This is a genomic window from Teichococcus aerophilus, from assembly GCF_014490485.1.
Taxonomy (GTDB): Bacteria; Pseudomonadota; Alphaproteobacteria; order Acetobacterales; family Acetobacteraceae; genus Pseudoroseomonas; species Pseudoroseomonas aerophila.
Map to the genome: position 1 here is coordinate 1 of NZ_JACTVA010000019.1, position 88,343 is coordinate 88,343.

An 88,343-nucleotide genomic window follows, 5' to 3' on the forward strand; every position below is an offset into this window, starting at 1 on the left:
CGGCCGCTGCGGCGGAGGCCGGCGCCTGCCTCTGGCCCACGCCGCCGCCGGCGCTCGACATGGCCACCCTGCGCCCCGGCCAGGCGCGGGACGACGCCCGGCTGCATGCGTGGCTGGCGGCGCCAGGGGCGGCCCTGCCGGCGGGCGCTGCAAGGTGACAGCCCAGAACGCCTCGGCTACACCGCCAGCCTGCGCAACGGCCGATCGGGCCACCTGATCCGGGAGGGAACAGCATGAAGCTGACACGCCGCGTCACGGACATCCTGTCCTGGTATGAGAGCGACAATCCCGGCACCAAGGGCAACCTCGCGCGCATCCTGATGCAGGGCGAGCTGGGCGGCACCGGGCGGCTGGTGATCCTGCCGGTGGACCAGGGCTTCGAGCATGGCCCCGCCCGCAGCTTCGCCCCCAACCCCGCCGCCTACGACCCGCGCTACCATTTCGAACTGGCGATCGAGGCCGGCCTCTCCGCCTACGCCGCGCCGCTGGGCATGATCGAGGCCGGGGCCGCCACCTTCGCCGGCGCCATCCCGACCATCCTGAAGTTGAACAGCAGCAACAGCCTCTCCACCACCAAGGACCAGGCCGTCACCGGCACGGTGGCAGACGCGCTGCGCCTTGGCTGCTCCGCCATCGGCTTCACCATCTATCCCGGCAGCGAATACCAGTTCGAGATGATGGAGGAGCTGCGAGAGTTGGCCGAGGAAGCCAAGGCCGTCGGCCTGGCCGTGGTGGTGTGGAGCTACCCGCGCGGCCCGATGCTGGACAAGGTGGGGGAGACGGCGCTCGACATCTGCGCCTATGCCGCCCACATGGCCGCCCTTCTCGGCGCCCACATCATCAAGGTGAAGCCGCCCACCGAGGCGATCAGCCTGGACGCCGCCAAGAAGACCTATGAGAAGTATCCGGTGGACGCCTCCACCCTGGCCGGCCGCATCAAGCACATCACCGATGCCTGCTTCGGCGGCCGCCGCATCGTCGTCTTCTCCGGCGGCGAGGCCGGCACCAGCGAGTCCATCATCGACATGGCCAAGGGCATCCATGCGGGCGGGGGCAACGGCTCCATCATCGGCCGCAACACCTTCCAGCGCCCGAAAGCGGAAGCGCTGAAGCTGCTGGCCGACATCATCGCCGTCTACAAGACGGCGGCCTGAGCGCCATGGCTGGAAAGCAGGACGAAGGCTGCCGCCTGTACCTGGTGACCCCGCCGGTGCTGGAGCCGCGCGGCTTCGCCGACATCCTGGCCCAGGCGCTGGATGCCGGCGACGTCGCCGCCGTGCAGCTGCGCCTGAAGGACGTGGATGACGACACGCTGAAGCGCGCCATCGACGTATTGCGGCCGGTGGCGCAATCCCGCGACGTCGCCTTCCTGCTGAACGACCGTGCGGACCTGGCGGTGAAGACCGGCTGCGACGGCGCGCATCTGGGCCAGGAGGATGGCGACCACGCCGCCGCCCGCAAGCTGCTGGGGGACAGGATGCTGGGCATCTCCTGCCACGGCAGCCGCCACCTGGCGATGCAGGCGGGCGAGGTCGGCGCCGACTACGTCGCCTTCGGCGCCTTCTTCCCCACCAGCACCAAGGTGACGGAGCACACCGCCGAGCCCGACGTGTTGGAATGGTGGACCGAGATGTTCGAGTTGCCCAGCGTGGCCATCGGCGGCATCACCGCCGCCAATTGTGCGCCACTGGTGCGCGCTGGCGCGGATTTCCTGGCTGTCGTCAGCGCCGTATGGAGCCATCCGCAAGGCCCGGCCGCCGGGGTGCGGGAACTGAACGCGGCCATCGCCGCCGCCTGAGCGCCGCCGGGCCCGGGGGTGCGCCCCCGGCCCCGCCGCCGCGTCAGCCGGCGCCTTCCCGGCGCGGATAGACCTCGCCATTCACCGGGTTGCAGGGCGGGTCCGGCACGCGGGCGATTTCCTCGCGCACCGCCTTCACATCCACCTTGCCGTGGTCGGGGCGCATCTCGTCCGGGCTTTGGCCGGGCGGGTAGGCGCCGACCACCAGCAGGTCCTCGCTCGCATGCAGCCGCTGGTGCGCCACGCCCGCCGGCAGCACCACCGCATCCCCGGCCGAGAGGTGGCGCCGCGCGCCGCCGTCGCCGCCAATCAGCACCGTGACCTCGCCGCGCGCGATCGCCAGCGCCTCATGCGCCTTGGTGTGGAAATGCGGGTACGGATAGATGCCGTTACGCCAAGCGGGCGGCCAGCCGTGCCGGGCGAACATCTGCTCCGCCGCCTCGGGCGAGCCAGCCTCGAACGCATCGGACACCACGATCACAGGAAGCAGGAGATTGTTGGGAACCGGCCCCGCTTCCTCCAACCACAAGACTTCACGTCTCATCGCCACCTCCTGTTGCTCTTGTTGTGATCCTGAAACGGAGATGGCGGCCCCGGGGTTGCCCTGTCCAGCATGAGCTGGGTCTGGGCAATCCCGGGGCCGCCATCACGGGGGCTCGGAAAATTCGTGGCGGGCGCGACCCGCCTTGGGTTCGGCTTAGCGGCGGGTGGTGCCCAGCGCCATGTCACCGACCACTTCGGCCAGGTGCGCGGCGTGCGGGGAAGCCGGCGCCTCGGCCACTTCCTCGAAGCTGCCATCGGCGCGGCTGGCGGTCATGATGCGGCCGGTGTCGGGGCGGTTGTAGATGAAGCCGTAGGTCGGGTAGGTGCGGCCATAGGAGTCGTCGCTGCGGCCGACCTGTACGCGCACCGCGGTCCAGTCATTGCGGTCGGACACGTCGACGACGGAGACGCCGCGCATGATGGTGCCCTTGCGGATGCCCGGGCCTTCCCAGTTGGCGTGGTCCATCAGCACTTCGCGGGCGCTGACGATGCGGGAGACGACGCCCACATGGCCGAGGCGCATGCCGCCCGAGGAGCGGAAGGCGAGGACCGAGCCGCGCTCCGGGCGCTGGCCACGGGCGTAGCTGCCGGCCGCGTTGGCCCACCAGGTGTGGGCATTGCCGCTGATATCCATCCCGGTGACGGAGCGGGCATAGGGAACGCAGGAGATGGAAGCGGGCGTGCTGGCCACCGCGCGGCGGGCCGTGGCGGCGGCGGCAAGCCGGCCTTCCGGCTTGCCGGATTGCGGCTTGCTGCTGCGCACCGCAGCGGTCGGCTGGGCCGCCACGCGCTGGTGCTTGGCGGCCTCGCGGGCGCTCCGGCTCGTGGAAGCGTCTGCCATCGACGGGACGGCACACATCGTGCCGAACATGATAGCCAACGCCAAAGCCGTGCTTGATGCCCGCATGAAACCCCCAAACCCCTGAAAACTCAGTCCCCCACCGAGCCGGTTGCCCGACTGCGATGTGAAGGCGGTACCAAAGGGTTAAGGGGTTGGACAACCGGGTTGCGCGTTACAGCGCGAAATGTGCCGTGATTCGTCAGTTCCGTAGGCACAAAACAGTGATTAATGTGATGTTAATCCTATATCACAGGCTTACAGGATAAAATGCCACAGTGTTGCGACATGTATGCAACACCCTCAGAATCGTATTTGCACAAACAGAAACGGCGTGGCGGGGTTCCCCCCACCACGCCGTTTTGTGAAGACCAGCTAAGCCTTAGCGGCAAGCGGTAATCATGATCTCCACCAGGTGGCGCGGGTCGGCCATGTTGGCTTCGACGCAGGCGCGGACCGGGGCGCCGCCCTCGGGCAGCCACTTGGTCCACACGCCGTTCAGCGCGTCGCGGTCACGGATGTCCTTCAGCCAGACCTGGGCCTGCAGCAGGCGGGTCTTGTCGGTGCCGTGGTTCTCCAGCAGCGCGTCGATCTTGGCCAGGATCTGGTTGGTCTGGCCGACGACGTCCTGGGAGAGGTCCTGGGCGGTCACGCCGGCCAGGTAGACGAAGCCGTGATACTCGACCGCGTTGGACAGGACCGGGTTGGTCTCGTGGCGGGTGATCTTGCTCATCGGTGCTTCGCGCTCCCTGAGAATGGCCCCGGCGACGTTACGCCGCCGGGCTGGAAACCGTGCTTCTAGGCCGCGTGGGGGATAGCCGCAAGCCACCCTGCCCGGCCCTTGGCCCCACCGTGAACACCACCACGCGCGGCCAGGTCCAAGCCTCGGGCAGGCGGGATGCCCCTGCCCCTAGGCCGGCGGCGCCTCCAACGATGCCTCGATGCGCCGCATCCGCGTCAGGCCCCAGGCGAAGACGCACAGCGCCAGCAGCACCGCCACCGCCACCGGCAGGCGCAACCCGAAAGCCTCGCCGGCGGTACCCAGCATCAGCGCGCCCAGCGCCGGGCAGGCGCGGGTGATCAGACCCCACAGCGCCAGCACCCGGCCACGCATGTCCGGCTGCGCCGCCGTCTGCGCCAGGGTCTGCACCGCCGTACCGTGCAGGGAAGCACTGAAGCCGATGCCGGCCGCGCAGAGCAGCCCGAAGGGAAACCACCCGGTAGCGACGAAGCCGCCCACCGCGATGGCCTGCGTCAGGCCGGAGAAGATGGCCACTTTCGTCGCCCCCTCCAGCCGCCCGCGCGCCATCAGCCACATGCCGCCGATCAGCGCGCCGACGCCGAAGCAGGCGGTCAGCATCGCCAGAGAATCCGCGCCACGGCCGAAGATGCGCTCGACGAAGGGGGGCAGCAGTTCCTGCACGCAGCGCAGCAGCACCGCAATCATCGCCGCGTACATCATCAGCGGCCCCAGGCCGGGATGGTTGGCGATGTAGCGGAAGCCGTCCTTCACCTCGCCCAGCAGGCTGCCGGTGGAGGGATGGCCGCGCCGGTGTTCCGGCTCCACCCGCATCAGCACCATGCTGAGCAGGGCGAGGCAGTAGGCCAGCGAATTGCAGGCCACCGCCGGCGCCACGCCGAAGACGGCAATGATCGGCCCCGCCAGCCCGGGGCCGATGAAGCGCGCCAGATTAAAGACGAGGGAATTGCACGCCACAGCCGCCGGCAGCTCGCCCTTCGGCACGATGCCCGGCAGCAGGGTCTGCCGCGCCGGCTGCAGGAAGCTGGCGGCGGTGCCGCTTATCAGCTCCAGCGCGATCAGCAGGCCGATGGTGATCTGCCCCGTCGCCACCAGGGTGGCGACGCTGGCGGCCTCCAGCGCGATGACGGCCTGGGAGATGGTGGTGAGCTTGACCCGGTCCACCCGGTCCGCGACCGCCCCCGCGATCGGGCTGATGAAGGCGGCGGGGGCGAGGTCGCTGAACGCGACCACGCCGACCCAGAAGGCACTTCCGGTCATTTCCCAGGCCAGCCATGTCACCGCGATGCGGTGCATCCACAGGCCGGTCCAGGCCGTCAGGCTACCGCCGAAGAAGATCCTGGCATTCCGCGTCGACAGCGCCCTCTGCAGGCCGCCGAACGCCGCGAATCCCGCCAGGGTCAGGAGCCCCGGCCGGCCCCACCCGCGGCGGCGGGCGGCGCGCCATTGGCGCCGCGCACGCATTCATCGACCAGCCGGTCCTGCTGGAAGCGGGAGGACAGGCGGTCCGGGCTCATCGAGCCGGTGGTGGAGCCGCTGAAGGCGCCGGAGCCGAGGCGCGACTCGGCCTCGTCCTGCCGCATCAACTGGCCTCGGTCGCGGAAGCGCATCACGCGCTCGGCTTCCTGGCGGCAGGCAGCGTTGGTGGCGTCCTGCTCCCGCTGGTCGGCGGAGCGCGGCGCGGGGGCGGCACAGGCGCCCAGGAGCAGCAGCAGGGGAAGAATGGCAGATTTCATGATGCGCTCCGGCAAGGCGTGTCCCGCTGGCCGGACCGACGCCGGACAAGGCGTCGGCGCGAGGCTCTCAGCCCGCTTCGGCTCCCCTGTCCGCCGGCGTGCCGGCGATACGGTGCGACAAAAGTCGCTTCATCCCGGTTTCGTCGAAACGCCCCGCCGCGTCCAGCCCTTCAGTCGCCGCGGCGGTCAGAAGTGCGGGGTGCAATTCGATTCCATCGGCCGAGATAGCGAACATGCCCGTCATCCACCGTGCGCGGGAGAGCAGGTCGACCAACGCCAGCAGCCGCAGGCACAACGAAAGGCCGGCCAGCGTCTCCAGCCCCACCAGCCGGTCCACCGCCTCCGCCCAGCAGGCGGCGTCGGCATCGGCCAGGGCCATCACCGGGCCATCCTGGAACACTAATGTGCGGTGCGGCCCCCAGCGCTCGGCGGCGGCGGCGGCGCGGGCGGCCTCCCAGGCCTGGCTCAGGGCCAGCGGGGGGACGGAGGGCATGCGCTCCGGTGGGCAGGGAATGGCGTAGTGCAACGCGCCGTCAGGGGCGGCGGCCACACGAATGGCGGTCGGCATGCGGCGCAACATGGGCATGAAGAGACGGCGGCGCCAGGGTCCGGCAGGCGGCACCGGCATGCATCCGCCGGTGGCTTGACAGGCCAGCAGGCATCCGCGCCAATCGGCGGCAGGGCGGACCTCACGTGCCGGCCCGCATCCCGCCGCCGAGTCCTGTCGAAGGGCGCCGGGATGATCCGCCCGGCAGGCGGAGAACCGTATCCCGATGACCAGCTTCCTGTGGCTGCCCGCGCTGACCAAGGCAGCCTCGACGGCGTTGATCGTCGTCCTGGCCTCGGCACTGGCGGAGCGGCTGGGGCCGTTCTGGGGCGCCCTGGTCACCAGCCTGCCCATTTCCACTGGCCCCGCCTATGTCTTCCTGGCGCTGGAGCACGACGCCGCCTTCCTGGCCGCCAGCCTGTTGAGCAGCTTCGCCGCGCACGCCGCCACCGCCTTGTTCATGGTGACGTATGGCCTGCTGGCGCGGCGGCACGCGCTCTGGCGCAGCCTGTTGCCGGCGGTGCTGGCCTGGGCGGCGGGCGGCTATGCCATCCTGCAGGTGGAATGGACGCCGCTATCCGCCCTGGTGCTGAACCTCGTGGTCTATGCCGCCTGCCTGGCCCTGCTGCGCCCCCGCCCGCTGGCGCCGGGGGAACTCCGGGCCGCCCCGCGCCGCCGCTGGTACGACCTGCCGGCCCGGGCCGCCGCCGTCGCCGGCTTCGTGCTGCTGGTGGTGGCAGCCAGCAACGTCCTGGGGCCGAAAGCCACCGGGCTGGTGGCGATCTACCCGATCGGCATGACCTGCCTCAGCGTCATCCTGCATCCCCGCATCGGCGGCCCGGCCATGTCGCTGCTGGTGGCAACCTCGCTGCGGGCCATGCTGGGCTTCGGCGCCATGCTGCTGGTGGTGCACCTGCTGGTGCGTCCCTGGGGCGTGCCGGCGGCGATGGCGGCGGGCCTGGCGGTCTCCCTCGCCTGGTCGGTGGTGCTGATGCTGGCCCGCCAGCGGCCGGGCCTGCCGAAGCGGGCCTGACGCTTCAGTCTCAGAGACCCAGGGGGCGTCGATCGCAGCAGTTAAATCGGCCGGAGGCGTGAATCGTGCGGGCAGCCGGGCCGGCTGGCCGGTTGCATCGCCCGCCTGAAACTGCCACCAGAGGCCGATGCTCGACCGTCGCCTCCTCCTCTCCGGCACCGCCGCCTTGTTGGCCGGCTGCTCCTCGGCCGCCGTCCCGGCAGCCTCCCCGTCCCCGGTGGCCGCTCCGGCCCCGGCGGCACCGCCACCGCCCGCGCCGGCCCCCGCCGCCGAGCCCAGCGCGGCGGACCGGGCCAGCTTCGACCGCTTCCTAGCCGGGGTGCGCACCGAGGCCAAACGCTCCGGCGTCTCCGACGCCACGCTGCAGCGTGCTCTCGGCGGCCTGCGCCCCCTGCCCCGCGTGCTGGAGCTGGACCGCAAGCAGCCGGAAGGCGTGCTGAGCTGGGAGCAGTACCGGGACCGCATCGTCTCCTCCACCCGCATCGCCAATGGCCAGCGCGCCTATGCCGAGAACCGCGCGCTGCTACAGGACCTGGAAGCGCGCTACGGCGTCTCCGCCCGCGTCATCGTCGCGATCTGGGGCATGGAGACCAATTACGGCGGCAACACCGGCGGCTTCAATGTCGTCGAGGCGCTGGCGACCCTGGCCTGGGAAGGCCGCCGCGCCGCCTTCTTCCGTGGCGAGCTGATGGCCGCGCTGCGCATCCTGGATGCCGGGCACATCACGCCGGAAGGCATGCGCGGCTCCTGGGCCGGCGCCATGGGCCACCCGCAATTCATGCCCACCAGCTTCGAGCGTCTCGCCGTCGATATCGATGGCGACGGCCACCGCGACATCTGGGGCAGCAAGGCGGATGCGCTGGGCTCCATCGCCAACTACCTGGCCAAGAGCGGCTGGCAGGCCGGCCAGGGCTGGGCGCTGGAAGTGCGCCCGCCCGCCGGCTTCGACATCCAGCGCGTCGACACCGAGACCCGCCGCTCGATGGCCGAGTGGAGCCGACTGGGCTGGCGCCTGGCCGATGGCTCGCCCCTGCCCGCCAACGGGCCGGATGCCAACCTGGCGGTGCCGACCCGCAGCTCCGGCCAGGTCTTCCTCGGCCTGCCGAACCTGCGCGTGATCCGCCGCTACAACTCGCCGATGAACTATGGCCTGGCGGTGGGGCTGCTGGCCGACCGCGTGGCCTGATAAGGGGAGGAAGGCCGGGGGAAGGAATTCCCCCGGTCCCCCATCTTCTTTTTGTCAGTTCTCAGCCGACTTCTATTGATTCGCTGAATTCATATACGCGGACAGATTGTCACTGAGGCACCGCGACCATTGAGCGGCGCCCATCATGCCCATTCGCAGAAAAAAGATGGGGGTTCGAGGGAATTCCGTCCCCCGACCTTGTTTCCCCCGCTCACACCTCCCCCTGCAAGCGCCCCGCATTCTCCAGCACCGCGTCGATCAAGGCCTGCGCAGTCGGGTGGCGCGGCCCGGGGCCGATGACGACGAACTCGATCTGCCCCAGTTCCGGCAGGTGGCGGGAGGGCGGCAGCGCCGCCAGACCCGGCGGCACCAACCGGTTGGAATGCGCCGTCAGCCCCAGCCCCGCCATCGCCGCCGCGCGCAGCCCGCTGAGGCTGCCGCTGGTGCAGGCGACACGCCAGGAACGCCCGGCGCGTTCCAGTGCCTCGATGCACAGCGCCCGGGTGATGCTGGGCGGTGGGAACAACACCAGCGGCAATGGCAGTGCCGGGTCCGGCCGCAAGCCAGGGCGGCCGACCCAGGCCAGTTGTTCCCGCCACACCAGTTCGCCACGAGGGTCACCGGCGCGGCGCTTGGCGAGGATGACGTCCAGCTCCCCGGCATCGAAACGCTCATACAGCACGCCGCTGAGGCCGACGGTCAGTTCCAGGTCCACGCCGCTATGCGCCCGGCCGAAATCCGCCAGCACCTCCGGCAACCGGGAATAGGCGAAATCCTCCGACGCCCCCAACCGGATGCGCCCGCGCAGCGGCGAACCGGCCAGGAAGCGGTCTAGCCGCTCGTTGGCCTCCATCACCCCGCGGGCGAAGCCGGTCAGCGCATCGCCATCCGGCGTCAGCGCCACGGAGTGGGTGTCGCGGGCGAACAGGCTGCGGCCGAGCGCTTCCTCCAGCCGCCGGATATGCTGGCTGACGGTGGATTGCCGCAGGCCCAGCCGGCGCGCGGCCTGGGTAAAGCTGCGGGTCTCGGCGATGGCGAGGAAGGAGCGGAGCAGTTCAGGGTGCACCATGCGGGCATGGTTATCACGGTTCACGCTAACTCTTATCGAAAACATCCGCTTCGTGAATAACCGCGCCGGGGCGTATGGAAGGAGCGACCTCGAACTGCCGGACATCTTCCCATGCAATGGCTCCGCCGCATCCCCATCGACCGCTTCCTGCTGATGCTGATCGGCACCGTGCTGCTGGCAGCGTTGCTGCCGGCGCGTGGCGCGGCGGTGCCGGTGGTGGAGATCGGCGTCTCCGTCGCCGTGGCGCTGCTGTTCTTCCTCTATGGCGCCAAGCTGGCGCCCAAGGCGGTGGTGGAAGGGCTGCTGCACTGGCGGCTACAGGCGCTGGTGATGGCCAGCACCTTCGTGCTGTTCCCGCTGCTGGGCCTGGCCGCCACCTTCCTGTTCGGCCGCTGGCTGGGGCCGGGCCTGTCGCTCGGGCTGCTGTTCCTGTGCGTGCTGCCCTCGACCGTGCAGTCCTCCATCGCCTTCACCTCGGTGGCGCGCGGCAACGTGCCGGCGGCGCTGTGCAGTGCCTCGGTCTCCAACCTCATCGGCATGGTGGCGACCCCGGCGCTGGTGGCCCTGCTACTGACCACCAAGGGCGGCGGCTTCAGCACCCAGGCGCTGGAGGATATCGGCCTGCACCTGCTGCTGCCCTTCCTGCTGGGCCAGCTGGCACGGCCGCTGATCGGCGGCTTCATCGGCCGCCACAAGTTGCTGACCTCCATCGTCGATCGCGGCTCCATCCTGCTGGTGGTCTACGCCGCCTTCAGCGAGGGCATGGTCTCCGGCATCTGGCACCAGGTGGACGCGACCAGCCTGGTGGTGGTGATCCTGGTGGACAGCGTCATCCTGGCCATGGTGCTGGCCATCACCACGCTTTCCGCCCGCTGGCTGGGCTTCAGCAAGGCGGATGAGATCGTCATTGTCTTCTGCGGCTCCAAGAAGAGCCTGGCGAGTGGCATCCCGATGGCGAACATCCTGTTCCCTGGCCAGCCGATGGGCCTGCTGGTGCTGCCGCTGATGCTGTTCCACCAGATCCAGCTCTTCGCCTGCGCCGCCCTGGCCCAACGCTATGCAAGGCGGGACGAACCGGCACTCGCCAACGCGCTGCCTGCCGAATGAGCCTGGACGGGGATGCGGCACTCCCGCAGCCTCCCCGCCCATGACAACGAACCCCGCCGACCTCTCCGCCACCGAGGCCGCCCGGCGCATCGACGCCGGCAGCCTGCGCCCCGAAGCCCTGATGGAAGCCTGCCTGGACCGTATCGCCGCGCGCGAGGACACGGTCCGGGCCTTCGTGCATCTGGACCCCGCCCTCGCCCGCGCGGCGGCGGCCCGGCCGCTCTCCGGCGTACTCGCCGGCCTGCCGGTGGGCGTGAAGGATGTGCTGGATACAGCGGACCAGCCATCGCAATACGGCTCGCCCATCTGGCATGGCTACCAGCCGAAGGCGGATGCCTATGCGGTGGCGGCCACGCGCCGTGCCGGCGGCGTGGTGCTGGGCAAGACGGTGACGACGGAATTCGCCACCCGCCAGCCGGGCCCCACCACCAACCCGCACAATCCGGCGCACACGCCGGGCGGCTCCTCCTCCGGCTCGGCGGCCGGGGTCGCAGCGGGGTTCTTCCCGCTGGCCTTCGGCACCCAGACGGCAGGCTCCATCCTGCGCCCGGCGGCCTATTGCGGCATCACCGGCTTCAAGCCGAGCCACGGGCTGATCCACCGCGCCGGCATGAAGGTGATGAGCGAAAGCCTCGACACCATCGGCGTCTTCGGCCGAGCCGCCGCCGATTGCGCGTTGTTCGCCAGCGCGCTGACCGGGCTGGACCTCGGCGACGTGCCGCAGGCCACCGGCGCCGCGCCCCGCATCGCCCTGTGCCTGGGCGCCGGTGCCGATTCGCTGACCGGCGAGACCAAGGCATTGCTGGACGATGTGGCCGCCGCCTGTTCCAGGGCCGGCGCAAAGGTCACGCGCATTGACCTGCCCGCCGCGCTGCAAGCAGCGCAGGACGCCCACCCGATGATGATGCACGGCGAATCCGCGCAATCCCTGGCCTGGGAACGCGCCAGCCACCGCCAACAGATTTCCGAAGTGCTGAATGAGCGGCTGGACTGGGCCGAGGCACAGCCCGCCACCACCCTGGTGGCCGCGCGCGCGACCATCGCCCAGGCACGCAACGCCTTCCAGGACCTGATGGCCGATTACGACATCCTGCTGACCGCCTCCGCCCCCGGCGAGGCACCGGAAGGCATCGAATGGACGGGCGACCCAATCTGCAATGCGGTGTGGACGGCGCTGCAGGGACCCTGCATCAGTCTGCCCGCCGGCACCGGGCCAGCCGGCTTGCCCCTGGGGGTGCAGCTGGTGGCACCGTTCGGGGCGGACAAGGCGTTGCTGGGCTGGGCCTGGTGGGTGGAAGCGGTTGTGGCCTATGGGGCCTGATCGCGCAGCGGGAATGCCCCAGCCCCGGGCTTGAACCCACGGTTGAGCCCAAGCTAACCTTACGCTCCTGTGACAGCCGTGGATTCACCGATGCCTCCTGCTTGCCGATTGTGGCCGCTGGCCGCCCTCCTGCTCATCGCCGGCTGTGCCGACCGCTGGGAAAAGCCCGGCGCCACGCCTGCGGAGTTCGAGGTCACGCAGTCCCGTTGCGAGGCACGGAGCCAGGCCGAGTTCCCGCCGGTCATGACGCAGGTGATGTCCACCGCCGGCCACACCACCCCGGTGCAGACCAACTGCCAGAACAGCGCCAACAACACCAACTGCCGCACGACCGGCGGCCAGTACGTTCCGCCCACCTACCGGATGGTCGACCAGGCGCGGGAGCCGCGGGACCGCGCGATCGCCGCCTGCCTGGTGGAGCATGGCTGGCGCCGGGCGGAATGAAGCAACGGCCGCCAGGATGACCCTGGCGGCCGTGCAGTCTCCGTGAGGCGTAGGCGCCTCACGAACGGGATGTCAGGCCGAATGCCTCAGCGCGAAGGCGTGGCGCTGACCTTGTCCAGCAGCGCGGACGCCGCGTTCACGCAGGCCTGCATCGGCTCGTTCTCCGCGCAGCGGATGCGGATGCGGGTATCGCCGTGCTGGATGGAGAACGACGCGGCCTTGGAGGGCGGGCCGAAGCGGTGCGGGCCATGCATGCCGGGGCCACGATGCAGGCCACGCTCGCCAGGACCACGCTCACCAGGACCACGGGCCTCGGTGCGCGGCGCCGGGCCTTCCACCTGCGGCGGGCCACCGGCCGGCGGCTGCGGTGCCTGGGCCATCGCGACGCCGGTGGCGCCCAGCATGACCAGACCAGCGCCGAGCATCAGGATCTTCTTCATGGTTTACCCTTTCATTCTTGCGGCAGGCAGTGTGGAAACACCGCCCTGACGACCATTCAATTGCTAGCGGCAAATGAACGCGTCGTCCCGAAAGAAGTTGTGAGCAAATGTTTCGAGATCAGTACTACGTTTGTAACCCCGAAAACCCACGCAGAAAATCGAGTTCTTTTTTCTACGCCAATTCTGCCATGAATTCGCCGCAGCATACATAGGCGCGGCACGGTGGGGCGGAAGACTTGCTTCCGCCCCCTGCCCCGATTACTCGGCGGCAGCGCCGTGGTGAAGTGCGGCCGTCTCGGCGGAAATCAAGCCGTTCTTCAGATCGGACGCCACCTTCGCCGGGTCACGCTCCACCGGCGCACCCAGGCCGCCACCGCCGGGGGTCAGCACCACCAGCCGCTCACCGGCCGGGATGACCTGCAGGCCCTTGCCACGCAGCACCTGGCCGGAGCCGAGCCCGACATAGCCGGCCGCGCCGTCCGCGCCACCATCCCGCCCGCGCGGCGGGTACTGGATGCGGTCGAACGCCGCCAGCAGCTCGAACGGCGCGTCGTCCCGGTTCTCGATCTCCATGATCTGGCCGAGGCCGCCGCGATACCGCCCGGCGCCGCCGGAATCCGGGCGGAACTCCTTGCGCCAGAACATCAGCGGGGACTGGATCTCCGCGATCTCCACCGGCGTCCCATGCACGCCGGAGGGATAGGCGGCCGCCGAGAGCCCATCCTGCGCCGGGCGGCCGCCGGTACCGCCATTGGTGGTGATGGCCAGCGCATAGCCATGGTTCGGCCCGTAGCCGGCCGGACGCGTGCCACGCACGGCGATGTTCCAGAGGCAGGAGGTGCCCTCCGCCGGCACCCGGTCCGGGATCGCCTGCCGCAGGCAGCCGAACACCATGTCCGGCAACATCTGCCCGATGATGTGACGGGACGAGACCGGCGCCGGCTTCTCCGCATTCAGGATGGCGCCCGCGGGGGCCGAGACGGTCAAGGGTGCCAGCGAACCTGCGTTGTTCGGGATCTGCGCCGCAACGACGCAGCCCAGCCCGAACACCGTATAGGCGGTGGTGTAGGCGATCGGCACGTTGATGCCGCGCCGCGCCGCGTCCGAGGTGCCGGTGTAGTCGACGTGGATGCTGTCCTCGCCGATGGTCAGCTTCGCCTTCAGCTCCAGCGGGTGGTCGTAGCCATCCACCATCATGCTGTAGGACCAAGTGCCCTTCGGCAGTTTCGCGATCTCCGCCAGCACCGCCTCGCGCGAGCGGGCGATGATGTGCTCGGCCAGCGGGTCCAGCGTATCGATGCCGAACTCCTCCATCATGGCGGAGAGCGCGCGGGCACCGACGTCGTTGCAGGCGGCCAGGGAATAGGTGTCGCCCTCAGTATCCACCGGCAGGCGGGTATTGGCGCGGATCATCGCCATCAGCGTCTCATTGACCTGACCCTGGTCGATGAGCTTCAGCATCGGGATGTAAAGGCCTTCCATGAAGACATCGCTGGCTTCAGGCCCGTTGCCGAGGCCGCCAATGTCCATCAGGTGGCTGGTGCAGGAGAACAGGCCGACCAGTTTGCCGCGATGGAAGGCGGGCGTGGTGATGACGAAGTCGTTCAGGTGCCCCGTGCCCATCCACGGGTCGTTGGTGATGTAGGCGTCGCCTTCCTTCATCGTCTCGACCGGGAAGTGACGGATGAAATGCTTCACCGCCTCGGCCATCGAGTTGATGTGGCCGGGCGTGCCCGTCACCGCCTGCGCCAGCATCCGCCCCTTCAGGTCGAACACGCCGGCGGAGATGTCCTCGCATTCCCGCACGATCGGGCTGAAGGCGGTGCGGATCAGCACCTGCGCCTGCTCGCCGACGACGGCGATCAGGCGGTTCCACATGATCTGCAGGTCGATCAAGCCGGGCTGGGCGCTCATGCCGCCTTCCTTTCCATCACGATGCAGCCGGCGCCATCGATATGCGCGTCGAAGCTGGCGGATACGTAGGTCGTCGTCTCATCCTCGGCGATCACCACCGGTCCAGGCACCACGGCCCCCGGCGGCATGGCGTTGCGCTGGTACACCGGCACCTCGACGCGCTTCTCGCTGCGGCCATCGAAGATCCAGCGGACGCCGGTGGGCGCCGGCGCCTCGGCCACGCCGACTGCCGGCATCACCTCCGGCTTCTTCGCCTCGGTGGAGACCAGCACGGACCAGTTCAGCACCTCGATCGCCGCCTTCGGGATGATGCGTGCGAACTGGGAGGCGTACTCGGCCTCGAAGATCCGGCGCAGCTCCGGCACGTCGTCCACCGTCAGCTCCCGGTTCGGCAGCAGGACGGTGATTTCGTGGCCCTGGCCGACATAGCGCATGAAGGCCATGCGGCGTTCGAACAACGGCGCGCCCTGGGCGCCCGGCTCCACCAGCGCGCGCGCGGCCGCCGTCATTTCCGTGAAGAGTGACGAAACCGAACCACTATCAAAGCTTTCATCCACCCGCGCATGGCGGGAGCGGACGATCTCATAGGCCACCGGCGCCGCCAGGAATCCCACGGCCGAGCCGACGCCCGCATTGGGCGGCACCAGCACACGGCTGACGCCCACCTTCTCCGCCACCCGGGCCGCGTGCAGCGGCGCGGCGCCACCAAAGGCGATCATGGTATGCTGGCCGATCACCGCGCCACGCTCCGCCGCATGGACGCGGGCGGCGCTGGCCATGTTCTCGCACACCATCTCATACACGGCGTAGGCGGACATCTCGGCGGAAAGGCCCAGCTTGTCACCGATATGCGCCTTCAGGGCGCCGAGCGAGAGGTCGTCCCGCAGCGTCATGGTGCCGCCCGCGAAGCCCTTGGGCTCGATCAGCCCCATCGCCACGTCGGCATCCGTCACCGCCGGCCGCGTGCCGCCCTGCCCGTAGCAGGCCGGGCCGGGAACGGAGGAGGCGCTCTCCGGCCCCACCGCCACGCGCTGCATCGCATCCACCTGCGCGATGGAGCCACCGCCGGCACCGATCTCGACCATCTCGATCACAGGGATGCGCAGCGGCAGGCCGGAGCCCTTCAGGAAGCGCGCCGTCCGGTCCACCTCGAAGAAGCGGGACGTCGCCGGCTCGCCCTTCTCGATCAGGCAAACCTTGGCGGTGGTGCCGCCCATGTCGAAGGACAGCACGCGCTGCTCATTCGCCCGCAGCGCCACCTGCGCGGCGAAGATGGCACCGCCGGCCGGGCCGGATTCCACCAGCCGCACCGGGAATTTCTGCGCCGTCTCCAGCGCCGTCAGCCCACCACCCGAGGTGACGAGGTAGGTGGCACCGCGATACTGCCGCGCCTGCAACGCCGCCGCCATGCGGCCGAGATAGCCTTCCATCAGCGGCTGCACATAGGCGTTGGCAACAGCGGTGGAAGTCCGCTCGTACTCGCGCACCTCCGGGCAGACCTCGTGCGCCATGGTGATGGCCAGGCCCGGCAGCAGCGCCTTCAGCACCGCCGCCGCCTGCTGCTCATGCGCCGGGTTGGCGTAGGCATGCAGGAAGGCGAAAGCGACGCTCTGCACGCCCGCCTTCTCCAGTTCCGGTGCCAGCGCGGCGACTGCCGCCTCATCCAAAGGCAGGCGGACGATGCCCTCGGCATCCACCCGCTCCGGCACCGTGAAGCGCAGCGCGCGCGGCACCAGCGGGCGCGGCTTCTCCAGCGTCAGGTCATACTGGTCGTACCGGCTCTCGGTGCCGATCTCCAGCACGTCGCGGAAGCCCTCGGTGGCGACCAGCGCCGTCTTCGCCCCGCGCCGCTCGATGATGGCGTTGGTGGCCAGGGTGGTGCCATGCACGAACACATCTATGTCGGAGAAATGCAGCCCCGCATCCTCCAGCACCAGCCCGATGCCTTGCAGCACCCCTTCCTCCGGCGCCGCGGGCGTGGTCAGGACCTTGCGGGTACGCCGCGTGCCGCCTGCATCCAGGACGACATCAGTAAAGGTTCCGCCAATATCAGCGGCCAACCGGACGGGTGGCGAGGTCTGCAACACGGCAACTCCCAGGATATCGTCGCTGGAGCGTGGCGGCCTGCGGCGGGATCGCCAACCGGCCGGAACCACGCAGTCAAACAGAAGCCCAGAACGTGGCATGGTGAATCCGCCACGGACCAGGAGCTTACCGTTTAGCAATCGATATGCCAGAGGCTCCCTCGCAGATACCGCAAGCCCAGCGCCACGGTTCCGTCCGTGTAGCCGGCGCCCAGCGCCTGCGCCGTAGGCGTTTCCGCGTGCGATGCCAGCCAGGCGGTCAGCACCATGCGCCGCAGCATGACGAAAGCGGGCAGCATCCGCACATCCGCCGCCGACAGCGGCGCCACCTGCCGGTAGCCGCCGACCCAGGCGCGCAGCAGCGCCGGCACCACGGGCTCATGCTCCATGAAGCTGACGGCGGCGGCGAAGTCGTAGAGGTACCAGCAGAAGCCGCAATCATCGAAGTCGATGACGCCGAGCCGCTCACCCTCCACCAGCAGATTGGTCAGGCGCAGGTCGGCATGCACCAGGCCGAACCGCTCCGGCCCGTCACCATATTCCAGCAGGTCTGCCCGCAACTGTTCCGCCACCCCGGCCAGCACGGCAGCCCCACCCGCATCCAGCCCGATGGCGGCCCGCCAGGGGCCCCAATGTGGCGCATCGCCCAGCATGGTGCTGAAATCCCACCGCTTGCGGTTGAAGCCGGGTGGGCGCCGCCAGCCCCTGCCCTGCGCATGCAGCCGCGCCGTGAGGCCGCCCAGCCGCGCGAACCACGGCCCCAGCGCGCCATTCTCCTGCGGCTCCACGCCCGGCATGTACGCGAAGGCCACTGCGTGGCGCAGCACCGCGCCATCCGGCAACACCTGCAACAGGCGCCCATCCCGCCCTGGCAGCGGCGCCGGCGTCTCTACTACCGCCTCGGCGCGCAGGGCGCTGATCCAGGCCAGTTCCGATTCCATCTCCGCCCGTTGGTGGTAGCCCTGGCGGTACACCCGCAGCACAACCCGCCGCCCGTCCGCCTCGGCCAGGAAGGTCGCGTTCTCGGAGACGTTGAGCAAGGACAGCGCCGCCGTGGCCGGCAGGTTCCAGCGTGGCAGCGCCACCCGCACCAGGGCCCGTAGATGCTCCAGGAAGGGCGGATCGTACATCAGGCGGCGGATAGCGGATCGGCCACCCGGCGCGAAGAGGCTAAGAAAGCCGGCTACCTGCCCTCAGGCCTGGCCGGCGGCGCCGAAGCGGGTGATGCGGAACGGCTCCAGCGGAATATCCGTCCGCCCATCCAGCACCAGCTCGCTCATGATGGCGCCGATGGCAGGGCCCAGCTGGAAGCCGTGGCCGGAAAAGCCGAAGGCGTGGAACAGGCCCGGCGTGGTGCTGCTGGGGCCGATCACCGGAATCCGGTCCGGCATCTGCCCGTCGATGCCGGACCAGGAGCGGATGACCTGCACCCCTTCCAGCGCAGGCACCAGGGCGATGGCCAGCGCCGCCGCCTCCATCGTCACTTCCGGGATGGGGCGGGACCACGGCGTCTGGCCGGGCTGGCCCGGATCGCTCTCCCCATGCCCGCCGCCGATGATGACGTTGCCGCGCGGGATCTGCCGCAGATACACGTTGCCGCCGACCACGCCGAGATTGGGCTCGATGAAATAGCCCATCGGCTCCGTCACCAGCATGTTGGGGCTGAGCGGCACGATCGGCACCGCCTCCCCGAACGCTTCCGCCACCCGGCCGCCCCAGAAGCCGGCCAGGTTGAGCAGGACCGGCGCGACGAACACGTCCCCGGCGGCGGTGCGCAGGCGGAAATCGGCACCGTCATGCGCGTAGTCCATCACCTCCGTCCGCTCATGCAGCGTGGCGCCGGCATCGCGGGCGGCGCGGGCCAGGGCCGGCGTCATCAGCCGCGGATTGGCGGAGCCATCCTCCGGCGCGAAGGACCCCGCCAGCACCTTCGGCCCCAGCCACGGGTACTCGCCATGCAGGGCATTACGGCCGATCATCCGCAGCGGCAGCCCGTGCTGCTTCGCCACGTCCAGGTAGGCGATGAGGTTGGCTTCCTCCGCGTCGTCGCGCGCCAGCTTCAGGTGGCCGGTGACGGTGAATTCCGCCTCCGTCCCCGCCAGCTGCTTCATCCGCCCCCAGATCTCGCGCGACTTGCGCGCGATGGGCAGTTCCGCCGGGTTGCGCCCCTGCTGCCGCACCCCGCCGTAATTGACGCCGGAAGCCTGGCCACCGACCAGCCCGCGTTCCAGCAGCACCACCCGGCTGCCACGCAGCGCCAGGTGCAGCGCGGCGGAACACCCCGCACCCCCACCACCGACGATCAGTACATCGCAACGCGTCTCGGTCATGGCGTGGCCGTCAGGGGTATGGGCTTCACCGGGGCCTGGCCGCGCAGGCGGCCGACCTCGGCCACGCTGCAGCCCAGTTGCGCCGCCAGGATCTCGGCCGCCGCGGCGCCGCAGACGCGGCCCTGGCAGCGGCCCATGCCGGCGCGGCTGATCGCCTTGGCGCGGTTCAGCTCCGGTGCCGGGATCGCCGGGCCGGTGGTGGTGGCGCGCAACTCGCCCACCGTCAGCCCCTCGCACCGGCAGAACAGCGCGTCGTCCGGCAGGCCGGCGGCGAGGTGCGAGGGAAACGGAAAGGCCTTCTCCAGCGCCACGCGGAAGCGGCCGAGGCTGGCCAGTTTGCGGTCCAGCGCCGCTGTTTCCACCCTGCGTCCCGCATCCTGTAGCAGCGCCAGCGCGGCGCGCGCACCGGCCACTTCCGCCACCTCGGCACCGCCGATGCCGCTGCCGTCGCCCGCCAGGTAGATGCCTGTCACCGGCGTGCGCCCGGCGGCATCGCGGCGCGGCACCCAATTGTGCTGCGCCGCATCAAACACAAAGGGAATACCGGCCAGGTCGGCCAACTGCGCCTCCGGCTTCAGCCCCCAGCCGAGCCCGACCGCATCGCATTCCACCCGGTGCACGCCGCCCTTGGCGTCGCGCCAGGAGAGACCGGACACCGAGCCAGCGCCCTCGATCGCCAGCGGCGTCACGCCCTCCGCGATGCGGATGCCGTGCGCGCGCAGCCAGCCGATATAGTACAGGCCCTTGGCGAAGGTGGCCGGCCCGCGCAGCATCCCTGGCGCCGCCGCCAGCTTGGTGGCGAAGCGCGTGGTATCCAGCACCGCCACGACCTCCGCTCCCGCCTTGGCGTACTGGTAGGCCACCAGCCACAGCAACGGCCCGCTGCCCAGGAAAGCCACGCGCTGCCCGATGCCGCAGCCCTGGGATTTCAGCGCGATCTGCGCGCCGCCCATGGTGGTCACGCCCGGCAGCGTCCAGCCCTTCACCGGCACCACGCGGTCCATCGCGCCGGTGCAGAGAATGGCAGCGTCGTATTCCACCACGCCCTGCCGCCCGGCGCTCAAGGTGCTGAGCTGCCTCTGGCCGGGGCGGATGTTCCAGACCAGCGTCTCCGGCCGCCAGTCGGCGCGGGGCTTGGCGGCATCCAGCGCGGCGTGCAGCGCGGTGGCCCGCGGTGCCTCGAACCCATATAGCGTCTTCGCATCCCGCCGCAGGCCGGCGGGCGGGCGCTGGTAGATTCGCCCGCCGCCATCCATCGCCTCGTCGATCCACACGGGGCGGATATCGTGCGCCAGCAGCGCCTCCACCGCACGCACGCCGGCCGGCCCGGCCCCCACCACCGCGACCTTCATCCGCGCCGCACCTTCATCCCGTCCTTCGCCAGCGTGGCACAGGCGCGCACCCGGCCAAGGCCTTCCACCACCACCCAGCAATCCTGGCAGGCGCCCATCAGGCAGAAGCCGGCGCGGTGGCCATCGCCGAACTCGCTGTCCCGCAAATGCCCGGCGCCGCCGGCCAGCAACGCGGTCAACACCGTATCGCCTTCCAGCGCGGCGAGGCCGCTGCCCTCCAGCGTCAGGTGCAGCGTCGCACGGTCGGTATCGCGCAGGCGAACCAGCTTCAAAGCGTATCCTCATGCCGGCAGTTCACCAGCAGTTCCGCGACCGATGCGGTGTTGGAAAGCTGCAACAGCGTCTCCACCAGCAGCGCCAGGTCCTCGGGGCGGGACATCTGGTCGCGCGGCCACTTGGTCACCTGCGCCGTCATGTCGGTATCGACGAAGCCGGGGCACAGCGCCGTGGCGCGGATGCCGTGTTCCCAGCCCAGCCGCCGCACTTCCTGCGTCAGTGCCATGACGGCGAACTTGCTCATGGCGTAGCCAAGATTGTCGTTCCGCACCCGCTTGCCGGAGAGCGAGGCGATGTTGACCACCCGACCCTCCCCCGCCGCCACCAGATGCGGCCATGCCGCGCGGATCACCTGCACCGGCGCCATGGCGTTGACCGAGAACATCTCCTGGAAGGCATCGTCCGGCCCTTCCAGCAGCGAGGCACGCGGGTTGATGCCGGCGGCGTTGATCAGCGCATCGACCCGGCCGAAGCGCTCCACCGTGCCCTGCACCCAGGACGCCGCGCTACCCTGCCGCGTCGCGTCGTAGGCGAAGCCGGTGCTGCCGGCGGGCGCGCGGGCGATATCCCGCACCCCCGCGCTGATCTGGCAGCCCGCCGCCAGCAGCCGTTCCGCCACCGCGCGCCCGATGCCGCGCGCGGCACCGGAGACCATCACCACCTTGCCGGCAATCTCCCGCATCTCAGCCGACCGTCGCCGTCTCGAAAGTCAGGCCGGAATAGAAGGTCAGCGCTCCGGGCAGGTTCTTGAAGCCGGTGACGTCCTTCTTCATCGCGTAGCCCTGGCTGCGCCAGGTCAGCCCGGCGATGGGCGCCTGCTCGATCGCCACCTTCTCCATCTCCCGGTAGATCGCCCGGCGCTTCTCCGCATCGAACTCGGCCCGGCCTGCCGCCAGCAGCTCGGTGATCTTGTCGATCTTCAGCCCGAAGCTGCGGACATAGGAGGGCGAGAGCGATCCATCGATGAAGTTGGTGATGCCGTCTGGGTCGTTGCTATCCGCCGCCGTGCCCATCACCGCCATGTCGTACTGGCCACGGTTGCCGATGGCGACGCGGGTGGACCAGTCCGGCAGGTTCAGCTCCGCCTTGATGCCGACGGCGGCCAGGTGGTTCTGCACCACCTCCGCCGTATCCTTGTGCATGCCATACTGCGCGGTGGAGAGCAGGCCGCAGGAGAGGCCGTTGGGGAAACCGGCCTCGGCCAACAGGCGCTTCGACAACTCGGGGTCGTAGCGCCAGCCATCCTTGAACTCGGCGTTGTAGTAGGCGGAGGATTCGGCGATCGGCAATTGCTCCAGCGCCGAACCGCGGCCGAAGAATGCCGCCTTCACCAGCTCGTCCCGCCGCACCGCATGCGCCACGGCCTTGCGCACCCGCGCATCGTTGAAGGGCGGTTTGCTGCCGTTGAACACCAGGAACATGAAGGCGCCGTCCACCGCATCCAGCGACAGGGCGGGGTTGGCGGTGATGGCATCCATCGCCTGCCACGGCACGTATTCGATCAGGTCCAGGTCGCCCGATTGCAGGGCGGAGACGCGCAGATTCTCGTCCGAATAGGCGATGACGCGCAGGCCCTTCAGCTTCGGCAGGCCCGGCTTGTAGAAATTCGGGTTGGCCTCGAAATCCAGCGACGTCCCGCGCTCCTGCGCCTTCAGCACGAAGGGCCCGGCGCCGGAGGGGCTGGCGCGGTCGGAATTGCGGGAAATGATGGGCAGGTGGTAGCTGGCCAGCATCACCGGCAGCGTCACCACCGGCGTCTTGGTCACGATGCGCACGGTGCGGTCGTCAGGCGTCTCGACGCGCTCGACATTCTGCATCTCGGTGCGGAAGAAGGCGGTGGAGCGCTCGCCCGCCACCTGCTCGATCGTCCATTTGACGTCGGCGGAGGTCACCTTCTCGCCGTTCTGGAACTTGGCGTCGCGCAGCTTGAACACCCAGGCATGGGTACCGTCCTGCGCCCAGGACTCCGCCAGCTCCCCGCGCAACGTACCGTCATCGGCATAGGAGGTCAGGCCGCGATACATCAGCAGCTTCATCGTCGCCGCCGCCGTGCCGCTATTGGCCCAAGGCTGGATGGTGGGCGGGAAGCTGGAAAGGCCGAAGGTCAGCACGCCCGGCGTACGGGCGCGGGCACCCGGCACGCGCAGGAAGGGCAGTACGGCGGCGCCGGCCATGATGGCACGGCGGGAGAGAGTCGGAGGCATCGGTGCAGTCTCCTGGCTACTCGGGTTCAGCATGAACCGGGCCTCGCCCGGCACTCTCTCTCCCCGGGCGGCGCGGCCTGCTTGCAGGCTGCGCCGCGCGGTTCTCAGGCGTAGGCCTGCTTCGCGCGCGTGGCGCTGATCACGCCCTCGGCCACGTCTCGCGCCACGGCATCCTCCGGGCGGGCGGCGGGCGGGCCGTAGCCGCCGGCGCCGGGGCTGACGACGGCGAACCACTGCCCCGCCTTCAGCGCCGCCGCTTCCTTCCTGAACTCGACGCCCGGGCCGCATTCCACCGCGCCGCGCGCACCTTCCCCGCCGCCCAGCAGCCCCCAGCTCTGGGACCGCAGGCGGGAGACGTCGACGCGCACCAGGCAGTCCCGGTCGGCGCGATACACCCGCCGCAGGCCCATGCCGCCACGATGCGTGCCGACGCCGCCGGAATCCTGCACCAGCTCGTAGCGCATCAGCGTCAGCGGGTACTCGATCTCCAGCGCCTCGACCGGCAGGTTGGAGGTGTTGGTGGCATGCACGTGGATGCCGTCCAGCCCATCCTTCGTCGCCCGCGCGCCACCGCCGCCGCCCATCGTCTCCAGATACACCCAGGTGCTGCCATCCGCCTTCTGGCCAATGAAGGTGGCGACCGTGCAGGCGGAGTTGGAACACGCCGTCACCCGCTCCGGCACCGCCTGCGCCAGCGCGCCGAGGATGAGGTCGGACACGCGCTGGCAGGTCTGCACCCGCCCGTTCACCGCCGCCGGATGCACGCAGTTCAGCACGCTGCCTTCCCGCGCCGTGATACTCAGTGGCCGCGCCAGCCCGGCATTGGGCAGGATCGTCGGGTCCACGACCGACTTCACCACGTAGTAGGCGGTGGCCAGCAGCGCCGTGTAGGTCATGTTCAACCCGGCGCGCAGCTGGTCCGGCGCATCGAAATCCAGCGTCATGCTGTCGCCGGCGATGGTGGCCGTCACGCGCAGCGGCAGGTTGTAGTCGATCTCGGGGTTGTCGAAGACATCCTCGAAATGCCAGGTACCGTCGGGCATGGCGGCGATGCCGGCGCGCATCTTGCGCTCGGCATAATCCAGCAGTGCGTCGGCTGCGGCCAGCACGACATCTGCGCCATACTTGGCGCACAGGCCCTGGAAGCGCTGCACGCCCACCCGGTTGGCCGCCATCTGCGCCCGCAGGTCGGACAGGCGCTCATGCGGTACCTGGCAGTTCAGCAGGATGAGGTTCTGGATATCCTCCTGCAGCACGCCCTGGCGATACAGCCGCACCGGCGGAATCCGCAGGCCTTCCTGATAGATATGCGCGTGCCCGCGATCGGCGAAATCCGAGTGATGCGCCAGGTTGACCGTCCAGGCGACGATCTTGCCATCGACGAAGATCGGCTCCGCCAGCACGATGTCCGGCAGGTGGGTGCCGCCGCCTTCATAGGCGTCGTTGCCGACGAACACGTCGCCCGGCCGCATGTCCTCGACGCGGTGCTTCCGCATGATGTGCGGGATGATGCCGATGAAGCTGCCCAGGTGGATGGGGATGTGCTCCGCCTGGCACAGCGTCTCCCCCGCCGCGTTGAACAGGGCGGTGGAGCAGTCCCGCCGCTCCTTGATGTTCGTGGAGTAGGAGGCGCGGATCAGCGCCTCGCCCGTCTCCTCGACAATCGAGGACAGCGCGGCGCCGATGACCTCGACGGTGATCGGGTCCAGCACGGGCGCGGTGGCCTGGGACACAGCCTGGCTCATGCCACGACCTCCAGGATGAGGTTGAGGTAAGGGTCGACGCGCGCGGACATGCCCGGCGGTACCACTGTCGTCGTATCCATCTGCTCGACGATGGCGGGGCCGGCGAAGCGGTGGCCCGGCTTCAGCTCGTCACGGCTATAGATCGGCGTCGGCACGAAATCCTGCGCTTCCGGGAACCAGACCGGGCGCTGGCCGGTGATGGCGCCGGAAGCATCAGGCCCCGCATCCGGGTAGCGCAACAGCTCGGCCTTCTTCACCAGCCCCGTGGCTTCCAGCCGCAGGGTGACGACCTGCACGGCCTCCCCCTCGGCGATGAAGCCGTAGCGCTGGCGGTGCAGTTCCTCGAACCCGGCGGCCAGCGCGTCCAGCGTCGCGGCCGTTACCGGCCCTTCCGGCAGCGGCACGGCCAGCTCGTAGTTCTGTCCAGCGTAGCGCATATCGGCGGTGCGGGTCAGCTGGCGGTTGGCGGGGGCGATGTCCTCATGCTCGAACCACTCCTCCGCCCGCGCCGTCAGTGTCGCGAAGCCATCGGCCACCTCGCCGATCGAGCCCGGCGCCAGCGGCAGCAGCTTCGTCGCGGCGAAATCGGCGCGCAGATCGGTCAGCAGCAGGCCCATGGCGCAGAGGATGCCGGGATTGCGCGGCACCAGCACGCGCTTCATGTCCAGCTCCTTCGCCAGCCGCGCCGCGTAGAGCGGGCCGCCGCCGCCGAAGGCCATCAGCGTGAAGTCGCGCGGGTCATGCCCACGCTGCACCGAGATCACCCGGATCGCCCGCGCCATGTTGGCGGTGACGACGGAGAGAATGCCCTGCGCCGTCTCCATCAGCCCCAGGCCGAGCTGATCCGCCAGACGCTGGATGGACGCCTTGGCCAGGTCCTGCCGGATCGGCATGCGCCCACCCAGCAGATGCGTCGGGTTCAGCGTCTGCAACACCACGTTGGCATCGGTGGTCGCCGGCTCGGTGCTGCCCTTGTCGTAGCAGACCGGGCCCGGGAAGGCGCCGCAGGAACGCGGCCCGACCTTCAGCAGGCCGCCGGCATCGACATGCGCGATGGAGCCGCCGCCGGCACCCACCGTGTGGATGTCCAGCATCGGGGCCTTGATCGGGTAGCCATGCACCACCGCTTCGCTGGTCAGCCGGCACTGGCCGCCCTGCAACAGCGCCACGTCGGTGGAGGTACCGCCCATGTCGAAGGTGATCAGGTCCTCGAACCCGGCCAGCTCGCCGATCACCTGCGCGCCCACCACACCCGTGGAAGGGCCGGACAGCACCGTCCGCACCGGCAGGCCGGCGGCGGCCGAGAAGCTGATGACACCGCCATTGGACTGCGTCAGATGCGGCGTCGCTGTCATCCCTAGCCCTTCCAGGCGCGGCGTCAGCTTCTCGATATAGGACCGCATCACCGGCCCCAGATACGCATTCAACACCACGGTGGAGAGCCGCTCATACTCGCGGAATTCGGGCGCGATCTCATGCCCCGCGCTGATGAAGGCGTCCGGCATCTCCTCGCGCAGGATCTGCACCGCCCGCGCCTCATGCTCCGGCCGGATGAAGCCGTAGAGGAAGGAGACGGCGACCGCCTTCACCCCAGCCTCGCGCAGCGCCACGGCGGCCTGGCGCATCTTCGCCTCGTCCAGCGCGGTATCGATGCTGCCATCGTGGCGCACACGCTCGGGCACTTCCTGGCGCAGGTCGCGCGGCACCAGCACCGGCGGCTTGTCCGCCTGCATGTCGTACAGGTCCGGGCGCTTCTGGCGGCCGATCTCCAGCAGATCGCGGAAGCCGTCGGTGGTGACCAGGCCGGTCTTCACGCCACGATGCTGGATCAGCGCATTGGTTGCCACCGTGGTGCCATGGCCGAAATAGGTAACGGCTGCGGCAGGCTGGTCGCCCGCTTCCGGCACCACGCGGCGCATGCCTTCCTCGACGCCCTGGGCAATGCCGCGGGATGGGTCGTCGGGCGTGGAGGAGACCTTCCACACCTCGACGCGGCCATCATCCTCGTCGAACAGGCAGACATCCGTGAAGGTGCCGCCGGAATCCACCCCGACCCGCCAACGCGCCATTCTTCAGCCTCCTCGCGGCATCTCCCGCATGCGGGGGCCACGTCCCGGCCAAACTCTTCGCCTTGATTTGGCTGGCGTCCAGTATAAATTTCATCCACTGACAGTCGGGACGTCATAATTTCAACATACGGAATTATGCCGTTTCACAGGACGAGAGTTGCGCCCCGAGGAGTGGCCATGGACACCACCGGCAGCCTGCCGCGCGGCCTGCAGATCCTGCGCCTTCTCGGCGACGGCGGCCCCGACGGCCAACGTCTCAGCGACATCGCCGAGGCCGCCGGACTGCCACGCCCCACCGCGCACCGCCTGCTGCGGATGCTGGTGGCGGAGGGGTTCGTGGAGCACGACGCCGCCGCCCGCCGCTACCGCCTCAGCCTGGAGTTGTTCCTGCTGGCCGCCCGCGCCGGTAACCCCACCGGGTTGCGGGACCTCTGCCGCCCCGCCCTGCTGCGGCTGACCGCATCCCTGGGCGAGACGGTCTTCCTGCTGGTCCATAATGGCTACGACGCCATCTGCATCGACCGCAGCGCCGGGCCGCTGCCCATCCGCTCCTTCACCGGCGATATCGGCGGGCGGGTCCCGCTCGGCCTCGGCCAGGGCTCCACCGCTATCCTGGCCTGCCTGCCGGAGGAGGAGCGCGAAGACATCATCCGCCACAACCTGCCGATCATCCGCAATCTCGGCGGCTCGGACGAACCGGTGCTGCGGGCCGAGATCACCCGCGTAAGGCGGGAAGGCTACTCCATCATGCCTGGCGTACTGCCCGGCATGGCCGGCCTCGGCGTGCCGCTGCTGGACCGCGATGGCCGCGCCGTCGCCGCCCTCAGCATCGGCACCACCACGGATCGCCTGGGCACCGACCGCCGGGACCTGGTGGCCAACCTGCTGCGCGCCGAAGCCAACGCCATCGCCCCGCGCCTCAACCCGTTCGACCCCGCCCTGCGGCGGGCCGGCGCGGCGATGGAGGCGAGCGTAGCGCGGTGAGGTAGAGACGAAGGCTGGGGAAGGAATTCCCCCAGGCCCCCATCTTTTTTCTGCGAGTCAAGCGCACCTTAGAACTGGAGAGGTGGCGCCTCAGACGATTTTAAAACATCACGCGGGCTCAGCTGTCCGCCGCGGGATATTTTGGACCTCCGCCCCGGTTTCCACATAACGCAACCTCCGCCGCGGCAGTGCCCACCAAACTCGAAGACATAAAGAAGGGATCCGGGGAATCCCTTCCCTGGCCTTCTCCACCCCCACCGCGTGCCACGCCGACTTCAGGCGCGTCGCCACATAAAGGCGGCTCAACAGCCCGCCCATGAAAAAGGCCGGGGAATCGCTTCCCCGGCCTTCCTTCGATCAAAGCGTCGGCTCACTCCGCAGCGGCGGGGGCCGTGCTGGCCGGCAGCGGCAGGGCGTCGCCGGTCATGGCGGCGTCCAGGCGGTCCTTGTCCAGCTCGCCCTCCCAGCGCGCCACCACGATCGTCGCGACGGCGTTGCCGACCAGGTTGGTCAGCGCCCGGCACTCGGACATGAAGCGGTCGATGCCCAGGATCAGCGCCATGCCGGCCACGGGGACCGAGGGCACGACGGAGAGCGTCGCCGCCAGGGTGATGAAGCCCGCGCCGGTAATGCCGGCCGCGCCCTTGGAGGACAGCATGGCCACCAGCAGCAGCAGGATCTGGTCACCCCAGCTCAGCGGAATGTCGGTGGCCTGCGCGATGAACAGCGCCGCCAGCGTCATGTAGATGTTGGTGCCATCCAGGTTGAAGCTGTACCCGGTGGGGATGACGAGGCCGACGACGGACTTCTTGCAGCCCGCGCGCTCCATCTTCTGCATCAGCGTCGGCAGCGCGGCTTCCGAGGAAGACGTGCCGAGCACCAGCAGCAGCTCCTCCTTGATGTACTTGATCAGCTTGATGATCGAGAAGCCGTTGTAGCGCGCCACCGCACCCAGCACGACCAGTACGAAGATCAGCGAGGTCAGGTAGAAGGTCCCGACCAGGAAGGCCAGGTTGATGACGGAGGAGATGCCGTAGCGGCCAATGGTGAAGGCCATGGCGCCGAAGGCACCGATTGGCGCGGCCTTCATCAGGATGCCGACCAGCGTGAAGATCGGCGCCGTCAGCGCGTGCAGGAAGTTCAGCACCGGCGTGGCGCGCTCCCCCACCATCGCCAGGGAGATGCCGAACAGCACGGCGAAGAACAGCACCTGCAGGATATCGCCCGAGGCGAAGGCACCGACGATGGTCGTCGGGATGATGTTCATCAGGAAGCCGGTGATGGTCTGCTCATGCGCCTGGGCGGCGTAGCCCTGCACGGCCTTGGCATCCAGCGTCGCCGGGTTGATGTGCAGCCCGTAGCCCGGCTGCACGATGTTGCCGACAATCAGGCCGACGATCAGCGCCAGGGTGGAGAAGCAGAGGAAGTAGAGCATCGCCTTGCCGGCGACGCGCCCGACCTTCGTCAGGTCGCTCATGCCGGCGATGCCGGTGGCCACGGTCAGGAAGATCACCGGGGCGATGATCATCTTCACCAGCTTGATGAAGGCGTCGCCCAACGGCTTCATCGCCGTGCCCTCCTCCGGCCAGAAATGGCCGAGGGCGATGCCGAGGGCGATGGCCACCAGCACCTGGAAATACAGGTGCTGGTAGAGGCGCTTCGGGGGCTGGTGCCTGGTCTCCGCCGGGGCGGTGAAAGTCGCCATGTCGTTTCCTCGTGGGACGGCCCCGCCACGCCCTTGCCGGCGCCCAGAGCCCCAGTCCTTGAAATGGTTGGGCTGTGATGGTCGGCGGTCGTGCGGCCGCCTCGGCTGCTGCTTTCGCAAGCGGCGTGCCAACGGTGCAGGCAGCGGAAAACATGGAAAAGACATATGATTCATGTTTCCGGCGGCGGCTCCTTGTGCGGAAATCCGCTCGTGGCCCCACCTTCGAGTGTGGTAAACCGCACAGATATGCCCGCTTCGAACCCCCGAACCCTCCTGCGCCGCCGGCGTGCGGATCAGCGCGCCGCCGGCCGGCTGGGGCTGTTGCTGCTGGCCGGCGCCGCATCCCTGGTGCTGGCGTGGTTCAGCGGCCAGGCCGCCCGGCGCCAGGCGGGGGAGGAACTGACCGGCCAGGCCGCCACCACCGCCACGCTGAACGCCGCGGTGCTGCGCAGTGAGCTGGAGAAGCAGCGCTCCCTGCCGTTCGTCCTGGCCCAGGACCCGGATCTGCTGGCCGCGCTGGCCCAGCCGGACGGGGCGACCTTCGCCACGCTGAACCGGAAGCTGGAAACGCTGAGCCAGGGCACCGGCGCCAACGTCATCTACCTGATCGACGCCACCGGCCTCGCCGTCGCCGCCAGCAACTGGCAGGAGCCCACCAGCTTCGTCGGCAACGACTACCGTTTCCGCGAGTACTTCCAGCGCGGCATGCAGGCCGGCGCGGCGGAGCATTTCGCCCTTGGTACCGTCAGCCGCCAGCCTGGCCTCTATATCTCCCGCCGCCTCGGCCCCGCCGCCGCGCCGCTCGGCGTCGTCGTGGTCAAGGTGGAGTTCGATGCGGTGGAGGAGACCTGGCGGGTGTCGGACCGTGCCCCGGGCGGGGAAGCCGCACGCCCCGTCTATGTGACGGACGAGCAGGGCATCGTGCTGCTGACCAGCCGCCCCGCCTGGCGTTTCCGCACCGACCGCCCCTTGCCCGTCAGTGCCCTGGCCGATATCCGCGAGAGCCTGCAATTCGGCGACGCGCCGCTGACCGAGCTGCCCCTGCGCCCCAACCCGGCGGCGCCGGATACCGGCGCCGTGCTGCTGGACGATGCGGATGGCCGCGCCACCCCGCTGCTGCGCGTCAGCCAGGCGGTGCCGACCGCGCCCTGGCGGCTCACCCTGCTGGTGCCAGCCGAGGCGACGCTGATGGCGGCCGAGCGGCAACGCCGCTGGGCGGTGCTGCTGGGCTGCCTGCTGGCCATCGGCCTCGGCGCCGTGCTGCTGCAGCGGCGGGACCGCGCCCTGCGCCGCGCCGCCAGCCAGGAAGCCGCGCGGCAGGAGCTGGAAGAGCGCGTCGCCGCCCGCACCGCCCAGCTGCGCGGCGAGATCGCGGAACGGGAGCGGATGGAGACCCGGCTGGAGGATGCGCGGGAGACCCTGCGCCAGGCCAACCGCCTCGCCACCCTCGGCCAGGTGGTGGCCGGCGTGGCGCATGAGATCAACCAGCCCGTTGCCGCCATCCGCAGCTATGCCGGCAACACGGCCACCTTCCTGGACCGTGGTGAACTCGCCCCCGCCCGCCGCAACCTGGAGACGATCACCAAGCTGACCGAGCGGATCGGCGGCATCACCGATGAACTCCGCACCTTCTCCCGCAAGGGCGTTGGCCCCGTGCGCCCGGTGCGGGTGGCGGAGGCGGTAGACGGCGCCGTCATGCTGCTACGCTCCCGCCTGGACCACCAGGGCGTGCCGCTGTTCCGCCCGCCGATGCCGGGGGACCCACGCGTGCTGGGCCGCCAGGTGCGGCTGGAGCAGGTGCTGGTCAACCTGATCCAGAACGCGCTGGAGGCCCTGGAAGGCCGCCCGGACCCCGAGATCCACCTGGAAGCCACCATCCAGGAAGGCGAGGTTCGCATCGTGCTGCGCGACAACGGCCCCGGCATCCCGCCCGAGATCCAGAAGGCGCTGTTCATGCCGTTCTCCACCAGCAAGGCGCAAGGGCTGGGGCTCGGCCTCGTGCTCTGCAACGACATCGTCACCGAGGCCGGCGGGCGCATCGAAGTGGCGAGCACGCCGGAACGCGGCACCGCCTTCACCATCATCCTGCCCGAGTATCGCGGAGAGCCCGCATGAGCATCACCCGCGTCGCCTTCGTCGACGACGACGCCGACCTGCGTGCCGCCAATGCCCAGACGCTGGAGCTGGCGGGCCTCACCCCCCTGCCCCTGGCCTCGGCCGCCGAGGCGCTGGAGCATATCGACGCCAGCTTCGCCGGCGTGGTGGTCAGCGACATCCGCATGGCGAAGATGGACGGCATGCAGTTGTTCCGTCGCCTGAAGGCGGTGGACCCGGATTTGCCCGTCATCCTCATCACCGGCCATGGCGACATCGCCATGGCGGTGGAGGCCATCCGCGAAGGCGCCTACGACTTCATCCCCAAGCCCTTCGCACCGGAGACGCTGCTGGCCAGCCTGCACCGCGCGCTGGAAAAGCGCCGTCTGGTGCTGGAAAACCGCCGCCTGCGCGAAGCCGCCGCCGAGACCAGCGCCGAGGATGCGGTGATGCTGGGCGAGACCCCTGCCATGCAGCGCCTGCGCCGCACCCTGCACCAGGTGGCCGATGCCGATATCGACGTGCTGGTGGTGGGCGAGACCGGCGCCGGTAAGGAAGTGGTGGCCAGCCTGCTGCACCGCTGGGGCCGCCGCGCCCCCCGCCCCTTCGTCGCCCTGAATTGCGGCGCGCTGCCGGAGACGGTGATCGAGAGCGAGTTGTTCGGCCATGAGGCCGGTGCCTTCACCGGCGCGCAGAAGCGCCGCGTTGGCCGCATCGAGCATTCCAGCGGCGGCACCCTGTTCCTGGACGAGATCGAGAGCATGCCGCTCTCCCTTCAGGTCAAGCTGCTACGGGTGCTGGAGACACGCAAGGTCACCCCGCTCGGCACCAACGAGGTGCGCGCGCTGGATCTGCGCGTCGTCGCCGCCAGCAAGGTGGATCTGGGCGAGGCCTCCCGTGCCGGTGCTTTCCGCGAGGACCTGTTCTACCGCCTCAACGTCGTCACCATCCGCATCCCGCCGCTGCGGGAGCGCAAGGACGACATTCCGCTGCTCTTCGCCCATTTCCTCGCCCGCGCCGCCGGCCGCTTCCGCCGCGACGCGCCGGACATGACCGCGGCGATGGAGCGCCACCTGCTGCAACACGACTGGCCCGGCAACGTGCGCGAACTGGCCCACTATGCCGAGCGTGTCGCCCTGGGATTGGAGATGGGCGGCCACGACGCGGCGGAGCACGACACCGCCGCCGCGCCAGACGAAGCACCGGACGGCACGCTGCCGGAGCGGATGGAGCGCTACGAGGCCGGGCTGATCCGCCAGGCGCTGGAAAGCCATGGCGGCGATGTGCGCGCGACGCTCCAGGCCCTCGGCATCCCGCGCAAGACCTTCTATGACAAGCTGACGCGGCATGGCATCGACCGTGCCCGCTATGTGCGGCAGGAGTAACGCCATGGATATCGCTTCCCTCGAGACCCCGGTGCCGGTGGTCGATCTCGGCATCGCCGAAGCCAACATGCGGCGGATGCAGGCCTATGCCGACGCGCACGGGCTGGCGCTGCGGCCGCACATCAAGACCCACAAGCTGCCCGGCCTGGCCCGGCGGCAGGTGGAACTGGGCGCTAAGGGCATCACCTGCCAGAAGCTGGGCGAGGCCGAGGTGATGGCCGATGCCGGCCTGGACGACATTTTTATCAGTTACCCCATCGTGGGTGAAGCGAAGGCGGAACGCCTCGCCGCCCTCGCCGCGCGCGTGAAGATGCGTGTCAACGCCGACAGCAGCGCCGGCATCGCGACCATCGCGCGGGCCGCCCGCCATGGCCACGAGATCGGCGTCGTCATCGAGTTCGACAGCGGCAACAAGCGCAGCGGCGTGATGACGGTGGACGAGGCCGTGGCCCTGGCCAAGGAAGCCGCCGCCACCCCCGGCCTGCGCTTCGACGGGCTGATGACCTACCCGACCAGCGCGGCCTCCGCCGCCTTCCTGGCCGAGGCACTGCCCCGGCTGGAAGCCGAGGGGCTGAACCCGGTGGTGCTCTCCGGCGGCGGCAGCCCCAAGGCGCTGCAGACGCATGAGCTGGCGCCGGTCAACGAGCTGCGCGTCGGCACCTACATCTACAACGACCGCAACATGGTCGGCGCCGGCGCCGCCACCTGGGACGATTGCGCACTGACGGTGCATGTCACCGTCATCAGCCGCCCGGAAGAGGGTCGCGCCATCATCGATGCCGGCAGCAAGACCTTCACCTCCGACCTGACGGCCGAGGGCGCGGCAGGCGGCTACGGCTACATCCTCGAATACCCCGAGGCCCGCATCGATCGCATCAGCGAGGAACACGGCATGGTCGATCTCTCCGCCTGCACCCGGAAGCCGCAGATCGGGGAGCGGCTGCGCGTCATTCCCAACCATGTCTGCCCGGTCAGCAACCTGCATGACCGCATCGCCACCACGCGCGATGGCGAGTTCCTCGGCTTCGTCGACGTCGCCGCCCGGGGGCGCACGCTGTGAGCACCCCGGAAGACCGCATCGCCGCGCTGGGCCACACCCTGCCCGTGCTGGGCGCGCCCCGCTTCGCCTACGTGCCGTTCAAGCGCGTCGGCGATGTCGCCTACATCTCTGGCCAGGTGCCACGCCACCCCGATGGTTCCGTCACCACCGGGAAGGTGGGCGAGGCCCTCACGGTCGAGCAGGCGCAGAAGGCCGCGGAACTGTGCGCGCTGCACATCCTCTCCGTCGCCAAGGCCGCCGCCGGCAGCCTGGAGAAAGTGGAGTTCCTGAAGATCTTCGGCATGGTCTACGCCACGCCGGAATTCGGCCAGCAGCCGCAGGTCATCGATGCCTGCTCCAAGCTGCTGTTCGAGGTGCTGGGCGAGAATGGCCGCCACGCCCGCTCCGCCGTCGGCATGGGCTCGCTGCCCAGCAACGTACCGGTGGAGATCGAGGCGGTGATCCGGATTCTGGATTAATCGCCGCTGACTGACAGGCGAGCCAGCTACGAGGCGCGGTCAGTCAAACCGGCCTCCGGCAGCAGGAAGACGCGGAAGGGCGCGCTGCCCTTCCGCCTTGCCGGATCAGGCCTCGACCGGCAGCTTCACTTCGCTCATCCAGCCATGCTTGTCCTCGGCGCGGCCGTACTGGATGCCGACGATGGCATCGTACAGCTTCTGCGTCAGCGCGCCGGTCTGGCCGTTGCCGATGCTGATGACCTCGCCCTTGTAGCCCAGCTGACCGACCGGGGAGACGACGGCGGCGGTGCCCGTGCCCCACATCTCCTTCAGCGTGCCATCGCGCCCCGCCTGCATCACCTCGTCGATCGAGACGCGGCGCTCGGAGACATTGACGCCCCAGTCGCGCAGCAGCGTCAGGATGGAATTGCGCGTCACGCCATCCAGGATGGTACCGGCCAGCGGCGGTGTGATCACCTCGTCGCCGATCTGCATCATGATGTTCATGGTGCCGACCTCGTCGATCCACTTGCGCTCGACGCCATCCAGCCACAGCACCTGGGTGTAGCCCGCGCGCTCCGCCTCCTGCTGCGCGGAGAGGGAGGCGGCGTAGTTGGCCGCCGTCTTCGCCTCGCCCAGCCCGCCCTGCACGGCGCGGACATGGTTGTCCGTCGCCAGGATGCGCACCGGCTTCACGCCTTCCTTGTAGTAGGCGCCGACGGGCGAGCAGATGACGAAGTAGATGTAGCTGTGCGCCGGGTGCACGCCCAGCATCACGTCGGTGGCGATCACGGTGGGGCGGATATACAGCGACGTACCCGGCGCGTGCGGCACCCAGTCGTGGTCGGCGGCCACGATCGCCTCGAAGGACTGGCGCACCAGCTCCGGGTCCAGCTCCGGGATGCACAGCGCGCGGCAGGACTTGTTCAGCCGCTCCGCATGCCGCCGGGCGCGGAACAGGCGGATGGCGCCATCCGCGCCACGATAGGCCTTCAGCCCGTCGAACACCGCCTGGCCGTAGTGCAGGACAGAGGTCGCCGGGTCCATGCTCAGCGGCGCGTAGGGTACCACGCGCGGGTCGTGCCAGCCCTTCCCCTCGGTGTAGTTCATGATGAACATGTGGTCCGTCAGGACCTTGCCGAAGGAGAGCGAGGCATCGGCCGGCTTGACGGCCGGGTTCTGGGTACGGGTCAGGCTGATCTGGGCTGGGGCGGTCATGGGGCCGGTGCTCGCATCTTTGTTGCGTCCTACCCCCATACTATCGCAACACCCGGCACCGAAAGCCCCCTTTGGCTTTACATTCCACCCATGCGCCCTGGTTCTGATAGGTCAGTCCCGCTGTCGCACTGCATCATCGGTCCGGGCGGAAGGCGTAGAGCATCAGCCACTGGTCCAGATGCCGCAGCACCACGGGGGTGATCGCCGCCTCGATGGCCGCCTGGTCCGCCACGGCGTCCCCGGTTAACGGGATGGCCGGCAGGAAATGCGCCCGGTAGCGGGGGCCTGGCTCCCGCGTCATGTAGGCGGGGATCAGCGGCACGCCGGCCCGCCGCGCCAGCCGCGCCGCCATGGCGATGTTGCCGCCCGGCGCCGGCGGCCGCCCGAAAGCGGGCGCGTTCACCCTTCCGGCCTTGAACTCGTCCACGAACAGGCCGATCAGCGTGTCGCCCCGCGCCAGCACCCGCAGCGCCTCCCGCATCGCCATGGCGTTGCCCAGGATCGCGTCGTTCTTGAGTGACCGCCGCACCCGCATGGCGATGGCGGTCTGCACCGCGCTGGCCGGCGGCTGGTAGATGCTGCACACTTTCAGGCCGATCTCCTGGATGGCGACCATCCCGGCTTCCCAGTTGCCCAGGTGCAGCAGCGCCAGCACGGCGTTCGGCGCGGTGATGTTCTCCCGCCCCTCCACCTCGATGCGCCCTTCCCGCCCCAGCCGGTGCAGGCAGGAGAACTCGGCGAAGGAGCGGCCGACATTGCGCAGGTTGGCAACGGCGAAATACCGCCGCTCGGCCTCCGTCATCTCCGGGCATAGATGCGCCAGCGCGCGCATCGCCCGCTCCACCTTGCTCTTCAGCCGAAATTTCGAGCCGAGCAGCGCGATACCGGAACCCAGGGCGGAGACCGCCGGGGTCGGCAGCAGCCGCATGCCTTCATGCAAGGCGATGTCCTTGCCGGCATCCACCCAGCGCAGAGCCCGCCGGGCCGCGCTGTCTTCAGCCATGCCGCCGGTCCAGATGCATCGGCAATGTCTCCCCAGGCCGCAAGGTCAGCCGGCAGACCGGGTGCACCACCGCCCCCGCCGCCAGCCGTGGCGCGAAACTGGCCGAGAGCGTGGCCAGGCACAACACCGCTTCGGTCAACCCGAAGGCGGCCCCGGTGCAGACGCGCGGGCCGATGGCGAACGGAATCCAGGTATAGCGCGGCTTGCTGGCGGCCTCGCCCCCCGGCAGGAAGCGCTCCGGGATAAAGGCATCCGGCTGCCGCCACAGCTTGCGGTGCCGGTGCAGCAGCCAGGGCACCGCGATCACCAGGGAGCCCTTGCGGACCTTCCTGCCGCCCAGCTCGCCATCCCGCGCCGCTTCCCGCGCCAGCAGCGGCACGGGCGGGTAGAGCCGCAGAGTCTCCTCCACCACCGCGCGGGCATAGGCCAGGCGCGGCAGGTCGGCGAAGGTGGCGGGGGCGCCGAGGGCATCGGCCTCCGCTTGCACGCGGGCGGCGGCGTGGGGGGATTGGCTCAGCAGGAACCAGACCCAGGCCAGGGTGTTCGCCGTCGTCTCATGCCCGGCCATGAACAGCACGGCGGCCTCGTTGCGGAAGGCCTCGCGGTCCATCGCCTTGCCGGTGGCCGGGTTCACCCCCTCGGCCATGGCGCGGATCAGGCTGGCCTCGCCCTTCCCCTCCGGCGACAGCACGCGGTCGATCAGCCTGTCCAGCACCGCGGCAATCCGCCGGCTGGCGCGGCGCACGCTGGGCGGCTGCCAGCGCGGCACCCAATCCGGCACCCCCAGGAGCGAGAGCACATCGGTCTGCCCGACCACACGCTGGTACTCGGCGAAGGCCTGCACCACGCTGGCCGCCGCCTCGCCGCCCAGGCGCGGGCCGAAGATGGTGCGGCAGATGATCTCGGCCGTCAGGTGGCCCATCTCCGCCAGCATGTCGATCGGCTGCGCCGGGTCCCGCTGCCGCCACAGCGCCGCGCGCTCAACGGCCGCCTCGGTCATCGGCGGCGTCAGCTCCGCCAGGCGGGAGACGTGGGTGACCGGCGCCACTACCTTGCGCCGTTCCCGCCACAGCGGCCCGTCGCTGATGAACAGCCCGTCGCCCAGCAGCGGCTTCAGCGCGTGGCGCATCTGCGGCGATTTCCGCTCATAGTCGGCGGCATGCTCGACGAAGGCTTCCTGCACCGTCGCCGGGCTGTTGCAGATGATGACGTCGCGCAGCAGCACGCGGGCGCGCAGCATGTCCCGCTCGAACGCCGCCTCGGTCCAGATATCCAGGAAGGAGCGCCGCAGCAGCCGCAACAGTTCCGGCAGGCGCGGCATCCGCGCATGCCGCTTGGGATACGGCGGAACGAAGGGCACGCCGATCTGGGCAAGCTCAGCCGCGGGCAGAGGCAACGCGTGACACTCCGGTCATGGACCGGACACGCAGACGTGAGGATGCCTTCGTTGTCAACCCGTAACCGGCCGGGCGGGCGGACCGGCGGGCATTAAGACCGATGTTCACCCGCCGGAAGCACCAGGGCGGCGAGCCCCGGCGGATTTCCACGCACGATCATCCGCCCGGCCGCGCGGAGCGCGGGCGGACGCCGTGCCGTCAGCCGCGCGCGGCCGGCGACCTCGGCCCGGTCGGCACCTTGGTGTGGGAAAGTGCCGCGCGGATCTGCTGTTCCGCCACCGCCAGCTCCTTCGCCGCGTTCAGCCGCGCCGCCCGCCCCTCGGCGGCAATACGGACAGTGTCCTCCAGCGTCGCCACCAGGGAGGCATTGGCCTGCTTCACCGCTTCCAGGTCGAACACGCCGCGCTCCAGCTCCACCCGCGCCTCGGCATTGCCGGCGCGCAGAGTCTCGGCATTCGCGGTCAGCAGTTGGTTGGTCAGGTCGGTAGCGCTGCGCACTGCGGCGCCGGCTTCGCGCATGCGCTGGATGGCCAGGGCCTGCGCCAACTGGGTGCGCCACAACGGCACGGTGTTGGCCAGCACGGAGTGAATCTTGCTGGCCAGCGCCTTGTCGTTCTCCTGGATCAGCCGCATGCCGGGCAACGACTGCATCGCCACCTGCCGCGTCAGCCGCAAATCGTGCACGCGCCGGTCCAGCTCATCCCTTGCAGCGCGCAGGTCGGCCAGCTTCTGCGCCGCCAGAGTACCAGGGGCCGAGTCCGCTTCCCGCACCGCGACGGGGATGACTTCCTGGTCGGTGCGCGCCAGCACCGTCTCGCCGGCTGCGATGTGCTCGGCGAGGGCATGGAACCAGTCCAGCGTGGCGGCGTACAGGCGGTCCAGCCGCTCCACGTCCTCCAGCAACTTGGTGCGGTGGCCATCCAGCTTGTCGCCGATCGCCTCGATCTGCCCGCGCACCGTCTCGTAGCGGTGCATGATGGCGTTCACCTCGGCCTTGCCGCGCCCCATCAGGCGGTTCAGCAGGCCCGGCTTCTCCGACAGCTTGGTCACGTCGAAGCCACGCAGCGTGTCCAGCAGTCCGGACAGCGCCTCCCCCGCCTCGCCCGTCGCCTGATTGCGCGCGGCGCCGAGCATGGCATCCGCCGCGCTGGTCGCGCGGTTCTGCGCCTCGGACCCGAAGCGCAGGATGCTGCCGGGGTCGGACAGGTCGATGGTCCGGGCCAGTTCCTCCACGCGCGCCGGCGGCAGCGTGGTCTGGGTGGTCAGGTCGTCGCTCATGCAAACCCCTCCTGGCGCAGCCGGTCAGACAACACCTTGATCTGAATATCCAACGCCTCGCTCTCCTGCGCCCGCAGGCGCTCCCGCAAGGACGTACTGCCGCGCGTCATGTCCTCCAGCAGCGTCTCCAACGCCACCGGCGGCTCCGCACCAGCCGAGAGCCGGGTGGAAATTCGCTCCAGCCCCTCGATCTGGATGTTGAGGAAGCGGCGGGCCTCGGGCGTCGGCTCGGGCTGCCGCTCCATCTCAGCCAGCAACTCCTGCAGGGAGAACACGGCGGGGCGCAGCCGCGCCGGCCCGCGTGTCACCAGCGCCGCCAGGCGGGCGCGTGGCGCCGCCAGCGCATCCGGCCGCGCGGGCACCGGCTCTGGTTCCGGCGCCGGGGCGCCTTCATACAACAGGGACATGCCAAACCACGCCATGGCGCCGAACACCACGGCGCCGACCGCGGGCACATGCGCCGCCATCAGCGCCAAAAGGCCGGTGGCCACGCCGACCAGCGCCGCCGCCTGCCGCGATTTGCCACGCCGCAGCGACCGCACCGCAAGCGCCAGCCCGCCCAGGCCCAGCACCATGCCAGTAACGCTGCGCGGCGTGCCGCCAATCAGGTTGAACAGCAGCGCCGGGCCCAGCGGCAACGCCAGCAGCAGTAGCCAGGCGCCGCGCATCTGCACCAGGGCGCGGGAAAGATGTTCGCGCGGCATCAGCGGAACAGGCCGATCACAGCCTGTGCCAGTGCCACCACGGACACCAGCCAGACAGAGCAGCCCAGCAGGGCCAGCCCGGCGAAACGGCGAACGGCCTGCTGCCGGGAGGGCAACAGGCCGGAATCAAGCCCGGTCGGGCGAAGGGGCGCGCGCATGCCCAGAAGATTGCCCCGCGCACCCCCCCGTTCAAGCAGTGGCGGCGGCCAGAGCGTACCAGCCTGCGGCGAACGCCCTGGAAACCCGCCGCCCGCCCATCAGGCGCCGATCTTTCCGCCGCCCTTCTTGACGATGGCGATGACGCTGGGGCGCGGCGGCATGTCCGGCCGGAAATCCGGCCAGCGGGTTGAGGGATTCTCGAACGTGCTGCCGGTATCCTCGCCCGGGTGCTGGATGGCCAGGAAGATGGTCTCGTCATCCGGCGTGAAGCACGGGCCACAGACCTCGGCCCCGGTCGGCGCCTGGTAGAACAGGCGGGTCAGCGCGCGGCCGGCCCCGGTGGTATCGGCCGCATAAAGGCCATCCGCCACGCCGGCCGCGGTCGGCGCGCCATCAGTGGCGATCCAGATGCGGCCCTTGCTGTCGAAGGCGCAGTTATCGGGGCAGGACAGCCAGCCCTGGTCGCTGGTGGCGCGGTGGTAACGCGCACCGGCATCGACGCCAGGCTTGCCGGCCAGCAGGAAGATGTCCCACTTCGCCTCGGTCGCCGCGTGGTCCACCTTGTCGGTGCCGGCGCCGGGCGGAATGATCTCGACGATATGGCCGTGCGCGTTGGCGGCGCGTGGGTTCGGCTTGCTCACCTGCTCCGACCGCCGGTTCGTGTTGTTGGTGAGGATGACATAGACGCGCCCGGTCGCCGGATTGGTCTCCACATCCTCCGGCCGGTCCATCGGCGTCGCCTTCAGCAGGTCGGCGGCGCGCCGCGTCTCCACCAGCACGTCGCCCTGGTTGGCGAAGCCGTTGGCCTCCGTCAGCGGGCCCTGGCCGTGCACCAGCGGCAGCCACAGCACCCGGCCGTCATCGTGCAGCTGCGCCACGTACAGGGTGCCATCGTCCAGCAGGTCCCTGTTGGCGGCGGCATCGTTCGGGTTCCAGGCGCGCGCGGTGACGAACTTGTAGACGTAGTCGAACCGCTCGTCGTCGCCCATGTAGAACACCACCCGGCCATCGGCCGAGACGGCGTGGGTGCAGCCCTCATGCTTCACCCGGCCCAGCGCGGTGCGCTTCACCGGTACGCTGGCGGGGTCGTACGGGTCGTACTCGACGATCCAGCCGAAGCGGTTCGGCTCGTTCGGCTCCTGGTCCAGGTCGAAGCGCGGCTCGTACCGGCCCCAGGCGTAGCTGGCATCCTTGACGATACCATAGCGCTTGTAGGCCGCCGCCTGCGCGCCGCTGGCCGCCGCATCCCCGCCGAAATACTGGTTGAAGTTTTCTTCGCAGGTGATGACGGTGCCCCAGGGCGTGTTGCCGCCGGCGCAGTTGTTCAGCGTGCCCAGCACGCGCGTGCCGGTCGGGTCCGCATTCGTCTGCAGCCGCGCATGGCCGGCGGCCGGGCCACTGACGCGCATCGGCGTCTCGCCGGTGATGCGGCGGTTCATGGCGCTGTCCGCCACATAGGACCATTGGCCGTTCTGCTTGCGGATCTCCACCACCGCCATGCCGTGCGCGGCGATCTCGGCGCGCGCCTGGGCTTCCGTGGTGCGCAGCCGGGCGGCATTGCCGCTACCGATGCCGGGGAACATCAGGTTGGTGTTGGTGTATTCATGGTTCACGGCCAGCAGGCCGTGCTCGCCGCTACGGCTGCCACGCGGCAGCGGAAAGAAATCCAGGTAATCGCTGTTATAGCCGAATTGCTGGCGCTGGCTCTCGGCGGTGACCCGGGCGGGGTCGAAGGCCGGCGCGCCCGGCAGGATCGGGTCGCCCCAACGCAGCAGGGTCTGGATCTCATAGCCCTCGGCCACCGCATCCCGCTGCGCCATCTGGTGCGACAATTCCTTGAAGCCCAGCGAGGACGGCCCGCCGGTCTCCGGCGCCCCACCCTGCACCGTCGCCTGCGCCAGCGCCTGCCCGCCCGAGGCCAGAAGCTGGTCCGCCAGCGTCGCCACGGCCGCGGCCCCGCCTAGCCCACGCAACGCCGCGCGGCGGGACAGGCGGCGCACCACCAGTTCCGAGATGCTGTTCTCGGGCTGGGGGTTGCTACCGATATCCTCCAGTTCCAGCGGCGGCGTCTCGGGCAGGTGCGGATAGGTCATGCGACGGAACTTTCTGCGAACAGGCGGCGCCGGGGAGCACCGCTTCGTGCCGCGCAGAAAGCGCATGGGCGCGACAGGGGGATGACATAAAAATGACGGAGACGTGACATCAGGAGCCCCTGCTCTGCTATCCACCCGCTACCAGCGCAGCCTACAGCAGCGTGGACGTGACGGTTGCGCCCGGTCGCGCGACAGGTTCAAATCAAGGCGAGGCCTCGGCTGTAACAATACTCTCCTAAAACGAAATTTTCTTACATCGTAACGTTATGGCTTCCCACGATACAGGCAGTTGAGCCAAAGGAATGTCTGATAAAAATTCCGTTGCGGGCGTCGCGGCAGAGTCGCCTGCTCTCTAAGTCTTGAAGCACGAGCCATAGTTGAATGATTGTGCAATCACGCTAATGCTGCGGCGCAACACGACGTGCCCTCCGCGGCCCAGGCCGTGGTCGCAAGAGCGACTGCTCCCGCGGTCACACCGATCGGAAAAGGATCCAGCGACAGTGAATTTCTCGGACTTTGGACTTTTCTTCCTGGGTGTGCCGCTGGAGGAGCGGGAGGCCCTCAAGTCTCTCTACTCCGGGACGGCCGCCGCCATCTCCTTCGCGACCATCCACAGGCCGCTGGAGGACTTCCACCACCGCATCCGCAGCTTCCCGAAGCACGCTGTGCTGGTGTGGGAGAATACGCCCGTCAAATATCCCGACATCCAGTACGCGAATGAATCCGAGGTCCCTCTCTTCCGCCTGATGAAGGACGTGGCCGGCCAATACACGGCCCAGCCCGTCGACCTCACCGTCGCGATGCTGACCCACCCGGACGCCCCCCGCCCCGCCGCCCCGCCGGCCGAGGACCCGGACAGCGACCCGGTGAACCACCTGCTGTTCAGCGTGCAGGCGCCCGCCCCCGTGCCCCACCCGCAGATCTGGCGGAAGCCGGACCGCGTGACGCCCGATGACATCACCATGGTCATCTGCATCCGCGCCCATAGCCGCAACCCGTGGGTGATGGACCGCCTGTCCGCCCTGAAGACGATGTATGCGCCGGCACCGCAGATCCAGATCGTCGATTTCGGCTCCTCGGTCGATTTCAGCGAGCAGATCGAGCAGATCTGCGCCCAGTCCGGCTTCGGCTACACCTTCGTGGACGACAAGGGCGTCTTCGCCCTCTCCAAGGCCCGCAATATCGGCTTCGCCGCCAGCACCACCGACCTGGTGTTCTTCACCGATATCGACTTCGCCTTCCCGCATGATTTCTTCGCCGATCTAAGCCGCACCGCCTCCCGCCTCTCCGCGCGCTCCAACATCGATATCCTGCTGATGTGCAGCGCCATCCATGTGTCGGAAGCCGCGACGTCCGAGTATGTTCACCTCGCGACGCAGGAAGAACGTTCAGCCCTGCTGCACCAGATCGGGCATGAGACGGTGTATGGTACCTTCGGCAACGCCATCCAGTTCGCCGCGCCCTATTCGAACATCTTCCTGATCAACCGGCGGCTGTTCTCGCTGGTCGGCGGCTATGACGAATCCTTCCGTGGCCATGGCTCGGAGGACTTCGAGTTCATCGCCCGCGTCAACCAGTACACCTTCCAGTTCCCGGTGCCGCCGGATCTCAGCAAGGATGCGGGCGGACCGTTGAAGAAGGAGTTCTTCAACGTCAAGACCTATGAGGGCTTCCGCGCCCTCAACGCCGCCACCTGCCTCCCCGGCGAATTGCAGGGCCTGAAGGCCTACCACCTGTACCACCCGACGCCGAACGACGATTCCTGGCGCAAGAACAACGACTGGAAGCGCTCCCGCCTGCGGGAAGCCTTCGCGAACTACGAGAATGCGCCCCACAACGTGCTGAAGGTCGATGCCCTGCCGCGCAAGAAGCGCGTGCTGTGCGTCTGCATCCATAAGGACCAGTGGGGCTATTTCGCGCCGCTGCGCCTGGCTGGCTACGAGATCATCCCGCTCTTCGACGGCTCCGTGAAGGAGATCGAGGACGCGACGGCGATGATCACCGACGGGCTGGTGGACGCCTTCGCGGTGTTCAACCCGTATATGCAAAGCCACATGAAGTTCCGCGCCCTGTACTACCTGGCGAAGAAGCATGTGAAGGTCTACGTGATCGAGCGCGGTGCCCTGCCCTCCACCATCTACTACGCCGACGACGTCGGCTACACCTCCGCCGAGTATTCGGACGCCGCCTTCGATGCCTTCCAGCCGACCGCGGAGCAGACGGAAGGCGCCATCGCCTACATGTCCCAGCTGCGCGAAGGCAATTTGATGCTCGAGCGCGGCCACTCCTACGCCTTCACCGCGCGCAAATACGCGGCGCTGACGGCGGCCAAGCGCCCGGTCTGCTTCATCCCGCTGCAGCTGGACGAGGACATGGCCGTCACCATGTTCGTCCGGGATGCGCAGCGCTACCCGGATTTCTACGCCTCAATCAACCAGGTCGCCGCCGACCATCCGGAGCAGATGTTCCTCATCAAGCCCCACCCGCTGTCCAAGGGCAACGATGCGCTGAAGGCGCCGAACATTATCCTGGCGGACCGGGAAGACAACATCCACTGCCTGCTGGATATCGCCACCTACGTCGTCTGCTACAATTCCGGCGTATCCCTGCTCGCCTTCGCGCATGAGAAGACGGTCTACACCATCGGCAACGCCTATTTTAACAAGGGCGGCGCCGGCATCTTCGCGGACAGCCTGCGGGATGCCGTGACGGTGCAGCAGGAAGGCAAGGGCAGCGCCTCGGTCGAGGCCGCGCGGAAGGTCTACGCCTGGCTGCTCTACGCGATGTATTCGAAGTTCACCGCGATCGACAACATCCAGGAATTCGCCACCCGCAAGGCGCACGGCTACAAGGATATCGTGGTCACGCACCTGAACCTGGATGGCCAGACGGTGTCCCTGCAACGCACGCGCGCGAACAGCACGGGTATCTGGAACACCTATGGCTTCGCGCATATGAACCTCGCGCCGCCGCCCGCCCTGAACGCCCCCGCCAAGGCGAAGTGAGGAACAGCCCGTGATCTACCTGATAACCGGCGCCGGCGAGCCCAATTTCGGCGACGAGCTGATCGCCCTGGACTGGATCAAGTACTACCGCGCCCAGGGCTATACCGGGCCGATCTTCGTCGACTGCAAATCCGGCGAAGGCGCCCGCAAGCTGCATGCGGGGATCGAGGGCGTGCAGTTCGGCCGCTTCCTGAAGGCGCTGGCCACCGGCAACGATGGCTCGGTCAGCGACTATATCAGCCGCGGCCGCCACTTCGTCGATGAAGCGCTCGGCAAAGGCAAGGGGGATGCCGCCAGCCCCGCCCTCGTCACCCTCAAGAAGATCGCGGCGGCGGACCGCCCGGCCGATTTCGCCGCCACGCGTTTCGTGCACCTCGTCGGCGGCGGCTACATCAACGGGGACTGGAACAATTCCTTCTCGCTGATCGGCGGCGCCAGCCAACTCGCCAAGCAGCTCGGTTGCTCCGTCGTCGCCACCGGCCTCGGCATCGCGCCGCTGGACAATCTCAGTACGGTGGACCGCATCTCACTCGCCAACGCCATCCGCGATTTCGACCTGTTCGAGGTACGGGACGAAATCTCGATGCAGCTGCTCGGCAAGAACGGGGTGAAGGGCGCCAAGGTCGTCGTGGGGCTGGATGACAGCTTCCTGCAGCCGCCGGAAACCCGCTCCACCTTCGAAGGGCGCAGCCTGCACCTCTCGCTGTTCGGCCGGCACCTGGATGGCGAGGGCGGCGCCAAGCTGATGGACCTCATCAAGACGCTGGCGAAGGACTACGACCGCGTCCTCTGCTGGCAGTGCAACGCGGCGGACGAACCCGCCTGCGCCCGCATCGAGGCGGAGCTCGACAAGGTCAAGCGCCTGTACAATCGCGCGCTGCTCTATAACGGCATGCCGATCCAGGCGCATGACCACATGATCACCAGCCGGTTCCACCCGCATCTGCTGGCCGCGCGCTCCGGCATCTCCGGCCTCTATCTGGTCTATTCCAATTTCTACTCGGCCAAGCACCAGAGCGTCGTGGATCTCGGTTCCCCGTTCAAGCGCTTCGTCCCCGGCGCCGAGACCGATTTCTCCCAGCCCAGCCCCAACCCGATGCTGGAGATGGATGGGGAGCGGGTGCGCCAGAAGCGCCGCGTCGGCAAGAACCTCGCCACGCGCGCCAAGCGTGCGTGCGGCGCCTGAGACGCTCTCGTCCCCGCCCATGGCGGGGATGAGCGCCGGCAAGGCCTGAGGTAACGGGAGAAACCATGCGCGTCTGTGTCATCGGCACCTCAAACGCCATCTACAAGGACGGGTATTGCGGCGCCATCGCGGACGACCCGCGCGTGTCGTACTTCCGCAAGTACTGCATCGGCGCCTCGCCCTCCATCATCATCCCCTACTTCGCCGGCATGATCGACTTCGCGGATTTCGATTTCGTGGTGTTCGACACAGCCATCAACGACAGCAACTACTTCAAGTACGGCTCCATCCGGAAGGACCAGATCCGCCAGTTCGTCGAGTTCGGCGTGAACGAGGCCGCGCGCGCCGGCTGCCGCCCGGCCCTGTTGGTGATGCCGTCGCTGAAGCGCTTCGCCAAGCCCACCATGGCGCGCATCATCTACAGTCGCATCGCCGCCGAGAACGATGCCGTCCTGCTCGACGGCTTCACCTTCGCCGAGGACCGCGCGGCCACCAGCGGCGACGACCTCGGCAGCCTGTTCCTCGACGACTTCCACCTGCGCAAGGACATCGCCCGGGAGGTCGGCACCCTGCTGGTGGACCGCATGGCCGGCAAGCCGCAGGCGAAACTGCCTACCCAGCCAGCCAAGAGCCGCTTCTACAGCATCAGGCTCGCCGACCATTTCCCCTCGGTCGAGCGGTCCACCTCCCTGGCCGCGTCACGGATGGTGCGGCTGGGGCATGCGCCGATGCAGCTCTCCGTGCCGCCAGGGCACGAGGTCGCCGGCATCGTCTACAACGCCGCCAAGACCTCCGGCGCCATCCGCATCGGGCCGCAGGTCGTGAAGTCGCTCTGGACCAAATATGTCGGTACGCCAAAGGACCTGCTGACCATCATGGCGCCCGTCATCGCCAAGAGCCCGGTGGACGCCTCCGGCCGCCTCACCCTCCAGCTCGCGGCGGCCGAGGACCCCATCACCGAAGCCAGCCGCTTCGAACATTTCGCGCCACCACCCACCCTTACCTCGGTGGTGGAGGTCGAGACGCTGATCATGTGGGAACGCCTCTAGCCCCGCCCGGCGAAGAACCCCGCCATGGCGGCAGCGGCGGCGTCGATATGCCGTTCCAGCACCTCCGCCGCCTGCTGCACCTCGCCGGCCCGGGCCGCCGCCAGCATGGCGCGGTGGTCCTGCTGCGCCATCCTCTCCCGCCCCTGCGCGGCCAGGAAGAAGCGCAGGTAGCGGTCGAACACCGCCAGCTCGCGGTCCACCAGCCCCAGCAGGCGCGGCCGGCCGGCGCGGGCGTAGAGCGCCATGTGGAAGCGGCGGTTCAGTTGCCCCAGCTGGCCGGGGTCGGCCTCCTCCTCCATGGCGTCGATCAGCGCCGCCGCGGCCACGCCGTCCTCGGCGGTCAGGTTCGGGATGGAAAGCCGCAGCGCCACCACTTCCAGCCCACGGCGGATGGCGAAGCTGTCCGCCGCGTCGCTGGCGGAAATGTCGGTCACCACCGCGCCCTTATGCGGCACGGAATCCACCAACGCCTGCGCTTCCAGCTGCCGCAGCGCTTCCCGCACCGGCATCCGGCTGACCTGCAGGTCGCGGGCAATGTCGTCCTGCCGCAGCGGCGTGCCCGCGGCCAGGCGCCCCTCCAGGATCGCGGCCTTCAGCGTCGCTTCGACATATTCGGTCGCGGTGCGCCAGCGCGGCGGCGCGTCCAGCAGCCTAGCCATATCCCGTATCCGGCCGTTGATTGGATCCAATCTTACGATATGCTCCGCGCCCCTGCCAAGCGGATGCCGCCGGAATGACCGAAGCCGAACCCTCGCCCAGCCTGTTGCAGCCGATCGTGGCCGGGGTGCTCTCCGCCGTCGTCGGCTTCGCCAGCACCTTCGCCATCGTCCTGCACGGCTACACCGTCGTGGGCGCTACCCCGGCCCAGGCAGCGGGCGGCTTGCTGATGCTGTGCCTGGCCCAGGGGGCACTGGCCATCTGGCTCAGCACGCGCTGGCGCATGCCCATCACCCTGGCCTGGTCCACCCCGGGTTCCGCGCTGCTGGCGGCAACCGGCGCGCTGCAGGGTGGCTTCGCCGCCGCCACCGGCGCCTTCCTCGTGGCCGCCGCGCTGATCGTCGTCGCCGGCCTGTGGCGGCCCTTCGGCCGGGCCGTCGCCGCCATACCCACCGCGCTCGCCAGCGCCATGCTGGCCGGCATCCTGTTCGAGATCTGCCTGGCCCCGGTGCGGGCTTCCGCCGCCATGCCGGGCCTGGCGCTACCGGTCATCCTGGCCTGGGCACTGGCCTGGCGCTTCGCACGGCTCTACGCCGTGCCGGTCGCCGTCCTGGCCGCTGCCATTATGGTACTGGTGGCAACGCCGCTGCCGCCCGGCATGGCACTCAGCATCACCTGGCCGGAATTTATCTGGCCGCAGTTCAGCCTGGGCGCCGCCATCGGGCTTGGCGTGCCGCTGTTCCTGGTCACCATGGCCTCGCAGAACGTGCCGGGGCTGGCGGTCATGCACGCCCATGGCTACCGGCCGGACCCGGGGCCGATCTTCACCCTCACCGGGCTGGCCAGCGCCGCCATCGCCTTCTTCGGCGCCCACGCCGTCAACCTCGCCGCCATCACCGCCGCGCTCTGCGCCGGCAAGGATTCGCACCCGGACCCGGCGAAGCGCTGGGTCGCGTCGGTCGCCGGCGGCGTCGGCTACTGGGTGCTGGGCCTCGGCGCGGGCATCGCCGCCGCCTTCATCGCCGCAGCGCCGCCGTTGGTGATCCAGACGGTCGCCGGGCTGGCGCTGCTGGCCACGCTGGGCGGCGCCCTCACTTCGGCTGCCAGCGAGGAACGCAACCGCCTGCCGGCCATGCTGACCTTCGTCACCACGGCGTCCGGCCTCTCCATCATGGGCATCGGCGCGGCGTTCTGGGGGCTGGTGGCGGGCGGCGCTCTGATGCTGCTGGACCGCGCCCGGGCCTGAACGGTCGGGTCGCTGGCGACCAGCGGCCCACGCAAAGTCCGTCCGGCACGAGGGAGGGCGCATCGGCGGCGCCCCAAACCTGCGGACACGACGAGCCCCTATCCACCACGCCGTTCACAACGGCTATGCCGCCAGATGCGGCGCCCCACCGCAACACGGCTGCGGGATTCCCGCCACCGGGTCGGGAACGCAGGCCAAGCGTTCCAAGCCGACGAACGGGCCGCCTGTCGCGTCAACCGCGCGCAGGATCGCAGCAGCACCTGAAACGTCAAATTTTTGGGGAAGATCAAAGGGCGGATGGGCGACCTACGGGACTCGAACCCGTGACATCCACGACCACAACGTGGCGCTCTACCAACTGAGCTAAGGCCGCCATACGCAAGTCCCACGGGCGTCACCGCCCTTCGGGAGCCCCGTCACCGTCTCCGGTGCCGAGGCCCGCGAAATAGGGCGGTTACGCTTCCGCGTCAACAGGCCTGTTGCAGCCTTACCAGGCGATGGCACCGCCCGCGGTGAAGGCCATGACCAGGAAGATCAGGAACAGGATCAGGAAGATGCCGAACAGCACCTTGGCCAGCGTACCGGCTGCCGAGGACACCCCACGGAAGCCCAGCGCACCGGCGACGATGGAGATAACAAGGCAGATCAGGGCCCATTTCAGCATGGCGTCGCTCCTCTTGCCCGCGACAGCCGCGGTTCTGGCAAGCCAACGCATGGGAAACAGCCAAGGTTACATGCAAGGCGCATGAAGAGCGCGTAATGTCCTGGTGGCCACTGACGCCGCCCCGGCGCTCAAGCCTCCGGTCGGTTCTCCACCATCGCCATCAGCGTCTCCAGCAGGTCAGCCTCCGCCGCCGGCTTGTCCTGCCGTAGCCGGGAAATACGCGGGAAGCGCATGGCGACGCCCGACTTATGCCGGCCGGAGAGCTGCGCGGCATCGAACACCACCTCCAGCACCAGCTCCTTCTCCACTTCCCGCACCGGACCAAAACGGCCGGTGGTGTGGTTGCGGATCCAGCGGTCCAGCCACACCAGCTCCTGGTCCGTGTAGCCGGAATAGGCCTTACCGACCGGTACCAGCTCCCGCCCCCCGTTCTCATCCTGCCGCCACAGGCCGAAGGTGTAGTCGGAATAGGTGCTGCTGCGCTTGCCGTGCCCGCGCTGCGCGTACATCAGCACGGCATCGACGCTCAGCGGCACGCGCTTCCACTTCCACCACAGCCCCTTCGGCCGCCCGGCGACATAGGGGCTATCCCCCCGCTTCAGCATCAGCCCCTCGATACCCGCGGCGCGCGCGCCATCCCGCAACGCCGAGAGCTGGTCCAGCGAGACGAAGGCCACCTGGGGGGAGAGATCCATGGCGCGCGGCTTCACCCGGGCGAACCAGGCCTCCAGCCGCTCCCGGCGCGTATCGAAGGGCAGCGGGCGCAGGTCCTCGGTGCCGTCGAACAGCATGTCGTACAGCCGCAACCCGGCGGGGTATTCCCGCAGCATTTTCGGCCCCACCACCTTGCGGTTCAGCCGCTGCTGCAAATCGGCGAAGGGCGCCACTTCCCCTTCCCGCATCACCAGCAACTCGCCATCCAGCACCGCGTGGAAATCCAGCGAGTCCATGATCTCCGGGAACGCCGCCGAATAATCCTCGCCCGTCCGGGACCACAGCCGCGCGCCACCCGGCCCGGCCGAGACCTGCACGCGCACGCCATCCCACTTCCACTCGGCGCGGTAGGCGGTGTGGTCCAGCGCCGCGATATCCGCCGTCTCCAGCGGCTGCGCCAGCATCGGCGGACGGAACACAGGAACGTCCTTCGGGTCAGGCCGCTCCGCCCTGCCCTCCAGCCAGTCGAACAACGGGCGGTAGGGCACCGGGATGCCGTGCCATACCTCCTCGATCTCCTCGACCGGGGTCTTCGCCCAATCCGCCAGCGCCTGCCGCGCCAGCCGGGCGGAGACGCCCACGCGCAGGCCGCCCGTCACCAGCTTGATCAGCGCCAGCCGCCCGCCCGCGTCCAGCACGTCCAGCCAATCGGCCATGATGCGCGGAATGTCGGCCTTGGCCGCCAGCTCCAGCGTCTCCACCACTTCGGACAGGTCCGGCGGCGGGCGGTTGGGGCGTGGGTCGGCTTCCGGCCAGATTAGCGCCACCGTCTCCGCCAGGTCGCCGACATAGTCGTGGCTCATCGCCAGCAATTCCGGGTCGGTCCGCCCCGCCGCCAGCTCCCGGATGATCGACGGCTTGGCCAGGGTGAAGGACAGTTCGCCCGCGATGGCCGCCAGCCCGATGCCGCGGTCCGGGTCAGGCTGGGTGGCGAACCAGCGGCGCAACAGGGCCAGCTTGGCATTGCGGCCGGGGGTGAAGATCAGCCGTTCCAGCAGGTCGGCGAAGGCGGGCAGGCTCATGCGCCGGCAGCCTCCGCCTGTACCGCCTCGGCCACGTCGGCCTCCACCTCGTCCTCCTCCCGCCCCAGCAGGTGCAGCGCGCGCCCACGCACGCCCCGCTGGGCCAGGGCGTAGATCAGCGCATCCTCCCGCCCATGCGTCACCCAGACTTCCGGCGCACCGACTTCCTCGATCGTGTCCAGCAAGTCGGGCCAGTCGGCATGGTCGCTGACCACCAGCGGCAGTTCGACGCCGCGTGCCTTCGCCCGCTGCCGCACCCGCATCCAGCCGGACGCCACCGCCGTCACCGGGTCGGCCAGCCGGCGGGACCAGGGGTTGGATTCGGCACTGGGCGGCGCCAGCACGATCTCGCCCGCCAGCACCGTCTCGCCCCGCTTGGCTGGGCGCGGCACCGGCAGCAACGCGCCCAGCCCGATCCCGAACCGCTCGTACAACGCGCACATCGAGGCCTGGGCCCCATGCAGGTAGATCGGCCGCTCATACCCCGCCCGGCGCAGTTCCGCGATCAGCCGCTGGCACTTGCCCAACGCGTAGCAGCCCACCAGATGCGCCCGCTCCGGAAACAGCGCCACGCTCTCCAGCAGCCGCTTCATCTCCGCCTGGGCGGGCGGATGCTGGAACACCGGCAGCGCGAAGGTCGCCTCGGTGACGAACACGTCGCACGCCACCGGCTGGAACGGCTCGCAGGTCGGGTCCGGCTGCCGCTTGTAGTCACCGGAGACGACCACGCGGCTGCCCTGCCACTCCAGCACCACCTGCGCCGAGCCCAGCACGTGCCCGGCCGGCACCAGCGTGATGCGCACCCCGTTCTGCTCGATGCTGTGGCCGTAGGTCAGCGGCTGCTGCGTGCGGCCCGCCCTGCCCTCGCCCAGCCGCGCGGTCATGATCGCCAGGGTCTCCGGCGTCCCCAGCACGGCGGCTTGGTCCGGCCGCGCATGGTCCGAATGGCCGTGGCTGACCACGGCGCGATGCACGCCCGCCTGCGGATCGATGTAGAAATCGCCCGGCTCGCAGAACAGCCCCTGCGGCAGGACGCGGAGCCAGGTATCGGGATGCGGGGGCATGGCTCTCCGTCCGGGGCAAGACAGGTATAGAACTGTGGCCCGGCTTTGGTTTCCGCAACCGGGGCCACTGCCTCACCACACTGTCATCATCAGCGGCGGCGATACCCATCATCGCCAGGCACCGGCTTCATCGCCGCGCCCACCAGGCCTACACCTCCGGCATCGGGACCGCCTAGGCGGCCCACATGATCGCAGGAGTATGTTCCATGACCCGCAACGCCCGCACCCTTCTGGCCGCCACCGCCCTGCTGAGCCTGTCCGCCTTCGGCGCCAGCGCGCAGGAGCCGTTCCGGGTGACCGGCCGTGGCGAGAACTTCGCGGTGGAATACGCGCCGGGCTACACCGGCAACATCGTCGGCGGCGGCGCCGCGCCGCATGTCGCCTCGGGTGATACCACCCAGGCGGACTATGCCCACCCGGTCTACGAGCATGCCGCCCCCGGCATCCCCACCTTCCGCGGTGGCCGCGAGGGCGACGTGGTGTACCTGCCCGCCCCCGCCACCTCGCTGCAGGCCAGCATGGACACCCAGGGCTGAGAACGACAGCCCGAGGCTTCGGACGGGGGCACCAGCCCCCGCCCGCCCCGCTCGCTCAGAAGCCGACCTTGTCGCCGCCCTTGAGCGAGAGGATCTCGCGCGCCTCGTCCGGCGTCGCGATCTCCAGCCCAAGACCCTCGATGATCTGGCGGGCGGAGCGCACCTGCTCCGCATTCGTCTCCGCCAGGCGGCCGGGGCCGGCCCACAGGCTGTCCTCCAGCCCCACCCGCACATGCCCGCCCATGGCGGCGGCCATGGCGGCGATGTTCAGCTGGTTGCGCCCGGCGCCCAGCACCGACCACTGGTAGTTATCGCCGAACAGCCGGTCCGCCGTGCGCTTCATGTGCAGCACGTCTTCCGGATGGTTGCCGATGCCACCCTGCAGCCCGAACACCGTCTGGATGAACAGCGGCGCCTGCACCAGTCCCTGGTCGTAGAAATACTTCAGGTTGTACAGGTGCGCGGTGTCGTAGCACTCGAACTCGAAGCGCGTATCGTTGCCGGCGCAGGTCGTCAGGATGTGCTCGATATCGCCGAAGCTGTTGCGGAAGATGATGTTCTTGTCGCCAAGATAATCCTTCTCCCACTGATGCTTCAGGTCCTTGAAGCGGTTCAGCATGCCGAACAGGCCGAAATTCATCGAGCCGAGGTTCAGCGACGCCACTTCCGGCTTGAAGGTCGCCGCCGGGCGCACGCGCTCCTGGATCGTCATGGTCGGCGCACCGCCGGTGGTCAGGTTCACCACCACGTTGGAACGCTGCTTGATCACCGGCAGGAACTTCGCGAAAGCCTCCGGCGACTGGTCCGGCTGCCCCGTTTCCGGGTTGCGCGCATGCAGGTGCACCACGGCCGCGCCGGCTTCCGCCGCGCCCAGCGCCGCTTCCGCGATCTCCTCCGCCGTCACCGGCAGATAGGGGGACATGGAGGGGGTATGGATCGCGCCCGTCACGGCGCAGGTGATGATGACTTTCCGCTTGCTGGCCATAAGCCTCAGCCTTCCTTCTCGGCGGACGCCTTATGCGCCCGCAATGCCGCCAGGCGGCGGTCCCGCCAGCGCATCTTCGCCGGCAGGTCTGGTGCGACGGCCCACTGGGCCATGATGGCGGAGACAGCCTCCGCACTATAAACCTCCGGCGGCGCCGGCTCCGCCGCCAGCCGCTTGTAGAAGCCGGTATAGCGGTCGCAGTAATCCTGGATGCCGCCGGGCGCGTTCATCTCGATCGTGGCGAACGGGCCCAGGAAGCTCCAGCGCAGCCCAAGCCCGTCGGCCACGGTGCGGTCCAGGTCCTGCGGCGTCACGTAGCCCTCGGAGGCCAGCTTGAAGGCTTCCGCCAGCAACGCGCCCTGCAGGCGGTTGAGGATGAAGCCCTCGATCTCCTTCAGCACCGTGATCGGCACCTGGCCGATGGCGTCGTAGATCGCCCGCGCCCGCGCCATCGTCTCCAGCGAGGTCCAGTCCGCGCCGGAAAGCTCCACCAGCGGGATCAGGTGCGGCGGGTTCACCGGGTGGCCGATCAGGCAGCGCGCCCGCCCGGCCAGATCCTCGGTGAACAACGATGCCCGGATGGCGGAGGAGGACGAGGCGATGATCGCCTTCGCCGGTGCCGCGGCGTCCAACCGCGCGAAGAGGTCGCGCTTCACCTCCAGCGTCTCCGGGCCGTTCTCCTGAATGAAATCGGCCTGCGCGGCCGCTTCCTCCAGCGTGGCACAGGCGGCGATGCGGGACGCGGCACCCGCCGGGTCATCGCACAGCCCGTGCGTGGCGAGGTCCTTCAACCCCTCCGCGCACAGCCCCACCGCCTTCGCGGCCACACCCTCACCAGGGTCCCACAACCGCACCTGCCAGCCGGCACGCGCGAAGATCATTCCCCAGGCGCGGCCGATCAGGCCGCTCCCGATGATGGCGACGGTTTCGGTCACAGCCACAGCACCTTCCGGCGAAGTTCCTCATCATCCCGCAACAGGCGCGACTCGCCGCTCCACTGCACCGTGCCGCGCTCCAGCGCCACCGTGCGGTCGGAGATGGCCAGCGCCAGGTCCAGGTGATGATCGACGATGATGATGGAGACCTCCTGCCGCAGCTTGTCGAAGGTCTCGAACAGCTCCTCGGTCACGGCAGGGGAAAGCCCCTCGAACGGCTCGTCCAGCAACAGCAGCCGCGTGTCGCCGGAAAGCGCCCGGGCCACCGCCACCATCTGCTGCTCGCCGCCCGAAAGCCGGTCCGCCGCCACGTTCCACCGCTCCTTCAGGCGCGGGAAATACTGGAGGATACGCTCCTCCTCCCAGTGGATGCCCGCGCCCGTCAGCCGCTTCAGCCGGCCGAGGCCCAGATTCTCGCCCACCGTCATGCCGGCGAACAAGGCGCGCCCCTGCGGCACGAAGCCGACGCCGCGCCGCGCCACCTTGTCCGGCGTCATGCCGGCAATCTGCTCGCCCGCCAGCGTGATGGTGCCGGAGGCCGGGCGCGCGGTGCCGATCAGCGTCTTCAACAGGGTGGACTTGCCCGCGCCGTTGCGCCCCAGCAGCGCGACGACCTCGTTCTGCCGCACCGTCAGCGTCACGTCGTTCAGAATGTGGGACTTGCCGTAGAAGGTGTTCACCTTCTCCAGCGCCAGCAGCGGCGCGTCCTTCACCGCGGACGGCCGCGGCTTCTCCGCCAGGGCGTGGGAGCCGGAGCCGAGATACACCGCCTGCACCCGCGCATCGTCCCGCGCATCGGCCACGCCGCCATCCACCAATACCTCGCCATCCGCCATCACCGTCACCCGGTCCGCCATGCGGAAGACGCGGTCGATGTCGTGCTCGACGAGAAGCACGGGAATGTCGGCGGAGAGCGTCTTGATCAGGTCGCCCACCCGCTCGCGCTCGGCGGCAGCCAGGCCGGCCAGCGGCTCGTCCAGCAACAAGATGCGCGGCTTGGTCGCCAGTGCCAGGCCCATGTCGAGCAAGCGCTGCCCACCATAGGACAGGCTGCCCGCCTCCGCCTGCTCCACGCCGGCCATGCCGGTCCAGCGCAGCAACTCGGCGGTATCGGACTGCAGGTCCTCGATGCCATGGGCATCCCTGAACAGCGAGAACCGCGCCGGGTGCCGTGCCTGCACGGCGAGGCGGATATTCTCCTCCACCGACAGGCCGGGGAACAGGTTGGTGATCTGGAAGGACCGCCCCAGCCCGGCGCGCGTGATGGCGTGCGGCGGCATGCCGTCCACCCGCTGCCCATCCAGCACCACCTTGCCCTCATCGAGCGGAAACATGCCGGAGAGCAGGTTGAACGCCGTGGTCTTGCCGGCGCCGTTCGGCCCGATCAGCGCATGCAGCCGCTTGTCCTCGACAGCGAAGGAAACCCCCTTCACCGCCTTCACGGACCCGAAGGACTTCCGCATGGCATCAGCTGTCAGCACCGGGCCCTGGGTCGCGCCCTCACGGATGAAGCGTGCCGGGATGCGCCCGGAAGCGCCCGCCTTGCGCGCCGCCATGGCGGCGGCATCGGCCGGCGGCTTCGGCCGCACCAGCCCCAGCACGCGCTTGCCGATGCCCACCAGCCCGTCCGGCGAGAACACGATGAAGGAGACGAACAGCAGGCCGAAGAAGAACAGCCAGTTATGCGTGTAGATGGAGAGGAATTCGCGGAACAGGATGAAGAACAGCGCACCCAGCGCCGGCCCCATGAAGCTCCGCATGCCGCCGATCACCACCATCGCCAGCAGCTCGCCAGAGAAGGCGATGTTGATAGGGTCGGCGGAGGCGAAGCGGTGGTTGAACACGCTCAGCACGCCGGCCAGGCCGGTGATGCTGGCGGAGACGGTGAAGGCCAGCAGCTTGTAGCGGTTGCTGTCATAGCCCAGGAAGCCGGTGCGGCCCTCGTTCTCCCGGATCGCCACCAGCACGGTGCCGACGGGCGAGCGGCGCAGCCGCCACAGCCCCCACAGCACCACCACCGCCACCACGGCGACGACCGTGTAGTAGCTGTTCGGGTTACCCAGCGATTCCCAGCGCTGCACGTTGCCCAGCCCGTCCTCGCCGCCCGTCACTTCCGTCCAGCGGAAGGCGATGGAGAACAGCATGGCGGTGAAGGCCAGCGTCAGCAGGGAGAAATACACGCCGCGCCGCCGCAGGATCAGCGCGCCGGCGATGCAGGAAAACACGGCGACGATGACCAGCGCGCCGATCGCCGGCAGCACCATCGCCCCCGGCAGGTAGTGGCGCTGCAGCAGCGCGGCGGCATAGGCGCCGATGCCGAACCAGGCGCCATGGCCGAAGGAGACGAGGCCCGTCCACCCGACCAGGATGTTCAGCCCCATCACCGCGACCGCGAAGACGACGACATCCGTCGCCGTCGTCATGGTCAGGCCCATGGCGTCCATCAGGAAGGGCAGCAGCACCAGGGCCGCCACCGCCACCAGCAGCGGGCGCAGCTCGAGCATCAAGGAATTGCGCGTCATGGCGATGGCGCCCTTATTCGAAGCGCTGGATGCGTTCGCCGAACAGGCCGCGCGGACGCAGCAGCAGGACGAGCACCATCAGCATGTAAACGGCGGCCTCGGTGGCCGGGGGGAAGGCATAGGCGGCAAGCCCGCGCACCACGCCGACGATCATCGCCGCGCAGACCACGCCCCAGAAGGAGCCGAGCCCGCCAATGACGACGACGACGAAGGCAAAGGTCAGGATCTCGGCGCCCATGGTCGGCGTCACGCCCGTCACCGGCGCCATCATCGTGCCCGCCAGCGCGGCGAGGCCGACCGCGATCATCACCACCGCCGTCATGTAGGGGCGGAGCGAGATGCCCAGCGCCGCCACCATGTCCGGGTTCTGCACGCCGGCACGCACCACGCGGCCGAAGGCGGTGCGCTTCAGCAGCAGCCACAGCCCGGCGACGCACAGCACTGCCACCGCGAGGATGATCAGCCGGTACTTGGAATAGATGAACTCGCCCATGAACACCTGGCCACGCAGCCAGAGCGGGATGGAGAACGGCACCGGCGCCGCGCCGAAGATCATGCGCAGGCTCTGCTCGGCCACCATCGCCAGCCCGAAGGTCAGCAGCAGGGAGAGGATCGGGTCACCACGATAGAACCGGCTCAGCAGCAGCCGCTCGATCACCAGCCCCAGGCACGCGACCAGCACGGGGGAGACGATGATCGCCCCCCCGAAGCCGATGGTGGGGGACAGCGCGACGGTCAGGTACGCGCCGATGGCGTAGAAGGCGCCATGCGCCAGGTTGACCACGCCGCCCAGGCTGAAGATCAGCGAGAGGCCAAGCGCGATCAGCAGGTAATTGGCCCCGATGAGCAGGCCGTTCAGCACCTGCTCCAGGATAAAGACGATTTCCAAGGCACATCCCCCGGGGGTTCAAACCCACCCGCCCCCGCCGCGCACGGCGTGGGGCGGGCGTAGTCGCCGCGTCAGCTCGGGAAGTTGCAGACGTTCTCTTCGGGCGTGGAGGCGATGGCTTCCAGGCTCTCGCTCGGGCCCGGAATGGCGGCGGAGGAGCTGAAGATGTCGAACTGGTTCTGCACCTTGTCCGCCGGCAGCGCGGTGATGGCGTACATCTCCATCATCAGCTGGTGGTCGCGGGCGCGGAAATAGCCCTCGCGCGGCTTCAGCACGTCGAACTTCGCGCCCTTCTCCAGGTGCTCCACCACCTTGGTGGCGTCGATCGACTTCAGCTCGTTCATCGACTGCGCGATGACGCGCATGGCGGTGTAGTCGCTCCAGCCCTGGTTCTCCGGCGGCTTGCCGGCCTTGGCGCGGAACGCCGCGGTGAACGCCTTGGCGGAGGGGGTGTCCACCAGGTGGTGCCACACCACCGGCCAAGTGCCGAGGAAGTTGCCCGTGCCCGCGCCCCAGGCCAGCGCCGTATCGAAGCCGAAGCCGGCGATGGGGAAGCGCAGCCCGTACTCGCTGTACTGCTTGAGGAAGTTGGTGATCTGCGCACCCGCGAGGTTGCAGATGACCACGTCCGGCCGCGCCTGGCGCAGCTTCAGCAGGAAGGGCGAGAAGTCGGTCAGCTCGGTCGGCACCAGGTCCTCGCCGGCCACCGTCGCGCCATTCTCGCCCAGGAAGCGCTTGGCGACGCGCAGCAGGTCGTGGCCGAAGGCATAGTCGGCGGTCAGCGCGTAGTACTTCTTCCCGCGCACCAGCCCCTGCTCCAGGATCGCGCGGCCGGCGGTGCGCACCATCATCGAGTTCTGCGACTCGGTGTGGAACATGTAGCGGCGGCAATCGCTGCCGCGCAGCGCATCGGAATTGGCGCCGGTGTTGATGAACAGGATCTTCTCCCGCTGCACCACCTGGCCGATCGCCAGCGCGGAGGCGGAATTGATCTCGCCCACGATGCACGCGACCTTGTCGCGCTGGATGTACCGCTCGGCCTTGGCGGAGGCGGTCTGCGGATTGACGCTGTCCTCGAACAGCATCTCCACCTTGCGGCCGTTGATGCCGCCGGCAGCGTTGATCTGCTCGGCCGCCAGCGTCGCCGCGTTCACCGCGAACTCACCCAGCGGGCCCAGGAAGCCGGTGCGCGGCGTCAGGTGGCCAATCTTCACCACATCGGACTGGCCATAGGAGATGGATGGCATCGCCAGCATGGCGGCACCACCGGCCAGCAGGCCACGACGGGTCGGGCGGAAAAATTCTGTCATCGGACGTTCCTTCTCGGCCCCTGTTGGCGGGGCTCGTTAGTGCGATCTGAGATCACAGATACCATCGCAAAGCCGCGCGACCGTGTCTATAGTCCTCTCAACATGACCTCCGCCGTCACCGATCTCGAGCCGCTGGAACGCCGCACGCTGGGCGAGACCATCTACGGCCAGCTCTCCGAACTGCTGATCTCCGGCCGGCTTGCACCTGGCGAGCGCCTTTCCCTGCGGGACAGCGCCGCCGTGCTCGGCGTCTCCGTCATGCCGGTGCGGGAAGCCGTCAGCCGCCTGGTGGCCGATGGGGCGCTGGAAGTGGCGCCCAACCGCGCCGTGCGCGTGCCGGTCATGACCGCCTCCGGGTTCCGGGAGCTCGCCGACACCCGCATGGCCATCGAGGGCCTGGCCGCCGCCCGCGCCGCCCGCCACCGCACCCCGGCGCATCTCGGCGTGCTGCGCCGTGCCGAGGCCGCCTTCCGCGCCCTGGCGGATGAAGAGGAGTTCGACCCCGCCCTGTCGGTCGAGCTGAACCGGGACCTGCATTTCGCCGTCTACGATGCCTGCGGCCTGCCGACGCTGCGCAGCATCATCGCCGGGCTGTGGCTGAAGGCCGGCCCGGTCATCAACCTGGACCTGCGCGCCAGCCCGCGCCGCATCCAGCTCGGCCACGCCCGCCACCGCCATGCCGAGGCCCTGGCCGCCATCGAGGCCGGCGACGCCGCCGCCGCCGAGGCCGCCATCGCCGGCGATATCGACCAAGCCGCCAGCTTCATCATCGCCCGCGGCGTGCTGCCCATCACCGCCTGACAAAAAACCGAGGAAACGACAGATGGATCTTGGAATCACCGGCCTGCGCGTACTCGTCACCGCCGGCGCCAACGGCATCGGCCGCGGCATCGTCGAGGCATTCCTGGCCGAGGGCGCGAAGGTCTATACCTGTGATGTCGATGCCGCCGGCCTCGCCACCCTGCCCGCCGAGGTCGGCCACCAGGTCACCGACGTCGCCGACCGCGCCCAGGTCGCCACGCTGGTGGAATCCGCCGTCGCGCATCTCGGCGGGCTGGACGTGCTGGTCAACAACGCCGGCATCGCCGGCCCCACCGGCAAGGTGGAGGACATCAACCCGGAGGACTGGGACCGCTGCCTGCAGGTCTGCCTGACCAGCCAGTTCAACCTCGCGCGCCTCGCCGTCCCGCACCTGCGCGCCAGCGGCAACGCCTCCATCGTCAACCTCTCCTCCGCCGCCGGTCATCTCGGCTTCGCGCTGCGCAGCCCCTACGCCGCCGCCAAGTGGGGCGTCATCGGCTTCACCAAGTCGCTGTCCATCGAGCTGGGCGAGGCCGGCATCCGCGTCAACGCCATCCTGCCCGGCCTCGTCGCCGGGGACCGCCAGCGCCGCGTGCTGGAAGCCAAGGCCCAGCAGCGCGGCCTGCCCTTCGCGGAGGTGGAGAAGGCCGCCTTCTCCTACGTCTCCATCAAGGACTACGTCACGCCGCAGCAGCTGGCGGACCAGATCCTGTTTATCTGCAGCCCGCGCGGCCGCACCATCTCCGGCCAGGCCATCGCCGTGGATGGCGATACGCGCATGCTGGCCTGAACCTGCTCAGGCAATCTCCCGCACCAGCTTGGCGCGGATGGCGCGGGCGAAATCCGCCCGCCCCTCCGCCGCCAGCACGAAGGCGCCGGGGCCGCCGATCACCTCGGCAGCGTAGCGCTCCTCCAGCCCCGGCGTGCCGCCCAGGATGGCCAGGGCATTGATGGTAATGCCGGACGCCACCGCGTCGTCCCGCGCCACGCTGGCCGGCCGCAACCCGCGCATGTCCGGCGCATCGCCTGAGATGTCGATCACCTTCTCCGCCCCCCGCCATGGCGCGGCGGCAATCAGCCGCGCCGCATGGTCGATGGCATCGCCGATGGCGTTCCAGCTCTGGCGGGACCGCGGCGCATCGCGGAAGGCTGCCGCCGCGATGGCGGCGCTGGCCGCATCCGCCACCCGGTGCCACTCCACCACCGTCGCCGCGCCACCCGGCGCGCCCCATTCCACCATGGCGATGCCGATGGCCCCCGCCGGCCCGCCGGCAATGGCCGCCAGCACCGAGGGATGGCCCACCGCCTCCGCGCAGCCTTCCCGTTGCAGGTGGAATTCCTCCGGCGTGATGCTGCCCGATGCGTCGATGGCCAGCACCAGCAGCACGTCCACCTCGCCCTCCGCCCGCGCGGGCGTGGCGGTGGCCAGCAACGGCAGGGTCAGCATCTGGCGGCGCAGCATGGGCGGGCTCCGTCGGGGTGCAAACCAGCGTCGGCCAGCGCCGCCACGCCTGTCAACGCTTCCCTCGCGGGCAGGATGATGCCGCCTTGTGCAGAAAACCCGCGCCAAATCGCCGGTTCGGGAGATGAAACGTTGAGAGCGGCTTGCGCGTAACCCCAAAGCCTTGCTCAAGTCGCACGGTACCATTCGCGACGCCGCCTCAGGCGCCATCCAAGAGGAAGACGGAACCAGCCGTGGCAGATCGACCTTCCTCAGCCTTCGACGAAATGCACGCCGAAGGCGCCATCCGCTCCCCCTATGCCGAGATGGCGCGTTTCCTCGACGCCACCGGCCAGGAGGCCCTGGACCAGAAGCGGCGTGAAGCCGAGGTCCTGTTCCGCCGCATCGGCGTCACCTTCGCCGTCTATACGGAAGGCGGGGACCCCGAGCGGCTGATCCCCTTCGACGTCATCCCCCGCATCCTGGCGCGTGACGAATGGGAACGCCTCTCCCAGGGGCTGGAGCAGCGCGTGCGCGCGCTGAACGCCTTCCTCACCGACGTGTATGGCGAACAGGCCATCATCAAGGCCGGCCGCATCCCGCCCGAGCTTGTGCTGCAGAACGAAGGCTACCTGCCGCAGATGAGGGGCTTCGTCCCGCCCGGCGGCGTCTGGACCGTCATCTCCGGCATCGACCTGGTGCGCACGGAAGCCGATCAGTTCTATGTGCTGGAAGACAATTGCCGCACGCCCTCCGGCGTCTCCTACATGCTGGAGAACCGGGAGGCGATGTTCCGCCTCTTCCCCGAGATCTGCGCCCGCCACCGCATCGCCCCGGTCAGCCACTATCCGGAGGAGCTGCTGGAAACGCTGAAGAGCATCGCGCCGGAAAGCTGCAGCGGCACGCCCAACGTCGTGGTGCTGACGCCCGGCCCGTATAACAGCGCCTATTACGAACACTCCTTCCTCGCCGACGAGATGGGCGTGGAACTGGTGGAAGGCGCTGACCTGTTCGTGCGGGACGAGATGGTGTTCATGCGCACCACCGCCGGCCCGAAGCGCGTGGACGTCATCTACCGCCGCATCGACGACGATTTCATCGACCCCGAATGCTTCCGCGCCGACAGCGTCGTGGGCGTCCCCGGGCTGATGGCGGCCTACCGCGCCGGCAACGTCTCCCTCGCCAACGCGCCCGGCACCGGCATCGCCGACGACAAGGCCGTCTACCCCTATGTGCCGGAGATGGTGCGCTTCTACCTGAAGGAAGAGCCCATCCTCTCCAACGTCCCCACCTTCATGTGCGAACGCCCGGCGGACCAGGACTACGTACTGGCGAACCTGGACAAGCTGGTGGTGAAGCTGGCGCGCGGCTCCGGCGGCTACGGCATGCTGGTCGGCCCGCACGCGACGCAGGAACAGCGCGACGACTTCGCTGGCCGCATCAAGGCCCGGCCGGGCGACTACATCGCCCAGCCTACCCTCGCCCTCTCCACCGTGCCCACGCTCGGCGAGGCCGGCATCGGCCCGCGCCATGTGGACCTGCGCCCCTTCGTGCTGTTCGGCAAGGAAGTCCGCATGGTGCCGGGCGGGCTGACGCGCGTGGCGCTGCGCGAAGGTTCCCTGGTGGTCAATTCCAGCCAGGGCGGCGGCACCAAGGATACCTGGGTGCTGATGGAGGACCCGCCGGCCGAGGGGCAGCTCGCCCTGCCCCCGCCGGAGGAGCCAGCCGCCTTGCAATCCCAAGGGCAATCCCAGTCCCAATCTCAGGGTAAGTCCCAGTCTCAGGGCCAGAGCAGCCGCCAGCAGCAAGGGGAAGGCTGAACCAATGCTGTCCCGTACCGCCGATTGCCTGTTCTGGCTCGGCCGCTATTCCGAACGCGCGGGCAACGTCGCCCGCGGCCTCGCCGCCACGCTGCGCATGGCCATGCTCGCCCAGCCCCTCAGCGCCGAGGATGAATGGCGCTCCCTGCTCATCGCCACCGGCAGCGAGCCCGGCTTCCTGGCCAAGCACCCCGCCCCCACCGCCGAGGCGGTGATCCACTGGCTGACTCTGGACCTGGACAATCCCTCCGGCATCGCCGCCTGCGTGGAAGCCGGCCGCCGCAACGCCCGCACCGTCCGCACCGCGCTGACGGTGGATATGTGGGAAGCCATCAACGATACCTGGATCGAGTTCCGCCGCCTCGACCCCTCCGTCACCAAGGGGGACCGGCTGCCGGGCTTCCTGGACTGGGTGAAGTCCCGCACCCTGCTGTTCAACGGCGCGGCGACGGACACGATGTTGCGGGACGACGCCTGGCGCTTCGTCCATCTCGGCACCATGCTGGAACGGGCGGACAACACCGCGCGCCTGCTGGATGTCCGCCACGCGGCGTTCGATGCCAGCGGCGGCGCCGATGCATCCCACTACGCGCAATGGCAGGCCGTGCTGCGCTCCGTCTCCGCCCTGCGCGCCTACCAGCACGTCTTCCACGCCCGCTTGCAGCCGCAACTGGTGGTGGAGCTGCTGCTGCTGCGCAAGGAACTGCCGCGCTCCCTGCTTGCCTGCTACCGCAGCGTGGAATCGGTGCTGGATGCCATCGCGGACAATAATGGCGGCACCCGCGGCGCCTGCCACAGCCTGGCCGCGCAACTGCACGCCAGCATGCGCGACACCGAGACGGCGGACATCCTGGAACAGGGCCTGCACGGCTTCCTGACCGGTACGATCGACCGCAATATCGAGCTCGGCCAGCAGATCGGCCTGCTCTACCTGAACGGACGCCAGCCGTGACCTATTGCGTCGGCCTCTGGCTGGAGCAAGGCTTGGTGATGCTGGCCGATACCCGCACCAATGCGGGCGTCGACAACATCTCCACCTTCTCCAAGGTCTACACGGCAACGGTGCCGGGGGAACGGGTGCTCTGCCTGCTCTCCGCCGGTAACCTCGCCATCACCCAGGCGGTGTGGAACCGCCTGGGCGAAGGGCTGACGCTGGAGGGTGAGCACCATACCCTGCTGACGGTGCCGTCCATGTTCCGCGCCGCGCAGCTGGTCGGCGCCGCCATCCGTCAGGTCTACCAGATCGATGGCCCGACGCTGAAGGACCAGGGCGTCGGCTTCGATGTTTCCATCATGCTGGGCGGGCAGATCGCCGGCGGCCCGGTGCGCCTGTACCTGGTCTACGCCGCCGGCAACTTCATCGAGGCGACGCCCGACACACCCTTCCTGCAGATCGGCGAGCACAAATACGGCAAGCCGATCCTGGACCGCGCGCTGACGCACCAGACCAGCCTGGAAGGCGGCGTGAAGCTGACCCTGGTCAGCATGGACAGCACGCTGCGCTCCAACCTCACCGTCGGCCTGCCGCTGGACCTCGTGGTCTACGACACCGACAGCTTCCAGATTCGCCTGCAACAGCGCATCACGGAAGAGGACCCATATTTCCGCAGCCTGCGGGAAGCCTGGTCCGTCGCCCTGCGCGATGCCTACCGGCAGATGCCGGAACCCGCCTGGCTGCAACCCGCCATACCCCCCGTGCAGGGCACCAGCACCGCCGAGCTCGGCAGCGGCCTGAACCTGGGCCCCATCGACATCCTGCCAGATTGAAGGCGGGTTCAGGAACTTTCCCGCCTCGCCTTCTTCCCCAGGCCATCGCGCACCCGGTCCAGCCGGTCCGGTCAGGCCGTCCATGCCCCCGATCGGCCAGCGCCCAGCCGCGCCATGAGGCCCCCGCAAACTCGCGGAAGACAGAACAGGCCGGAGAATTCCTTCCCCGGCCTGTTCCAACAAACCCCTGTCAGCACATTCAGGGAATCAGCCGCTCCCGCCGCAGCTGCGCGAACAGCTCCAGGAACGCATCCTCGGTCGGCTGATACGAAGTGAAGCCCAGGCGGCGGCTCTTGCTCATATCCGTCACCACCTCGACCGGCCGGCCCAGATCGGCATCGGTGTGCCAGGGCGAGGCCAGGCGCCCCAGATCGGCCTCCACCAACCCTTCGCGCGCGGCGATCTTCCGCCACAAGCCGGCATCATCAGCCATCTGCGCCTCCAACGGCTGCACCGTGCCGTCGAACGGCGCCGGCTCCAGCCCGAACCAGCGGGCGATGCGCTCCCACATCCAGCTCCAGCGGAACACATCGCCATTGACGACGTTGAAGTCCTGGTTGCGCGCCGCCGGCGTGGTCGCGGCCCAGAGCAGGTGCCGCGCCAGCAACCGGGCATCGGTCATGTCGGTCAGGCCGTTCCACTGCATGGCGGAGCCCGGGAAGCGGAAGGGCCGGCCGGTTGCCTTGCACAGCGTGGCGTACACGGCCAGCGTCGTGCCCATGTTCATCGCATTGCCCACGGCCTTGCCGATGATGGTGTGCGGCCGGTGCACGCTCCAGCCGAAGCCGTCCCGCCCGGCGGCGGCGAACACCTCGTCCTCCTGCGCATAGTAGAAATTCTCGATGTCCAGCCGCCCCTGCTCCTCGCGGAACGGCGTCTGCGGCAGCACGCCTTTGCCATAGGCCTCGAACGGGCCAAGGTAATGCTTCAGCCCCGTCACCAGCCCCACATGCCGCACACTGCCGGCCGCCCGCAGCGCATCCAGCAGGTTGCGCACCATGGCGGCGTTGACGCGGATATTCTCCGCCTCGGTGCTCTGGCGAGACCAGGTGGCGATGAACACCGCCTCCGGCCGCACCCCGTCCAGCGCCGCCGCCAGCCCCGCCGCGTCCTGCAAATCCGCCGCGATGGGCAGGACGCCGTCCTGCGGCGCCGGCCGCCGCGCCAGGCCATGCACCGCCCAGCCCTCCGCCACCAGCCGCTCGGCCGTGGCACTGCCGACGATGCCGCTCGTCCCCACCACCAATGCTGTCTTCGCCATGTATCCAACTCCGTCGCATTCGGCGCCGGGGCGCATCCGCCCCGGCACTGTCATCCTCAAGGCGGCCCCGGCGCATGCGCCGCAGGCCATTGGACTCTAGCTAGGAAGAGGGGCGGCCCGCGCTAGAAGGCACCCATCAGGGACATACGCACCAGGAGGTTCCCACCCATGAAACCCGGCAGCCCGGAAGAAGAAGGCCGCGAGGATTGCGCGCCAAGGCGGGCGCTGGACCTGTTCGCCACCAAATGGCTCAGCATGGTCCTGCACACGCTGCACCGGCGGCATGGCGGCCGCGCCCGCACCGGCGTGCTGCTGCGCTCGCTGCCCGGCATCTCCAAAAAGATGCTGACGCAGACGTTGCGGGAGATGGAGGCACGCCGCCTCGTCACCCGCCACGTCCACGGCACCGTCCCGCCCGCCGTCGAGTACGCGCTGACACCGCTCGGCATACGGTTCATCGAGCCGGTGGAACTGCTCTACGACTGGGCCCGCCGCAACCCTGATGCGCTGGATGCCCTGCCCGCCGGCGCGACCTCACGCTGGTAGCGCCGGCGGCGCAGGCCGAGCGGCAGCTCGGCCCGCGCGGCCTACACCAGCTCCGCCCGCAACTGCCGCGCGGCTGCCACCACATGCGCCATGGCGGGACGCACTTCCGCCCAGCCCCGCGTCTTGCAGCCGCAATCCGGGTTCACCCATAGCCGCTCCGCCGGTATCCGCGCGGCGGCGCGCCGCAGCAGCGCGGTCATCTCGGCGGAATCGGGCACGCGCGGGCTATGGATGTCCCACACCCCCGGCCCGATGGCGTTCGGGTAATCGAAGCTCTCGAACGCCTCCAGCAACTCCATCCGGCTGCGTGCCGTCTCGATGCTGATGGCATCGGCGTCCATCGCGGCGATGGCGCCGATGATGTCGTTGAACTCCGCGTAACACATGTGGGTGTGGATCTGCGTGCCATCCGCCACCGCGCTGGCGGAAAGGCGGAAGCACTCCACCGCCCAGCGCAGATAATTCGTCTGCTCCGCCCGCCGCAGCGGTAACCCCTCGCGGAAGGCGGGTTCGTCGATCTGGATGATGGCGCAGCCCGCCGCCTCCAGCTCCGCCACCTCGTCCCGCAGCGCCAGGGCGATCTGCCGGCACACCACATCGCGCGGCAGGTCGTCGCGGACGAAGGACCAGTGCAGCATGGTGACCGGCCCGGTCAGCATCCCCTTCACCGGCCGCGCCGTCAGCGCCTGCGCCCGCTGCCACCATGCCAGCGTCATCGGCGCCGGCCGGGATACGTCGCCCCAGATGATGGGCGGCGCCACGCAACGGCTGCCATAGGACTGCACCCAGCCATGCCGGGTGAAGGCGTAGCCGGCCAGTTGCTCGCCGAAGTACTTCACCATGTCGTTGCGCTCGAACTCGCCATGGACGAGCACATCCACCCCCGCCTCCTCCTGCCAGCGGATGGCGGCCTCCGTCTCCGCCAGCAGGAAGGCGTCGTAGCCGGCATCGTCCAGCGTGCCGCGCCCATGTGCCGCGCGGGCCTGGCGGATTTCCGCGGTCTGCGGCCAACTGCCGATGCTGGTGGTGGGGAAGACCGGTAGGGCCAACCGCGCCGCCTGCGCCGTGGCCCGCCGGGCATAGGGCGCGCCCCGTTGCAGCATCTCCGGCGCCACGGCGGCCAGCCGGGCGGCCACGGCCGGGTCGCTCACCCGGCTGTCTGACTTGCGCGCCGCCCGCGCCGCATCGCTGGCGCCCAGAGCATCGGCGATGGCGCCCTCACCCTGCTCCAGCCCCAGGGTCAGCGCCCGCACCTCGGCCAGCTTCTGCACGGCGAAGGCCAGGCTGCGCTTCAGCGCCGGGTCCAGCCCGTCCTCCTGCCCCACATCCACCGGCACATGCAGCAGGGAGCAGGAGGGCGACACCATCAGCCGGCCCGCCCCACCCCGCGCCTGCGCTACGCTCTCAAGCGTCCGGAAAGCGCCGCGCAGGTCAGTGCGCCAGACATTGCGCCCATCCACCACGCCGCAGGACAGCCAGCGATCGCGCGGAAGCCCCGCCGCCAGCACCGCCGGCAGATCCGCCGCCCCCCGCACCAGGTCCAGGTGCAACCCGGCCGAGGGCAAGGACAGCGCCAGTTCCAGATTGTCGCCCAGCGGGCCGAAATAGCTGGCCAGCAGCAGGTTCAGCCCCGGCGCCGCCCCGGCCATCGACCGCCAGGCCAGACGCAGCGCATCGGCGGCGCCTGGCGGCAGGTCGGTGGCCAGCACCGGCTCATCCACCTGCACCCAGGCGCAGCCCGCCGCCGCCAGCCCGCGCAGGATCTCGGCATAGACGGGCAACAGGCGGGGCAGCAGCGCCAGCGCCTGGCTGCCATCCACAGTCTTGGAGAGCAGCAGGAACGTCACCGGGCCCAGCAGCACCGGGCGGGTGCGGCGGCCATCGGCCAGGGCCTCGGCATACAACGCCAGCGGCCGGTTCTCGGTCAGCACGAAGCGTGTGTCGGCGTCCAGGCGCGGCACCAGGTAGTGATAATTGGTGTCGAACCACTTGGTCATCTCCAGCGCCGGCGCATCGGCGGCGATGCCCCGCGCCCGCTCCGGCTCGCTGCCACGCGCCCCACGGGCCAGGGCGAAACTGGTGGCCAGGCTCACCGGCCCCTCGCCCCGCCAGCCATAGCCGGCCGGGATGGCGCCCAGCATCGTGGCGTGGTCCAGCACATGGTCGTAGAGCGGCGCGTCGTGGGACGGGATATGCCCGATGCCGCAGGCGCCCTGCAGCGCCTGGTGCCCGCCGCGCAGCGCGGCGGCCCTGGCCAGCAGTACCGCCTCGTCCGACTGCCCGGCCCAGAAGGCCTCCAGCGCGGCTTTCAGCTCCCGGCGACGACCGATTCGGGGGAATCCCAGATTGGCGGCGATGCTCATCGCGGCGCCCGCCCAAAGATGAAGCACAGATTCAGCACTGCTCAGTCTCCTGGCACCGGTGCACCCCGCCCGGCCTGACGGTGGCACCCCCCGGCCGCCTGCTGGCGGCTCCGGGTGGGCGGCGATGGCAGGTCTCCTGGCTCACGGTTCGTCACATCCGGCACCGCCTTCCCGGGCCCGGAAGCCCAGTGGCCGGCTCGGCGCGCCACGCGCCGGATGCTCGCCGCCAACAGTTGCGGGGGCAGCCGCCGACTATCCGCAAACGAGCGGAGGCACGGCGTTCCCTCTTAGCCCACTCGCGCGGGACCATCACGATATAACCATATCTTTATATGCGGATGGTTGGCAAGCGCCGTGGCCTCACGGTCTTTTTTCCTTGGCCCCCCTGGCATCGCATGGTAGCGGAACCGTCATGACGCCCGCGAAAAGCCGGTCGATGCCCCCGCATCGACGCAGATCCGCGGCGTTCCCGTGCAAAACCGCACGGAGCGCCTGTTCGCTCCGGCACGCGGGTCAAGCGCATCGTGCGCGGTCGACCCAGCCTTCACGGCTGGCGATCGCGGCTTTGGCAGCGGCCTTTGTGCTCGGCGCGCCCACCCTGATGTCCAGGCCCGCAGAGGCTGCTGGACCCCGCTCTGCCTGCCTGGAAGCCACGAGGGCTGCCGAGGCGGCCTACGATCTTCCCGATGGACTGCTTGTGTCCATCGCCCTGGCTGAATCTGGCCTGCACGCTCACGCGATGAATATCGGTGGCCGCGCCTACTACCCGGAAAGTGCCGGCGAAGCCCGCCGGTTGCTCGCCAATGCCGGGGCTGGACAATCTGTGATGGCTGGCTGCGTGCAGGTGAACGCCCGCGTCCACGCCCGCAACAGCGATTGGCCGCTGGACCCGCAGCGTTCCGCCAACTGGGCGGCTCGCTACCTGCGGATGCATTACGACCGGGTCGGTAACTGGGCCGATGCCATCCGCCGCTGGAACGGCGGGGCACCCGGCACGGCCAACAAGCTGGTCTGCCGCGTCCAGGCCAAGCTGGAAGTGGTCAACCCGGGCAGCAACCTGCTCGGCTCCACCGGCTGTGGCCGTAGCGAGATCGCGCGTGTCCGCCGCAGTGGCGTGACCCTGCTCGAACTGGCCGAGGCACCGGACTGAGATTTCGCCTTCGCGGGCGCATGACACAAGAAAGGCCGGGGAATTCCTTCCCCGGCCTTTCTTGTCTTCACCAAGCCTCAACACGGCTCGTGCATGATGGGCGCGGCTTTCACTGAGGGGCCGCGCCCTTCGTCCTTCAGCTTCCCAGCCAGAACTTGATGACGCACAGCACCGCCAGCAGCCACACCGCGCCATGCACCTGCTTCGCACGGCCGGCGATGATCTTCACCAGGACATAGGTGATGAAGCCAAGCCCGATGCCCGTGGCGATGGAGAAGGTGAAGGGCATCGAGATGGCGGTGACGATGGCCGGCAGGTACTCGGTGGTATCGTCCCATGCCAGGTCCCGCAGGCCCTGCGTCATCAGGCAGGCCACCAGCACCAGGGCCGGCGCCGTGGCGAAGCCGGGAATGCTGGTCGCCAGCGGCGCCAGGAACAGCGTTAGCAGGAACAGCACCGCCACCGTCAGCGCCGTCAGCCCGGTGCGGCCACCCGCCTGCACGCCCGCCGCACTCTCGATGTAACTGACGGTGGTGGAGGTACCGAGCACGGCGCCGATCATCGCGCCGCCTGAATCCGCCATCAGGGCCCGCCCCAACCGCGGCACGGAGCCATCCTTCTTCATCAGCCCCGCCCGGTGCGTGGTGGCGATCAGCGTGCCGGCATTGTCCAGCAGGTCGACGATGAAGAAGGTGAACACGATCCCCACCAGCCCCAGGCTGAGCGCGCCGCGGATATCCATCTGCAGGAAGGTCGGCGCCAGCGAAGGCGGCATCGAGAACACGCCCTGGAACTGCGTCAGCCCCAGCGGCACCCCCAGCAGCGCGGTGATGGCGATGCCGATGACGATACCCCCCGTCACCCGCCGCGCCACCAACCCCGCCATCAACAGGAACCCAAGGCAGGAGAGCAGCGTCTGCACCGAATGCAGCGGCCCCAGCGCCACCAGCGTGGCGGGATTGTCCACCACCAGCCCCATGCCCTTCAGCCCGATCAGCCCCAGGAACAACCCGATCCCGGCGGCGATGCCCAGCTTCAGCGAGAACGGGATCGAGTTGATCAACCATTCCCGGAACCCGGCGAGCGAGACGAGGAAGAAGATGATGCCGGAGAGGAACACGGCCCCCAGCGCCACCTGCCAGGAAATGCCCATCCCGCCCACCACGGCAAAGGCGAAATAGGCGTTCAGCCCCATCCCCGGTGCCAGCGCGATCGGGTAGTTCGCCAGAAATGCCATCAGGGCGGAGCCGATGGCGGCGGCCAGGCAGGTGGCCACGAAGGCTGCCCCGGGGTCGATGCCGGCGGCCACCATCATCCCGGGATTGACCACGACGATGTAGGCCATGGTCAGGAAGGTGGCGAGGCCGGCCATCATCTCGGTACGCGGCGTGGTGCCGCGCTCCGTCAGCTTGAAGAAACTGTCCAAGGCAGGGGTCCCCTACAAAACGCCGTTGTTGCGCTGCACGATAAAAGCGACGGTTACGAGCGGGCAACCTCCGTGGCTTCCTGGCTACCGGTTCGTGACACCTCAGTTTAGAAGTGATGCACGAACGGCACGGGTCCTGCATCGGCGGGGCCGCGTGCCCGGGGTCCAGGCACAGGCAACAGGAGTTTCAGACTATGGTCTCACGCCGTTTGGTTGGCAGTGCCGCCGGGCTCGCCCTGGCAATGGCCGCCACCGCCGCCACGCCCGCATCCGCCCAGGCACAGGCCGCGGAGACGACCTTCGACCGCATCCGCCGCACCAAGAAGCTGCGCGCCAATGCCGTCGCCGGCGCGGCGCCCTACTACCACAAGGACCTCGCCACCGGTCAGTGGCGCGGCTTCTACATCGACCTGCTGAAGATGCTGGCCGAGGAACTGGAGGTCGAGCTGGAACTGGGTGAGACTACCTGGGGCAACGCGGTGCTGGACCTGCAGTCCAACAAGATCGACATCTTCTTCGGCCTGAACCCGACGCCGAAGCGCGCCCTGGTGGTGGATTTCTCCGTCCCCTGCTTCAGCAATGCCTTCAGCTTCATCACCAAGCGCGGCTTCGCGGCAAAGACGTGGGACGAGCTGAACCGCCCCGAGGTGAAGCTGGCCGTCGATCTCGGCTCCTCGCAGGACCAGGTCGTCACCCGCCTCTGCCCCAAGGCGCAGGTCGCCCGCTTCAAGTCGGCCGACGAAGCCACCATCGCGGTGCAGACCGGGCGCGCGGACGCGCAGTGCCTGGTGCTGATCCTCGCCCTCTCCGCCAAGAAGAAGAACCCGGCGCTGGGCGACGTGATCGTCCCCACCCCCGTCTTCGCCACCACCTCCAACGCCGGCTTCCGGCGCGAGGCGGACAAGACGTGGCGCGACTACGTCAACACCTGGATCGAGTTCAACAAGGGCCTCGGCGCCGTCCGCAGCGCCATCGTCACCAACATGGAACTGGTCGGCATCTCCGAATCCGACTTCCCGCCCGGCGTCACTCTCTGATCCCGTGCTGCGGCACCGGCACCGCCGGGCCGTAACCAAACAAGAGGATCAGGCCGCGCTCCACCCACCCCGGGTGGATGAAGCGCGGCCCGGGCGCGGGGCCACCCCCGCGCCCAGCCCCTTCCCTCCGAGACTGGATCAGCCAGCATGTACCAATGGGACTTTTCGTTTATCTGGAGCTACCGCTGGCTCTTCGTGAACGGCACGGTCGTCACCCTGCTCTTCACCTTCGGCATCGTCGTGCTCGGCCTCGCCGTCGGCCTGTTCTCCGGCCTGCTGCGCCTGTCACGCTTCGCGCCGCTCCGCTGGCTGTCCCAGGCCTATGTGGAAGTGTTCCGCTGCACCCCCGTGCTGGTGCAGCTCGTCTGGTTCTACTACGCCCTGCCTATCCTGAGCGGCATCGAGATGTCGGCGACGACGGCCGGCGTCCTCGCCCTCTCCCTGTATGGCGGCGCCTTCTATTCGGAAATCATCCGTGGCGGCATCAACTCCATCGAACCGGGGCAGACCGAAGCCGCCCTGGCGCTGGGCATGACGCCGTCGCAGTCCATGCGCCGCATCGTGCTGCCACAGGCACTGAAGCGCATGGTGCCGCCCCTGATGAACCAGTCCATCATCCAGTTGAAGAACACCTCGCTGGTCTCCGTGCTGGCGGTGCCGGACCTGCTCTACCAGGGCCAGGCCGTGGCGCATGACAGCTACCGGCCGCTGGAGATCTACACCCTCGTGGCCGTCATCTACTTCGTCATCCTCTTCCCCCTCACCCTGCTGGTCGGACGCCTCGAGCGCCGCCTGGCCCGTGCAGACTGAGGCCGCGCGCATGACCGCGAAAATCGAAGTCGCAGCCCTCAGCAAGAGCTTCGGCGACCACCAGGTGCTCCGCAGCGTCAACATGTCAGTGGGCTCGGGGGAGGTCGTGGCCCTGATCGGCCCCTCCGGCTCCGGCAAGTCCACGCTGCTGCGCTGCCTCAACCTGCTCGTCACGCCCGATGGCGGCCGCGTCCGCGTCGGCGGCCAGAGCCTGGATTTCGGCACCAGCAGCAAGCTGCCCGGCACCGCTTCGCTGGCGAAATTCCGCGCCGGCACCGGCATGGTCTTCCAGCAGTTCAACCTGTTCCCGCACAAGACGGTGCTGGGCAACGTGATGGAAGGCCCCCTCACCGTCCGCCGCATGCCGCGCGCGGAGGCCGAGACGTTGGCCCGCGCTCTGCTCGGTAAGGTCGGGCTGGCGGAGAAGGCGGACCAGTACCCGGCTCGCCTCTCCGGCGGCCAGAAGCAGCGCGTCGCCATCGCCCGCGCCCTGGCCATGCAGCCCGAGATCATGCTGTTCGACGAAGCCACCAGCGCCCTCGACCCGGAACTGGTGGGCGAGGTGCTGAACGTCATGCGCGAACTGGCGGCGGAGGGCATGACCATGGTCATCGTCACCCACGAGATCGCCTTTGCACGCGAAGTCGCCGACCGCGTGGTGTTCCTGCGCGACGGCGTCATCGTCGAGGACGGTCCGGCGAAGCAGGTCATCGACGCGCCGCAGCAGGAAGCCACCCAGGCCTTCCTCTCCCACTTCCACCGCCAGCGGGATAACTGACGTGACTCTCGACAACCCCCAGGGCCCGATCCTCGACCGCCTCCGCCTCTTCCTGGTCGAAAGCCCGATCAAGATGGCCCGCGCCCAGGGCGTCGGCAGCGTGAAGGGCAGCGTCAAGCGCGTCCTGATCGAGCTGACCACGCGCTGCGGCATCACCGGCTGGGGCGAGGCCGCGCCGTGGGAGGTCTTCACCAACACCCCCGAAAGCGCCTTCTCGACGCTCGATGTCTATCTCCGCCCGGTCATCCAGGGCCACCCCGCCCGCCGCCTGCGCGAGCTGCTGGCGAAACTGGACCGCACCGTCACCGGCAGCACCGATGCCAAGGCCGGCGTCGAGATGGCGGTGCTGGACATCCTCGGCAAGGCGCAGGGCGTCTCCGTCTCCGACCTGCTCGGCGGCCGGGTGCGGGACAGCATCCCGCTCTCCTTCTCCATCGCCGATCCGGACTTCGCGGCCGACCTCGCCCGCATGCACGCCATGGTCCCCGCCGGCAACCGCCTGTTCAAAGTGAAGACCGGCGTGAAGCCGCACGCCGAGGACATGGCCCACCTGGAAGCCATCCGCGACGCGTTCGGCGACACGGTGGACCTCCGCCTGGACTACAACCAGGCGCTGGAGCCCTTCCGCGCCATGGCCGTGCTGCGCGACGTCGACCGCTTCCGCCCCACCTTCATCGAGCAGCCGGTGCCCCGCCGCCACCTGGATGCCATGGCCGGCTTCGCCCAGGCGCTGGACACGCCCATCCTGGCCGATGAAAGCTGCTTCGACGCCACCGACCTGCTGGAAATCGTCCGCCGCCAGGCCGCCGACGCCATCAGCGTCAAGCTGATGAAGTGCGGCGGCATGCTGGCCGCGCAACGCATGATGGCGATCGCCGATACCGCCGGCCTGCCCGGCTATGGCGGCACGCTGTGGGAAGGCGGCATCGCGCTCGCCGCCGGCACGCAGATGATCGCGGCCACACCCGGCATCTCGCTCGGCTGCGAATTCTACATGCCACACCATGTGCTGACCGAGGACGTGCTGGAAGCCCGCATTCCCAACGAGAACGGCGCGGTGGTGGTCCCCACCGGCCCGGGCCTCGGCATCAACGTGACCGAAGCCTCGCTGCGCCATGGCGCGAAGGTCCTGGCCGAGGCCTGAAGTTTCTCAGCCTGAGGCCTGACTTTTCCCCGATGCGGCGCGTTGCACCTCCAAGGCCGGGCCAATGCGCCCGGCCATTTCTGTGGAGATGCCACCCATGAGCCATGATATCCCGAACAACGCCCTGATCCTGGTCGCCGATGGCGGCAAGGCCATGCTGCTGCGGAACACCGCGCCCAGCGGCGGCGAAGTGTCCCTGACCGAGGAAGGCCGCATCACCCCGGAGAGCGCCGCCCAGGGCCCCTCCGGCTCCCGCCCCGAGGACCAGACCCCTGGCCAGACCAGCGAGGCGACCTTCAGCAAGCAGGTGGCCCAGGCTCTGAACGCCCTGAAGCAGCAGAACGGCTTCGACGCCCTGGTGCTGGTGGCCGACCCGCAATCCCTCGGCCAGATCCGCGAGGCCCTGCACAAGACAGTCGATGCGGCCGTGATCAAGAGCCTGTCCAAGGACCTGACCAACCACAGCCTGGACGACATCGCCAAGGCTTTGGTGAAGTAAGACCTTCCGGCACAAGGCGCCCCGGTGCACATTCCCGGGGCGCCGCCAGGCTGTCGCCGCTTGGCGCTAGCGCCCCAAAATCCATCCTTCCCAGCGCCTGTCCGGCGCTGCCGTCGCTTCAGGCCGGCGTCCGCTGGCGACGTCGATCATCTTCAGCAGGCCCAGGAAGGCGTCGAAACGGTCCTCGCCGTTCCGGTCCTCGCCAAAGCCGCCACGCACTGCCAGTCGGGCGGCTTCGCTCAACGACACGCCATTCCGGCCTGACCAGGCGAGAATAGCTTCCGCCTTCTCCTGCCGGTCGCCGCATCTTCGCTTGCTCTGCCCGGGCCGGAAGGCCGCATCCACCATCCGATAGGCCTCGGCGGGATAAGTCTCCGCAATGACCAGCCCTTTCGGCTCTGACAGTTCCGCCAGCGTCCCGTCGAATGGCCAGAGGGCGGCTCCTCGCAGGATCGCTGGCCTGACGATGTCCTGCCATCCGGACAGCGCGGCTTTGCCGACTTGGTTACCACCAAGGGTCCAGAACAATGCGCACGCCGCATTGCGATACGCCGTCTTACGCTCGCTGATGCGAAACAGATCATCGACGCTCGTAACGCCAATCCCGCCTACAATGTCTTTAGGCGACACGCCTTTCCGCGCCACCCGCGGATAGAATGGCCGCCGCACGGAGATCTCGGCCGGCACTTCCGCGACATTGAAGAAGTGTCCCCAGTCGCCTTCCCCCAAGGATGGCAACGCGTCCCTGAACCCGGCGAAGCCCGTCAGGGCGCCATAGGCCGCAGGCATCCCAATCGGGAAATCGAACCCGAGCAGACAACTCCCCTTCCCGACAGCCGCGAAAGCGTCGTCGAGAAAGGACGCGGTGGAGGCAATCTGGAACGGCGCATCCACCGCCCATTCCGTCCCGTTCCGCCACGCCCGCGCCGCCCAGCGCTTGCGCGGGTCGACGCTCCAATCCGCATGGATCATCAGGTCGAACATGTCGCCTCCCCCAAACGCAGAAACGCCCCGGGGTCTCCCCCGGGGCGCTTCCGTCTTGCCTGAACCTCGCGAACGAGATCAGACGGAGTAGTACATCTCGAACTCAACCGGGTGCGGCGTGTGCTCGAACTTGTACACGTCCTGCCACTTCAGCTCGATGTAGCTCTCGATCTGGTCCTTGCTGAACACGTCGCCGGCCAGCAGGTACTCGTGGTCGGCGGCCAGGGACTCCAGGGCCTCGCGCAGCGAACCGCACACGGTCGGGATGTCCTTCAGCTCTTCCGGCGGCAGGTCGTACAGATCCTTGTCCATGGCATCGCCCGGGTGGATCTTGTTCTTGATGCCGTCCAGGCCTGCCATCAGCATGGCGGCGAAGGCCAGGTAGGGGTTCGCGGTCGGGTCGGGGAAGCGGACCTCGACGCGCTTGGCCTTCGGGTTCGTCGCATACGGAATGCGGCAGGACGCCGAGCGGTTACGCGCGGAATAAGCCAGCAGCACCGGCGCCTCGAAGCCCGGGATCAACCGCTTGTAGGAGTTGGTCGACGGGTTGGTGAAGGCGTTCAGCGACTTGGCGTGCTTGATGATGCCGCCGATGTAGTACAGCGCCTCGTTCGACAGGTCGGCATAGCCGTTGCCCGCGAACAGCGGCTTGCCGTTCTTCCAGATGGACTGGTGGACGTGCATGCCCGAGCCGTTGTCGCCATAGATCGGCTTCGGCATGAAGGTCGCCGTCTTGCCGTAGCTGTGGGCGACATTGTGGATCACATACTTGTAGATCTGCATGTGATCGGCGTGCTGCACCAGCGGGCCGAACTTGGTGCCCAGCTCGTGCTGCGACTGCGCCACCTCATGGTGGTGCTTCTCGCCGGCCACGCCCATCTCGATCATGGTCGAGAGCATCTCGGCGCGCAGGTCGACTTCGCTGTCCACCGGGGCGACGGGGAAGTAGCCGCCCTTGACGCCCGGGCGGTGGCCCATGTTGCCTTCCGGATAATCCTTCAGGCTGGAACCGGGGCCCTCGATGCTGTCGAGCTGGTAGATGCCGTAATTGCCGCCGGTGCCGAACTTCACGTTGTCGAAGATGAAGAACTCAGCTTCGGCGCCGAACAGCGCGGCATCGCCGACGCCGGTGGAAGCCACGTAGGCCTCGGCCTTCTTGGCGGTCGAGCGCGGGTCGCGCGAATAGGCCTGGCCGGTGGACGGCTCGATGATGTCGCAGATCAGGATCAGCTGCGGCTTGGCCGAGAACGGATCCATCGTGGCGGTCGTCGCGTCCGGCATGAGGATCATGTCGGACTCGTTGATCGCCTTCCACCCGCCGATGGAGGAGCCGTCGAACATGATACCGTCCGTGAACATCTCCTCCTCCATGGTGGAGACGTGCTGGGCGGTGTGCTGCCACTTGCCCTTCGGGTCCGTGAACCGGAAGTCCACGTACTCGACGCTGTTCTCCTTGATCATTTCCATGACCTTGGAGACAGCGCTGGGCGCTGCGGCTGCGGGCTTCTTCGCCATCGTGTGTGGTCCTGTTCCCTAACGACACTCAAACTTTGCGCGCGGCGCTGAAAGCATCCCGCAACGCGCCGGCCCACCGCGCCCGAACGGCACAGGCAGGCCCGTCTCCCTCAGCTCCCCGCGCCAGGGCGCGGGCAGTGAAACTCAGACCGCGTCCTCGCCCCGTTCGCCGGTGCGGATGCGGATGACCTCGTGGACGTCCGATACAAAAATCTTGCCATCGCCGATGCGGCCCGTGCGGGCGGCGGCCTGGATGGCCTCGATCGCGCGCTCGGCCAGATCATCGGAGCAGACGACCTCGATCTTCACCTTCGGCAGGAAGTCGACGACATATTCGGCGCCACGGTACAGCTCGGTATGGCCCTTCTGCCGCCCGAAGCCCTTGGCCTCGACCACGGTCAGGCCCTGCAGGCCGATCTCGTGCAGCGCATCCTTCACCTCATCGAGTTTGAAGGGCTTGATGATCGCCTCGATCTTCTTCATCGGCTCCATTCACGGTCCGCCGCCTTGTCCGGCAAGGCTTTGTCCCGTCCTCTCCCCCCAGCTGTACAACCCTCCGCCATCGCCACGTTCAGCCGGCGGACGCCTGGAAGGCTCGACCTGCTGTGTCGCACGAGCAGCAGCGACGGGGCAATGGCGCCCCATCGGGTTTTCCACCGTGAAACTTCGCTGCCAGACAGAGTTGGCCCTTAAAACAGGCACAATGCCTAACAAACCAGCAGCCATGCTGAAGACGATGTTGCATCGGGCGATGCCCGCCCCCATGATCCACCCACACGCCAACCCGCGCGCGATCCCTGCCTGAGGTGCCGATTCTACCATGAAGCCGATGAACAACCTGCTCTCCTCCACGGGGACCACCGTGTTCACCGTCATGTCCGCCCTCGCGGTCCAGCATGGCGCCATCAACCTGGGTCAGGGCTTCCCGGACTACGAGGGCCCGCAGGACGTCATCCGCGCCGCGGCCGACGCGCTGATGGACACGCGCAACCAGTACCCGCCGCTCGCCGGGGTGCCGGAACTGCGCCAGGCCGTGGCCGACGCCAACCGCCGCTTCTACGGGCTGGAGATCGACCCCGCCGCCGAGGTCATCGTCACCTCCGGCGCCACGGAGGCATTGATCGCCAGCCTGATGGCCGTGGTGAACCCCGGCGACGAGGTCGTGGTGTTCGAGCCGTTCTACGACACCTACCTGCCCATGGTGCGCCTGCTCGGCGCCGTGCCGAAGCTGGTGCGCCTGACCCCGCCGAAATGGGAACTGCCGCGCGCCGAGCTGGCCGCCGCCTTCAGCGACCGCACAAAGGCCGTGCTGCTGAACTCGCCCATGAACCCCGCCGGCAAGGTCTTCACCAGCGCCGAGCTGGCCTATATCGCCGAGCTGGTGCAGCGCCACGACGCCTACGCCATCTGCGACGAGGTGTATGAGCACCTGACCTTCGACGGCTGGAAGCACATCCCGCTGATGACGCTGCCCGGCATGCGGGAACGCTGCATGCGCATCGGCTCGGCCGGCAAGACCTTCAGCCTCACCGGCTGGAAGGTCGGCTACATCACCGCCGACCGTTCGCTGACGCCCAACATCGCCAAGGCGCACCAGAACCTCACCTTCACCACCGCGCCCAACCTGCAGCGCGCCGTGGCGCTCGGCCTCGGCAAGGACGACGCCTATTTCGCCGGCCTCTCGGCCGAATTGCAGGCGAAGCGGGACCGGCTGGCCAAGGGCCTGGCCGAGCTCGGCTTCGGCGTGCTGCCCACCCAGGGCAGCTACTTCATCACCACCGACTTCTCGCCCCTGGGCTTCCATGGCGACGACGTCGCCTTCTGCCGCCACCTGACCGAGACGGCGAAGGTCACCGCCATCCCCGTCTCCGCCTTCTACGACGGTACGGACGCGCCGAAGCACTATGCCCGCTTCGCCTTCTGCAAGAACGACGCGGTGCTGGACGAAGCCCTCGCCCGCCTCACCGCCTGGAAGGCCAACCGCGCCCCGGCGGCCCTGGCCGGCTGAACCGGCTTTCCCCGGCGGGCCCAGCCCGCCGGGGGATCGGTCACGCCCCCACCAATCTTCCTGCTGCCGCCGTGCCTGTCGCCGAATATCGGCCCGCTGCCGCCCCCCCCTCGCGCGATTCGCGCCGGCCCGGCCTCCAGCCCAAAATTCCTGATTCCGCCGTGGATTCCCCATTCCGACTGCCGCGCTCTCGCATTTGTTGAGGTGCGATGCGGGGTTTTCACCGCCTTATCGTGCTACACGCTGGAAATCGGCGGTCGGTATTGCTATTGCGGGTGCCACGAGAGATCCGCGCCCTCGCAAAAAGCGCGCCCATCATAACGAAAGTCGCACACATCATGTCGAAAGCCTTCCTCGCCCAGATCATCCAGGACTCCATTGGCTGCACCGGCGTCGCCGCCAACCAGGCCGCGACGGATCTGGTCGCATCCATTGTCAAGGAAATGAAGAAGAGCGGCGGCTTCACCCTGCCGTCCTTCGGCACCTTCACCGTGCGCAAGACGAAGGCCCGCAAGGGCATGAACCCGCGGACGGGTGAGCCGGTGAAGATCAAGGCCGGCAAGACGGTCCGCTTCAAGGCCTCGCCGAACCTGAAGAAGGCGGTCTGATCCACGGATCGGCTGCCCCCGGCCGCGCCCAGAGGGCTTGAGGCGCGAGCCTCAACGCCCGGCGCGCTGCCAGGCAGAGATGCAGGCCTGCTGCGGCGGCGGAATCCGGTGCGGCAGGCGAAAAAAGGGCGGCCCTTCCAGGCCGCCCTTTTTGCTTACTTCTTCTTGCTGGCCTCGTAGCGGGCCTTGTTCTCGGCATTCGGCGGATACAGGCCGGGCAGCGAGGCACCCGCCTCCACTTCGCCCATGATCCAGTTTTCCTGCCGCTCCTGCTCCTCCGCCAGCTCGGCCACCTCGGCCAGCAGCGCCTGCGGGATCAGCACGGCGCCATCCTGGTCCACCACCACGGTGTCACCCGGGAACACCGCGACGCCACCGCAGCCGATCGGCTGGTCCCACGCCACGAAGGTCAGCCCGGCCACGGAGGGCGGCGCGGCGGCGCCGCTGCACCACACCGGCAGCCCGGTGCCCAGCACGCCCGCCAGGTCCCGCACCACGCCGTCGGTCACCAGCGCGGCCACGCCACGCTTGCTCATCCGCGCGCACAGGATGTCGCCGAAGATGCCGGCATCGGTCACGCCCATGGCGTCCACCACGGCAATGCAGCCCTCCGGCATCGCCTCGATCGCCGCGCGGGTGGAAATCGGGTTGGACCAGGATGCCGGCGTGGCCAGATCCTCCCGCGCGGGCACGAAGCGCAGTGTGAACGCCTCGCCCACGATGCGCGGCTGGCCTTCCTTCAACGGACGCGTCCCGCGCATCCACACGTTGCGGAGGCCCTTCTTCAGCAACACCGTGGTCAGCGTGGCGGTGGAAATGCCTTCCAGCGTCGCCTTGATCTTGGGGTCCAGTGCCATCCGTCTTCCTCTCCTAGAGCGTGATGGCCTCCGGTGGAATCACCGGAAAGCCGAATCACGCGACCAAACAAAGATGAAGAGCGTGGTGCGTAAACGAAGGTAAACGCATCAAGCTCAGAGCGCGATCGTTGAAGTTTGCTTCAACACACAACGTGAATCGCGCGATCAAACAGCAGGTTGGAACAGGCCCGCCGCAACTGCCTGCGGCGCACACGCTCCAGGCCAGCCGCATTCAGGCAGCATGTTCCACCACCGCTTCGGCCGGCGCCTCACGCAACCGGCGCAGCAGGGCCTGAATGGGGTGGTCCGTCCGCACCCCATCGAAACGCTTCACCTGGGACCGGCAGGAATAACCGCTGACCACCAGCCGGTCGCCATGCTGCGCCACCGTCTGCCGCCAGCCCAGATCGTAGATTCGCTCGGACATCTCGCGGTGCTCCGCCTCGTGCCCGAAGGTGCCGGCCATGCCGCAGCAGCCGGATGGCAATACCCGCAAGGGCGCACCCAGCCGCGCGAACACCGCCTGCCAGTCCTTCAAACTGGCGGTGGCATTGGTCCGCTCCGTGCAATGCGGCAGCAACAGCAGCGGCTGCCCATCCGGCAGCGGCGGCATCAGCGCCAGCCGCTGCGCCAGCCATTCCTGCGGCAGCAACACCTTCGGCGCATCCGCTCCCAGCGCCCCGGCATACTCACCGCGATACACCAGCGTCATCGATGGATCGAGCCCGACCAGCTCCACCCCCGTCGCCGCTAGCGCGCGCAGCATGTCCGCATTCGCCGCCGCCTGCCGGCCGAAGCGGCCCAGGAAGCCATGCACGTGCAGCGGCTTGCCGTTCGGCCGGAATGGCGCCAGCCACGGCGTGAAGCCCATCGCCTTCAGCGCGTCCAGCAGGTCCAGCACCAGCTGCGTTTCGAAATAGCTGGTGAAGGCATCCTGCACGATCACCACATGCCGGTCCCGCTCCGTGGCCGGCACGGCGCGCAAATCCACCGGCGTTGCGCGGTACACGCCGCGCCGCTCCGCCTCGGCCATCAGGTCGATGCCGCTGAAGGCCGGCGCATCCACCAGCCCCGCCTTCGCGGCCAGCCGCCTGCCAAGGCCGCTGCCCATCACCGCATTGGCCAGGCCGGCGAACCGGGCGCCCAGCGGCAACATCGTCTCCAACTGCCCGACCAGATGGTCCTTCAGCGGCCGGCGGTAGCGCGTGTGGTACAGCTCCAGGAACTTGGCCCGGAAGCTCGGCACATCCACCTTGATCGGGCACTGGCCGGAGCAGGACTTGCAGGCCAGGCAGCCATCCATGGCTTCCTTCACCTCGTGGGAGAAATCCTCCTCCCCGCCACGGCTGTTCACCAGCCGGGTGAAGGCGCCGGACCAGCCGGACGAAGCCCGCGCCCGACGCGCCTCCGCCATTGGGTCCACCCCGGCATCGGAGAGCCGCCGCAGCCATTCCCGGAACAGCGACGCCCGGCCCTTCGGCGAATGCCGCCGGTCCCCCGTCGCCTTGAAGGACGGGCACATGGCGTCATGGGGGTCGTAGTTGAAGCAGGCGCCATTGCCGTTGCAATGCAGCGCCTCGTCATAGGCCGCGCGCGTCACCGCCGGGATGGTCCGGTCCAGCTGCCCGCGCATCGGCACCTTGTCGATCGCCAGCAGCGCCACGCCATCCGGCGCCGCGATCTTGCCCGGGTTCAACTGGTTGCGCGGGTCGAACGCCGCCTTGATCGCCTGCAGCGATTCATACAGCGGCCCGAACACCTCCGGCACGTACTCGGACCGCACGCCCTTGCCATGCTCGCCCCACAGCAAGCCATTATACTTGCGCGTCAGCGCAAACACCTCGTCCGAGATCTCGCGGATGCGCTGCTCCGCGCCCTCCGCCTTCATGTCGATCGCCGGCCGCACATGCAGCACCCCGGCATCGACATGGCCGAACATGCCATAGGCCAGCCCGCGCCGGTCCAGCGCCGCGCGGAACTCGGCGATGTAGTCGGCCAGGTTCTCCGGCGGCACCGCCGTGTCCTCGACGAAGGGAATTGGTCGCGCATCGCCCTTCATGTTGCCTAGCAGCCCCACGGCCTTCTTGCGCATTCCCTGGATGCGCTCGCCCGCCGCATCCCACGCCACCGTATGGCCTCGGCGCCCCACCGTGCGCCCCTCGGCCGCCAGCCGCGCCTCCACCACGTCCAGCTTGGCCTGCACCTCTTCGATGCTGTCGCCAACGAACTCGATCAGGTTGATGCCGGCCGCGACGCCCTCGGCATCGTCGGGGAAGAACTCGCTGACGCCCTCCCAGCTGATATCGCCGCGCGCCAGCCCCAGCACCTTGGAATCCACGGTCTCGACCGAGGCCGCGCCCAGCACCATGATCCGTTGCGCATCGCGCAACGCGGCATCGAAGGTGTCGTAACGCAGGTTGATCAGCGCCGCGTGTTTCGGGATCGGCAGCACCCGCAACCGCACCTCGGCGATCATCGCCAACGTGCCTTCGGACCCGCACAGCAGCGAATTCAGGTTGAACCGCCCCTCCTCGTCCCGGATATGCGCCAGGTCGTACCCGGTCAGGCACCGGTTCAGCGGCGGGAACCGCTCCTCGATCAGCGCCCGGCGCTCGCGGAAGATGCCGTCCGCCACGCGGTGGATGGCGCCCACCATGTCCTGCCGCCGCGCCGCCTCCGCCAGTGCCGCGTCGCCCATCGGTTCGGACCGCCACAGCGTGCCGTCCAGCAGCACCACGTCCAGCCCCAGCACGTGGTCCCGCGTCTTGCCATACAGGCAGGACCCCTGCCCGCACGCATCGGTGGAGACCATGCCGCCCACCGTGGCCCGGTTGCTGGTGGAGCACTCGGGCGCGAAGAACAGCCCATGCGGCTTGATCGCCGCATTCAGCGCATCCTTCACCAGCCCCGGCTGCGCCCGCACCCAGCCCTCGGCGACATTCACCTCCAGCAGCCGGTTCATGTGGCGGGAGACATCGACGACGATGCCATCCGTCAGCGACTGCCCGTTGGTCCCCGTCCCGCCCCCGCGTGGCGCGAACGTCACCCCCGCGAAGCGCGGATCGGCCGAGACGCGGGCGATGCGCTGCAGATCCTCCGCATCGCGCGGGTACACCACCGCCTGCGGCTGCCGCTGGTAAATGGAGTTATCCGTCGCCATCATCAGCCGGCCGGAGAAGCCGGCGTCCATATCGCCGGAGAACCCCCGCAGCCGCAGCTCATCGAGGAAACCATGGGTCAGCGGGGCCGGCGCGGGCAGGTCGCCAAGGCGAGGGATCATGCTGGGCAGTCTTTCTCGGGGGTGGCGGGCGTTACTCGCCCTTCCACTCCGGCTTGCGCTTGTTCAGGAAGGCATCCATGCCCTCGCGGAAATCCTGGCTCATATAGCACATCAGGATCAGGTCCCGGCCTTCCTCGGAGCTGATCTGCGGCCGCAGCCGGGCCACCGCCTCCTTGGTGGCGCGCAGCGTCAGCGGCGCATTGGCCGCCACCGTCCGGGCCAGTTCCAGCGCCCGCTCCGGCAACGCCGCCACATCCTCCACCACCTCGTGCAGCAGCCCGATCCGGTGCGCTTCCTCGGCCTCGATCAGCCGGGCGGTGAAGATCATCTCCTTCACCCGGGACGGCCCGATCAACGCGATGAGGCGGGAAAACGCCCCCATCGACAGGATATTCCCCAACGTCCGCGCGATCGGGAAGCCGAACTTCGCGTTCGAGGCGCCGATCCGCAGGTCGCACGAGGCCGCGATGGCCCCGCCCCCACCCGTGCAGGCCCCCGCGATGGCGGCGATGATCGGCTTCGGGCAGGCCTCCAGCCGCGCCACGATCCGCCCGATCCGCTCCTCGTACTGGATGGCGTCCTCGGGCGTCTTGAAGGCGCGGAACTGATTGATGTCGGTGCCGGAGGCGAAGGCCTTCTCCCCCGTCCCGGTCAGGATCACGGCGCGGACCGACTTGTCCTCCGCCACCTCGTCGCAGAACGCGCCCAGGCGCTCATACATGCTGAAGGTGAAGGCGTTGCGCGCCTGTGGCCGGTTGAAGGTCACCCGGCGGATGCCGCCGTCCAGGGTCTCGAACAGAATGTCGTCCTGGCCGTCCATCGGCATCTCCTCCCCGTTAAATCGGTTGTCCTTTTGCTATAGGATTGCCATCCGCCCATGTAAATCGCCCCCAGCCCACCTGCCGGCGGCGTCACAATCATCGAAACTTCATCAACGACCCCTGCCCTTCGCGCCCCCTGCCCGCTAGTGGAAGCCCGTCAATTCTGACAGGCTGGGAAATCGACCGCATGCGCCGCTCCAGTGTCCTGCTCCTTGGTGTCTCGCTCCTGGCCTCCGCCGCCCTGCCGGCGCTGGCCCAGCCTGCCGCCACGCCCCAGGCCCGTAACCGCGATGCCCCGGCCGCCGCCCAGCCCGTCTCCGGCCCCCTCGTCCTCTACACCAGCCAGCTGGAGCCGGACGCCGCCGCCACCGTGGAGGCCTTCCGCAAGCTGCACCCGGCCGTGACGGTCGAGTGGATTCGCGGCGGCACCAACCAGATCATGCCGCGCCTGCGGGCCGAGATCGCCGCCGGCGCCCCGCGCGCGGACGTGCTGCTGCTGGCCGACAGCCTGACCTTCGAGGGCCTGAAGGCCGAGGGCCTGCTGCGCCCCAGCCCGGACGTCGCCCTCGGCAACACCCCGGCCGAGCGGCATGACCCGGACCGCACCTATTTCGGCACCAAGCTGCTGACCACCGGCATCGTCATGAACACCCGCGCGCCCTTCACCCCGCGCGTCTGGGCCGACCTGCTGCGCCCCGAGGCGCGCAACATGACCGCGATGCCCTCGCCCGCCGTCTCCGGCGCCGCTGCCATCCATGTGCAGACCCTGGCACAGGCCCCCGGCCTGGGCTGGGACTACCTGGGCAAGCTGGGCGAGGCCGGCGTGCAGCCGCGCGGCGGCAACGGCGCCGTCATGCAGAGCGTCGCGGGCGGCGAGCGCGCCTTCGGCATCGTGGTCGACTACATGCCGATCCGGGAGGCCGCCAAGGGCGCACCGGTTCGCTTCATCGTGCCGGAGGACGGCGTCTCCGCCGTGACCGAGCCCGCCGCCATTCTCCGCAGCAGCCGCAACCCGCAGGCAGCCGTGGCCTTTATCTCCTTCCTGCTGTCGAAGGAGGGCCAGCAACTGGCCGCCAGCCAGGGCTTCCTGCCCGCCGACCCCACCATCGCCCCGCCCGCCGGCTTCCCGGACCCGCGCACCATCCGCGTGCTGCCGCTGGATGCCGCCCGCGCGGCGGCCGAGGCCGATGCCTCGCTGCGCCGCTTCAACCAGCTTGTCGGCCAGTAACCTCCAGGAACGGCCCGCGGCGGCGCTGAGGCCGGCGGCCCCGGCCGCGTCCTTCGTCCCGCCCGCCCCCGCCCCGGTGTCACCCGCGCGGCGCCGCGCCCT

General features: G+C 69.0%; 77 protein-coding genes, 1 tRNA gene and 1 riboswitch. Of the genes, 32 read left to right on the forward strand and 46 right to left on the reverse strand.

Annotated features, from left to right (window positions below; translation table 11 throughout):
• Positions 1-233 precede the first annotated feature (233 nt).
• Both IBL26_RS11945 and thiE read left to right on the forward strand, forming a co-directional pair.
• Positions 234-1,154: a class I fructose-bisphosphate aldolase gene (locus IBL26_RS11945; RefSeq protein WP_187784717.1), complete on the forward strand. Its 921-nt coding sequence runs from the start codon at positions 234-236 to the stop codon at positions 1,152-1,154.
• A gap of 5 nt (positions 1,155-1,159) precedes the next feature.
• Positions 1,160-1,798, forward strand: a complete 639-nt coding sequence (thiE, locus tag IBL26_RS11950; RefSeq protein ID WP_187784718.1) for a thiamine phosphate synthase — start codon at positions 1,160-1,162, stop codon at positions 1,796-1,798.
• A 43-nt stretch (positions 1,799-1,841) separates the two neighbouring features.
• Here thiE and IBL26_RS11955 read toward each other — a convergent pair whose 3' ends face one another.
• The 6 genes from IBL26_RS11955 to IBL26_RS11980 form a co-directional block, all read right to left on the reverse strand.
• Complete coding sequence (locus IBL26_RS11955; RefSeq protein ID WP_187784719.1) at positions 1,842-2,342, reverse strand: cupin domain-containing protein; 501 nt, start codon at positions 2,340-2,342, stop codon at positions 1,842-1,844.
• A 153-nt stretch (positions 2,343-2,495) separates the two neighbouring features.
• Positions 2,496-3,182, reverse strand: a complete 687-nt coding sequence (locus IBL26_RS11960; RefSeq protein ID WP_241749295.1) for a CHAP domain-containing protein — start codon at positions 3,180-3,182, stop codon at positions 2,496-2,498.
• Between the two features lie 379 nt (positions 3,183-3,561).
• A complete protein-coding gene (locus tag IBL26_RS11965; protein ID WP_187784721.1) occupies positions 3,562-3,912 on the reverse strand; it encodes a RidA family protein in 351 nt (116 codons plus the stop codon).
• A gap of 177 nt (positions 3,913-4,089) precedes the next feature.
• A complete protein-coding gene (locus IBL26_RS11970) occupies positions 4,090-5,403 on the reverse strand; it encodes an MFS transporter (RefSeq protein WP_187784722.1) in 1,314 nt (437 codons plus the stop codon).
• Entirely contained in the window at positions 5,340-5,675 is a 336-nt protein-coding gene (locus tag IBL26_RS11975) for a hypothetical protein (RefSeq protein WP_187784723.1), read from the reverse strand. The genes IBL26_RS11970 and IBL26_RS11975 overlap by 64 nt, the downstream gene beginning before the upstream one ends.
• Positions 5,676-5,742: 67 nt before the next feature.
• A complete protein-coding gene (locus IBL26_RS11980) occupies positions 5,743-6,243 on the reverse strand; it encodes a hypothetical protein (protein WP_241749296.1) in 501 nt (166 codons plus the stop codon).
• A 205-nt stretch (positions 6,244-6,448) separates the two neighbouring features.
• Between IBL26_RS11980 and IBL26_RS11985 the strand changes: the two genes are divergently transcribed.
• Positions 6,449-7,255, forward strand: coding sequence for a hypothetical protein (locus tag IBL26_RS11985; protein WP_187784724.1), 807 nt, complete (start codon positions 6,449-6,451; stop codon positions 7,253-7,255).
• 127 nt (positions 7,256-7,382) lie between these two features.
• Complete coding sequence (locus IBL26_RS11990) at positions 7,383-8,441, forward strand: lytic murein transglycosylase (RefSeq protein WP_187784725.1); 1,059 nt, start codon at positions 7,383-7,385, stop codon at positions 8,439-8,441.
• Positions 8,442-8,652: 211 nt separating this feature from the next.
• On the opposite strand, the gene IBL26_RS11995 is transcribed toward IBL26_RS11990, so the two are convergent.
• The gene (locus tag IBL26_RS11995) at positions 8,653-9,534 is read right to left on the reverse strand and encodes a LysR family transcriptional regulator (protein WP_367615417.1); all 882 of its coding nucleotides are present in this window, start codon (positions 9,532-9,534) and stop codon (positions 8,653-8,655) included.
• 87 nt (positions 9,535-9,621) lie between these two features.
• On the opposite strand from IBL26_RS11995, the gene IBL26_RS12000 reads away from it, so the two are divergent.
• The 3 genes from IBL26_RS12000 to IBL26_RS12010 all read left to right on the forward strand — a co-directional run bounded on the left by IBL26_RS12000 (position 9,622) and on the right by IBL26_RS12010 (position 12,382).
• The gene (locus IBL26_RS12000) at positions 9,622-10,617 is read left to right on the forward strand and encodes a bile acid:sodium symporter family protein (protein ID WP_187784726.1); all 996 of its coding nucleotides are present in this window, start codon (positions 9,622-9,624) and stop codon (positions 10,615-10,617) included.
• A gap of 40 nt (positions 10,618-10,657) precedes the next feature.
• The gene (locus IBL26_RS12005) at positions 10,658-11,938 is read left to right on the forward strand and encodes an amidase (protein ID WP_187784727.1); all 1,281 of its coding nucleotides are present in this window, start codon (positions 10,658-10,660) and stop codon (positions 11,936-11,938) included.
• 90 nt (positions 11,939-12,028) lie between these two features.
• Positions 12,029-12,382 carry a hypothetical protein gene (locus IBL26_RS12010; protein ID WP_187784728.1) on the forward strand — a complete coding sequence of 118 codons (354 nt, stop codon included), beginning with the start codon at positions 12,029-12,031 and terminating at the stop codon, positions 12,380-12,382.
• A gap of 86 nt (positions 12,383-12,468) precedes the next feature.
• Here the strand turns inward: IBL26_RS12010 and IBL26_RS12015 are convergent, their stop codons facing one another.
• The 11 genes from IBL26_RS12015 to IBL26_RS12065 form a co-directional block, all read right to left on the reverse strand.
• Positions 12,469-12,822: a hypothetical protein gene (locus tag IBL26_RS12015; RefSeq protein ID WP_187784729.1), complete on the reverse strand. Its 354-nt coding sequence runs from the start codon at positions 12,820-12,822 to the stop codon at positions 12,469-12,471.
• A gap of 258 nt (positions 12,823-13,080) precedes the next feature.
• Positions 13,081-14,736 (reverse strand): hydantoinase B/oxoprolinase family protein, encoded by a 1,656-nt coding sequence (locus tag IBL26_RS12020; RefSeq protein ID WP_187784730.1) that lies wholly within the window; start codon positions 14,734-14,736, stop codon positions 13,081-13,083.
• Positions 14,733-16,820, reverse strand: a complete 2,088-nt coding sequence (locus IBL26_RS12025; RefSeq protein WP_187784785.1) for a hydantoinase/oxoprolinase family protein — start codon at positions 16,818-16,820, stop codon at positions 14,733-14,735. Before IBL26_RS12025 ends, IBL26_RS12020 begins: the two co-directional genes overlap by 4 nt.
• A 134-nt stretch (positions 16,821-16,954) precedes the next feature.
• Positions 16,955-17,950, reverse strand: a complete 996-nt coding sequence (locus IBL26_RS12030; RefSeq protein WP_187784731.1) for a phosphotransferase enzyme family protein — start codon at positions 17,948-17,950, stop codon at positions 16,955-16,957.
• Between the two features lie 63 nt (positions 17,951-18,013).
• On the reverse strand, positions 18,014-19,150 hold the full coding sequence (locus IBL26_RS12035) for an NAD(P)/FAD-dependent oxidoreductase (RefSeq protein WP_187784732.1): 1,137 nt from the start codon (positions 19,148-19,150) through the stop codon (positions 18,014-18,016).
• A complete protein-coding gene (locus IBL26_RS12040) occupies positions 19,147-20,502 on the reverse strand; it encodes an FAD-dependent oxidoreductase (RefSeq protein WP_187784733.1) in 1,356 nt (451 codons plus the stop codon). Before IBL26_RS12040 ends, IBL26_RS12035 begins: the two co-directional genes overlap by 4 nt.
• Positions 20,499-20,774 (reverse strand): (2Fe-2S)-binding protein, encoded by a 276-nt coding sequence (locus IBL26_RS12045; protein ID WP_187784734.1) that lies wholly within the window; start codon positions 20,772-20,774, stop codon positions 20,499-20,501. Before IBL26_RS12045 ends, IBL26_RS12040 begins: the two co-directional genes overlap by 4 nt.
• On the reverse strand, positions 20,771-21,460 hold the full coding sequence (locus tag IBL26_RS12050; RefSeq protein WP_187784735.1) for an SDR family NAD(P)-dependent oxidoreductase: 690 nt from the start codon (positions 21,458-21,460) through the stop codon (positions 20,771-20,773). Before IBL26_RS12050 ends, IBL26_RS12045 begins: the two co-directional genes overlap by 4 nt.
• Position 21,461: 1 nt before the next feature.
• Positions 21,462-22,982: an ABC transporter substrate-binding protein gene (locus IBL26_RS12055; protein ID WP_187784736.1), complete on the reverse strand. Its 1,521-nt coding sequence runs from the start codon at positions 22,980-22,982 to the stop codon at positions 21,462-21,464.
• 104 nt (positions 22,983-23,086) lie between these two features.
• On the reverse strand, positions 23,087-24,727 hold the full coding sequence (locus tag IBL26_RS12060) for a hydantoinase B/oxoprolinase family protein (RefSeq protein ID WP_187784737.1): 1,641 nt from the start codon (positions 24,725-24,727) through the stop codon (positions 23,087-23,089).
• Positions 24,724-26,796: a hydantoinase/oxoprolinase family protein gene (locus IBL26_RS12065; RefSeq protein WP_187784738.1), complete on the reverse strand. Its 2,073-nt coding sequence runs from the start codon at positions 26,794-26,796 to the stop codon at positions 24,724-24,726. Before IBL26_RS12065 ends, IBL26_RS12060 begins: the two co-directional genes overlap by 4 nt.
• 177 nt (positions 26,797-26,973) lie before the next feature.
• On the opposite strand from IBL26_RS12065, the gene IBL26_RS12070 reads away from it, so the two are divergent.
• The gene (locus tag IBL26_RS12070) at positions 26,974-27,780 is read left to right on the forward strand and encodes an IclR family transcriptional regulator (protein WP_187784739.1); all 807 of its coding nucleotides are present in this window, start codon (positions 26,974-26,976) and stop codon (positions 27,778-27,780) included.
• A gap of 370 nt (positions 27,781-28,150) precedes the next feature.
• Here the strand turns inward: IBL26_RS12070 and IBL26_RS12075 are convergent, their stop codons facing one another.
• Positions 28,151-29,485 (reverse strand): dicarboxylate/amino acid:cation symporter, encoded by a 1,335-nt coding sequence (locus IBL26_RS12075; RefSeq protein ID WP_187784740.1) that lies wholly within the window; start codon positions 29,483-29,485, stop codon positions 28,151-28,153.
• Positions 29,486-29,731: 246 nt separating this feature from the next.
• On the opposite strand from IBL26_RS12075, the gene IBL26_RS12080 reads away from it, so the two are divergent.
• From IBL26_RS12080 to IBL26_RS12095, 4 genes are read left to right on the forward strand one after another with little or no spacing between them, the layout of a single operon-like run.
• Positions 29,732-31,600, forward strand: coding sequence for a sensor histidine kinase (locus IBL26_RS12080; protein WP_187784741.1), 1,869 nt, complete (start codon positions 29,732-29,734; stop codon positions 31,598-31,600).
• Positions 31,597-32,964 (forward strand): sigma-54-dependent transcriptional regulator, encoded by a 1,368-nt coding sequence (locus IBL26_RS12085; protein ID WP_187784742.1) that lies wholly within the window; start codon positions 31,597-31,599, stop codon positions 32,962-32,964. The genes IBL26_RS12080 and IBL26_RS12085 overlap by 4 nt, the downstream gene beginning before the upstream one ends.
• Positions 32,965-32,968: 4 nt before the next feature.
• The gene (locus IBL26_RS12090; protein WP_187784743.1) at positions 32,969-34,024 is read left to right on the forward strand and encodes an alanine racemase; all 1,056 of its coding nucleotides are present in this window, start codon (positions 32,969-32,971) and stop codon (positions 34,022-34,024) included.
• Positions 34,021-34,482, forward strand: coding sequence for a RidA family protein (locus IBL26_RS12095; protein WP_187784744.1), 462 nt, complete (start codon positions 34,021-34,023; stop codon positions 34,480-34,482). Before IBL26_RS12090 ends, IBL26_RS12095 begins: the two co-directional genes overlap by 4 nt.
• Positions 34,483-34,587: 105 nt before the next feature.
• Here the strand turns inward: IBL26_RS12095 and IBL26_RS12100 are convergent, their stop codons facing one another.
• From IBL26_RS12100 to IBL26_RS12130, 7 genes are all read right to left on the reverse strand, one after another.
• The gene (locus tag IBL26_RS12100; RefSeq protein WP_187784745.1) at positions 34,588-35,679 is read right to left on the reverse strand and encodes a branched-chain amino acid aminotransferase; all 1,092 of its coding nucleotides are present in this window, start codon (positions 35,677-35,679) and stop codon (positions 34,588-34,590) included.
• A 133-nt stretch (positions 35,680-35,812) separates the two neighbouring features.
• A complete protein-coding gene (locus IBL26_RS12105; protein ID WP_187784746.1) occupies positions 35,813-36,682 on the reverse strand; it encodes a lysophospholipid acyltransferase family protein in 870 nt (289 codons plus the stop codon).
• Positions 36,675-38,078 carry a cytochrome P450 gene (locus IBL26_RS12110; protein WP_241749298.1) on the reverse strand — a complete coding sequence of 468 codons (1,404 nt, stop codon included), beginning with the start codon at positions 38,076-38,078 and terminating at the stop codon, positions 36,675-36,677. The genes IBL26_RS12105 and IBL26_RS12110 overlap by 8 nt, the downstream gene beginning before the upstream one ends.
• Before the next feature lie 199 nt (positions 38,079-38,277).
• Entirely contained in the window at positions 38,278-39,357 is a 1,080-nt protein-coding gene (locus tag IBL26_RS12115; RefSeq protein ID WP_187784747.1) for a toxic anion resistance protein, read from the reverse strand.
• The gene (locus IBL26_RS12120) at positions 39,354-40,061 is read right to left on the reverse strand and encodes a hypothetical protein (RefSeq protein WP_187784748.1); all 708 of its coding nucleotides are present in this window, start codon (positions 40,059-40,061) and stop codon (positions 39,354-39,356) included. Before IBL26_RS12120 ends, IBL26_RS12115 begins: the two co-directional genes overlap by 4 nt.
• Positions 40,061-40,219 (reverse strand): hypothetical protein, encoded by a 159-nt coding sequence (locus IBL26_RS12125; RefSeq protein ID WP_187784749.1) that lies wholly within the window; start codon positions 40,217-40,219, stop codon positions 40,061-40,063. The genes IBL26_RS12120 and IBL26_RS12125 overlap by 1 nt, the downstream gene beginning before the upstream one ends.
• Before the next feature lie 99 nt (positions 40,220-40,318).
• Entirely contained in the window at positions 40,319-42,313 is a 1,995-nt protein-coding gene (locus IBL26_RS12130; protein WP_187784750.1) for a PhoX family protein, read from the reverse strand.
• Between the two features lie 500 nt (positions 42,314-42,813).
• Here IBL26_RS12130 and IBL26_RS12135 point away from each other — a divergent pair, with 500 nt between their 5' ends.
• The 3 genes from IBL26_RS12135 (at position 42,814) to IBL26_RS12145 (ending at position 47,553) form a co-directional block, all read left to right on the forward strand.
• Positions 42,814-45,318: a capsular polysaccharide export protein, LipB/KpsS family gene (locus IBL26_RS12135; protein ID WP_187784751.1), complete on the forward strand. Its 2,505-nt coding sequence runs from the start codon at positions 42,814-42,816 to the stop codon at positions 45,316-45,318.
• A gap of 10 nt (positions 45,319-45,328) precedes the next feature.
• Positions 45,329-46,504, forward strand: coding sequence for a polysaccharide pyruvyl transferase family protein (locus IBL26_RS12140; RefSeq protein WP_187784752.1), 1,176 nt, complete (start codon positions 45,329-45,331; stop codon positions 46,502-46,504).
• A gap of 65 nt (positions 46,505-46,569) precedes the next feature.
• The gene (locus tag IBL26_RS12145) at positions 46,570-47,553 is read left to right on the forward strand and encodes a hypothetical protein (protein WP_187784753.1); all 984 of its coding nucleotides are present in this window, start codon (positions 46,570-46,572) and stop codon (positions 47,551-47,553) included.
• Here the strand turns inward: IBL26_RS12145 and IBL26_RS12150 are convergent.
• Entirely contained in the window at positions 47,550-48,212 is a 663-nt protein-coding gene (locus IBL26_RS12150; protein WP_187784754.1) for a GntR family transcriptional regulator, read from the reverse strand. The genes IBL26_RS12145 and IBL26_RS12150 overlap by 4 nt on opposite strands.
• Before the next feature lie 74 nt (positions 48,213-48,286).
• Between IBL26_RS12150 and IBL26_RS12155 the strand changes: the two genes are divergently transcribed.
• Positions 48,287-49,456 carry a benzoate/H(+) symporter BenE family transporter gene (locus tag IBL26_RS12155; protein ID WP_187784755.1) on the forward strand — a complete coding sequence of 390 codons (1,170 nt, stop codon included), beginning with the start codon at positions 48,287-48,289 and terminating at the stop codon, positions 49,454-49,456.
• 300 nt (positions 49,457-49,756) lie between these two features.
• Here IBL26_RS12155 and IBL26_RS12160 read toward each other — a convergent pair.
• The 4 genes from IBL26_RS12160 to IBL26_RS12175 all read right to left on the reverse strand — a co-directional run bounded on the left by IBL26_RS12160 (position 49,757) and on the right by IBL26_RS12175 (position 52,920).
• Positions 49,757-49,829 (reverse strand) — tRNA-His (locus tag IBL26_RS12160).
• Between the two features lie 114 nt (positions 49,830-49,943).
• Positions 49,944-50,120, reverse strand: coding sequence for a DUF1328 domain-containing protein (locus IBL26_RS12165; protein WP_187784756.1), 177 nt, complete (start codon positions 50,118-50,120; stop codon positions 49,944-49,946).
• A gap of 128 nt (positions 50,121-50,248) precedes the next feature.
• On the reverse strand, positions 50,249-51,856 hold the full coding sequence (locus IBL26_RS12170; protein WP_187784757.1) for a cisplatin damage response ATP-dependent DNA ligase: 1,608 nt from the start codon (positions 51,854-51,856) through the stop codon (positions 50,249-50,251).
• On the reverse strand, positions 51,853-52,920 hold the full coding sequence (locus IBL26_RS12175) for a ligase-associated DNA damage response exonuclease (protein WP_187784758.1): 1,068 nt from the start codon (positions 52,918-52,920) through the stop codon (positions 51,853-51,855). Before IBL26_RS12175 ends, IBL26_RS12170 begins: the two co-directional genes overlap by 4 nt.
• Positions 52,921-53,126: 206 nt before the next feature.
• Between IBL26_RS12175 and IBL26_RS12180 the strand changes: the two genes are divergently transcribed.
• On the forward strand, positions 53,127-53,456 hold the full coding sequence (locus IBL26_RS12180) for a hypothetical protein (RefSeq protein WP_187784759.1): 330 nt from the start codon (positions 53,127-53,129) through the stop codon (positions 53,454-53,456).
• Positions 53,457-53,511: 55 nt separating this feature from the next.
• Here the strand turns inward: IBL26_RS12180 and IBL26_RS12185 are convergent, their stop codons facing one another.
• From IBL26_RS12185 to IBL26_RS12205, 5 genes are all read right to left on the reverse strand, one after another.
• Entirely contained in the window at positions 53,512-54,441 is a 930-nt protein-coding gene (locus tag IBL26_RS12185) for a BKACE family enzyme (RefSeq protein ID WP_187784760.1), read from the reverse strand.
• A gap of 5 nt (positions 54,442-54,446) precedes the next feature.
• Positions 54,447-55,382 carry a 3-hydroxyacyl-CoA dehydrogenase gene (locus IBL26_RS12190; RefSeq protein ID WP_367615419.1) on the reverse strand — a complete coding sequence of 312 codons (936 nt, stop codon included), beginning with the start codon at positions 55,380-55,382 and terminating at the stop codon, positions 54,447-54,449.
• Positions 55,373-57,898 (reverse strand): branched-chain amino acid ABC transporter ATP-binding protein/permease, encoded by a 2,526-nt coding sequence (locus tag IBL26_RS12195; RefSeq protein WP_241749300.1) that lies wholly within the window; start codon positions 57,896-57,898, stop codon positions 55,373-55,375. Before IBL26_RS12195 ends, IBL26_RS12190 begins: the two co-directional genes overlap by 10 nt.
• A gap of 13 nt (positions 57,899-57,911) precedes the next feature.
• Complete coding sequence (locus tag IBL26_RS12200; protein WP_187784761.1) at positions 57,912-58,787, reverse strand: branched-chain amino acid ABC transporter permease; 876 nt, start codon at positions 58,785-58,787, stop codon at positions 57,912-57,914.
• Positions 58,788-58,858: 71 nt separating this feature from the next.
• Complete coding sequence (locus IBL26_RS12205; protein WP_187784762.1) at positions 58,859-60,097, reverse strand: ABC transporter substrate-binding protein; 1,239 nt, start codon at positions 60,095-60,097, stop codon at positions 58,859-58,861.
• Between the two features lie 102 nt (positions 60,098-60,199).
• On the opposite strand from IBL26_RS12205, the gene IBL26_RS12210 reads away from it, so the two are divergent.
• Entirely contained in the window at positions 60,200-60,898 is a 699-nt protein-coding gene (locus tag IBL26_RS12210; RefSeq protein ID WP_187784763.1) for a GntR family transcriptional regulator, read from the forward strand.
• A 22-nt stretch (positions 60,899-60,920) separates the two neighbouring features.
• Positions 60,921-61,688 (forward strand): SDR family oxidoreductase, encoded by a 768-nt coding sequence (locus tag IBL26_RS12215; RefSeq protein WP_187784764.1) that lies wholly within the window; start codon positions 60,921-60,923, stop codon positions 61,686-61,688.
• Positions 61,689-61,694: 6 nt separating this feature from the next.
• Here the strand turns inward: IBL26_RS12215 and IBL26_RS12220 are convergent, their stop codons facing one another.
• Positions 61,695-62,360: a DUF1194 domain-containing protein gene (locus IBL26_RS12220; protein WP_187784765.1), complete on the reverse strand. Its 666-nt coding sequence runs from the start codon at positions 62,358-62,360 to the stop codon at positions 61,695-61,697.
• 266 nt (positions 62,361-62,626) lie between these two features.
• On the opposite strand from IBL26_RS12220, the gene IBL26_RS12225 reads away from it, so the two are divergent.
• From IBL26_RS12225 to IBL26_RS12235, 3 genes are read left to right on the forward strand one after another with little or no spacing between them, the layout of a single operon-like run.
• Positions 62,627-64,159 (forward strand): circularly permuted type 2 ATP-grasp protein, encoded by a 1,533-nt coding sequence (locus IBL26_RS12225; protein ID WP_187784789.1) that lies wholly within the window; start codon positions 62,627-62,629, stop codon positions 64,157-64,159.
• 4 nt (positions 64,160-64,163) lie between these two features.
• Positions 64,164-65,111, forward strand: coding sequence for an alpha-E domain-containing protein (locus IBL26_RS12230; protein WP_187784766.1), 948 nt, complete (start codon positions 64,164-64,166; stop codon positions 65,109-65,111).
• Positions 65,108-65,926 carry a peptidase gene (locus IBL26_RS12235; RefSeq protein ID WP_367615420.1) on the forward strand — a complete coding sequence of 273 codons (819 nt, stop codon included), beginning with the start codon at positions 65,108-65,110 and terminating at the stop codon, positions 65,924-65,926. Before IBL26_RS12230 ends, IBL26_RS12235 begins: the two co-directional genes overlap by 4 nt.
• A gap of 199 nt (positions 65,927-66,125) precedes the next feature.
• On the opposite strand, the gene IBL26_RS12240 is transcribed toward IBL26_RS12235, so the two are convergent.
• Positions 66,126-67,187, reverse strand: a complete 1,062-nt coding sequence (locus tag IBL26_RS12240) for an SDR family oxidoreductase (protein WP_187784767.1) — start codon at positions 67,185-67,187, stop codon at positions 66,126-66,128.
• 168 nt (positions 67,188-67,355) lie between these two features.
• Here IBL26_RS12240 and IBL26_RS12245 point away from each other — a divergent pair, with 168 nt between their 5' ends.
• Positions 67,356-67,733 carry a winged helix-turn-helix transcriptional regulator gene (locus IBL26_RS12245; protein WP_187784768.1) on the forward strand — a complete coding sequence of 126 codons (378 nt, stop codon included), beginning with the start codon at positions 67,356-67,358 and terminating at the stop codon, positions 67,731-67,733.
• Between the two features lie 41 nt (positions 67,734-67,774).
• On the opposite strand, the gene metE is transcribed toward IBL26_RS12245, so the two are convergent.
• Positions 67,775-70,096 (reverse strand): 5-methyltetrahydropteroyltriglutamate--homocysteine S-methyltransferase, encoded by a 2,322-nt coding sequence (gene metE, locus IBL26_RS12250; RefSeq protein WP_187784769.1) that lies wholly within the window; start codon positions 70,094-70,096, stop codon positions 67,775-67,777.
• A 109-nt stretch (positions 70,097-70,205) separates the two neighbouring features.
• Positions 70,206-70,422, reverse strand: a riboswitch (cobalamin riboswitch).
• Positions 70,423-70,697: 275 nt separating this feature from the next.
• On the opposite strand from metE, the gene IBL26_RS12255 reads away from it, so the two are divergent.
• Positions 70,698-71,246, forward strand: coding sequence for a transglycosylase SLT domain-containing protein (locus IBL26_RS12255; protein WP_187784770.1), 549 nt, complete (start codon positions 70,698-70,700; stop codon positions 71,244-71,246).
• Positions 71,247-71,382: 136 nt separating this feature from the next.
• On the opposite strand, the gene IBL26_RS12260 is transcribed toward IBL26_RS12255, so the two are convergent.
• Entirely contained in the window at positions 71,383-72,672 is a 1,290-nt protein-coding gene (locus IBL26_RS12260; protein ID WP_187784771.1) for an NCS2 family permease, read from the reverse strand.
• A gap of 194 nt (positions 72,673-72,866) precedes the next feature.
• On the opposite strand from IBL26_RS12260, the gene IBL26_RS12265 reads away from it, so the two are divergent.
• The 5 genes from IBL26_RS12265 (at position 72,867) to IBL26_RS12285 (ending at position 76,940) form a co-directional block, all read left to right on the forward strand.
• The gene (locus tag IBL26_RS12265; RefSeq protein ID WP_187784772.1) at positions 72,867-73,709 is read left to right on the forward strand and encodes a transporter substrate-binding domain-containing protein; all 843 of its coding nucleotides are present in this window, start codon (positions 72,867-72,869) and stop codon (positions 73,707-73,709) included.
• A 147-nt stretch (positions 73,710-73,856) separates the two neighbouring features.
• A complete protein-coding gene (locus IBL26_RS12270; protein WP_187784773.1) occupies positions 73,857-74,519 on the forward strand; it encodes an amino acid ABC transporter permease in 663 nt (220 codons plus the stop codon).
• Between the two features lie 10 nt (positions 74,520-74,529).
• Positions 74,530-75,297: an amino acid ABC transporter ATP-binding protein gene (locus tag IBL26_RS12275; RefSeq protein WP_187784774.1), complete on the forward strand. Its 768-nt coding sequence runs from the start codon at positions 74,530-74,532 to the stop codon at positions 75,295-75,297.
• A 1-nt stretch (position 75,298) separates the two neighbouring features.
• Positions 75,299-76,441: an enolase C-terminal domain-like protein gene (locus IBL26_RS12280; RefSeq protein ID WP_367615421.1), complete on the forward strand. Its 1,143-nt coding sequence runs from the start codon at positions 75,299-75,301 to the stop codon at positions 76,439-76,441.
• Positions 76,442-76,538: 97 nt separating this feature from the next.
• Complete coding sequence (locus IBL26_RS12285) at positions 76,539-76,940, forward strand: host attachment family protein (protein ID WP_187784775.1); 402 nt, start codon at positions 76,539-76,541, stop codon at positions 76,938-76,940.
• Between the two features lie 66 nt (positions 76,941-77,006).
• On the opposite strand, the gene IBL26_RS12290 is transcribed toward IBL26_RS12285, so the two are convergent.
• The 3 genes from IBL26_RS12290 to IBL26_RS12300 all read right to left on the reverse strand — a co-directional run bounded on the left by IBL26_RS12290 (position 77,007) and on the right by IBL26_RS12300 (position 79,922).
• Positions 77,007-77,924: a DUF429 domain-containing protein gene (locus IBL26_RS12290; RefSeq protein WP_187784776.1), complete on the reverse strand. Its 918-nt coding sequence runs from the start codon at positions 77,922-77,924 to the stop codon at positions 77,007-77,009.
• Positions 77,925-78,002: 78 nt separating this feature from the next.
• Positions 78,003-79,439: a type I glutamate--ammonia ligase gene (gene glnA, locus IBL26_RS12295; protein WP_187784777.1), complete on the reverse strand. Its 1,437-nt coding sequence runs from the start codon at positions 79,437-79,439 to the stop codon at positions 78,003-78,005.
• Positions 79,440-79,583: 144 nt separating this feature from the next.
• Positions 79,584-79,922 carry a P-II family nitrogen regulator gene (locus IBL26_RS12300; RefSeq protein ID WP_187784791.1) on the reverse strand — a complete coding sequence of 113 codons (339 nt, stop codon included), beginning with the start codon at positions 79,920-79,922 and terminating at the stop codon, positions 79,584-79,586.
• A 337-nt stretch (positions 79,923-80,259) separates the two neighbouring features.
• Between IBL26_RS12300 and IBL26_RS12305 the strand changes: the two genes are divergently transcribed.
• On the forward strand, positions 80,260-81,447 hold the full coding sequence (locus tag IBL26_RS12305; RefSeq protein WP_187784778.1) for an aminotransferase: 1,188 nt from the start codon (positions 80,260-80,262) through the stop codon (positions 81,445-81,447).
• A 338-nt stretch (positions 81,448-81,785) separates the two neighbouring features.
• On the forward strand, positions 81,786-82,055 hold the full coding sequence (locus IBL26_RS12310; RefSeq protein WP_187784792.1) for an HU family DNA-binding protein: 270 nt from the start codon (positions 81,786-81,788) through the stop codon (positions 82,053-82,055).
• A gap of 155 nt (positions 82,056-82,210) precedes the next feature.
• Here IBL26_RS12310 and IBL26_RS12315 read toward each other — a convergent pair whose 3' ends face one another.
• The 3 genes from IBL26_RS12315 to IBL26_RS12325 all read right to left on the reverse strand — a co-directional run bounded on the left by IBL26_RS12315 (position 82,211) and on the right by IBL26_RS12325 (position 87,012).
• Positions 82,211-82,912, reverse strand: a complete 702-nt coding sequence (locus tag IBL26_RS12315; protein ID WP_187784779.1) for a ribonuclease activity regulator RraA — start codon at positions 82,910-82,912, stop codon at positions 82,211-82,213.
• 232 nt (positions 82,913-83,144) lie between these two features.
• Positions 83,145-86,192: a D-2-hydroxyglutarate dehydrogenase YdiJ gene (gene ydiJ, locus IBL26_RS12320; RefSeq protein ID WP_187784780.1), complete on the reverse strand. Its 3,048-nt coding sequence runs from the start codon at positions 86,190-86,192 to the stop codon at positions 83,145-83,147.
• 31 nt (positions 86,193-86,223) lie between these two features.
• The gene (locus tag IBL26_RS12325; protein ID WP_187784781.1) at positions 86,224-87,012 is read right to left on the reverse strand and encodes an enoyl-CoA hydratase/isomerase family protein; all 789 of its coding nucleotides are present in this window, start codon (positions 87,010-87,012) and stop codon (positions 86,224-86,226) included.
• A 188-nt stretch (positions 87,013-87,200) separates the two neighbouring features.
• Here IBL26_RS12325 and IBL26_RS12330 point away from each other — a divergent pair, with 188 nt between their 5' ends.
• Complete coding sequence (locus tag IBL26_RS12330) at positions 87,201-88,241, forward strand: ABC transporter substrate-binding protein (RefSeq protein WP_187784782.1); 1,041 nt, start codon at positions 87,201-87,203, stop codon at positions 88,239-88,241.
• Positions 88,242-88,343 lie beyond the last annotated feature (102 nt).

What these genes read in the sequence shown, in the direction of transcription:
- IBL26_RS11945 (WP_187784717.1), top strand. Translation starts at nt 234, where the DNA reads ATGAAGCTGACACGCCGCGTCACGGACATCCTGTCCTGGTATGAGAGC.
- thiE (WP_187784718.1), top strand. Translation starts at nt 1,160, where the DNA reads ATGGCTGGAAAGCAGGACGAAGGCTGCCGCCTGTACCTGGTGACCCCG.
- IBL26_RS11955 (WP_187784719.1), bottom strand. Translation starts at nt 2,342, where the DNA reads ATGAGACGTGAAGTCTTGTGGTTGGAGGAAGCGGGGCCGGTTCCCAAC.
- IBL26_RS11960 (WP_241749295.1), bottom strand. Translation starts at nt 3,182, where the DNA reads ATGGCAGACGCTTCCACGAGCCGGAGCGCCCGCGAGGCCGCCAAGCAC.
- IBL26_RS11965 (WP_187784721.1), bottom strand. Translation starts at nt 3,912, where the DNA reads ATGAGCAAGATCACCCGCCACGAGACCAACCCGGTCCTGTCCAACGCG.
- IBL26_RS11970 (WP_187784722.1), bottom strand. Translation starts at nt 5,403, where the DNA reads ATGCGTGCGCGGCGCCAATGGCGCGCCGCCCGCCGCCGCGGGTGGGGC.
- IBL26_RS11975 (WP_187784723.1), bottom strand. Translation starts at nt 5,675, where the DNA reads ATGAAATCTGCCATTCTTCCCCTGCTGCTGCTCCTGGGCGCCTGTGCC.
- IBL26_RS11980 (WP_241749296.1), bottom strand. Translation starts at nt 6,243, where the DNA reads ATGCCGACCGCCATTCGTGTGGCCGCCGCCCCTGACGGCGCGTTGCAC.
- IBL26_RS11985 (WP_187784724.1), top strand. Translation starts at nt 6,449, where the DNA reads ATGACCAGCTTCCTGTGGCTGCCCGCGCTGACCAAGGCAGCCTCGACG.
- IBL26_RS11990 (WP_187784725.1), top strand. Translation starts at nt 7,383, where the DNA reads ATGCTCGACCGTCGCCTCCTCCTCTCCGGCACCGCCGCCTTGTTGGCC.
- IBL26_RS12000 (WP_187784726.1), top strand. Translation starts at nt 9,622, where the DNA reads ATGCAATGGCTCCGCCGCATCCCCATCGACCGCTTCCTGCTGATGCTG.
- IBL26_RS12005 (WP_187784727.1), top strand. Translation starts at nt 10,658, where the DNA reads ATGACAACGAACCCCGCCGACCTCTCCGCCACCGAGGCCGCCCGGCGC.
- IBL26_RS12010 (WP_187784728.1), top strand. Translation starts at nt 12,029, where the DNA reads ATGCCTCCTGCTTGCCGATTGTGGCCGCTGGCCGCCCTCCTGCTCATC.
- IBL26_RS12015 (WP_187784729.1), bottom strand. Translation starts at nt 12,822, where the DNA reads ATGAAGAAGATCCTGATGCTCGGCGCTGGTCTGGTCATGCTGGGCGCC.
- IBL26_RS12020 (WP_187784730.1), bottom strand. Translation starts at nt 14,736, where the DNA reads ATGAGCGCCCAGCCCGGCTTGATCGACCTGCAGATCATGTGGAACCGC.
- IBL26_RS12030 (WP_187784731.1), bottom strand. Translation starts at nt 17,950, where the DNA reads ATGTACGATCCGCCCTTCCTGGAGCATCTACGGGCCCTGGTGCGGGTG.
- IBL26_RS12035 (WP_187784732.1), bottom strand. Translation starts at nt 19,150, where the DNA reads ATGACCGAGACGCGTTGCGATGTACTGATCGTCGGTGGTGGGGGTGCG.
- IBL26_RS12040 (WP_187784733.1), bottom strand. Translation starts at nt 20,502, where the DNA reads ATGAAGGTCGCGGTGGTGGGGGCCGGGCCGGCCGGCGTGCGTGCGGTG.
- IBL26_RS12050 (WP_187784735.1), bottom strand. Translation starts at nt 21,460, where the DNA reads ATGCGGGAGATTGCCGGCAAGGTGGTGATGGTCTCCGGTGCCGCGCGC.
- IBL26_RS12055 (WP_187784736.1), bottom strand. Translation starts at nt 22,982, where the DNA reads ATGCCTCCGACTCTCTCCCGCCGTGCCATCATGGCCGGCGCCGCCGTA.
- IBL26_RS12060 (WP_187784737.1), bottom strand. Translation starts at nt 24,727, where the DNA reads ATGAGCCAGGCTGTGTCCCAGGCCACCGCGCCCGTGCTGGACCCGATC.
- IBL26_RS12065 (WP_187784738.1), bottom strand. Translation starts at nt 26,796, where the DNA reads ATGGCGCGTTGGCGGGTCGGGGTGGATTCCGGCGGCACCTTCACGGAT.
- IBL26_RS12070 (WP_187784739.1), top strand. Translation starts at nt 26,974, where the DNA reads ATGGACACCACCGGCAGCCTGCCGCGCGGCCTGCAGATCCTGCGCCTT.
- IBL26_RS12075 (WP_187784740.1), bottom strand. Translation starts at nt 29,485, where the DNA reads ATGGCGACTTTCACCGCCCCGGCGGAGACCAGGCACCAGCCCCCGAAG.
- IBL26_RS12080 (WP_187784741.1), top strand. Translation starts at nt 29,732, where the DNA reads ATGCCCGCTTCGAACCCCCGAACCCTCCTGCGCCGCCGGCGTGCGGAT.
- IBL26_RS12085 (WP_187784742.1), top strand. Translation starts at nt 31,597, where the DNA reads ATGAGCATCACCCGCGTCGCCTTCGTCGACGACGACGCCGACCTGCGT.
- IBL26_RS12090 (WP_187784743.1), top strand. Translation starts at nt 32,969, where the DNA reads ATGGATATCGCTTCCCTCGAGACCCCGGTGCCGGTGGTCGATCTCGGC.
- IBL26_RS12100 (WP_187784745.1), bottom strand. Translation starts at nt 35,679, where the DNA reads ATGACCGCCCCAGCCCAGATCAGCCTGACCCGTACCCAGAACCCGGCC.
- IBL26_RS12105 (WP_187784746.1), bottom strand. Translation starts at nt 36,682, where the DNA reads ATGGCTGAAGACAGCGCGGCCCGGCGGGCTCTGCGCTGGGTGGATGCC.
- IBL26_RS12115 (WP_187784747.1), bottom strand. Translation starts at nt 39,357, where the DNA reads ATGAGCGACGACCTGACCACCCAGACCACGCTGCCGCCGGCGCGCGTG.
- IBL26_RS12120 (WP_187784748.1), bottom strand. Translation starts at nt 40,061, where the DNA reads ATGCCGCGCGAACATCTTTCCCGCGCCCTGGTGCAGATGCGCGGCGCC.
- IBL26_RS12125 (WP_187784749.1), bottom strand. Translation starts at nt 40,219, where the DNA reads ATGCGCGCGCCCCTTCGCCCGACCGGGCTTGATTCCGGCCTGTTGCCC.
- IBL26_RS12130 (WP_187784750.1), bottom strand. Translation starts at nt 42,313, where the DNA reads ATGACCTATCCGCACCTGCCCGAGACGCCGCCGCTGGAACTGGAGGAT.
- IBL26_RS12145 (WP_187784753.1), top strand. Translation starts at nt 46,570, where the DNA reads ATGCGCGTCTGTGTCATCGGCACCTCAAACGCCATCTACAAGGACGGG.
- IBL26_RS12150 (WP_187784754.1), bottom strand. Translation starts at nt 48,212, where the DNA reads ATGGCTAGGCTGCTGGACGCGCCGCCGCGCTGGCGCACCGCGACCGAA.
- IBL26_RS12155 (WP_187784755.1), top strand. Translation starts at nt 48,287, where the DNA reads ATGACCGAAGCCGAACCCTCGCCCAGCCTGTTGCAGCCGATCGTGGCC.
- IBL26_RS12165 (WP_187784756.1), bottom strand. Translation starts at nt 50,120, where the DNA reads ATGCTGAAATGGGCCCTGATCTGCCTTGTTATCTCCATCGTCGCCGGT.
- IBL26_RS12170 (WP_187784757.1), bottom strand. Translation starts at nt 51,856, where the DNA reads ATGAGCCTGCCCGCCTTCGCCGACCTGCTGGAACGGCTGATCTTCACC.
- IBL26_RS12175 (WP_187784758.1), bottom strand. Translation starts at nt 52,920, where the DNA reads ATGCCCCCGCATCCCGATACCTGGCTCCGCGTCCTGCCGCAGGGGCTG.
- IBL26_RS12180 (WP_187784759.1), top strand. Translation starts at nt 53,127, where the DNA reads ATGACCCGCAACGCCCGCACCCTTCTGGCCGCCACCGCCCTGCTGAGC.
- IBL26_RS12185 (WP_187784760.1), bottom strand. Translation starts at nt 54,441, where the DNA reads ATGGCCAGCAAGCGGAAAGTCATCATCACCTGCGCCGTGACGGGCGCG.
- IBL26_RS12195 (WP_241749300.1), bottom strand. Translation starts at nt 57,898, where the DNA reads ATGACGCGCAATTCCTTGATGCTCGAGCTGCGCCCGCTGCTGGTGGCG.
- IBL26_RS12205 (WP_187784762.1), bottom strand. Translation starts at nt 60,097, where the DNA reads ATGACAGAATTTTTCCGCCCGACCCGTCGTGGCCTGCTGGCCGGTGGT.
- IBL26_RS12210 (WP_187784763.1), top strand. Translation starts at nt 60,200, where the DNA reads ATGACCTCCGCCGTCACCGATCTCGAGCCGCTGGAACGCCGCACGCTG.
- IBL26_RS12215 (WP_187784764.1), top strand. Translation starts at nt 60,921, where the DNA reads ATGGATCTTGGAATCACCGGCCTGCGCGTACTCGTCACCGCCGGCGCC.
- IBL26_RS12220 (WP_187784765.1), bottom strand. Translation starts at nt 62,360, where the DNA reads ATGCTGCGCCGCCAGATGCTGACCCTGCCGTTGCTGGCCACCGCCACG.
- IBL26_RS12225 (WP_187784789.1), top strand. Translation starts at nt 62,627, where the DNA reads ATGCACGCCGAAGGCGCCATCCGCTCCCCCTATGCCGAGATGGCGCGT.
- IBL26_RS12230 (WP_187784766.1), top strand. Translation starts at nt 64,164, where the DNA reads ATGCTGTCCCGTACCGCCGATTGCCTGTTCTGGCTCGGCCGCTATTCC.
- IBL26_RS12240 (WP_187784767.1), bottom strand. Translation starts at nt 67,187, where the DNA reads ATGGCGAAGACAGCATTGGTGGTGGGGACGAGCGGCATCGTCGGCAGT.
- IBL26_RS12245 (WP_187784768.1), top strand. Translation starts at nt 67,356, where the DNA reads ATGAAACCCGGCAGCCCGGAAGAAGAAGGCCGCGAGGATTGCGCGCCA.
- metE (WP_187784769.1), bottom strand. Translation starts at nt 70,096, where the DNA reads ATGAGCATCGCCGCCAATCTGGGATTCCCCCGAATCGGTCGTCGCCGG.
- IBL26_RS12255 (WP_187784770.1), top strand. Translation starts at nt 70,698, where the DNA reads ATGTCCAGGCCCGCAGAGGCTGCTGGACCCCGCTCTGCCTGCCTGGAA.
- IBL26_RS12265 (WP_187784772.1), top strand. Translation starts at nt 72,867, where the DNA reads ATGGTCTCACGCCGTTTGGTTGGCAGTGCCGCCGGGCTCGCCCTGGCA.
- IBL26_RS12270 (WP_187784773.1), top strand. Translation starts at nt 73,857, where the DNA reads ATGTACCAATGGGACTTTTCGTTTATCTGGAGCTACCGCTGGCTCTTC.
- IBL26_RS12275 (WP_187784774.1), top strand. Translation starts at nt 74,530, where the DNA reads ATGACCGCGAAAATCGAAGTCGCAGCCCTCAGCAAGAGCTTCGGCGAC.
- IBL26_RS12285 (WP_187784775.1), top strand. Translation starts at nt 76,539, where the DNA reads ATGAGCCATGATATCCCGAACAACGCCCTGATCCTGGTCGCCGATGGC.
- IBL26_RS12290 (WP_187784776.1), bottom strand. Translation starts at nt 77,924, where the DNA reads ATGTTCGACCTGATGATCCATGCGGATTGGAGCGTCGACCCGCGCAAG.
- glnA (WP_187784777.1), bottom strand. Translation starts at nt 79,439, where the DNA reads ATGGCGAAGAAGCCCGCAGCCGCAGCGCCCAGCGCTGTCTCCAAGGTC.
- IBL26_RS12300 (WP_187784791.1), bottom strand. Translation starts at nt 79,922, where the DNA reads ATGAAGAAGATCGAGGCGATCATCAAGCCCTTCAAACTCGATGAGGTG.
- IBL26_RS12305 (WP_187784778.1), top strand. Translation starts at nt 80,260, where the DNA reads ATGAAGCCGATGAACAACCTGCTCTCCTCCACGGGGACCACCGTGTTC.
- IBL26_RS12310 (WP_187784792.1), top strand. Translation starts at nt 81,786, where the DNA reads ATGTCGAAAGCCTTCCTCGCCCAGATCATCCAGGACTCCATTGGCTGC.
- IBL26_RS12315 (WP_187784779.1), bottom strand. Translation starts at nt 82,912, where the DNA reads ATGGCACTGGACCCCAAGATCAAGGCGACGCTGGAAGGCATTTCCACC.
- ydiJ (WP_187784780.1), bottom strand. Translation starts at nt 86,192, where the DNA reads ATGATCCCTCGCCTTGGCGACCTGCCCGCGCCGGCCCCGCTGACCCAT.
- IBL26_RS12325 (WP_187784781.1), bottom strand. Translation starts at nt 87,012, where the DNA reads ATGGACGGCCAGGACGACATTCTGTTCGAGACCCTGGACGGCGGCATC.
- IBL26_RS12330 (WP_187784782.1), top strand. Translation starts at nt 87,201, where the DNA reads ATGCGCCGCTCCAGTGTCCTGCTCCTTGGTGTCTCGCTCCTGGCCTCC.